The 93,388-nt window shown below is 60.3% G+C and carries 91 protein-coding genes, 2 tRNA genes and 1 pseudogene; 48 read left to right on the forward strand and 46 right to left on the reverse strand.

Going from position 1 to position 93,388, the window contains the following annotated elements; all coding sequences use genetic code 11:
* Positions 1–65: 65 nt before the first annotated feature.
* The 8 genes from HX807_RS08420 to HX807_RS08455 form a co-directional block, all read right to left on the reverse strand.
* The gene (locus HX807_RS08420) at positions 66–395 is read right to left on the reverse strand and encodes a GlpM family protein (RefSeq protein WP_174717800.1); all 330 of its coding nucleotides are present in this window, start codon (positions 393–395) and stop codon (positions 66–68) included.
* A gap of 18 nt (positions 396–413) precedes the next feature.
* Positions 414–1,754, reverse strand: a complete 1,341-nt coding sequence (locus tag HX807_RS08425; RefSeq protein WP_003208736.1) for a sigma-54 dependent transcriptional regulator — start codon at positions 1,752–1,754, stop codon at positions 414–416.
* On the reverse strand, positions 1,751–3,652 hold the full coding sequence (locus HX807_RS08430; protein ID WP_003208735.1) for a sensor histidine kinase: 1,902 nt from the start codon (positions 3,650–3,652) through the stop codon (positions 1,751–1,753). Before HX807_RS08430 ends, HX807_RS08425 begins: the two co-directional genes overlap by 4 nt.
* A 67-nt stretch (positions 3,653–3,719) precedes the next feature.
* Positions 3,720–4,454 (reverse strand): amino acid ABC transporter ATP-binding protein, encoded by a 735-nt coding sequence (locus HX807_RS08435; RefSeq protein WP_003208734.1) that lies wholly within the window; start codon positions 4,452–4,454, stop codon positions 3,720–3,722.
* Complete coding sequence (locus HX807_RS08440; protein WP_003208733.1) at positions 4,451–5,122, reverse strand: amino acid ABC transporter permease; 672 nt, start codon at positions 5,120–5,122, stop codon at positions 4,451–4,453. The genes HX807_RS08435 and HX807_RS08440 overlap by 4 nt, the downstream gene beginning before the upstream one ends.
* A complete protein-coding gene (locus HX807_RS08445; RefSeq protein ID WP_083359915.1) occupies positions 5,122–5,868 on the reverse strand; it encodes an amino acid ABC transporter permease in 747 nt (248 codons plus the stop codon). Before HX807_RS08445 ends, HX807_RS08440 begins: the two co-directional genes overlap by 1 nt.
* 195 nt (positions 5,869–6,063) lie before the next feature.
* Complete coding sequence (locus tag HX807_RS08450) at positions 6,064–6,990, reverse strand: glutamate/aspartate ABC transporter substrate-binding protein (RefSeq protein WP_008433481.1); 927 nt, start codon at positions 6,988–6,990, stop codon at positions 6,064–6,066.
* 336 nt (positions 6,991–7,326) lie between these two features.
* A complete protein-coding gene (locus HX807_RS08455) occupies positions 7,327–9,651 on the reverse strand; it encodes a TonB-dependent siderophore receptor (protein WP_177049744.1) in 2,325 nt (774 codons plus the stop codon).
* A 125-nt stretch (positions 9,652–9,776) separates the two neighbouring features.
* Between HX807_RS08455 and HX807_RS08460 the strand changes: the two genes are divergently transcribed.
* Complete coding sequence (locus HX807_RS08460; protein ID WP_008433485.1) at positions 9,777–10,499, forward strand: tetratricopeptide repeat protein; 723 nt, start codon at positions 9,777–9,779, stop codon at positions 10,497–10,499.
* A 48-nt stretch (positions 10,500–10,547) separates the two neighbouring features.
* On the opposite strand, the gene glpD is transcribed toward HX807_RS08460, so the two are convergent.
* The 4 genes from glpD to HX807_RS08480 all read right to left on the reverse strand — a co-directional run bounded on the left by glpD (position 10,548) and on the right by HX807_RS08480 (position 15,550).
* Complete coding sequence (glpD, locus tag HX807_RS08465) at positions 10,548–12,086, reverse strand: glycerol-3-phosphate dehydrogenase (protein WP_177049746.1); 1,539 nt, start codon at positions 12,084–12,086, stop codon at positions 10,548–10,550.
* A gap of 173 nt (positions 12,087–12,259) precedes the next feature.
* Entirely contained in the window at positions 12,260–13,015 is a 756-nt protein-coding gene (locus HX807_RS08470) for a DeoR/GlpR family transcriptional regulator (RefSeq protein WP_003208723.1), read from the reverse strand.
* 94 nt (positions 13,016–13,109) lie between these two features.
* Complete coding sequence (glpK, locus tag HX807_RS08475; RefSeq protein ID WP_003208721.1) at positions 13,110–14,615, reverse strand: glycerol kinase GlpK; 1,506 nt, start codon at positions 14,613–14,615, stop codon at positions 13,110–13,112.
* An 80-nt stretch (positions 14,616–14,695) separates the two neighbouring features.
* Entirely contained in the window at positions 14,696–15,550 is an 855-nt protein-coding gene (locus HX807_RS08480; protein WP_008433490.1) for an MIP/aquaporin family protein, read from the reverse strand.
* Positions 15,551–15,910: 360 nt separating this feature from the next.
* Here HX807_RS08480 and ybaK point away from each other — a divergent pair, with 360 nt between their 5' ends.
* A complete protein-coding gene (ybaK, locus tag HX807_RS08485) occupies positions 15,911–16,381 on the forward strand; it encodes a Cys-tRNA(Pro) deacylase (RefSeq protein WP_003208718.1) in 471 nt (156 codons plus the stop codon).
* 10 nt (positions 16,382–16,391) lie between these two features.
* On the opposite strand, the gene HX807_RS08490 is transcribed toward ybaK, so the two are convergent.
* Positions 16,392–17,501: an ABC transporter ATP-binding protein gene (locus tag HX807_RS08490; RefSeq protein WP_008433494.1), complete on the reverse strand. Its 1,110-nt coding sequence runs from the start codon at positions 17,499–17,501 to the stop codon at positions 16,392–16,394.
* Positions 17,498–18,418 carry an ornithine carbamoyltransferase gene (gene argF / locus HX807_RS08495; RefSeq protein WP_177049748.1) on the reverse strand — a complete coding sequence of 307 codons (921 nt, stop codon included), beginning with the start codon at positions 18,416–18,418 and terminating at the stop codon, positions 17,498–17,500. Before argF ends, HX807_RS08490 begins: the two co-directional genes overlap by 4 nt.
* 445 nt (positions 18,419–18,863) lie before the next feature.
* Between argF and HX807_RS08500 the strand changes: the two genes are divergently transcribed.
* Together HX807_RS08500 and grxD are read left to right on the forward strand one after the other, a co-directional pair.
* Entirely contained in the window at positions 18,864–20,960 is a 2,097-nt protein-coding gene (locus HX807_RS08500) for a molybdopterin oxidoreductase family protein (protein ID WP_177009857.1), read from the forward strand.
* A gap of 99 nt (positions 20,961–21,059) precedes the next feature.
* Positions 21,060–21,398, forward strand: coding sequence for a Grx4 family monothiol glutaredoxin (gene grxD, locus HX807_RS08505; RefSeq protein WP_003208710.1), 339 nt, complete (start codon positions 21,060–21,062; stop codon positions 21,396–21,398).
* Positions 21,399–21,476: 78 nt separating this feature from the next.
* Here the strand turns inward: grxD and bfr are convergent, their stop codons facing one another.
* Both bfr and HX807_RS08515 read right to left on the reverse strand, forming a co-directional pair.
* Positions 21,477–21,947: a bacterioferritin gene (bfr, locus tag HX807_RS08510; RefSeq protein ID WP_008433502.1), complete on the reverse strand. Its 471-nt coding sequence runs from the start codon at positions 21,945–21,947 to the stop codon at positions 21,477–21,479.
* 200 nt (positions 21,948–22,147) lie between these two features.
* Positions 22,148–22,366: a bacterioferritin-associated ferredoxin gene (locus HX807_RS08515; RefSeq protein ID WP_003208706.1), complete on the reverse strand. Its 219-nt coding sequence runs from the start codon at positions 22,364–22,366 to the stop codon at positions 22,148–22,150.
* A 237-nt stretch (positions 22,367–22,603) separates the two neighbouring features.
* On the opposite strand from HX807_RS08515, the gene HX807_RS08520 reads away from it, so the two are divergent.
* Positions 22,604–23,206, forward strand: a complete 603-nt coding sequence (locus tag HX807_RS08520) for a peroxiredoxin (protein ID WP_003172097.1) — start codon at positions 22,604–22,606, stop codon at positions 23,204–23,206.
* Between the two features lie 64 nt (positions 23,207–23,270).
* On the opposite strand, the gene rnt is transcribed toward HX807_RS08520, so the two are convergent.
* Both rnt and pyrC read right to left on the reverse strand, forming a co-directional pair.
* Positions 23,271–23,948, reverse strand: a complete 678-nt coding sequence (gene rnt / locus HX807_RS08525) for a ribonuclease T (protein WP_003208704.1) — start codon at positions 23,946–23,948, stop codon at positions 23,271–23,273.
* Entirely contained in the window at positions 23,945–24,991 is a 1,047-nt protein-coding gene (gene pyrC, locus HX807_RS08530) for a dihydroorotase (protein WP_003208703.1), read from the reverse strand. Before pyrC ends, rnt begins: the two co-directional genes overlap by 4 nt.
* 156 nt (positions 24,992–25,147) lie before the next feature.
* On the opposite strand from pyrC, the gene HX807_RS08535 reads away from it, so the two are divergent.
* The 3 genes from HX807_RS08535 (at position 25,148) to HX807_RS08545 (ending at position 28,693) form a co-directional block, all read left to right on the forward strand.
* Positions 25,148–26,056, forward strand: a complete 909-nt coding sequence (locus HX807_RS08535) for an OmpA family protein (protein ID WP_087695280.1) — start codon at positions 25,148–25,150, stop codon at positions 26,054–26,056.
* A gap of 129 nt (positions 26,057–26,185) precedes the next feature.
* Entirely contained in the window at positions 26,186–27,403 is a 1,218-nt protein-coding gene (locus tag HX807_RS08540) for an argininosuccinate synthase (protein ID WP_003208700.1), read from the forward strand.
* A 657-nt stretch (positions 27,404–28,060) separates the two neighbouring features.
* On the forward strand, positions 28,061–28,693 hold the full coding sequence (locus tag HX807_RS08545; RefSeq protein ID WP_003208698.1) for a response regulator transcription factor: 633 nt from the start codon (positions 28,061–28,063) through the stop codon (positions 28,691–28,693).
* A 71-nt stretch (positions 28,694–28,764) separates the two neighbouring features.
* On the opposite strand, the gene HX807_RS08550 is transcribed toward HX807_RS08545, so the two are convergent.
* The 4 genes and pseudogenes from HX807_RS08550 to metG form a co-directional block, all read right to left on the reverse strand.
* Entirely contained in the window at positions 28,765–28,950 is a 186-nt protein-coding gene (locus HX807_RS08550) for a PA3496 family putative envelope integrity protein (protein ID WP_003208696.1), read from the reverse strand.
* Positions 28,951–29,057: 107 nt separating this feature from the next.
* A complete protein-coding gene (nth, locus tag HX807_RS08555; protein ID WP_010170146.1) occupies positions 29,058–29,696 on the reverse strand; it encodes an endonuclease III in 639 nt (212 codons plus the stop codon).
* Between the two features lie 150 nt (positions 29,697–29,846).
* A pseudogene (gene rsxB, locus HX807_RS08560) lies at positions 29,847–30,668 on the reverse strand (electron transport complex subunit RsxB); the annotation flags it as partial.
* Positions 30,669–30,789: 121 nt separating this feature from the next.
* On the reverse strand, positions 30,790–32,841 hold the full coding sequence (gene metG / locus HX807_RS08565) for a methionine--tRNA ligase (protein ID WP_003208690.1): 2,052 nt from the start codon (positions 32,839–32,841) through the stop codon (positions 30,790–30,792).
* A gap of 172 nt (positions 32,842–33,013) precedes the next feature.
* On the opposite strand from metG, the gene apbC reads away from it, so the two are divergent.
* Positions 33,014–34,108, forward strand: coding sequence for an iron-sulfur cluster carrier protein ApbC (apbC, locus tag HX807_RS08570; protein WP_102604890.1), 1,095 nt, complete (start codon positions 33,014–33,016; stop codon positions 34,106–34,108).
* A gap of 496 nt (positions 34,109–34,604) precedes the next feature.
* Here apbC and fdxA read toward each other — a convergent pair whose 3' ends face one another.
* Complete coding sequence (gene fdxA / locus HX807_RS08575; RefSeq protein WP_177049752.1) at positions 34,605–34,928, reverse strand: ferredoxin FdxA; 324 nt, start codon at positions 34,926–34,928, stop codon at positions 34,605–34,607.
* Positions 34,929–35,070: 142 nt separating this feature from the next.
* Entirely contained in the window at positions 35,071–37,662 is a 2,592-nt protein-coding gene (gene mutS / locus HX807_RS08580) for a DNA mismatch repair protein MutS (protein ID WP_008433521.1), read from the reverse strand.
* A 198-nt stretch (positions 37,663–37,860) separates the two neighbouring features.
* Here mutS and HX807_RS08585 point away from each other — a divergent pair, with 198 nt between their 5' ends.
* From HX807_RS08585 to recX, 23 genes are all read left to right on the forward strand, one after another.
* On the forward strand, positions 37,861–38,595 hold the full coding sequence (locus HX807_RS08585) for an XRE family transcriptional regulator (RefSeq protein ID WP_032899152.1): 735 nt from the start codon (positions 37,861–37,863) through the stop codon (positions 38,593–38,595).
* A 610-nt stretch (positions 38,596–39,205) separates the two neighbouring features.
* Complete coding sequence (locus HX807_RS08590; protein WP_003208680.1) at positions 39,206–39,544, forward strand: phage holin family protein; 339 nt, start codon at positions 39,206–39,208, stop codon at positions 39,542–39,544.
* Positions 39,545–39,566: 22 nt separating this feature from the next.
* Positions 39,567–40,082, forward strand: coding sequence for a hypothetical protein (locus HX807_RS08595; RefSeq protein WP_177049754.1), 516 nt, complete (start codon positions 39,567–39,569; stop codon positions 40,080–40,082).
* Positions 40,083–40,085: 3 nt separating this feature from the next.
* Positions 40,086–40,694, forward strand: coding sequence for a phage baseplate assembly protein V (locus HX807_RS08600; protein WP_177041848.1), 609 nt, complete (start codon positions 40,086–40,088; stop codon positions 40,692–40,694).
* 12 nt (positions 40,695–40,706) lie between these two features.
* Complete coding sequence (locus tag HX807_RS08605) at positions 40,707–41,039, forward strand: phage baseplate protein (protein WP_003208675.1); 333 nt, start codon at positions 40,707–40,709, stop codon at positions 41,037–41,039.
* A complete protein-coding gene (locus tag HX807_RS08610; RefSeq protein WP_102604886.1) occupies positions 41,036–42,031 on the forward strand; it encodes a baseplate J/gp47 family protein in 996 nt (331 codons plus the stop codon). Before HX807_RS08605 ends, HX807_RS08610 begins: the two co-directional genes overlap by 4 nt.
* The gene (locus HX807_RS08615) at positions 42,028–42,666 is read left to right on the forward strand and encodes a phage tail protein I (protein ID WP_003208671.1); all 639 of its coding nucleotides are present in this window, start codon (positions 42,028–42,030) and stop codon (positions 42,664–42,666) included. The genes HX807_RS08610 and HX807_RS08615 overlap by 4 nt, the downstream gene beginning before the upstream one ends.
* Positions 42,663–43,205 carry a hypothetical protein gene (locus HX807_RS08620; protein WP_102604884.1) on the forward strand — a complete coding sequence of 181 codons (543 nt, stop codon included), beginning with the start codon at positions 42,663–42,665 and terminating at the stop codon, positions 43,203–43,205. The genes HX807_RS08615 and HX807_RS08620 overlap by 4 nt, the downstream gene beginning before the upstream one ends.
* Before the next feature lie 80 nt (positions 43,206–43,285).
* Entirely contained in the window at positions 43,286–43,903 is a 618-nt protein-coding gene (locus tag HX807_RS08625) for a hypothetical protein (RefSeq protein WP_102604883.1), read from the forward strand.
* Positions 43,904–44,164: a tail fiber assembly protein gene (locus HX807_RS08630; RefSeq protein WP_102604882.1), complete on the forward strand. Its 261-nt coding sequence runs from the start codon at positions 43,904–43,906 to the stop codon at positions 44,162–44,164. It begins immediately after the preceding gene.
* Between the two features lie 88 nt (positions 44,165–44,252).
* Positions 44,253–44,426, forward strand: coding sequence for a hypothetical protein (locus HX807_RS08635; RefSeq protein WP_003208665.1), 174 nt, complete (start codon positions 44,253–44,255; stop codon positions 44,424–44,426).
* Between the two features lie 2 nt (positions 44,427–44,428).
* Positions 44,429–45,595 (forward strand): tail protein, encoded by a 1,167-nt coding sequence (locus HX807_RS08640; RefSeq protein ID WP_008433540.1) that lies wholly within the window; start codon positions 44,429–44,431, stop codon positions 45,593–45,595.
* Positions 45,595–46,101 (forward strand): phage major tail tube protein, encoded by a 507-nt coding sequence (locus tag HX807_RS08645; RefSeq protein WP_003208662.1) that lies wholly within the window; start codon positions 45,595–45,597, stop codon positions 46,099–46,101. The genes HX807_RS08640 and HX807_RS08645 overlap by 1 nt, the downstream gene beginning before the upstream one ends.
* 51 nt (positions 46,102–46,152) lie before the next feature.
* Complete coding sequence (locus tag HX807_RS08650; protein ID WP_003208660.1) at positions 46,153–46,734, forward strand: phage tail assembly protein; 582 nt, start codon at positions 46,153–46,155, stop codon at positions 46,732–46,734.
* 127 nt (positions 46,735–46,861) lie between these two features.
* Positions 46,862–49,060, forward strand: coding sequence for a phage tail tape measure protein (locus tag HX807_RS08655; protein WP_177049756.1), 2,199 nt, complete (start codon positions 46,862–46,864; stop codon positions 49,058–49,060).
* Positions 49,060–49,443, forward strand: coding sequence for a phage tail protein (locus tag HX807_RS08660; RefSeq protein ID WP_003208656.1), 384 nt, complete (start codon positions 49,060–49,062; stop codon positions 49,441–49,443). The genes HX807_RS08655 and HX807_RS08660 overlap by 1 nt, the downstream gene beginning before the upstream one ends.
* Positions 49,436–49,648, forward strand: coding sequence for a tail protein X (locus HX807_RS08665; protein WP_003208655.1), 213 nt, complete (start codon positions 49,436–49,438; stop codon positions 49,646–49,648). Before HX807_RS08660 ends, HX807_RS08665 begins: the two co-directional genes overlap by 8 nt.
* Positions 49,649–49,657: 9 nt before the next feature.
* Positions 49,658–50,665: a phage late control D family protein gene (locus HX807_RS08670; RefSeq protein WP_134327260.1), complete on the forward strand. Its 1,008-nt coding sequence runs from the start codon at positions 49,658–49,660 to the stop codon at positions 50,663–50,665.
* A 114-nt stretch (positions 50,666–50,779) separates the two neighbouring features.
* Positions 50,780–51,337: a glycoside hydrolase family 19 protein gene (locus HX807_RS08675; protein ID WP_023659218.1), complete on the forward strand. Its 558-nt coding sequence runs from the start codon at positions 50,780–50,782 to the stop codon at positions 51,335–51,337.
* Positions 51,325–51,816: a lysis system i-spanin subunit Rz gene (locus HX807_RS08680; RefSeq protein ID WP_177049758.1), complete on the forward strand. Its 492-nt coding sequence runs from the start codon at positions 51,325–51,327 to the stop codon at positions 51,814–51,816. The genes HX807_RS08675 and HX807_RS08680 overlap by 13 nt, the downstream gene beginning before the upstream one ends.
* Positions 51,817–51,887: 71 nt before the next feature.
* Complete coding sequence (locus tag HX807_RS08685) at positions 51,888–52,388, forward strand: CinA family protein (protein WP_003208648.1); 501 nt, start codon at positions 51,888–51,890, stop codon at positions 52,386–52,388.
* 83 nt (positions 52,389–52,471) lie between these two features.
* Positions 52,472–53,530 (forward strand): recombinase RecA, encoded by a 1,059-nt coding sequence (gene recA, locus HX807_RS08690; protein ID WP_003208645.1) that lies wholly within the window; start codon positions 52,472–52,474, stop codon positions 53,528–53,530.
* Positions 53,531–53,538: 8 nt separating this feature from the next.
* Positions 53,539–54,006 carry a recombination regulator RecX gene (recX, locus tag HX807_RS08695; protein ID WP_003208644.1) on the forward strand — a complete coding sequence of 156 codons (468 nt, stop codon included), beginning with the start codon at positions 53,539–53,541 and terminating at the stop codon, positions 54,004–54,006.
* Positions 54,007–54,172: 166 nt separating this feature from the next.
* Here recX and HX807_RS08700 read toward each other — a convergent pair whose 3' ends face one another.
* Positions 54,173–55,282, reverse strand: coding sequence for a TIGR00730 family Rossman fold protein (locus tag HX807_RS08700; RefSeq protein WP_003208643.1), 1,110 nt, complete (start codon positions 55,280–55,282; stop codon positions 54,173–54,175).
* A gap of 375 nt (positions 55,283–55,657) precedes the next feature.
* Positions 55,658–56,098 (reverse strand): PA3611 family quorum-sensing-regulated virulence factor, encoded by a 441-nt coding sequence (locus tag HX807_RS08705; protein ID WP_003208640.1) that lies wholly within the window; start codon positions 56,096–56,098, stop codon positions 55,658–55,660.
* A 205-nt stretch (positions 56,099–56,303) separates the two neighbouring features.
* On the opposite strand from HX807_RS08705, the gene HX807_RS08710 reads away from it, so the two are divergent.
* From HX807_RS08710 to HX807_RS08720, 3 genes are all read left to right on the forward strand, one after another.
* Positions 56,304–57,014, forward strand: a complete 711-nt coding sequence (locus HX807_RS08710) for a tRNA-uridine aminocarboxypropyltransferase (protein WP_177019277.1) — start codon at positions 56,304–56,306, stop codon at positions 57,012–57,014.
* Between the two features lie 254 nt (positions 57,015–57,268).
* Entirely contained in the window at positions 57,269–57,919 is a 651-nt protein-coding gene (erdR, locus tag HX807_RS08715) for a response regulator transcription factor ErdR (protein ID WP_003208636.1), read from the forward strand.
* Positions 57,920–57,994: 75 nt separating this feature from the next.
* Positions 57,995–58,357, forward strand: coding sequence for a diacylglycerol kinase (locus tag HX807_RS08720; RefSeq protein WP_003208635.1), 363 nt, complete (start codon positions 57,995–57,997; stop codon positions 58,355–58,357).
* On the opposite strand, the gene HX807_RS08725 is transcribed toward HX807_RS08720, so the two are convergent.
* Positions 58,354–59,280 carry a LysR family transcriptional regulator gene (locus tag HX807_RS08725; protein ID WP_003208633.1) on the reverse strand — a complete coding sequence of 309 codons (927 nt, stop codon included), beginning with the start codon at positions 59,278–59,280 and terminating at the stop codon, positions 58,354–58,356. The two genes, HX807_RS08720 and HX807_RS08725, sit on opposite strands and share 4 nt — an antisense overlap.
* Positions 59,281–59,404: 124 nt before the next feature.
* On the opposite strand from HX807_RS08725, the gene fpr reads away from it, so the two are divergent.
* On the forward strand, positions 59,405–60,184 hold the full coding sequence (fpr, locus tag HX807_RS08730) for a ferredoxin-NADP reductase (RefSeq protein ID WP_003189055.1): 780 nt from the start codon (positions 59,405–59,407) through the stop codon (positions 60,182–60,184).
* Positions 60,185–60,302: 118 nt separating this feature from the next.
* Here fpr and tsaA read toward each other — a convergent pair whose 3' ends face one another.
* The 5 genes from tsaA to rimO all read right to left on the reverse strand — a co-directional run bounded on the left by tsaA (position 60,303) and on the right by rimO (position 64,241).
* Positions 60,303–60,998, reverse strand: coding sequence for a tRNA (N6-threonylcarbamoyladenosine(37)-N6)-methyltransferase TrmO (gene tsaA / locus HX807_RS08735; RefSeq protein ID WP_003208631.1), 696 nt, complete (start codon positions 60,996–60,998; stop codon positions 60,303–60,305).
* A 4-nt stretch (positions 60,999–61,002) separates the two neighbouring features.
* Entirely contained in the window at positions 61,003–61,464 is a 462-nt protein-coding gene (locus HX807_RS08740; protein ID WP_003208629.1) for a DUF1456 family protein, read from the reverse strand.
* Between the two features lie 77 nt (positions 61,465–61,541).
* The gene (locus tag HX807_RS08745; protein WP_003208627.1) at positions 61,542–62,252 is read right to left on the reverse strand and encodes an rRNA pseudouridine synthase; all 711 of its coding nucleotides are present in this window, start codon (positions 62,250–62,252) and stop codon (positions 61,542–61,544) included.
* A 71-nt stretch (positions 62,253–62,323) separates the two neighbouring features.
* Positions 62,324–62,797, reverse strand: a complete 474-nt coding sequence (locus HX807_RS08750) for a GNAT family N-acetyltransferase (protein WP_003208626.1) — start codon at positions 62,795–62,797, stop codon at positions 62,324–62,326.
* A gap of 103 nt (positions 62,798–62,900) precedes the next feature.
* Entirely contained in the window at positions 62,901–64,241 is a 1,341-nt protein-coding gene (gene rimO, locus HX807_RS08755; RefSeq protein ID WP_003208624.1) for a 30S ribosomal protein S12 methylthiotransferase RimO, read from the reverse strand.
* Between the two features lie 301 nt (positions 64,242–64,542).
* On the opposite strand from rimO, the gene HX807_RS08760 reads away from it, so the two are divergent.
* Entirely contained in the window at positions 64,543–66,444 is a 1,902-nt protein-coding gene (locus tag HX807_RS08760) for a potassium transporter Kup (RefSeq protein WP_177049760.1), read from the forward strand.
* A 54-nt stretch (positions 66,445–66,498) separates the two neighbouring features.
* Here the strand turns inward: HX807_RS08760 and HX807_RS08765 are convergent, their stop codons facing one another.
* From HX807_RS08765 to HX807_RS08780, 4 genes are all read right to left on the reverse strand, one after another.
* Positions 66,499–67,785, reverse strand: a complete 1,287-nt coding sequence (locus HX807_RS08765) for a virulence factor family protein (protein ID WP_003208620.1) — start codon at positions 67,783–67,785, stop codon at positions 66,499–66,501.
* On the reverse strand, positions 67,785–70,427 hold the full coding sequence (mprF, locus tag HX807_RS08770) for a bifunctional lysylphosphatidylglycerol flippase/synthetase MprF (protein WP_003208619.1): 2,643 nt from the start codon (positions 70,425–70,427) through the stop codon (positions 67,785–67,787). The genes HX807_RS08765 and mprF overlap by 1 nt, the downstream gene beginning before the upstream one ends.
* A gap of 280 nt (positions 70,428–70,707) precedes the next feature.
* Positions 70,708–70,784: transfer RNA gene (locus tag HX807_RS08775), tRNA-Met, on the reverse strand.
* A 206-nt stretch (positions 70,785–70,990) separates the two neighbouring features.
* Positions 70,991–71,067 (reverse strand) — tRNA-Met (locus HX807_RS08780).
* Between the two features lie 291 nt (positions 71,068–71,358).
* Here HX807_RS08780 and dinB point away from each other — a divergent pair.
* Positions 71,359–72,417: a DNA polymerase IV gene (gene dinB / locus HX807_RS08785; RefSeq protein WP_003208617.1), complete on the forward strand. Its 1,059-nt coding sequence runs from the start codon at positions 71,359–71,361 to the stop codon at positions 72,415–72,417.
* Between the two features lie 115 nt (positions 72,418–72,532).
* Here dinB and HX807_RS08790 read toward each other — a convergent pair whose 3' ends face one another.
* The 4 genes from HX807_RS08790 to HX807_RS08805 form a co-directional block, all read right to left on the reverse strand.
* Positions 72,533–73,486: a hypothetical protein gene (locus tag HX807_RS08790; RefSeq protein WP_177049762.1), complete on the reverse strand. Its 954-nt coding sequence runs from the start codon at positions 73,484–73,486 to the stop codon at positions 72,533–72,535.
* A gap of 20 nt (positions 73,487–73,506) precedes the next feature.
* Positions 73,507–75,222, reverse strand: a complete 1,716-nt coding sequence (locus tag HX807_RS08795; protein ID WP_003208614.1) for a proline--tRNA ligase — start codon at positions 75,220–75,222, stop codon at positions 73,507–73,509.
* Between the two features lie 179 nt (positions 75,223–75,401).
* A complete protein-coding gene (locus tag HX807_RS08800) occupies positions 75,402–76,943 on the reverse strand; it encodes an AmpG family muropeptide MFS transporter (RefSeq protein ID WP_008433581.1) in 1,542 nt (513 codons plus the stop codon).
* Between the two features lie 43 nt (positions 76,944–76,986).
* Entirely contained in the window at positions 76,987–77,301 is a 315-nt protein-coding gene (locus HX807_RS08805) for an MGMT family protein (protein WP_218166212.1), read from the reverse strand.
* A gap of 202 nt (positions 77,302–77,503) precedes the next feature.
* Here HX807_RS08805 and HX807_RS08810 point away from each other — a divergent pair, with 202 nt between their 5' ends.
* A complete protein-coding gene (locus tag HX807_RS08810; RefSeq protein ID WP_003208606.1) occupies positions 77,504–78,511 on the forward strand; it encodes a DUF481 domain-containing protein in 1,008 nt (335 codons plus the stop codon).
* Here HX807_RS08810 and HX807_RS08815 read toward each other — a convergent pair whose 3' ends face one another.
* Complete coding sequence (locus HX807_RS08815) at positions 78,512–79,270, reverse strand: SDR family oxidoreductase (protein ID WP_003208604.1); 759 nt, start codon at positions 79,268–79,270, stop codon at positions 78,512–78,514. It abuts the gene before it with no gap.
* A 75-nt stretch (positions 79,271–79,345) separates the two neighbouring features.
* Here HX807_RS08815 and HX807_RS08820 point away from each other — a divergent pair, with 75 nt between their 5' ends.
* The 4 genes from HX807_RS08820 to groL all read left to right on the forward strand — a co-directional run bounded on the left by HX807_RS08820 (position 79,346) and on the right by groL (position 82,860).
* Positions 79,346–80,077: a HugZ family protein gene (locus HX807_RS08820; RefSeq protein WP_003208603.1), complete on the forward strand. Its 732-nt coding sequence runs from the start codon at positions 79,346–79,348 to the stop codon at positions 80,075–80,077.
* Positions 80,078–80,143: 66 nt separating this feature from the next.
* Positions 80,144–80,620: an FxsA family protein gene (locus HX807_RS08825; protein WP_003208601.1), complete on the forward strand. Its 477-nt coding sequence runs from the start codon at positions 80,144–80,146 to the stop codon at positions 80,618–80,620.
* A 249-nt stretch (positions 80,621–80,869) separates the two neighbouring features.
* Positions 80,870–81,166 (forward strand): co-chaperone GroES, encoded by a 297-nt coding sequence (gene groES / locus HX807_RS08830; protein WP_003208599.1) that lies wholly within the window; start codon positions 80,870–80,872, stop codon positions 81,164–81,166.
* Positions 81,167–81,216: 50 nt separating this feature from the next.
* Positions 81,217–82,860, forward strand: coding sequence for a chaperonin GroEL (gene groL, locus HX807_RS08835; protein WP_003208597.1), 1,644 nt, complete (start codon positions 81,217–81,219; stop codon positions 82,858–82,860).
* 131 nt (positions 82,861–82,991) lie between these two features.
* Here groL and HX807_RS08840 read toward each other — a convergent pair whose 3' ends face one another.
* The 5 genes from HX807_RS08840 to HX807_RS08860 all read right to left on the reverse strand — a co-directional run bounded on the left by HX807_RS08840 (position 82,992) and on the right by HX807_RS08860 (position 89,297).
* A complete protein-coding gene (locus HX807_RS08840) occupies positions 82,992–84,419 on the reverse strand; it encodes a glycosyl hydrolase family 8 (protein WP_177049764.1) in 1,428 nt (475 codons plus the stop codon).
* A gap of 85 nt (positions 84,420–84,504) precedes the next feature.
* On the reverse strand, positions 84,505–85,800 hold the full coding sequence (locus HX807_RS08845) for a HAMP domain-containing sensor histidine kinase (protein ID WP_177049766.1): 1,296 nt from the start codon (positions 85,798–85,800) through the stop codon (positions 84,505–84,507).
* On the reverse strand, positions 85,790–86,488 hold the full coding sequence (locus tag HX807_RS08850; protein WP_177049768.1) for a response regulator transcription factor: 699 nt from the start codon (positions 86,486–86,488) through the stop codon (positions 85,790–85,792). Before HX807_RS08850 ends, HX807_RS08845 begins: the two co-directional genes overlap by 11 nt.
* 73 nt (positions 86,489–86,561) lie before the next feature.
* Complete coding sequence (locus HX807_RS08855; RefSeq protein WP_177049770.1) at positions 86,562–87,293, reverse strand: phosphatase PAP2 family protein; 732 nt, start codon at positions 87,291–87,293, stop codon at positions 86,562–86,564.
* Between the two features lie 54 nt (positions 87,294–87,347).
* Positions 87,348–89,297 (reverse strand): LTA synthase family protein, encoded by a 1,950-nt coding sequence (locus tag HX807_RS08860; RefSeq protein ID WP_003208588.1) that lies wholly within the window; start codon positions 89,295–89,297, stop codon positions 87,348–87,350.
* Between the two features lie 201 nt (positions 89,298–89,498).
* Here HX807_RS08860 and colR point away from each other — a divergent pair, with 201 nt between their 5' ends.
* The 5 genes from colR to HX807_RS08885 all read left to right on the forward strand — a co-directional run bounded on the left by colR (position 89,499) and on the right by HX807_RS08885 (position 93,272).
* On the forward strand, positions 89,499–90,182 hold the full coding sequence (colR, locus tag HX807_RS08865; protein ID WP_003208587.1) for a two-component system response regulator ColR: 684 nt from the start codon (positions 89,499–89,501) through the stop codon (positions 90,180–90,182).
* Positions 90,172–91,452, forward strand: a complete 1,281-nt coding sequence (locus HX807_RS08870) for a HAMP domain-containing sensor histidine kinase (RefSeq protein ID WP_008433601.1) — start codon at positions 90,172–90,174, stop codon at positions 91,450–91,452. Before colR ends, HX807_RS08870 begins: the two co-directional genes overlap by 11 nt.
* Before the next feature lie 188 nt (positions 91,453–91,640).
* A complete protein-coding gene (locus tag HX807_RS08875) occupies positions 91,641–92,321 on the forward strand; it encodes a class I SAM-dependent methyltransferase (protein WP_008433602.1) in 681 nt (226 codons plus the stop codon).
* Positions 92,322–92,325: 4 nt separating this feature from the next.
* Positions 92,326–93,042 carry a lipopolysaccharide kinase InaA family protein gene (locus HX807_RS08880; protein WP_008433603.1) on the forward strand — a complete coding sequence of 239 codons (717 nt, stop codon included), beginning with the start codon at positions 92,326–92,328 and terminating at the stop codon, positions 93,040–93,042.
* Complete coding sequence (locus HX807_RS08885) at positions 93,042–93,272, forward strand: hypothetical protein (protein WP_008433604.1); 231 nt, start codon at positions 93,042–93,044, stop codon at positions 93,270–93,272. The genes HX807_RS08880 and HX807_RS08885 overlap by 1 nt, the downstream gene beginning before the upstream one ends.
* Positions 93,273–93,388 lie beyond the last annotated feature (116 nt).

The raw sequence follows: 93,388 nt of genomic DNA on the forward strand, positions 1-93,388 counted from the left end.
AAGAGCGGAACCAATATCAGCCGTTACCTAAAAAATGGACAAACACACTCATTCGGCTCCACATGTCAGGCGTGCATGCGAACCCAAACGCTGACCAAAATCGTAGCCGCCATCAACCACGCCACCGCCGCCACCGCCAGCGAAGCCTCCAGACGCATCCGGTCAACCATCACATACAACGTCGCCAGGTACACAAAGTACGGAATGATCGACCACATCCCGAACACGATGGTGGTCTTCAAATCCTCCACCGACCGACCCTTGCCGACAATGTAATGCGCAATCAACGCGAACGTCGGAAACAGCGGCACCAACCCTGCAATGTAGTAGTTCTTGGTCTTGGCCAGCGCCGCCAGAATCAACACCACCCCCGCGCCCAATGCCGCCTTCAACAATAAATCCACAATGCGCTCCTAGTGGCTCAGCCCGTACTTCTTGACCTTATCGAACAACGTGGTCTTGGCCATCCCCAGTTCCTGGCTGGCCTGGGTCAGGTTGCCGCCGCTGCGTTGCAAGGCATCGTTGAGCAGGTTGCGCTCGAACGCCTCCACCGCTTCGGTAAAGGCCAGCCCATGGTTGCCGCTGCTGGCGCCGCTCTTCTTGAACGCCGGCAAACCGAGGGCAAACCGCTCGGCCACGTTGCGCAGTTCACGCACGTTGCCCGGCCAGTCATGGCTCATCAGGCTGGACAGGGTCTGGTTGTCGAGGTCCGGCGCGGTGCGGTCGAAACGCAGCGACGACTGCTGCAGGAAGTGTTCGAACAACTGCAGGATGTCTTCGCGGCGTTCACGCAGCGGCGGCAGTTCCAGGGTCACCACGTTGAGGCGGTAGTACAGGTCGCTGCGAAACTGGTTGGCGCGGCTCAGGTCGTCGAGGTCGGACTTGGTCGCGGCGATCACCCGGCAATCCACCGCCACGCTCTGGTTCGAGCCCAGGCGTTCCAGGGTGCGTTCCTGCAACACCCGCAGCAGCTTGATCTGCAGGTTCATCGGCATGCTTTCCACTTCGTCGAGGAACAGCGTGCCTTCGTGGGCGTGTTCGATCTTGCCGATGCGGCGCTTGCCGGCACCGGTGAACGCGTTGGCTTCGTGGCCGAAGATTTCGCTTTCGAACAGGTTCTCCGGCAGGCCGCCGCAGTTCAAGGCGACGAACTGGTGGGAGTGGCGCCGGCTGAAATCGTGCAGGCAGCGCGCGACCAATTCCTTGCCGGTGCCGGTCTCGCCCTCGATCAACACGTTGGCCGAGGTGTCGGCGACGTTGGCGATCAATTCCCGCAGGTTCTGCATGGCCGGGGAGCGACCGATGATCCGGCCTTCCAGCGAATCGCGCTCGGCCAGTTGCCGGCGCAGCGACCAGACTTCCCGGGCCAAACCGCGTTGTTCCAGGGCGCGGCGGGCTACGTCCACCAGGCGCTCGGGAGAGAAGGGTTTCTCCATGAAGTCATAGGCGCCGTTGCGCATCGCGCCCACGGCCATGGAGATATCGCCGTGGCCGGTGATCAGCACCACCGGCAGGCTTTTATCCAGGGCCTTGAGCCGGGTCAGCAACTCCAGGCCGTCGATGCCCGGCAGGCGAATATCGCTGATGACGATGCCGGCGAAGTTTTCACCGACGAGGGTCAGGGCCTCTTCGGCACTGCCCACGCCCACGCTGGGAATGTCTTCCAGGGCCAGGGCTTGCTGGCAGCCGAGCAATACATGGGGGTCGTCTTCGACGATCAGGACGGTCAGGTCGGTGGTTTTTTCTGCGTTCATTTCGACTCGACTTGTTGAGGGCTCGCCAGCGGCAAACTCAGGACAAAGGCAGTACCACCGCTGGCCGGATGCTCGACGGCGAGGTTGCCGCCGGTCGCCGCCGCGAGGCTGGCCGACAGCGTCAGGCCGAGGCCCAGGCCTTGTTCGCCGGGTTTGGTGGTAAAGAACGGTTCGAACAAATGCTTGCGGGTCTCGGGATCAATCCCGTGGCCGTTATCGCGCACCCGCAGGCGATATTTGCCGTCGGCGATGTCGCCTTCCAGCCACAGTTCGGGGGCCGGTTGCGCCTGCATCGCGTCCAGGGCGTTGCCCATCAGGTTGACCAGGATCTGCTCCAGGCGTGTCTGGTCGATCTGCAACTGCGCGCTGCTGAAGTGGCGGTGCACCGTCAGCGGCAGGGTCTCCAGGCGACTGCCGAGGATCTGGAACGTAGCGTCCACCGCCTTGCCCAGATTGGCTTCGCCCTGGTCATCGCCACGCCGGGCAAAGGAGCGCAGGCTGGCGGTGATGCGACCCATGCGGTCGATCAGTTCGTTGATGGTCTTGAGGTTGGCACTGGCGGTGTCCAGCGCCCCACGCTCAAGGAAGCGCACGGTGTTGCCCGACAGGGTACGCAGGGCGGCCAGTGGCTGGTTCAATTCATGGGCGATGCTGGTGGACATCTGGCCGATGGCCGCGAGTTTGCCGGCCTGCACCAGTTCGTCCTGGGCCCGGCGCAAGGTTTCCTCGGCCTGGCGCCGCTCGCGAATCTGGCTCTTGAGCCGCTCGTTGCTGGCCCGCAGGTCGGTGGTGCGTTCGGCAATCCGTCGCTCCAGCTGGTTATTGGCTTCCTGCAGGGCTTCCCGGGCGGCGAGGCGGGTGGCAATCACCTTGCGGCGCTCGTTCCAGGCAATCAGCAGGAATGCCACCAGCGCAAAGGCTACGGCCACCAGTATGCCCTGGTTGATGGCGGCCCGGCGCAGGTCGTTCAGCGGGGTGAGCAGGGTGAAATTCCAGGGGGTGTCGTTCAGCGGGCGGGTCTGGGCCAGGTAGCTGACCTCATGCTCGTCGGCCACCACTTCGCTGTTGGCCGGGAAGGTCAACTTCTCGGTGCCTTCGTTGAGGCGCTCGCGGGCCAGTGGTTCCAGCTCGTTGAGCGTCGCCCAGTAGTATTGCAGGCTGTGGGCAAGGCGGTCCTTGGTGTCATCGCTCAATGGCCGCACGGACTTGAGGCGACGGGCCGGGTCGCTGGAGAGAATGATGATGCCATTCTCGTCACTGACGAAGGCCTCCAGGCGCGCCCGCTGCCAGCGCTCTTCCAGCGCTTCCAGGCGTACCTTGACCACGGCGACGCCGATGATCTTGCCGTGCTCTTCCAGACCATGGGCCAGGTAATAGCCGGGTTCGCCGTTGGTGCTGCCGATGCCGTAGAACCGGCCGGGCTGGCCGCGCACGGCATTCTGGAAATAGGCACGGAAGGACAGGTCTTCACCCTGGTAACTGTCGGCATCGCGCCAGTTGCTGGTCGCCAGCACACGGCCGGTGGTGTCCATCACGTAGATCGCCCGGCTGCGACTGCGCCGGTTCAGGCCTTCGAGGTAGTCGTTGACGGTTTTGCGGGTTTCTTGATTCGGGTCGGCCAACAGCCTGGAGACGCTGGATTCCAGCTCCAGGAGACTGGGCAGGTAGGTGTATTTGCTGAGTTCGCTCTCGACGGTGCGGGCGTGCAATTCCAGTTGGCGTTCGCCGGTATCGCTGAGGGTGCGGATCCCATAGAACTCGCTGATCCAGAAGCCGACGTAACCCAGTCCGATCATCAGGGCGATGATCAGCGGCGGCAGGAACAATTGGCGAATCAGACGAGGCTTCACGGCAAGTGATGGCGGCGCGGCGCGAAAGAGGTTGGGGTCGCATTTCATCACAGATGCCTTGGGTCAACCAGTTGTGGTGAGTGGGGTTGCCCGACCCACCACAACAGGGCAGTGCTTAGTGCTGCAGGATTTTCTCGAGGAAGTGCTGCGCACGCTCGGAGCGGGCGCTGATGTCGCCGAAGAATTCCTCTTTCGGGCAGTCTTCGATGATCTTGCCGGCGTCCATGAAGATCACCCGGTCGGCTACCTTGCGGGCGAAACCCATTTCGTGGGTCACGCACATCATGGTCATGCCTTCCTGGGCCAACTGCACCATCACGTCGAGCACTTCGTTGACCATTTCCGGGTCGAGGGCCGAGGTCGGTTCGTCGAACAGCATGACGATCGGGTCCATCGCCAGCGCACGGGCAATTGCCACACGCTGTTGCTGGCCGCCGGAAAGCTGGCCCGGGTGCTTGTGGGCGTGAGCCGACAGGCCGACGCGCTCCAGCAGTTGCAGGCCCTTCTTGGTGGCTTCTTCCTTGCTGCGGCCCAATACCTTGATCTGCGCGATGGTCAGGTTTTCGGTGATGGTCAGGTGCGGAAACAGCTCGAAGTGCTGGAACACCATGCCAACGCGCGAGCGCAGTTTCGGCAGGTTGGTCTTCGGGTCGGCAATGGAGGTGCCATCGACCACCACGTCGCCTTTCTGGAACGGTTCCAGGGCGTTGACGCACTTGATCAGGGTCGATTTGCCCGAGCCGGACGGCCCGCACACCACGATCACTTCGCCTTTTTTAACCTCGGTGCTGCAATCGGTCAGCACCTGGAAGTCGCCATACCACTTGTTGATATTCTTGATAGAGATCATACGGCAAACCTTTTTTGCAGACGCTTGACCAGCAGCGAGGCGGAAAAGCTGATGATGAAGTAGACGACACCGGCGAAGATCAGGAACTCATTGGAGCGGCCGATGATGTCGCCGTTGGAACGGGCGGAGTTGAGGAAGTCCACCAGGCCCACGGTGTAGACCAGCGAGGTGTCCTGGAACAGGATGATCGACTGTTGCAGCAGCAACGGGGTCATCTTGCGGAACGCCTGGGGCAGGATGATCAGGCGCATGGTCTGGCCGTAGGTCATGCCCATCGCTTGCGCCGCGGCCATCTGGCCCTTGGGGATCGACTGCACGCCGGCCCGCACGATTTCGCAGAAGTACGCCGCCTCGAACATCATGAAGGCCACGACGCAGGAGGTGAACGCACCGATCGGGGTGTCTTCGCCGGTGATCCAGCGCAGCACGAACGGCACCGCCAGGTAGAACCAGGTGATCACCAGCAGCAGCGGGATCGAGCGGAAGTAGTTCACGTAGGCGCCGGCCAGGCGCGACAGCAATTTGCTGGACGACAGGCGCATCAGCGCGAGGATCGTACCCAGGATGATGCCGCCGACCACGCCCATGACCATCAACTGCAAGGTCATGACCATGCCGTTCCACAGGCCCGGGATGGCGGGGATGATGCCGCTGAAATCGAAGTCCATTATTTACCCCCCACGGAGATCAGGCCGGGCACGGCGACTTTCTTCTCGATCACGCGCATCAGCAGCATCAGGCTCATGTTCAGGGTGAAATAGATCAGCGTGGCCAGGGTGAAGGCCTCGAACAGGTTGGCCGAGAACTCGGCGGTCTGTTTGGTTTGCGCCAGCAGTTCCATCAAGCCGATCAGGGACGCCACGGAGGAGTTCTTGAAGACGTTGAGGAATTCCGAGGTAAGCGGCGGAATGATGATCCGGTAGGCCTGGGGCAGCAGCACGTTCCAGTAGATCTGCGGCAGCTTGAAGCCCATGGCGCGTGCGGCGGATTCCTGGCCCCGTGGCAGCGCCTGGATGCCGGTACGCACTTGTTCGCACACCCGGGCAGCGGTGAACAGGCCCAGGCACACCACAACGCTCAGGTAGGCCGAGGTGGTCGGGTTGAGGTCTTGTTTGTACCAGTCCTGCAGGTTCTGCGGCAGCAGGTCGGGTATCAGGAAATACCAGATGAACAGCTGAACCAGCAGCGGTACGTTGCGAAACAGTTCCACGTAGCAGGTCGCGATGCCCGATACGATGCGGTTTGGCACGGTGCGCATGACGCCCAGAATGGACCCCAGCAGCAAGGCGATGATCCATGCCACGACGGCGATGGCAATGGTCCAGCCCAAGCCGGCGATGTACCAGTCGAGATAAGTCTCGCTGCCCACGCCGGTGGACTTGAAGAACACGCCCCAGTCCCAGTTGTAATTCATTAGGGTCTCCCCTCGAGATCGATCGATGTACAAGCACCCGCTTGGGGAAGATCCTTTCCCGCCCGACGGTGAACGCCAGGCACACGCGATCGGCTCGAAAACCGCCAGGTCGAGTGTTCCAAAATTAAAGCCAGCAGGTAGCAACAGACGCCTGAGGGAGGGTTGGCTCCCTCAGGACATAAGCTTAGTCAGGTATCAGATTTTTACGTCAGGCGCTGGCTTGTCGCTTGGGTTGGCGATCAGATCCTTGACCTTGTCGCTCATCGGGAAGTTGAGGTTCAGGCCTTTTGGTGGAATCGGGCTCTCGAACCACTTGCTGTAGATCTTGTTGATCTCGCCGGACTTGTACAGGCCGACGATCGCATCATCCACGGCCTTCTTGAAGGCTGGGTCGTCTTTGCGAACCATGCAGGCGTAGGCTTCGAAGGACTGTGGAGTACCGGTGATGACCCAGTCGTCCGGCTTCTTGGCCTTGGCTTCTTCACCGGCCAGCAGCGCGTCGTCCATCATGAAGGCAACGGCGCGGCCGCTTTCCAGCATCTGGAAGGATTCGCCGTGGTCCTTGGCGGAGATGACGTTCATGCCCATCTGCTTGTCGGCGTTCATCGCCTTGATGATGCGCTCGGACGTGGTGCCGGCGGTGGTCACGACGTTCTTGCCTTTCAGGTCGGCGAAATCGCTGTAGGACGGCTTGCCTTCCTTGTCTTTCTTGACCAGCAGGCGGGTGCCGATTTCGAAGATATTGACGGTGAAGTCAACCTGCTGGGCGCGCTCGGCGTTGTTGGTGGTGGAGCCGCACTCGATATCCGCGGTGCCGTTCTGGATCAGCGGGATACGGGTTTGCGAGGTGACCAGGTTGTACTTGGTCTTCAGGTCGGGTTTGTTCAGGTCTTTTTTCAGGGCTTCAACGATAGCCAGCTGAATGTCGTGGGAGTAGCCCACGGGTTTGCCCGAACCATCCGCGATATAGGAAAACGGAATGGAGCTGTCGCGGTGAGCGAGAGTGATCGTGCCGGAGTCGTTGATTTTCTTCAGTGTGCCGGTGAGTTCGGCGGCGAAAACTGGAGTGCTGATCAGAGCAGCAGCGATAGCTGCGCCCAGGATATGGGGAACGATGCGCATCAATACTTCCTCGACATTTGTTTTTTTTATGAGACCGGTTGGGACGGCCACGTTTTTATATAAACAGTACTGCGAAAGCCTGTGACGGCTCCTGAGGCGCCTCAGGCAATCGCCTACGAGTGTAGAGCATGAGTCGTGCCAGACCAGAAATAAAAGGTTAACCATATGATTTATATAGAGATTAACTTTGTGTTACGGGTTTTTTCTCCTGTTTTGGTCCGGCAAACCGAATAGGTTGAGCTATGGCGTTCGGAAAACCGAATGGCGGCGTGGGCCTGTATCGCCCATGAAAAAGCCCCGAGAGTGTGGCTCCCGGGGCTTTTGGGTGTGGCTCTGTCAGAACGTGTAGTCGGCCGACACCACTGCCGCGCGGCCATCGCCGGGCACTGCCCAACCGTTGTTGCGGATACGGGTGAGGTACTCCTTGTCGAACAGGTTGTTGACGTTCAACTGCAGGTTCAACTGTTTGTTGACCTTGTAACCGAGCATCGCACGCTGCACCGCATAGCCGGGGGAAGTCGGCGAGTTGGCCGCGCTGACCAGGTACTGCTTGGTTTGCGCCGTAATGCCGTAGCCCACCTGGAAGTCGTAGGGCAGGTCGTACACCGTCCAGATGCTGGTTGCATGTTTGGGGGTGAAGGTCAGCGGCTCGCCTTTCTGCACGTCGATGCCGGTGGTCGCCAGGGTGTAATCGCTGGCGCTGCGCAGCACACGAGTGTTCAGGTAGGTGTAGTTGGCGAAGACTTTCCAGCGGTCAGTAAGTTGGCCGCTCAGGCCCAGCGCCACACCGTCTGCACGTGCCTTGCCGTCGAGGGTCTGGGTGCCGCTCAGGTTGCTCGGGTCATTGTCGGCGACTTTATAGTTGGTGCGGTCATTGCGGAAGATCGCGCCCGTCAGCGAGAGGGCATTGTCGAGCAGGTCCCATTTGGTGCCGATCTCATAGCTGACGGCGGTTTCCGGGGAAACATCGCAGTTGTTGGTGGCGATGCCTGAGCTTTTGGCCGGGGTGTAGCAACCCCCATTGACGCTGGCCTGGGACGGCGTCTTGCTGTTGCCGTAGGCGATATAGAAGCTGCCGTTTTCCACCGGTTTGTAGACCAGCGCCAGGCGGTAGGAGGTCAGGTCATCCGCCTGGCCGTAGCGAGTGCCGGGCGTTTCCACGCCAGTGCTGGAATAGGCATTGGTCACCGAGCTGCCGGCGTTGTGCTCGTAACGCAGGCCGCCGTTGATTTCCCACTGTGGGTTGAGCTTGAGCGTGTCGAAGGCATAGGCGGCGCGGTTGTTCAGCGCGCCGTCAATGTGGGCGGCCCGGGTGAAGTTGACGGGGCCGGACCATTCGGAGTTCGGGTCGCTGTAGCTGACCGGTGGTGGGACGATGGTGCTGCCGTTGGCGTTGGTCAGCCATTTACCGGTATCCGCCTCGTATTCCTCGCGGCTGATGGCGATGCCGGTCACCAGCGTGTGGTCGATGAACCCGGTGCTGAAGTGGCTGGTGACGTCGGTCTGGTTGGTGAACATCTTGTTCTGGGTGTTGCGCTCGTTACCCAGTGAGCCGCCGCTTGGCTGGAAGTAGCCTGGCTGCAGGCCTGCGGCGCAAGGGGCGCCGGTGATCTGGGTGCCGCTGGCCAGGCAGCCGGTCAATGCACCTTCGGGGCCGGAAGCGCGCAGGTCCTGGCGCACCCGCTCGACGCGGGTGAAGTTGCGCACCGAGACGGCGTCGTTGAAGTCGTGTTCGAGCTTCAGGCTGAACGAGTCCGAGGTGATTTGCTGGTCATTGATGTTGTGGTAGCCGTAGTAGTCGCTCCAACCCACGCCCGGCATGGGCTTGCCGTTGTAGATCGGGATGCCGTACTGCGGCGTGTTGTTGTCTTTCTGGTGCTCGTAACTGACGGTGACGCGTGTCGGCGTGCCCAGGCCAAACGCGATGGAGGGCGCGATGCCCCAGCGTTCGTAATCTTCATAATCGCGGCCAGGCACGTCGTTACCATGGGCCATCAGGTTCAGGCGGAACGCGGTGGTGTCGTTCAGCGTCTGGTTGGTGTCCAGGGTGGTGCGCTTGTAGTTATCGGTGCCGATGCCCGCACTGATGGTGGTTTTGTCGCGTAATTCCGGCTGTTTGCTCACCAGGTTGATGGTGCCACCGACCGCGCCGGAGCCGGAATACACCGAACTTGCGCCGCTGACGACTTCGACCTGCTCCAGGTTGAACGGGTCGGTTCGGCTGTACTGCGCGCTGTCACGCACGCCGTCTACGTAGATGTCGCCGCTGGCGGAGAAGCCGCGCAGGTTGATGCTGTCGCCATACCCGCTGCCGCCTTCGCCGGCCCCGAAGGTGATCCCCGGCACGGTGCTGAGCACGTCGCGCAGGGTCAGCAGGTTCTGGTCATGAATGACTTCCTTGGGCACCACCGTGATGGTCTGCGGCGTGTCGCGCAGGGCCTCGGTGTACTTGGGGGAAGAAGGCGCCACAGGGTTGTAGACGCTCTGGCTCGGGGCCTGGCCTTCGATGCTGGTCGCGCCGAGTTGGATGACCCCTGTGTTGTCTTCTGGTGCGGGCTCCGCCGCGTAACTGAATCCTCCTTGCGCAGCCACTGCCAGGCCCACTGCCGACGCGAGCAAATGCCGCGATGAGAGGGGGGCAGAACTGATGCCGGTAGCCATTGAGTAATCTCTTGTTGGTGTTAGTGAGATGCGATCGTAATTGATAAGCGATCTCAAATGTAATACTTTGTAACCAAATAAATCATGAAACTTTTTGCGGTCCTTGATCGCTACTCGGGGCAGGAATGCAGAGCGCACAGCCAGGCAGCGAGCCCTCGGATATCGGTGATAACCCGCGTGCCTATGTGCGCTGGGTGATGCATGCGGCACAGCTGGGAGATGCCGACGCACAGGCGACCCTGGCCCAGCTGCTGCTCGACGGTCGTGGCGTGCAGAAGGATGAGGCGCTGGGGTTGAGCTGGTTTCGCATCGCTGCGCGGCAGCGTCACCCCATGGCGATCAACATGATCGGGCGCTGCCTGGAGAATGGTTGGGGCTGCGAGGTCGACTTGGAAGACAGTGCGCGGCATTACCGCAAGGCCGCCGATCTGGGGCTGGATTGGGGTTTGTATAACTACGGCCAGTTGCTGACGCGTGGCCGTGGTGTGGAGCGTGACCTTGTCGCGGCATATGAACTGTTCCGCCAGGCTGCGGCCAAGGGGCACGCCAAGTCGATGAACCTGTTGGGTCGGTTCCACCATGAAGGCGTGGTGGTGCCCAAGGATGTTCAACTGGCGCGCCAGTGGTATCAGCGCTCAGCCGAGGCCGGGGATTTCCGCGGGCAATACAACCATGCTGCGGAGTTGGCTCACGACGGCGACGACGTGCAGGCCTGCCTATGGTTGGAGCGGGCTCTCGCGACGGCCACGCCAGGCTTTTTGCAGGCGGCTTATCCCGTGTTGCTGGGCTCAGCCTTCAGCGGGATTCGTGAAATGGGCCTGCGCTATCAGCGTCATCTGCAGGCATGAAAAAGCCCCTGGACCTTTCGGTGCAGGGGCTTTTTTACGTCGGGCTGATCAGGCCGCTTCGATCTTGCCGCGGTTGTGCTCAACCTTGGACAGGTAACGCTGCACGTTCTCCTGCTCCTGCGGCGTGGTGAACAGGCCCAATTTGCTGCGGCGCCACAGGATGTCCTGGGGCTGAGTGGCCCATTCTTCAGCGCACAGGTAATCGACTTCGCGGGTGTACAGGCCGCCACCGAGGTGGTCACCCATGTCCGCCAGCGATTGCACGCCTTCCAGCAGGCGCCAGGTGCGGCTGCCGTAAGTGGTGGACCAGCGACGGGCAATCTCGCTCGGCACCCAGTCGTATTTGCTACGGATTGCATCGGCCAGGGCTTCTGGCGTGCTCATGTTTTCGCCGCCGGGCAGGGTGGCTGTAGCCGTCCAGCTTGGGCGCATCTGCGTGAAGTAAGGCGCCAGTTGTGTCATCGCCGATTCGGCCAGCTTGCGGTAGGTGGTCAGCTTGCCGCCGAACACCGACAGCAACGGCGCCTCGCCCGAGGTGCCGGACAGCGCCAGGGTGTAGTCGCGGGTCACGGCCGACGGGTTGTCGGACTCGTCGTTGCACAGCGGGCGCACGCCGGAATAGGTGTGCACGATGTCATCGCGGCTCAGTTGTTTCTTGAAGTGCGCGTTGACCACCTTGAGCATGTAGTCGGTTTCACCTTCGGTAATCGCCACTTTCGCCGGGTCGCCGGTGTATTCGCGGTCGGTGGTGCCGATGATGGTCAGGTGGTTCAGGTACGGAATGGTGAAGACGATACGCTGGTCTTCGTTCTGCAGGATGTGCGCGTGGGCGCCTTCATACAGCTTCGGTACGATCAGGTGGCTGCCCTGGATCAGACGGATGCCGTAGGGCGAATCCAGCTTCAAGTCATCCTTGATGAACTTGGCCACCCACGGGCCGGCGGCGTTCACCAGCGCTCGGGCGCGGATCGAGAACAGGCTGCCGTCGGCACGTTCCATGTTCATTTCCCACAGGCCTTTGCTGCGGTGTGCGCTGACGCAACGGGTCTGGGTGTGGATGTGCGCACCCTTTTCCCGCGCAGCCATGGCGTTGAGTACTACAAGGCGGGCGTCGTCGACCCAGCAATCGGAGTATTCGAAGCCTTTGGTGATTTCGCTTTTCAGCGGGCTGTCTGGGCCGAACTTGAGGCTCTTGGAGCCTTCGAGTTTTTCCCGCTTGCCCAGATGGTCATACAGGAACAGGCCGGCGCGAATCATCCATGCCGGACGCAGGTGCGGGCGGTGGGGCAATACAAAGCGCATCTGCTTGACGATGTGCGGGGCCTTGGCCAACAGCACCTCACGTTCAGCCAGGGCTTCGCGCACCAAACGGAATTCGTAATGCTCCAGGTAACGCAGGCCACCGTGGATCAGCTTGCTGCTCGCGGAGGAAGTGTGGCTGGCCAGGTCGTCCTTTTCGCAAAGGAATACCGACAAACCGCGACCGGCTGCGTCTGCTGCAATCCCGACGCCATTGATCCCGCCACCGATAACGGCGACGTCATAGACTTCGGCAAGCGGTGGGGCAGGCAAGGTAGAAGGGTTCATCGGCTGGCCTCGCAATCTTTTTCGTATTGGAATTCGAACATAAATGTTCATTTGCGAAAATGGTAGCTTATAAACGCAGGCACAGCCAGCCCGCTTCGATTGAAAATACTGATCGAAGGGCGAAGAAAGGAAAATTTGTGAACATCAGGGGGCAGGACTCCCCCTGTATAGGCTTACACCACTTCCAGTCGAATCTTGTGCTGATTCAACAGTTGCACCAGTGCCGGGACCGGCTGCTGATCGGTGACTAAACAATCGATCAAGCTGATCGGTCCCAGGCGAATCATGGCGTTGCGCCCGAATTTGCTGGAGTCCGCCGCCAGGATCACCTTGCGCGCATTGGCAATGATCGCCTGGGAAACCCGTACTTCCTGATAATCGAAGTCCAGAAGGCTGCCGTCTTCATCGATACCGCTGATGCCCACCAAGGCGAAATCGACCTTGAACTGGTTGATGAAGTCAACGCTGGCCTGGCCTACCACACCGCCATCCCGGCGCACGTTGCCGCCGGTCAGGAGTACGTCGAAGTCGTCTTTGGCACTCAGCATCATGGCGACGTTGAGGTTATTGGTAATGATTTTCAGGTGGCTGTGGTTAAGCAGCGCACGCGCGATCGATTCGGTGGTGGTACCGATGTTGATAAACAGCGAGGCGTGATCGGGGATTTGCGCGGCGATGGCTTCGCCGATGCGCTGTTTTTCGTCGCGCATCTGGTCGGCACGCATGGCGTACGCGGTGTTTTCAACGCTGGAATCATAGGCTGCGCCGCCATGGTAGCGGCGCAACAGATTGGCTTCTGCCAGTTGATTGATATCGCGGCGGATGGTTTGCGGGGTGACAACGAAGAGCTGCGCCATTTCCTCGATACTCACATAGCCGCGTTCGCGAACCAGTTCGAGGATTTGTTGCTGGCGGGGAGGCAGATTCATGGTGCGTCCTTTGGGCTGCCGTAAAAAGTGGCCCATGATGACGCAGGAATCTGCTCCCTGCCAGTTACAACCCTATGCGCGTCCGGCGCTTGGCTTATTCAGCGCCTTCGTGGGGTTCCCAGTCGCGGGTGCGGCTGACTGCTTTCTGCCAGCCGGCGTAGAGTTTTTCCTTCGCTGCTTCTTCCAGCTGCGGTTCGAATTGACGCTCGATTACCGCCTTGCCACGCAGTTCGTCCAGGCTGCCCCAGAAACCGCACGCCAGGCCGGCCAGGTAGGCGGCGCCCAACGCGGTGGTTTCGCGCATTTGTGGGCGTTCAACCTGGGTACCGAGGATGTCGGCCTGGAACTGCATCAGGAAGTTGTTGGCGACCGCGCCACCGTCTACCCGCAGGGATTTGAGGCGTTCGCCGGAATCCTGCTGCATGGCATCGAGTACGTCGCGGGTCTGGTAGGCAATCGACTCCAGGGCTGCACGAATGATGTGATCCACGCGTACGCCACGGGTCAGTCCGAACAGCGCACCACGGGCATACGGGTCCCAGTACGGAGCGCCCAGGCCGGTGAAGGCTGGCACCAGGTACACGCCGTTGCTGTCCTTGACCTTGCCGGCGAAGTATTCGGTGTCGGTGGCATCGGCGATGATCTTCAACTCATCACGCAGCCATTGCACGGTGGAACCGCCGTTGAACACGGCGCCTTCCAGGGCGTAGGCCACTTCGCCACGCGGGCCGCAGGCGATGGTGGTGAGCATGCCGTGCTTGGATTTCACCGCCTTGTCGCCGGTGTTCATCAGCAGGAAGCAGCCGGTGCCGTAGGTGTTTTTCGCCTGGCCCGGTTCTACGCACATTTGGCCAAACAGCGCCGCCTGCTGGTCACCGGCGATACCGCCGATGGCGATACCGCTTTTGGTGCGACCGTAGATTTCCGAGGAAGACTTCACTTCCGGCAGCATTTCGCGCGGCACGTCGAGAATCTCCAGCATCTTCGCATCCCACTCCAGCGTGTGGATGTTGAAGAGCATGGTGCGCGAGGCGTTGGTGTAGTCGGTGACGTGGGTCTTGCCGCCGGTAAACTTCCAGATCAGCCAGCTGTCGATGGTGCCGAACAGCAGCTCGCCGTTACGCGCACGTTCGCGGCTGCCTTCGACGTTGTCGAGGATCCACTTGAGCTTGGTGCCGGAGAAGTACGGGTCGGTGACCAGGCCGGTGGTGTCGTTGATGTATTGTTCGTGGCCGTCGCGCTTGAGCTGCTGGCAGATCTCGGTGCTGCGGCGGCATTGCCAGACGATCGCGTTGTAGATCGGGCGGCCGGTGATTTTGTCCCAGACCACGGTGGTTTCACGCTGGTTGGTGATACCGATTGCCGCGACCTGGTCATGGTGCAGGCCGGCTTGTGCCAGGGCCTCGACCATCACCGCGCTCTGAGTGGCGAAAATCTCCATCGGGTCATGTTCGACCCAGCCGGCTTGCGGGTAATGCTGGGTGAATTCACGCTGGGCGGTGCAGACCACGTTGGCGTCACGATCGAAGATGATCGCCCGGGAACTGGTGGTGCCCTGATCGAGGGCAATGATGTAGTTCTTATTCTGAATGTCGGTCATGTCGATTGCCTTGGACGGAGAATAGGGAAGTCAGTAAACAGCCTGGGCCGCAAAAGGGCAGTACGGCCCAGGCTATCGCATCAGGAAGTACGGGTTTTGGCGGTGGCAGCCGCTTCGGTTGCATCAGTTGTAGCAGGTGCGGCGCTGGGCAGGTGACGGGCAATCAGCCCGCGATAGGCGGCAGCACCGAGGCAGGCGCCGACAATCGGCGCAAAGATCGGAATCAGGAAGTAAGGAATGTCGCGCCCGCCAGTGAAAGCCATTTCACCCCAACCGGCGAAAAAGGTCATCAGCTTGGGGCCGAAGTCACGGGCCGGGTTCATCGCAAAGCCGGTCAGCGGGCCCATGGCACTGCCGATCACGGCAATCAGCAAACCAATCAGCAGCGGCGCCAACGGGCCGCGGGGCAGGCCGTTGTTGTCATCGGTCAGGGCCATGATCACGCCCATCAGGATCGCGGTGATGACCATTTCCACCAGGAACGCCTGGGCCGTGCCCAGCAGCGGATGCGGGTAGGTGGAGAACACCGACGCCAGTTCCAGGCTGGCCTGGGTGCCGCGAATCATGTGGTGGGTTTGTTCGTAATCGAAAAACAGGTTGCTGTAGAGCGTGTAAACCAAAGCGGCCGAACAGAAGGCCCCGGCGACTTGGGCGATGATGTAGAACGGCAGTTTGCGCTTGTCGAAATCGGCAAAGATGCACAGGGCGATACTGACCGCCGGATTGAGGTGAGCCCCGGAAATGCCGGCGCTCAGGTAGATCGCCATGCTGACGCCGATCCCCCAGATGATACTGATTTCCCACAACCCAAAGCTGGCACCCGCGACCTTGAGCGCAGCAACACATCCGGTACCGAAGAAGATCAGCAACGCAGTGCCCAGGAATTCGGCCATGCATTGACTTGAAAGTGAAGGCTGTTGAAGAGCAGTTGTCATGGAAAACCTCTGTTTTTGTTGTTGTCTGGCGTTTTGCCGCAACGGGCAATCGGCGATTTTCACCGTGGCGAGGATCCCCATCCTGTTCGCGGCTTACTGCTGTGAATCCGTAGGTGCATTCCTACAGTATTCGTAAACGAAAAAATATAGACAAGAATGACGGCTGTCAAAGGTCGAAAGTGAACGATCGGTCATTTTGTAATTATTGGTGTGATGAATGATCGTGCCGTGGGCGCGGGAAGCGGCAGGGAAGGTGCGCGTGAGGGCGTGGCAGAGGGCTTCGGACTAGAGCCTTTTGCTTGTTGTTGGCCTAGAATTGGCTGTCTGTTTTTTCACCTTTTTGCCAAGCCTGGAGCCCACATGACGCCCGCATTGGACCTGTTGAAAAAAGTTCGCGCCGAACATCGAATTCACAGTTACGAACATGACCCCAAGGCAGCGTCCTATGGTCTGGAGGCCGCGGAAAAATTGGGCCTGGACCCGGCGCAGGTGTTCAAGACCCTGCTGGCCAGCAGTGAAAAAGCCGAGCTGCTGGTGGCGGTTGTGCCGGTCGTCGGAAGTTTGGATTTAAAGGCGTTGGCGCAGGCGGCGGGGGTAAAAAAGGTCGAGATGGCAGACCCGGCAGCGGCGCAACGGGCCACCGGTTACTTACTAGGCGGCATCAGCCCGTTGGGGCAGAAGAAACGCCTGCGCACCTTCATCGATGTGACGGCGCAGTCGTTTCCGACAATTTTTATCAGTGCGGGGAGAAGGGGGCTTGAGGTGGAGTTGGCAGCGACAGTGCTGGCCGAACACACCCAGGCCAAGTTCGCGGAAATTGGCCGGGCGTGATGCGTTGACGTCAGGAGGCGGTGCTGTAGCGGCGAACGCCTGACTCAACCTGAGGGATTTGTGCTGCGGTGCTGCCCGAGGCCTGGAACAACACCAGGTGCTCGGCTGCCACGCGAATGCCCACGTCGGCACCGACCAAGTGATCGGCGTGGCTGGGGAAGATCGACTCCAGCTGAGCGCCTGTCGGCAGCTGCAAGCGATACAGGGTCGACGCGCCGAGGAACGTCTTGCCGACAATCCGCGCCTTCAAGGCGCTGTCCGGTGCATAAACGATGTCGTCCGGGCGCAGCAACACATCCACCGCGCCGCCGGTTGGCCAGGTGTAGGCACGATTGCCGCGCAACTCCCCCAGTTCGGTGGTAACCGATTCCGGCGTGTTCAACTGCCCGCGAATGAAGTAACCCTGGCCAATGAAGCTGGCGACAAAGGGTGTCAGCGGTTCGTGATAGAGGTTGTAGGGCGTATCCCACTGCTCCAGGCGACCCTCCTTGAACACGCCGACATGGTCACTCACTGCGAAGGCTTCTTCCTGGTCGTGGGTCACCAGAATCGCACTGGTGCCCCGCGCCTTGAGGATATCGCGTACTTCGTGGCTGAGTTTGCGCCGCAGTTCGCCGTCGAGGTTGGAGAAGGGTTCGTCCAGCAGCAACAATTGCGGTTCCGGCGCCAGGGCGCGAGCCAGGGCGACGCGTTGCTGCTGGCCGCCCGAGAGTTCGTGGGGGAAGCGCTTGCCGAGGTTCTTCAGGTTCACCAGTTCCAGCAATTCAGCGACCACACGCTCTTTTTGCGGGTGCTTGCGAATGCCGAAGGCGATGTTGTCGGCCACGCTGAGGTGTGGAAACAGCGCGTAGTCCTGGAACACCATGCCGATCCGACGTTTCTCCGGAGCCAGTGTGAAACCGGCGCTGGAAATGACTTCGCCTGCCAGGCTGATCTCGCCTTCATGCACCGGCTCAAACCCGGCAATCGCTCGCAGCGTGGTGGTCTTGCCGCAGCCCGAGGAGCCCAGCAGGCAACCGATGTCGCCGGCGTTGAGGTGCAGATTGAGGTTCTGCACCACCCGTTGGTCTTGATAGCCGCATGCCAGATTGCGCAGGTTCAGCAGTAGTGGCTGGCTCATGCAGGACGGTACGCCGGCGCAACCAGAAACTCGAGCAGGGCTTTTTGTGCGTGCAGGCGGTTTTCCGCCTGGGCCCAGGCTACTGAACGTTGATCGTCCAGCAGGTCGAGACTGATTTCTTCGCCACGGTGGGCGGGCAGGCAGTGCATGAACAGCACGTCCGGCGCGGCCAGGTCGAGCAGGGCGCGGGTGACCTGGAACGGGGCGAAGAGCTTGAGGCGCTTGGCGGTTTCCTCTTCCTGGCCCATGGAGGTCCACACGTCGGTGCTCACCAGGTGTGCGCCGATGACCGCCTCACGCGGGTCGCGGACGATGGTCACGCGGTCGCCGGCCTCGGCCAGGAAACGTGCATCCGGCTCGTAGCCTTCAGGGCAGGCAACGCGCAATTTGAAGTCGAACTGGATCGCCGCTTCTATATAGCTGTTGCACATGTTGTTGCCGTCGCCGATCCAGGCCACGGTCTTGCCCTGGATCGAGCCGCGCTGTTCGAGGAAGGTTTGCATGTCGGCCAGCAACTGGCAGGGGTGCAGGTCATCGGACAGGCCGTTGATCACGGGCACTCGGGAGTTGGCGGCAAATTCGGTCAGGGTGCTGTGGGCGAAGGTACGGATCATCACCGCATCCAGCATGCTCGACATCACGATCGCGCAATCGCTGATCGGCTCGCCACGGCCCAGTTGGGTATCGCGAGGTGACAGGAAGATAGCCTGGCCGCCGAGCTGAATCATGCCGGCTTCGAAAGACACGCGGGTGCGGGTGGACGCCTTCTCGAAAATCATCCCGAGCACGCGGTTTTTCAAAGGCTCGAACAGTACGCCGCGGTTACGCAGGTCTTTAAGCTCAATGCCTCGACGGAGCACGCTGACCAGCTCTTCGGGCGTGCAATCCATCAGGGAGAGAAAGTGCCTTGCGCTCATCATTAACTACCTTTTTGCAACAGACCGCAGATACTCAAAGCCTGGTTTATTTTGAAAACGGGCGAGACCTGCGGCGAAAGCCGCACGGGGCGACGAAATAGGGGAAGGCGCGATCTTATAATTAAATGTCGCGTCTTACCAATAGGGCTACAGTTTTTAGGGGAGTTCAAGGACGCGGGGAGGGCGCTTTTGAAGCCTGTTTCCTGACAGCAGCGGGTCATTTGTACACTGGCGCTGCGCCACATTGCAATGCGTGAGGGCGGGCTGAGGCCGGGCTGCGTCGGTTTCAGCGGGCTGCCGGAGGCTTCTGAAACATTTCCTGATGTTTCCTCATGGCCTGGCCTGATGCCCCTGGATTCACACGACGAACGTTGCTGGCGCTGCTGCCCCGGGCGGGCCATAGTTTTCGTCCGAAGCGCCTAGCCCACAATGAAAGAGACTGGCCATGACCAAGACTCTCCACCACCGTGCCTGCCATCTGTGCGAAGCCATCTGCGGCCTCACACTGGAGACCACCCAGGGCGAAGACGCAAGCCTGGCGATCACTTCGATCAAGGGCGACCCCCTGGATACGTTCAGCCGTGGCCATATCTGCCCCAAGGCCGTGGCCCTGCAAGACATCCAGAATGACCCGGACCGCCTGCACCAGCCCATGTTGCGGGTGGGCAGCGAATGGCAGCCGATCCCGTGGGAAGACGCCTTTGTACTTGTAGCCGAGCGCCTGGCAGCGATTCAGACGCGTCACGGGCAGAATGCTGTGGCGGTGTACCAGGGCAATCCGAGCGTGCACAACTATGGCCTGATGACCCATAGCAACTACTTCCTTGGCCAGCTGAAGACCCGCAATCGTTTTTCCGCCACCTCGGTGGACCAGTTACCCCACCACCTCACCAGCCACCTGATGTACGGCCACGGCCTGTTGCTGCCGATCCCGGACATCGACCATACCGATTTCATGCTGATCCTCGGCGGCAACCCGTTGGCGTCCAACGGCAGCATCATGACCGTGCCGGATGTGGAGAAACGCCTGAAGGCCATCCAGGCTCGCGGCGGCAAAGTCGTGGTGGTTGATCCGCGCCGCAGCGAGACGGCGGCGATGGCCGACCAGCATCTGTTCGTGCGCCCGGGCGGTGATGCGGCGTTGTTGTTCGGATTGCTCAATACACTGTTTGCCGAGAACCTGACCCGTGACAGTCACCTGCCGGTGGACGGCCTGGATGACGTGCGCCACGCCGTGGCCGGATTCACCGCCGAGGCCATGAGCCGTCAATGTGCGGTACCCGCCGAGCAGATCCGCCAGTTGGCCCGGGACTTTGCGGCGGCTGAAAGGGCTGTGTGTTATGGCCGCATGGGCGTTTCGACCCAGGCGTTCGGCACGCTGTGCCATTGGCTGGTGCAGTTGATCAACCTGGTGACCGGCAATCTGGATCGAGTCGGCGGGGCCTTGTGCACTACGCCGGCCGTCGACCTGGTGGCCTCGACTTCCGGCGGGCATTTCAATCGCTGGCAAAGCCGGGTTTCCGGGCGACCCGAGTACGGGGGCGAGCTGCCGGTATCGGCACTGGCTGAAGAAATGCTCACTGAGGGTGAAGGGCAAATCCGTGCGCTGGTGACGGTGGCGGGCAATCCGGTGCTCTCCACGCCCAACGGCCGGCAACTGGAGCAGGCGCTGGATGGCCTGGAGTTCATGGTCAGCATCGACCTGTATATCAACGAGACCACGCGTTATGCCGACCTGATCCTGCCGTCCACCTCGGCCCTGGAAAACGATCACTACGACACCACCTTCAATATGTTCGCGGTGCGTAACGTCACCCGTTTCAATCGCGCCATCCTGCCGAAACCCGAGGGTGCGTTGCATGACTGGGAAATCTTCGTCGGCCTGGCCCGGGCGTTTGCCGAGAAGACGGGTAATACACTCAAACCGACGATGCCGCCTGCGCAGATGATCGACTTCGGGCTGCGGGCCGGGCCTTATGGTGACAGGTTGTCCATTGCCGCTCTGGCCGATCACCCTCATGGCCTGGACCTCGGGCCGCTGAAACCCAACCTCGCAGGCCGCCTGAAAACCGCCAATGGCCATCTGCAGGCCGCACCATCGGTAATCCTTGCCGACCTGGCGCGCTTTGCCGCGCAGCCGGTGCCCGAGGTGAATGAGTTGCTGCTGATCGGCCGCCGGCATGTGCGCAGCAACAACTCCTGGATGCATAACTACCACCGGCTGGTGAAGGGCAAGCCTCGCCATCAACTGCTGATGCATCCGGATGACCTTGCCCATCGCCAGTTGACTGACGGGCAGCGGGTACGGGTCAGCTCGCGGATCGGCATGATCGAGGTGGAAGTGTTGGCCAGTCTCGACATGATGCCCGGCGTGGTCAGCCTGCCTCACGGTTGGGGCCACGGCCGCCCTGGCGTACAGATGACCATCGCCAGCGGGCAGCCGGGGGCGAGCGCGAATGACCTGACGGATGAGCGGCAACTGGATGAGCTGTCGGGCAACGCAGCGTTGAACGGCGTGCCGGTGCAGGTGGCGGCGGCGTAAGGATTGTCTGTCGGGGAGTCCGAGCGTCACGCTGGGGTTTGCGTTACAATGCGCCACCGTGCCGACCCATGAGTCGGAAAGTTCCAGCCGAGGTGTTCCATGGATATCATCGAAACGATCAAAGAGCAGATTGCCAACAACACTATTCTGCTTTACATGAAGGGCGCCCCTAACGCTCCCCAGTGTGGCTTCTCCGCAAAGGCTTCCCAGGCAATCATGCAATGTGGCGAGAAGTTCGCCTACGTGGATATCCTGCAGAACCCGGAAATCCGCGCCAACCTGCCGAAGTACGCCAACTGGCCAACCTTCCCGCAGCTGTGGGTTGCCGGTGAGCTGGTCGGCGGTAGCGACATCATCACCGAAATGGCGGCTGATGGTTCGTTGCAGGCACTGATCAAAGACGCAGCGGCCAAAGCAGCTGCGAAGACCGAAGCCTGATTTGTTTTAGGCCGCGGCAATAAAAAGCCCCGCTTCTCGAAAGAGAGCGGGGCTTTTTAGTGGCCGGGAATTGAAGGGTTATTCACCCATCTGCGATTGCAGGTAATTCTCGATAGTCACTTTGTCGATCAGGCCGATTTGGGTTTCCAGCCAGTCGATGTGTTCTTCCTGGTCTTCAAGGATATCTTCCAGCAGTTCACGGCTGCCGAAGTCGCCCTTGGATTCGCAATGAGCAATGGCGGCCTTCAGGTCGGTGTGGCTCTTGCGCTCGAAGTTCAGGTCGCAGTTGATCATTTCCTGGGTGTGCTCGCCGATGTTCAGCTTGCCCAGGTCCTGCACGTTCGGCAGGCCTTCCAGGAACAGGATGCGTTTGATCAGCGCGTCAGCGTCCTTCATGGCCTTGATGGATTCTTTGTATTCACGCTTGCCCAGCTTTTCCAGGCCCCAATCGTCATACATGCGCGCATGCAGGAAGTACTGATTGATCGCGACCAGTTCATTGGCAAGGATTTTGTTGAGTTGCTGGATGACTGTGATGTCGCCTTTCATGATTGGGGTCCTGCCCTGTATTCGCTGTATATAAGGCGGAGTTTGAGCTGCGCATTTACTACTGTCAAACCTAAGTTATTGAATAATAAATGAAAATTAATCGGAATAAGAATGTTTTTGTTCCGCGTCTTGGCGCTAACTGTTTGAATTTCGGGCATAAAAAAACCGGACACTAAGTCCGGTTCTTTAAAACACGCTGATTAAGCGTGTGTAAATTCTGCTGAGTAGGGGATCGCAGCCTGGGCAGTTTGCAGCTGCGTCAGGGTTTCCCGTACCACTTGCTTGGCGAGGCAGGCGCATTTGCCGCATTGGCTGGCAACGCCGGTGGTTTCACGTACTTCCTTGTAGCTGCAGCAACCTTCGTAGATTGCTTCGCGGATTTGTCCGTCGGTGACGCCAGTGCAAAGGCAGACATACATAAGGGAGAACCATCGCGGTTTAAGGCTTAAGTGCGACGGATCTTAATGTTAACGAGAATGATTGTCAAAGTAGTTTCTCAAGCCTTGGTGTTTGCACGCGGCTTCACTGACGAACGGCTTTTTTCCGGTATGATGGTCGGTCTTCACGAAGCGTGATCACGTCACAGGCCTGTCGTTTAGCTGCGGCACACTGGGACGGATCCTTTTACTTCAGTCACCACCATCAGGAGATACCCAATGAGCGTACTCGTCGGCAAACAAGCCCCGGATTTCGACGTACCCGCCGTCCTCGGCAATGGCGAAATCGTAGACAGCTTCAAACTGTCTGAAGCCATCAAAGGCAAATACGGCCTGGTGTTCTTCTACCCGCTGGACTTCACCTTCGTCTGCCCATCGGAGCTGATCGCCCTGGATCACCGCATGGACGATTTCAAGGCGCGTAATGTTGAAGTGGTTGCCGTTTCCATCGACTCCCATTTCACCCACAACGCCTGGCGCAACACCGCCATCAATGATGGCGGCATCGGCAAAGTCAAATACACCATGGCTGCCGACATGAAGCACGACATCGCCAAGGCCTACGACGTTGAGTCCGAAGGCGGCGTGGCTTTCCGTGGCGCGTTCCTGATCGACGACAAGGGCGTTGTGCGCTCGCAGATCATCAACGACCTGCCGCTGGGCCGTAACATGGAAGAGCTGATCCGTCTGGTCGACGCCCTGCAATTCCACGAAGAGCACGGCGAAGTCTGCCCTGCCAACTGGAAAAAAGGCGACAAGGGCATGAACGCTTCACCAGAAGGCGTTGCGGCTTACCTGACCGAGAACGCTGGCAAGCTGTAAGCCACGTTCGAAGCAAAAAAAACCGGCCTGAGAGGGCCGGTTTTTTTATGCGCGGGATTTGGCTTCAGTCGCCGAAGTCTTCCCAGCCGCCCATCTGTTTCCAACGGTTGACGATGCCGCAGAACAGCTCGGCGGTCTTCTCGGTGTCGTAGCGGGCCGAGTGGGCCTCACGACCGTCGAAGTCGATACCGGCAGCCTGGCAGGCCTTCGCCAGCACGGTCTGGCCATAGGCCAAACCGGCCAGGGTCGCAGTGTCGAAGCTGGAGAACGGGTGAAACGGGTTGCGCTTCATGTCCAGGCGCGCCACGGCGGCATTGAGGAAGCCCAGGTCGAAGCTGCTGTTGTGGCCCACCAGGATCGCGCGTTTGCAGCCATTGGCCTTCAGGGCCTTGCGTACGCCACGGAAGATGTCGGTCAGCGCCGCTTCTTCACTGACGGCCATGCGCAGTGGGTGATCAAGCTTGATCCCGGTGAATTCCAGGGCCGCCGCTTCGATGTTGGCGCCTTCGAACGGCTCGACGCGGAAGAAGTGGGTGTGTTCCGGGAACACGAAACCCTGTTCATCCATGCCGATGGTCGTGGCGGCGATTTCCAGCAGCGCGTCAGTGGCGCAATTGAAGCCGCCGGTTTCTACGTCGATGACAACCGGCAGGTAGCCACGGAAACGCTCGGCCATCGGGTGACGGGAACCGCCACCACCGCCGCCGTGTTCCTGGTCGTCGTCGTAATGGTCTTCACTCACGGGTGTTCCTCCAGCAGGCGCCAGCGCAGTGTTTCACCGGCGCGCAGCGGGATAACGGTCAGCTCGCCAAACGGCAGGCTGGTGGGGGCGGTCCAGTCTTCACGGACCAGGGTAATGCGGTCGGTATTCGCCGGCAGGCCATAGAAACGCGGGCCGTTGAGGCTGGCGAACCCTTCAAGCTTGTCCAGGGCGTTGCGTTGTTCGAACGCTTCGGCATACAACTCGATCGCCGCATAGGCGGTGTAACACCCGGCACAACCACACGCGGCTTCCTTGGCGTGTTGGGCGTGAGGTGCAGAGTCGGTACCGAGGAAAAATTTCTCGCTGCCACTGGTGGCGGCATCGAGCAGCGCTACCTGGTGCGTGTTGCGCTTGAGAATCGGCAGGCAATAGAAGTGCGGCCGAATCCCGCCCACCAGCATGTGGTTGCGGTTGTACAGCAGGTGATGCGCGGTGATGGTCGCGCCGACGTTGGCCGAAGCCTCGGTGACGAACTGCACGGCATCGGCGGTGGTGATGTGCTCGAACACCACCTTGAGGGTTGGGAACAGCTCGACAACTCGGCGCATGTGCTCGTCGATGAAGATCTTTTCACGATCGAACACATCGACATCGCCACGGGTGACTTCACCGTGGATCAGCAACGGCATGCCCACTTCGGCCATGGCTTCGATGGCCGGCAGGATCTTGTCGATACTGGTGACGCCGGAATCGGAGTTGGTGGTCGCGCCGGCCGGGTACAGCTTGGCGGCGTGCACGAAACCACTGGCCTTGGCCTGGCGGATTTCTTCGGGCTGGGTGCGGTCGGTCAGGTACAGCACCATCAACGGTTCGAAGCGGCTGCCGGCCGGTCGTGCAGCGAGAATGCGCTGGCGATAGGCGTCGGCTTCCGCGGCGTTACGCACCGGAGGTACCAGGTTAGGCATGATGATGGCGCGGCCAAACGTGCGCGCTACATCGGCCACGGTTTGGGGCAACGCAGCACCATCGCGAAGATGAATATGCCAGTCGTCGGGACGCAGCAGGGTCAGGCGGTCGGACATTGGGGATTCCAGGCGGGTCAATCTGGTGGGAATGCTACCGGAAAAGACTCTTGCAGGCACTCGCTATCAAGTTTTGCAGGATGCGACCGATATCCCTGGGTATGCCTTAACGATGTATGACGCCTTGATGTGTTGTAGAAACCAGTGGAGCCTCCCGTGCGCCAGCATTATCTAGCCCTGCTCAGTGTGTTCGCCAGCCTGCCCGCGATGGCCCTCACGTTCCAGACACGTCTGGAGAATATTGAGTGGAAAGTGGAGGGCGATAAATTCGAGTGCCGCTTGACCCAGCCGATCACCGATTTCGGCTCGGGCGAGTTCGTGCGCCGGGCCGGCGAGCAGGCGACGTTTCGCCTGAAAGCCTTTAACGGCTCGTTGGGTGCCGGTTCCGCAACCCTGTTGGCGGCGGCTGCGCCGTGGCAGCCGGGGCGTGGCGATATCAACCTGGGGGCGGTGCGTGTCGGCAGTGGCGATGTGCTGTTCAACAGCTCCCAGGCCCAGGCCGGGCGTTTGTTTACCGGCCTGCTCGAAGGGCGCAGCCCGACGGTGCGCCACTATAGCCGCGACGGCGGTTACTCCGAGATCCGCCTGCTGCCGGCGAAATTCAGCAAGGCCTACAACGACTACCAACTCTGCACCACCAAGCTGCTGCCGATGAATTTCGAGCAGGTCAAACAGACCGAGGTGGGTTTCCCGGGTGGCGGCATCGAACTGGACGCGGCGGCCAGGAAAAAGCTCTCGGTGATTCTCGAATTCATGAAAGCCGACCCGACGGTTAACCACGTCGAGTTGAATGGCCACTCCGACAACAGCGGCAATCGCCTGACCAATCGCGACGTTTCGCGGCGTCGTGCATTGGCGGTAATGGACTACTTCAAGGCCAATGGCATCCAGGAATCGCAGATTACCCTGCGCTTTCATGGCGAAAGCTATCCGCTGGCGCCGAACACCAACGCGGCCAACCGGGCGAAAAACCGCCGGGTGAATATTCAGCTCGAACGGGTGGCAGCCCCCGAGAAACCGGCGCCCCAGGCCAAGGCGCCAGGCAACGCTGCCGCCACCTCATAAGGTGCGGCGTTTCGTCGCCCGCTCGACATAATCTGTCGCTTTATCTTCATTTGCTGTCGCGCCTCTGTAATTTCACGGTTTTGGTCGGTAGAATCGACGCCTTTCCGTACAACCCCGTGGAGTGATGGCATGGCCGACGTAAACAAGGTCGTTCTCGCGTATTCCGGCGGCCTGGACACTTCGGTGATCCTCAAGTGGCTGCAGGATACTTATAACTGTGAAGTGGTGACCTTCACCGCTGACCTGGGTCAGGGCGAAGAGGTCGAACCTGCACGTGCCAAGGCGCAAGCCATGGGCGTGAAAGAGATCTACATTGACGACCTGCGCGAAGAGTTCGTCCGCGATTTCGTTTTCCCGATGTTTCGCGCCAACACTGTCTACGAAGGCGAGTACCTGCTGGGTACTTCCATCGCACGTCCGCTGATCGCCAAGCGCCTGATCGAAATCGCCAACGAAACCGGCGCCGACGCCATTTCCCATGGCGCCACCGGCAAGGGCAACGACCAGGTGCGTTTCGAACTGGGCGCCTACGCCTTGAAGCCAGGCGTAAAAGTGATTGCTCCGTGGCGTGAATGGGACCTGTTGTCCCGTGAAAAGCTGATGGACTACGCTGAAAAGCACGCGATCCCGATCGAGCGTCACGGCAAGAAGAAGTCCCCGTACTCGATGGACGCCAACTTGCTGCACATCTCCTATGAAGGCGGCGTGCTGGAAGACACCTGGACCGAGCACGAAGAAGACATGTGGAAATGGACCGTCTCCCCGGAGAACGCTCCTGACAAGGCCCAGTACCTGGAACTGACCTACCGCAACGGCGACATCGTCGCGCTGGACGGCGTCGAAATGACCCCGGCCACCGTACTGGCGACCCTGAACCGTATCGGTGGCGAACACGGTATCGGCCGCCTCGACATCGTCGAGAACCGTTACGTGGGCATGAAGTCCCGTGGTTGCTACGAAACCCCGGGCGGCACCATCATGCTGCGCGCTCACCGCGCCATTGAGTCCATCACCCTGGACCGTGAAGTGGCTCACCTCAAAGACGAGTTGATGCCCAAGTACGCCAGCCTGATCTACACCGGCTACTGGTGGAGCCCGGAGCGTCTGATGCTGCAACAGATGATCGACGCTTCCCAGGTCCACGTGAACGGCGTTGTGCGCCTGAAGCTGTACAAGGGCAACGTGATCGTGACCGGTCGCAAGTCCGATGAGTCGTTGTTCGACGCCAACATCGCCACTTTTGAAGAAGATGGCGGCGCCTACAACCAGGCAGACGCGGCAGGCTTCATCAAGCTGAACGCGTTGCGCATGCGCATTGCGGCCAACAAAGGTCGCAAGTTGTTCTGAGTGTTGTAAGTTGCAATGAAAAATGGCCCCTCAAGGGGCCATTTTTTTTTGGTTGAAAATACATCCGGAATCATCGGGCGCGCGCCTGTGTTTATTGTTCGCTTCGAAAAAGTTCAGGTACTCCAGGAGATGATCTGGAGTGTTTATATTTTTACGGGGGCAATGTTTATTAATTTCGATCGATAAGTGATGCATTGTTGAAAGTGAGATTTTTTCTTGTAGGCAGGAACTATGTACTACAGAAAATTCACTCAGAAATGTACCGCGAATATGTCAGATGCTGACATGCCTGTAGGATTTATGGAGCGTTAGTAATTATGTCGAATGGAACTTTTAAAAACCCGGTTTCCCTCCGGGTTCACAGGTCTTCTGACAGCGCACAAGGGGCATTTCCTGAAACTTGTGTACGGCGCGTTTACCCGGGCCCGCGTAATCCTGGGAATTTTCACTCAAAATATGTTTGTGCTCGGAAAGTTCTGAAAGCCCCAACAAAACTGAATAGCTCCGATCTGGCGTTTTTTTGTAGGTTAAATCCTATGTCTTTGTGGGTTAGGTCTCTGCTTGCTGTTGCTTGGGGGGGAGCGCTATGCCAAGCGAGAAACGACTAGGCTATTGTGCTTACTCTTAATAATTCGAACAGCGAAATTGGACTTGCCCATGAATAAAGTGCTGATCGTGGATGATCATCCCGTCATTCGTCTTGCTGTGCGTATGCTAATGGAACGTCATAGTTATGAGGTCGTTGCCGAGACCGATAACGGTGTCGATGCCTTGCAACTTGCGCGCGAGCATATGCCGGACATTGTCATACTGGATATTGGAATTCCCAAACTCGATGGCCTGGAAGTTATATGCCGGCTGTCATCAACCAAACAGGCACATCCCTTCAAGGTGCTGGTGCTGACGTCCCAGGCGCCCGGGCATTTCTCGATGCGGTGCATGCAGGCGGGTGCTGCCGGCTACGTGTGCAAGCAACAGGATCTCACCGAGCTGTTGAGCGCGGTCAAGGCGGTGCTGTGCGGGTACAGCTACTTCCCCAACCAGGCGTTGAACTCGGTGCGCTCCACAATGGGTAACGCCAGCGAAGCGGACATGGTCGAGCGCCTGTCCGGACGGGAGATGATGGTGTTGCAGCAGTTGGCCCGCGGCAAGACCAACAAGGAGATCGCCGATGGCATGTTCCTGAGCAACAAGACTGTAAGCACCTACAAGACCCGCTTGCTGCTCAAGCTCAACGCCCGCTCGCTGGTGGACTTGATCGAGCTGGCCCAGCGAAACGGCCTGGTGTAGGCCGGCCTCACATTTACATCCAGTCAGAAAAAAGCCTCCGCAAGGGAGGCTTCTGTTTATCGTTGGATCGATTAGAGATCGAAGTCGTAATCGGCCAACTGTTTTTGCAAGCGCCGCTCTTCCAGCAGGTTGTCGATGGTGCGGCGTTTGCTCAAATTGGTCTTGGCCACCTCTACCGGTGCTTCTGCTGCATCATCGTCGGATTCAGCGCCAACAACGTCGTCTTCTACATCCAGTTGTTCTTTGCCAGTGCTCATAAGGTTAACTCCAGGCTAAGACTGCCGTTGGCGCTCCTTATAACGATAATCTCGGGCCTGGTAAAAAAGATTTTTTCAATCGACTCATCGATAAAAGCAATGATGGCTCAATCGTCGGAAGTCTTTTCCTTGTATTCGCACAGGTCTTCGATGCGGCAGCTGCCACAGCGCGGCTTGCGGGCCTGGCAGACATAGCGTCCGTGAAGGATCAACCAGTGATGCGAGTCCAGCAGGTACGGCTTGGGCACGAACTTCATCAGCTGTTTTTCCACTTCCACCACATTTTTTCCGCGGGCAATACCGGTTCGGTTGCTGACCCGAAAGATGTGCGTGTCCACCGCCATGGTCAATTGGCGAAATGCCGTATTGAGCACCACATTGGCGGTTTTTCGGCCAACACCCGGAAGGGCTTCCAGGGCTTCGCGCGTTTGCGGCACTTCGCTGCCGTGCAGTTCCACCAGCAGCCGGCATGTCTCGATGACATTCTTCGCCTTGCTGTTGTACAGGCCGATGGTCTTGATGTATTCGGACAAGCCCTCAACCCCCAGCGCGTAGATCGCCTCCGGGGTGTTCGCCACCGGATACAACTTGGCGGTGGCCTTGTTGACGCCGACGTCTGTGGACTGGGCCGAGAGAATCACGGCGATCAGCAACTCGAACGGCGAGGAGTAGGCCAGTTCGGTTTTCGGTTCCGGGTTGTCTTCGTGAAGCCGGCGGAAAATTTCCAGGCGTTTTGCGGCGTTCATGGGGCGAGCGGTTCCTTGCGGACAGTCAGTGTGGTTACGAAAAACGGGCCCAATAACCCAAGCAGGATAAACGCGGCGTGCACCGGCAGTACACGCTTCATCACGTGGGGCCGGTGCTCAAGGGGTTCAGGTGCGGGCATCAGCCACCACCAGTGCTGCAAGCGCCTGCTCTGCCGTTTCGAAGTGCTGTTGCAGAATGATCAACTGCGACTGCTGTTCAAAGGTCGGCGGGTGGCCGAAAGCTTTCAGGGATTTGTGCAATTGGGCGCGGCTCATGGCCAGGTTGATCTTGGCCTTCTTCAAGGCGGCGTCCATGGCCGCGGCTTTTTGTGCACGAACCCGCTCAATGGCCGCCTGGACCGGGTTGACCGTGGCCGCAGCTACCGGGGCGGCGCGCTTGGTGCGTGCCAGGCGTTCGGCGAGTTTCTGTTCCTCCTCGCGTTGCAGCCGCGCGTTGCGCTGTTCAAACCGCCGCCGGGCCCGATCGCGTTTGAGGCTGCGTGCCTGGCGCTCATGATCACTGGAGGCCAGCCCGCCGACAATCGGCACCACCGTGGTCAACGGGCGCATTTCGATGCAATCAACCGGGCAAGGTGCCACACACAGGTCGCAGCCCGTGCACTCGTCGATAATCACCGTATGCATCAATTTGGCAGCACCGACGATAGCGTCCACCGGGCAAGCCTGGATGCATTTGGTACAGCCGATGCACTCCGCTTCACGGATAAACGCGATCTGCGCGGGCGCCTCGCCTCGGGACGTGTCCAGTTCCAGCACCGGGAGCTTCAGCAGTTGCGCCAGGCCGGCAATGGTTTCCTGGCCGCCCGGTGGGCACTTGTTGATCGCCTCGCCCTGGGCAATGCCTTCTGCGTAGGGCTTGCAGCCAGGATGCCCACATTTGCCACACTGGGTTTGCGGCAGCAGGGCGTCGATACGTTGAATCAGGCTCATGGTTTGATCATTGCGTTGGAACCCGGAAAAGCCACAGCCAACAACGGGCCGACAGCAAACAGAATCCGATTATCCGGCAAGCGAGGAGGGGGTACTAGCTGAAACCGCCCCATGGCCGAGACCATGAGGCAGTTAGCCATTGTTACTTGATGCGCTGACCCGGCTTGGCGCCGCTGTCCGGGCTCAACAGGTAGATCTCTTCACCGCCAGGGCCGGCCGCCATCACCATGCCTTCGGAGATACCGAACTTCATTTTCCGCGGCTTGAGGTTGGCGATCATCATGGTCAGGCGACCATCGAGCTTGGATGGGTCCGGATAGGCGCTCTTGATCCCCGAGAACACGTTGCGTTGTTCATCACCGATGTCCAGGGTCAGGCGCAGCAGCTTGTCGGCGCCTTCCACGGCTTCGGCCTTGAGGATCAGGGCCACCCGCAAGTCCACCGCAGCGAAGGCGTCGAAGTCGATTTCCGGCGACAACGGATCTTTCGCCAGTTCGCCATTGCCCGCAGGTGCAGCGTCGCCGGTATCGGTCTTGCTGGCCTCGAGGTCTTCTTTCGATGCGTCGGTCATGGCCTGCACTTTTACCGGGTCGATACGGGTCATCAGCGGCTTGAACTCATTCAACTGATGGTTGCCGAGCAGTGTCGCATGGTCATTCCAGGTCAGCGGCGGCACATTCAGGAACGCCTCGGCGTCGGCTGCCAGCAATGGCAACACCGGCTTGAGGAAGATCACCAACTGACGGAACAGGTTGACGCCCGTGGCGCAGATCGCCTGGACTTCAGCCTGCTTGCCTTCCTGCTTGTTCAGCGACCACGGCGCCTTGTCGGCGATCCAGGCGTTGGCGCGGTCGGCCAGGCCCATGATTTCGCGCATGGCCCGGGCAAAGTCGCGAGCTTCATAGGCATCGGCGATGCTCGGCGCGGCGGCCAGGAATGCATCGGTCAACTCAGGTGCGGCATTTTCAGCCACCAGCACCCCGGCGTTGCCCTTGTGGATAAACCCGGCGCAACGGCTGGCGATGTTGACGACCTTGCCCACCAGGTCCGAGTTGACCTTCTGTACGAAGTCTTCCAGGTTCAGGTCCAGGTCGTCGACACCACGGCCCAGCTTGGAGGCGTAGTAGTAGCGCAGGTATTCCGGCGACAGGTGGTCCAGGTAGGTGCGCGCCTTGATAAAGGTGCCACGGGACTTGGACATCTTCTGGCCGTTGACCGTCAGGTAACCGTGCACGGCAATGCCGGTTGGCTTGCGATAGCCCGAACCTTCAAGCATTGCAGGCCAGAACAGCGCGTGGAAGTTGACGATGTCCTTGCCGATGAAGTGGTACAGCTCGGCCGTGGAGTCCTTGTTCCAGAACGCGTCGAAGTCCAGCTCCGGCGTGCGGTCGCACAGGTTCTTGAAGCTGGCCATGTAGCCGATCGGCGCGTCCAGCCACACGTAGAAGTACTTGCCTGGCTCGCCCGGGATCTCAAAGCCGAAGTACGGCGCATCGCGGGAGATGTCCCACTGTTGCAGGCCGGCGTCCAGCCATTCGGCGATCTTGTTCGCCACGGCGTCCTGCAGGGTGCCGCTGCGGGTCCAGGTTTGCAGCATCTGCTGGAAATCCGGGAGCTTGAAGAAGAAGTGCTGGGAATCCTTGAGTACCGGGGTGGCGCCGGAGATGGCCGACTTCGGATCCTTCAGGTCGGTGGGCGCGTAAGTGGCGCCGCATTTCTCGCAGTTGTCGCCGTACTGGTCCTCAGTGCCGCATTTCGGGCAGGTGCCCTTGATGAAGCGGTCGGCCAGGAACATTTTCTTTTCCGGGTCGAAATACTGGGTGATCGAACGCGTGGCAATGTGCCCGGCGTCCTTGAGGCGCAGGTAGATCTGGCTCGACAGCTCGCGGTTTTCGTCGGAATGGGTCGAGTGGAAGTTATCGAAATCCACCAGGAACTCGGCAAAGTCGGCGCTGTGTTCAGCCTGGACGTTGGCGATCAGTTGTTCCGGGGTGATCCCTTCCTTCTCGGCGCGCAACATGATGGCCGAACCGTGGGCGTCGTCCGCGCAGACATAAATGCATTGATTGCCGCGATGCTTCTGGAAGCGCACCCACATATCGGTCTGGATGTACTCAAGCATATGGCCAAGGTGGATGGAACCATTGGCATAGGGCAGGGCGCTGGTGACGAGGATCTTGCGTGGCTCGGACATGGGGCTCGGCTACTTGATGAAACGGAGGTCGGCCACTATAAAGCGCCGGGAAATTTATTTCACCCCGTGCGGCTGTTTCCGGATTTTCCCGCAGGCCGAAAGCGTGCCGCTGGGGCGCTGGAACGGTTAGGATAGCCGCCTGTTTTAGTCAGTCTTTTTTCGGGAGTAGCCCATGAGCGCCGTCAATCGCGCAGCGGTGGAAGCCGTTCTTCGCCAGTACACCGACCCCTACCTGAACCAGGACCCGGTCAGCGCCGGGTGCGTACGCGCCATCGACGTGCAGGGTGACAAGGTTTCGGTCCAGCTTGAGCTGGGCTACGCCGCAGGCCTGTTCAAGAGCGGCTGGGCGCAGATGCTGCAAATGGCCATCGAAGGCCTGGACGGCGTCAGCGCGGCCAGGATCGACATCCAGTGCGTGATCGCCCCGCACAAGGCCCAGGCGCAGATTCCGGGCCTGGCCAACGTCAAGAACGTGGTGGCCGTGGCTTCCGGCAAGGGCGGCGTGGGCAAATCCACCACGGCCGCCAACCTGGCCCTGGCCCTGGCCCGGGAAGGCGCGCGGGTCGGGATTCTCGACGCCGACATCTATGGCCCGAGCCAGGGCGTGATGTTTGGCATCCCGGAAGGCACCCGGCCGAAGATCAAGGACCAGAAATGGTTCGTGCCGATCGAGTCCCATGGCGTGGAAGTCATGTCCATGGCCTTCCTGACCGACGACAACACACCGATGGTCTGGCGCGGCCCGATGGTATCCGGTGCGTTGCTGCAACTGGTCACGCAGACCGACTGGGGCAACCTGGACTACCTGGTGATCGATATGCCGCCCGGCACCGGCGATATCCAGCTGACCCTGGCGCAGAAAGTGCCGGTGGCCGGCGCGGTGATCGTCACCACACCGCAGGACCTCGCGCTGCTGGATGCCCGCAAGGGTGTGGAGATGTTCCGCAAGGTCAACATCCCGGTGCTGGGCGTCGTGGAAAACATGGCGGTGCACATCTGCTCCAACTGCGGCCACGCCGAGCATCTGTTCGGTGAAGGCGGCGGCGAGAAGCTCGCGACCCAGTACGGCGTGGAACTGCTGGCGTCGTTGCCGCTGTCCATGGGGATTCGTGAGCAGGCTGATGGCGGCAAGCCGACGGTGGTTGCCGAGCCCGATGGCCAGATTGCCATGGTCTACCAGGAGCTGGCGCGCCACGTAGGCGCGCGAATCGTCCTGCAGGAAGCAGAGGCCCAGGCAATGCCGACGATTACTGTCAGCGACGACTGATCCACCGGATGGGAAAAAAGCCTCGACCTTGTCGGGGCTTTTTCTTGCCTGGTGAACAGCAACGAGGCGTTTTTTACTCTTTTACGTAATTGCTGGTGTAAGCATTCACTTACTTTTTCGTAAGCGTTTGGATTTTTTCATCGGCGGGGGCGTCTTGAATTGATTGCCTATATTTCTATCTAGTTGAAATATAAGGATTATTTATTCGCGTTTGAGCGCTTAAATCGAAAATCCGGCGGGTTGGATCCCGTTGAACTTCCCCGTGAACTCTCTAAGATCAGTCCTGTGTCCACGGATTGACACAGTCATCAAGGAACGATGATTCAGGGAACCTCGCAGGATGCGATTCATCAGGAAGATGAAAAGGAACACAGGGACTAGGGAAAAAATGTGGGCGGGTCATACCGCCCCTTTTTTTTGCCTGTAGAAAAGTGAAACCCGCCCCGCAGAAATGCAAAAAGGCCCGCAAGGGGCCTTTTGGAGGGCATCGACGCTATCAGCGTTCGAGGTCGGCAATCTTGCCTTTTTTGCCATCCCAGTCTGCCGCATCCGGCATCGGGTCTTTGCGCTCAGTGATATTCGGCCAGATTTCCGCCAGCTCAACGTTCAACTGAATAAATTCCTGCATCTCTGCCGGGACTTCGTCCTCGGAGAAAATAGCGACGGCCGGGCATTCTGGTTCACACAGGGCGCAGTCAATGCACTCGTCCGGGTGGATGACCAGGAAATTCGGGCCTTCGTAGAAGCAGTCCACCGGACACACTTCTACGCAGTCGGTGTACTTGCACTTGATGCAGTTGTCGGTGACGACGAAGGTCATTTCTAATTTTCTCCTCAGGCGGCGGCAGCGAAACCCTTTGTGGCAGGGCTCGCGAGGTTCGGGAGCGATAGTCTGCAGGCCAGGCTAAAAGCCCGCAGCATCCCAAACCGCGCGAGAGTCTACCAGCTTGCAAGCGTCTGCGTTATATCCGAGTCTTCAGTGCATATAACATTTCGAGCGCTTTTCGCGGCGTCACGTCATCCAGGTCAAGCTTAGCCAACTCATCCAGTACCGGATGAGGCAGGCTGGCGAACATGTCGCTCTGGTGCGGCGCGCTGGGTTTGTTGCTGGCCTTGGCCGGGCTGGCCACGGGAATCTCATGGGGCAGCGCGGTTTCTTCCAGGCGGCTCAGGTGCTCGCGAGCACGGGTAATCACCTCGGCCGGCACCCCCGCCAGTTGCGCCACGGCCAGGCCGTAACTCTGGCTTGCCGGGCCGGGCAGCACGTGGTGCAGGAACACGATGCGCTCGTTGTGCTCGGTGGCATTGAGGTGCACGTTGGCTACCAACGGCTCGTTTTCCGGCAGCACGGTCAGTTCGAAGTAGTGCGTCGCGAACAGCGTATATGCCCGCAGGTGCGCCAAACGCTCGGCCGCCGCCCACGCCAGGGACAGCCCGTCGAAGGTGCTGGTGCCGCGGCCCACTTCGTCCATCAGCACCAGGCTGCGTTCGGTGGCGTTGTGCAGGATGTTGGCGGTTTCGCTCATTTCCACCATAAAGGTCGAACGGCCGCCGGCCAGGTCATCGCTGGAACCGATCCGGGTGAAGATGCGGTCCACCAGTGACAATTCGCAGCTTGCCGCCGGCACGAAGCTGCCGATATGCGCCAGCAGCACGATCAACGCGGTCTGACGCATGTAGGTGGATTTACCGCCCATGTTCGGACCGGTGATCACCAGCATGCGGGTGTCGTCGTCCAGCGACAGGTCGTTGGCGACGAACGGCGTGGTCAACACCTGCTCCACCACCGGGTGGCGACCTTGCACGATGCGCATGCACGGCTCGCTGACAAAGCGCGGGCAGTTCAGGTCAAGGTTCAGGGCACGCTCGGCCAGGTTGCTCAGTACATCCAGCTCGGCCAGGGCGGCGGCGGTGTCCTGCAACGGCGCAAGCTTGTCGATCAGGCTTTCGAGCAAGGCTTCGTAGAGCATTTTCTCCCGGGCCAGGGCGCGGCTTTTGGCCGACAGCGCCTTGTCTTCGAATTCTTTAAGCTCCGGAGTGATAAAGCGCTCGGCACCCTTGAGGGTCTGGCGGCGCTGGTAATCGATCGGCGCCTGCTCGGCCTGCTTGCTTGGCAACTCGATAAAGTAGCCGTGCACGCGGTTGTAGCCGACTTTCAGGTTGGCCAGGCCGGTGCGGGCTTTTTCACGGGCTTCCAGGTCAATCAGGAACTGCCCGGCGTTCTCGCTCAGGGATTGCAGCTCATCCAGCTCGGTGTCGTAACCGGTCTTCAACACGCCACCGTCACGGATGATCGCGGGCGGGTTGTCGATGATGGCTTTTTCCAGCAGCGCCGCCAGCTCCGGGTAGGTGCCGGTGGTGACTGCCAGCTGCTGCAGGTGCGGTGCTTCCAGTTCGGTCATCGCCGCTTGCAGTTGCGGCAGGGCGCCGAGGGCATCGCGCAGGCGTGCCAGGTCGCGGGGCCGCGCGTTACGCAGGCCGATCCGCGCCAGGATCCGCTCGATATCGCCGATTTCCTTGAGCTGCGGTTGCAGCTTTTCAAAGCGGTAGCGGTCGAGCAGGCAGGTAATAGAGGTCTGGCGGGCTTGCAGCACGGTCAAATCCCGCAGCGGGCGGTTCAACCAGCGGGTGAGCAAGCGGCTGCCCATGGCGGTCTGGCAACGGTCGACCACCGATTGCAGGGTGTTGTCGCGCCCGCCGGCGAGGTTGGTGTCCAGTTCCAGGTTGCGACGGCTGGCGCCATCCAGCACCACGGTGTCGTCCAGGCGTTCATGACGCAGGCTGCGCAAATGCGGCAGGGCAGTGCGCTGGGTTTCCTTGGCATAGCTGAGCAGGCAACCGGCGGCGCCGATGGCCAGGGTCAGGGTTTCGCAACCGAAGCCCTTGAGGTCTTGCACGGAGAATTGCTGGCACAGGCTTTTCAGCGCCGAATCACGCTCGAAATCCCACGGCGCACGACGCTTGGTCCCACGGCGACGTTCCGCCGGCAGGTCCTTTGGCCAGTCGTCCGGGATCATCAACTCCACCGGGTTGACGCGCTCAAGCTCCGCCAGCAGATTCTCCCAGCCCTTGATCTCCAGCACCGTGAAGTTGCCACTGGTGATATCCAGGACTGCCAGGCCGAACAGGCGTTCGTCCCCCAGTACTGCCGCGATCAGGTTGTCGCGACGCTCATCCAGCAGCGCCTCATCACTCACCGTACCCGGCGTAATGATACGCACCACCTGGCGTTCCACCGGGCCCTTGCTGGTGGCCGGGTCGCCGATCTGCTCACAGATCACCACCGACTCGCCCAGCTTCACCAGCTTGACCAGGTAACCTTCCAACGAATGATATGGAATCCCGCACATCGGAATTGACTGCCCGGCCGACTGCCCGCGCGCGGTCAGGGTGATGTCCAGCAACTTGGCCGCCTTCTTCGCGTCTTCATAGAAGATCTCGTAGAAGTCGCCCATGCGGTAGAACATCAACTGATCAGGGTGCTGGTTTTTCAGGCGCCAGTACTGCTGCATCATCGGGGTGTGGGAGGACAGATCGGAAGTGTTTTTACTCATTGGATAGTTGGCAAATTCGTTGAAAGTGATGGGGCAAAGGGGGCGCTTGGCCCAGCATTTTTTGCAATGGGCGCAAGGTTAACACGCGCGGTCCGGGCTTCGCAGTGCACAAACGGTCAGGTCAAATTCGCTGCTCCATGCATTAAATATGCAAATTAGCATTTGCCAAGCATCAAAACTGCCTGCACTATCCGCGTTATGCAAAAACGCAACGTTTCTATCGTCTTAAGAGAGCTGCTGGACCGCGACCGGATCTCCCCCACGGAGCTTCACCGGCGTACCGGCGTGCCTCAATCCACACTGTCCCGGATCCTCAGCGGCAAGATCGTGGATCCGTCGGACAAGCACATCTCGCGCATCGCCGATTATTTTCAGGTCAGCACCGATCAGCTGCGCGGGCGCGCAGGGCTGGTGCCGGTGCGGTCGGACGAGCGTGACCCGATGCATTCGGAACTCAAGGACATAAGCCTGTGGGACGACGAAACACCCGTTAATGATGACGAGGTGTCGATCCCCTTTCTGCGCGAGGTTGAATTGGCTGCTGGATCAGGAAGATTCGTCATCGAGGAAAGCGAGAAGGCCAGCCTGCGGTTCGGCAAGCGCAGCCTGCGGCATAACGGTGTGCAGTTCGACCAGGCCAAGTGCGTGACGGTGCGCGGCAACAGTATGTTGCCGGTGCTGCGCGACGGCGCCACCGTAGGTGTCAATGCGGGCAAATGCGGGATTGGTGACATCGTCGATGGCGATCTTTACGCCATCAATCACAACGGCCAGCTACGGGTGAAACAGCTCTATCGCCTGCCTTCCGGGATTCGCCTGCGTAGCTTCAACCGCGATGAACATCCGGACGAGGACTACAGCTTCCAGGAAATCCAGGATGAACAGATCAGCATCCTTGGTCACGTTTTCTGGTGGGGCATGTACGCCCGCTAACCCTTCTGTGTAAGACAAAGCCCGCCAGTGAGCGGGCTTTTTTTCGTCTGCGTAAAACCACCAAACCCTTTGCCTGCGGGGCTATAAATGCACCTGTGCATTTATTGCGCAAAAATAAATGCATTTGTGCATTGACTGTATATGCATACATGCATATTCTTCATCTCAAGCCAGCCAAGAAGGCCTGGTGGAGGCGGCAAGGATGCTGCCAAGGAAGACAAGGACGTTACGCAACACCGGCAAGGACGCCATCGAAGCGATGGCAAGGATGCCAGGCAATACCGGCAAGGATGCCGACGCTCTTTAGTTTCAAACCGCTTCAAGAACAGGCAGCGATGAACCGGCCTTAACGGTTCAGAGGGTTGGCAACTGGCCCGGGTGTGCAGCGTAAAGCACCAGAAGCAGTTATCCGGCAGACAGGGATCGTGGTCGGAAAAACATTGAGGAAAGAACCGTACCGCGCCAGTAGCGCCGAAAGTTCGAGGACATCATTACTGAAAAGCCCGGGCAGCCGGGCTTTTTGGAATGCCTACCTAGAGAACCCATTCAAATTGAAACAAACACCTACAACCGGCGACCTGCCGGTATCACTCATTCCAGGAGGCGTGACATGACAAACGAGCAGCAAGCGTTGGCGGAAATGCCTATCTGGCTGGTCATCGTATTGGCGGTGATTGGCGGGGTTTCCGGAGAAATGTGGCGCGCCGACAAGGAAGGCGCCCGCGGTTGGTCGCTTATGCGGCGCCTGGCCCTGCGTTCGGGGGCCTGCATGGTGTGCGGGGTATCAGCCCTGATGCTGTGCTACGCCGCCGGCATGTCGATCTGGACGGCCGGCGCCATTGGGTGCCTGACCGCCATGGCCGGCGCCGACGTGGCCATCGGCCTTTATGAACGCTGGGCGGCCAAGCGCATCGGCGTCAACGAAGGCCCTGGCCGGGACCCGCAGTAACCGTTGCAAGGACGCTACTTAAATGACACTTATCGAAAAACCCTCCCAATTGCCCCAGGCCATCAGCGAGGCACTGCGCAGGGCGTTTCCGGAACTTAAGGTCGGCACTCATCAGGACTTTCAGGGCGGCGCGAACGACACCGGCGTGTTGATCACGGTCGAAGGCAATGGGCCGGGCCTTCGCTCCCGCGAGGGGCGCAAGGCCCATGCCCTGGGGATTTCACTCAAGGCCATGGTGGCCCCGGGTGCCTTGCCCTTTGATGCCTGCGACCTGGCCAGCCAACTGATGGACCTGGTGCTGGATAACCGCTGGAACCTGCCGCAGGCGCAGTGCGACCTGCCGACCAGCATTGTCGCTGCGCCTTCAATACGCACCAGCGCAGAGACGGACTACGACACCTGGACCGTCACCTTCACCCAAACCCTCTATATCGGGCCGCCGTTGCTCAACGATCCCACAGGCAAGCCGCTTTTTGCCTGCACCTGGGACGTGTCGAACATCGACGACCCCGACCAATACAAGCCGCTGGCGGAGTAGCCCATGTTCGACGCGCTGTTACGCATGCAGCTGGGGCCGATCGTGGAGCGCCTGGCGGAAATGGAAAGCCAGCTCGAAGACCTGTATCGACGCGCCGAAAGTTTCTGCCGCATCGGCGTGTGCCAGGAGGTCGACGCCGCCAGCAATACCTGCAAGGTCAGCCACGGCGAACTGCTCACCCCGGCGATCCGCTTTTTCAACCCCAGCGCCGGAGCGCAGACGGAAACCCGCATCCCGTCAGTAGGCGAGCAATGCTTGCTGCTCAACTACGGCGCCGGGGAGGGCGGGGCGCAATCGGTGGCCTTGTTCGGCTTGAACAGCGACCGCTTTCCACCGGTCTCCAGCGCTTCGACACTGACCCGGCGCCGCCATCAGGACGGTACCCAGAGCGACTACGACGACGCCAGCCATACCTTCAACTGGGTCAATGGCCCCACCACGTTCACAGGTTCCCGCGAACAGGTCGACATCAAGGTCGGCGCCGCCAGCCTCACGATGAGCGCCCAGGGCATCACGCTGCAAGTCGGCGGCACCAGCCTGTTGCTGGACGCCGGCGGCGCGCACTTCAGCGGCCCGGTGGTGGACCACCAGGGTCGAGTCATCAGCCCCTGACAAGGACATCCCATGATCGGAATCGATAGAAACACCGGGGCGGCGGTCGATGACTGGCTGCAATTTGTGCAGCGCGCTACCCGAGCGCTGACCACGCCCTTGGGCACTCGCCAGAAGCGCCCGCTGTACGGCTCGATGATCCCGCAGCTGCTCGGGCAAAACCTCGGCGATGACCTGCTGATTCTCGCCCAGAGCCATGCCGCCCAGGCGTTCTACAACCCGCAGAACGGCATCGCCGACTTCGAGCCGCAAGTCATCGTCGCCAACCGCCAGGGCGCCGGCCTGTTGCTGCGCTTCGCCGGCACCTGGAAAAACCGCAAGCAATCCTTCGAGGTGGTGACATGAGCATGCTGATACCCGGCCAGAACCAGCTGGCTGAGCCAGCGATCATTGCCGTCGATGAGTTCGAACCGTTGCTGGCGGAGTTCAAGGCGTTTGTCGTTGATTACGTCGCTACTCGTGCACCAGAAAATGCCGCCAAGCTGAAGGTCAGCCTGGAGAACGAGAGCGAGTTGCTGACGTTGGCGCTGGAAGCTTTTTGCGTTCGCCTGCAAACCCACGAGCGCAAATACAACGCCCGCATCAAGCAGATGCTGGCGTGGTGGGCTACCGGCAGCAACCTCGATGCGCGCCTGGCGGACATGGGCCTTGAGCGCCAGGTGCTCGACCCTGGTGACCCGGCGGCTTTCCCGCCGGTACCGCCAACATTGGAGAGCGACGATGACGCCCGGTTGCGTTATTACCTCGCGCCTCACGCTCCGGCGGCGGGCTCGCGGATGCAGTATCGGCGGGAGGTTTTCACCCTCGGTGAGCGTCCATCGGTGAAAGTGCAAAGTGCTACGCCGGGTGTGGTGACGGTCACTTATACCTTCGACCCGGACGGCTACGCGGCACGGGTCAAGGATGGCAACGGCCGTCGAACCGCGCCCGGCGAAGTGATGGTCACGGTCCTGTCCCGAGACGGGGATGGTACACCTTCTGCGGATCTACTCGACGGTGTACGCCGGCATTTCGCCCGGCCTGACGTGCGACCGGAAACGGATCTCGTCACGGTGCAGGGGGCGCAGATCCTGCGCTACAAAATTCGGGTGGTGGCCAAGATCAACGCCGGTCCGGATTCCGGATTGACCCAGGTAGCCGCGCAGCGACTGCTGCAAACCTACGCCGAGTCTTGTCATCGCCTGGAAGGGCGGGTGGACCCGAGCTGGATCGACTACGCCATACACTCGGCAGGCGCTGCGCAACTGCAGATCCTTGAGCCGCTGGAGCCGATCGTCACCACGGCGTTTCAGGCTCCGTATTGCACGGGTGTCGAGGTGGAGGTGCACACGTTATGAGTGAGCCAAAAGGCAGTTTGCTGCCCGCCAACAGTTCGCCGTTGGAGAAGGCGCTGGACCTGGGTTTCGGGCAATTGCTCGATCGGGTCACTCCGCCATTCCCGGCCTTGATGAACCCGCTGCAGACGCCGGCTGAATTCCTTCCCTACCTGGCCGCTGATCGCGGCGTCAGTGAATGGGACGCCGCTGCCAGCGAGTCGGAGAAGCGCCTCACCGTGGCCTTGTCCTGGCAAATCCAGCGTCAGGCCGGTACGCCCAAGGCGCTGAGCTACGCCGTCGAATCCCTGGGATTCACCCCCAATATCAGTGCCTGGTATCAACAGCGGCCAACCGGCCTGCCTTACACCTTTGATGTGCAGGCAATCATCGGTCGCAGTTGGTCCAGTGGCGATCACAACCGTTTGATCCGCCGCATCAACGCGGCCAAGAGCGAGCGGGACCTGGCCACCATCACCATCGTGCACGAGACGGTGGGTGGGCTGGCGCTGAGCGGTGTTGCTCATGCTGCACTTTGCGACAGCGAGCTTTCTCTCATGGGGGCGCTGCCTGAACTCGTGCTTGGCGCCCGACTTCACAGCACCGGGGTCGCCCGGTACTACACCATTAACGATTACGACCTCAGGGCGCAGCCATGACAGAAGACATTACGCGCCTGGTGCGCTTCACCTCCAAGGGTTTGGGTGAAGTGTTGCAGGCAAAGAACCAGGGTTTGAAAGGTGAAATTACCCATATTGGCGCAGGGACTGGCCGTTACAACCCCGACGGCAGTGAAGTTGCTTTGCGGGATGAACGCCAGCGAGTCGCAATTGCCGATTACGAAGACCTCGGTAATCAACAACTCAGAATGGCCGCGCTGTTTGATGGCGAGGCTGAGTATGAGATTGGAGAGTTTGGGTTTTACCTGGCTAGCGGGACCTTGCTGGCAGTTTATTCTGTTGCCGGGAAATTACTCACCTACAAGGCGGCCGCGGCCCGTGTGTTGCAGAAGTTTACGCTGGACATGACGCCACTGCCGGTCGATAGCGTGACGGTAGTAGTGGGCATGGAAAATCTTAATATTTTAATTGCAGAGGAACTGGCTGCAGTGGCGACAGCCAATATCGACAATATGGCTCGCCATCTGGGGGTTTTGTTTCGTGTGATGAAATTGGAAGATACTCGAGTTGTAATTTAGACAGTGGGCTGGCCTATTTAGTTATGGTTGTTTGCCGGTACTAAGTGGCCTGAGAATGGCAAAGTAAAGGAGTTACTATTTTGAGTACGGAAACGCAAATAGCCAACCTGGTTCAGGCTTCCAACAATCTGACCAGTGCCGTGAATGGCAAGATTGGCGATATTGACAAACGAATGGATCAAGCCCGTGCGGAATTTGATCAGTTTCGTGCACTTAAGGATGTAGTTGGAGAACCCGGCGCACCCGGGACGTTGTTGATGAGTGTCTTCCAAGGGCTTGTTTGGGGTACGGGAGCCCCCTATAACGTTGACGCTTCTGGTGGCATGGTAGCGACGGACCTTGGATCCTCAATGGAGGTTTACGCCCATTTCAAGTTGCCGTTTTCTATTAATACCGATGATCAGATGTTCTGGCTGAATATTCGCGGTTATAGTTACGGTAGTTCTTTGGTGCTGGATGAAACATTTGCCGGGTATGTTTATTCGCCTCAGCGCGCAGTTATAAATCAATCTTGCTTTGGGAAGTTTGCGCCGGCCATCTATGCTGATACGGCTGGTAATGCGATCTGCCGAATTAAAATACCCAATGTGTATGTTACATCGTTGCGAATTGACACTATGCAGATTGGTCGCTATCGCGCGATCAAAGTCGGTGAGATCAAGTCGAAACTTTCCCTTTCCCCAACGGTGGTTTTCTAAATGGCTGAAGTATTTGTCTCGCCTACTCAATCTCATATCCCCAGCAAAGAAGGTCTTGAATGTTTGGAATGGTCCTCCATTCGCGTCCGTCGCGATCAACTTTTGCGAGAAACAGACCATACCCAAGTCCAGGACAGCCCTCTGAGTGAAGTTCAGCGTGCGGAAGTCGCTGCTTACCGCAAACTGTTGCGGGATGTCCCGCAAGATGTAGGCGATCCTTTCACTGTTGTATGGCCAGAAAAACCTGGTTTCCTTAAATAACGATAGCCACCGCGAAAGCGGTTTTTTTTCGCCCGCCAAAGCCCCTCTCGCAGGGGCTTTGGCGTTTTTCACCCGGAGAATCCCACTCATGTTTAACCGCCAAACCTACACCGTCCTCATTCCATTCCCCACCGGCAACGGCCACTGGTCTACCGCCGGCGAGGAACTGGAACTGCTGGACGTCGAAGCATCCGCCCTGCGCACCGCTGGCCGCCTGGAACTGACCAGCGTCCTCAACTCCACCCCGAAGAAGGCTGACTGATCATGGCTGAGGTTTTGAACTTCGAACACAACGGCATCACCGTGAACGCCACCGAATCCCCCGAGGCCATGGGTGGCCTGGGCGATAACGTCATCGGCCTGGTGGGCACTGCCCCCAACGCCCATGCGTCGATTCCGAAAAACGCCCCGTTCCGCATCAACAGCTTCACCACCCAGGCGCTGCTGGACCCTACCGGCGCTGAAACCGGCACGCTGTTCCACGCCGTTTACCAGATCCTCAAAGTGGTCAAGGTGCCGGTCTACGTTGTGATCGTCGACGAGGGCACCACCCCGGCCGACACCATCAATAACGTAATCGGCGGTGAAGAGCCGGTCACCGGCCGCAAACTGGGCCTCGCCGCCCTGGCCAGCGTCCCCGAAGACCTGACCATCATCGGCGCCCCGGGCTTCACCGGCACCAAGGCCGTGGCCGGCGAATTCGCCTCCTTCGGCAAGCGCATCAAGGCCCGTGTGGTGCTGGACGGCAAGGACGCAACCGTCGCCGATCAGGTGACCTACAGCGGCGAACTGGGCGGTGCCGATCTCGGTTTCGACCGTTGCCTGCTGGTGCACAACATGCCGTCGGTGTACTCCAAGGCCGCGAAGAAAAACGTGTTCCTGGCGCCGTCGTCCCTGGCCATCGCCGCGCTGGCCAAGGTCAAGCAATGGGAAAGCCCGGGCAATCAGGTGACCTTCGCCGAAGACGTGTCCCGCGTGGTTGAGTACAACATCCTCGACACCTCCACCGAAGGCGACCTGCTCAACCGCTACGGCGTGAGCTACTACGCCCGCACCGTCCTCGGCGGTTTCTCGCTGCTGGGTAACCGCTCCATCACCGGCAAGTTCATCAGCTACGTGGGCCTGGAAGATGCGATCAGCCGCAAGCTGGTCAAGGCCGGCCAGAAAGCCATGGCCAAGAACCTGACCAAGTCGTTCATGGACCAGGAGGTCAAGCGCATCAACGACTGGCTGCAAACCCTGGTGGCCGACGAGACCATTCCCGGCGGCAGCGTGTACCTGCACCCGGAATTGAACAGTGTCGAGAAGTACAAGAACGGCACCTGGTTCATCGTCATCGACTACGGCCGCTACGCGCCGAACGAACACATGATTTATCAACTCAACGCCCGCGATGAAATCATCGAGCAGTTCCTGGAGGACGTTCTCTAATGTTTACCAACCGAATCAGACAGGCCATGGCGGCCACCCTTCAAGGCCTGCCGTTGTCGGCGACGGTCACCTCGTTCGCACCGCCGAAGATCGACTTCGACATGGAACAGATGACCGGCGGACGTTTCATCGCCGAAGAAATGGCCAAGAGCGCCAAAGTGCTCAACGCCACATTGGAGCTGCAAGGCGCGGGTCCGGAAATCATGCTTGCCCTGGGGGTGCGCCTGGGCGATGACATTTTGCTGAACGTGCGTGAAGCCGGCCAGGACCAGGACGGCAAGACTTACTTCACCTACCACACCATCGGCGGCAAGCTGAAAACCCTGACCGAGACAACCCTGAAGATGGGCGATAAACCCGCCATCACCCTGGAGTTCTCCTGCCGCACCTACAACCGCCTGGAAAACGGCATCCCGGTGATCGACATCGACGTGCGTACCCAGAAGTTCGTGCTTAACGGCGTCGACATCCTCGGCGATGCCCGCCGCGCGGTACTGATGCCTTAAGGCCCCGGGAGCGGGTTTTCCCGCTCCCATACTTCACCAAGGAATTGACTCATGGCCTGGATGCCTCCGCTGCACATCCTGCTGTCGCCGATCACCGCTGATACCGGCGCGCTGATCGAGCAGATTCAACTCAAGCCGTTGTTCTACGCCGCGCAAAAAGACGCGCTGGCCCGGGCCGGTGATGACGAGGACGATCAGTTCTTCGAACTGGCCAAACTCGCCACCGGTCTGTCGGAAAAAGAACTCGACCAACTCAAGCGTCCGGACTATGTGAGCATCGCCCAGTACGTGCACGACATGTCGACCCGGCCTGCCTCGTACTTCCTCGACGCCGACGAGCAGCCCCGCGAATCGGCGACCAGTGAGCACGTCTCGCTGCTGTTGCCGCTTGACACCGGCGGCCGCCGTCTCACCAGCCTGATCCTGGAAATGCCCGCCCTGCGTGCCACCAAGGCGATGAAAAAACTCGCCACCAACAAAGAGCGCGCCGAGTTCATCACTGCCCACTGCACCGGCCTGATGATCCCGGATCTCGCCGACCTCAGCGTGCCCGACTGGACCGAACTGCAGGGGCGCATCGACGATTTTTTAAACAAACCGGCGGACTTCTTTCGGAGCGCGACATCGAAGTAATTCTCGACATCGTGCCGCTCATTTACTCGGTAAATGAAGCGGAAATCCTGGACTGGGACGCCGGAAAAGCATTGCGCCGCTACGACATCGCGATCACTCGCCTTGGCGTCAAACAGGAGTAGAGCGGATGGCAGACAGTAAATTTGGATTGAGGTCGCTCATCGCCAGGGACGGCGAGGCGATTTACGGCTCGCTTGAAACGGCCGGGGCAGGCGCCAGCATCCAGCCGATTGCGCCGATGCTTGCCGGCCCGTCCTGGCTTGATACCGTACCCAAGGCCGTGCCGGGCCAGGAACTGGCGAATGTCGGTGCGCAACTGACGCAACTGGTCACGGGGCAGACCCGGCTCATCGACACGCTGGAGAGGTTCAACGGCTCATTGCTCGATGTGATGGGTGCCCTGAAAACCGGCAAGGGTAATAGCACGGGCGGCGCCTCATCCGATACCGTCAAACCCTCGCAGGCGCTGGAAACGGCGATGACCGACCTGCATGAAGTGGTGGGGTTTGCCGGGCATGAGCGCACACAGCTGCGCGAAGCCAACCTGGCCTTGGCGTCCGACCCGATGGTTGCCGCAAGTGGCGCAGATGCTGTCGACCTGGCAAGGGTGGAGCAGGTGGGGGCCCGGTCCGGCGTAGGCAAGGACCTTGAAACTCGCCAGGCTGATTTGCTGCAGTTCGCCCGCGATAGCGCGCTCATCGCCGCGGCCTTTCAGACCGATATCAAGACGGCCGGCGAGATGATGGGCGGCTGGCGTGGGTCGATGAAGCTGGATCGCCCGCAGGCGCTGGATCTGGCTGACGCCACCAACGTGCTGGGTTCCCACGCTTCGCTCAAGGCCGATGCGGTGGATATTGGTTCGATTGTGCGCCAGAGCACTGCCGCGAGAACGTCGGGCATGAGCCCCGAGCAGGTAGCGGCGTTTTCGGCGGCGTTGCTGACGGTTGGTAACAACCGGGCGTCTGCCGGGCTTGCGGTGGAAAAAGTCGGCGCCGCGCTGGCCAAGGGTGACGGTGCCTCCGAGGGGCAGCGTGCTGCCTGGGCAGAGCTCAAGCTTGACCCGAAGGTGCTTGCGGCAGGCATGAAGCAGGACGCACCGCAAACAGTGCTGACGGTCCTCGAGGCGCTCAAGGCGCAGCCCCAGGAAAGGCAGGCGGCACTGGCCACGCAGTTGTTCGACGGTAACCGCTCGATTCTGAGCCTGGTGCCGGTAATCGACACGCTGAAGCAGGCCTTTTCGGCGGTGGCCGACAAGTCGACTTACGCGACTTCGGTCCTGGGAGACCAGGGCTCGGTCATGCGTTCGGCGACCGGGCGGGCAGACTCCACGCAAGCTCATGAACAAGCCTTCCAGGCCAGTACCACCCGCCTGGAGACAGCTTCCGATACGGCGATTGCACCCCTGAAAAACGGCGCACTGACGGTGCTGACCTCAGTGGTCAATGGCTTGGGCTGGCTGGCTGAATCGCTGCCCAAAGCCACGGCCGCCCTCACATTGGCCGCGGTGGTGATGGTGCCGCTGGCGAAGAAGCTCGGCGGCACTGTCGTGGACAAAGTCTTCGACAAGGTCGCCGGGAAAGTCCTGGGCGAGGGTGACGCGCCCCGCGATGCCGGTGGCAACAAGTCCGACCCGTCCGGCAGCAAAGGGAAGTCACAAGGTAGCGACACACGCCAGGGCGAGCGCACGCCAGGCAAAAACTCAGGCCCTGATGCGCCCACGAAAACCAACAGAGCCAGCCGAATCGCGAAGCGCGGTTCGTTGGCGTTGGTGGTGGCAGACGCGGGTATCAATCTCATCAAGGGCGCGAGCAATGGCACCCTGAAAGAGTCCGTTGGCGCCAGTGTGGGGTCGATAGGCGGTGGCGTCGCGGGTGGTGTGGCCGGCGAGGTTGCAGGGCTGGCCATTGGGCGAGCCGTTGGCACGCTCGCCGGGGCGGCGCTGGGTTCGATTATTCCGGGCGCCGGCACAGTGTTGGGCGGTGTGATCGGCGGCTTTGCCGGCGGTGCAATCGGTAAGGTGGTGGGCGGCGTCGTCGGCACGTTCGTCGGCAGCGACGTCGGGGCGAGCCTGGGCGAGAAAGTCATGAGCAGTGACGACCGTCTCCCGCCACCCGAACAGGTCAGCCAAAGCCTTCCCAACGCTCAAACAGACAACCGGCAAATCAACTTCGCCCCGCAGATCAACATTACCGCACCCGAGCAGACCAGTTACCAGGCGCTGGCGGCGCTCGTCGTGCAACAGATCGAGGCGCAGTTCACGCCGCTGTCGATGGACAACCTGCTGGCGACGCGACGCGACGCGGCACTCACCGATGGAGCGGTTTAATGCGACAACAAATGGTGTTGGGCAGCTTTATTTTCGGGCTGTCGCGCGGGTTTGCCTACGCGACCCTCGACCGTAACAGTAGCGGTGGCTGGGTCGCGCTGGACATCATTGCCGGCAAACCCAAGTCCAGCCAGACCGGCCAGGCCCTCGAAACATTGACCTTTGCCGGCAAGGCGGCGCGTGGCATTGGCATGGCCAGGCTCGACGAACTGCGCGACTTGCAGGCCTTGCGTACACCGCTGCCGTTGGTGGACGGGATTGGCCGTAACTGGGGGCTGTGGACGATCAAATCGGTGGACGAGAAACAAGCCAACGTGATCGACGACGGCACCGCCATGCTGATCAATTGGACGTTGATACTGGAGGAATTCGTCAATGCGTAGAGTCCGAAGTATTGCCGGTGACTCCGTCAACCTGCTGCTCTACCGCGAACTGGGTCGCAGCGACGACGCTGCCGAGGAAGCACTGTGGCATCTCAACCCGGACCTCGCGGAACACGGGGCGGTATTGCCGGCCGGCATCGGTGTAATCGTACCGGAGCTGGACGCGCGGCCCGCCGCAAAAAAACCGGTTTCGGTTTGGGATTAAGGAGGAACCATGGCACTTGGATTCACACCGGCGGTGGAAATTTACGGGACCAATGCCGCGCTGCTCAACGAGCGATTACTGGAGTGGGAACACACCGATGCCGCAGGCTTCGTCTCCGACCAACTCAAGCTGACCCTCGACATCGAAGGGCTTGAGGGATTGCCCAGCCTGGGTGGGAGGATCGGCCTGCGGGTCGGTTACCTGGAGACCGGCCTGGAGGACAAGGGGCTCTTCAAGATTACCCAGCGCACCCCGTACCTGTTCCCCCTGCGCCTGGTGCTGGTGGCCACGGCGGCGCCGTTCGACCAGGACGAATTCAAACAGCGCCGCACAGCCAGCCATGGGCCAACCACCCTGGGCGCACTGTTCCGCCAACTGACCACGCATTATGGATTCTCACCCAGGGTCGCGCCGGATCTGGACGCTGAAAAGATCGCTCACATCGACCAGACCAACGAAAGCGACATGAGCTTCCTGACCCGGCTTGCCAAGCGTTTTGATGCGGTGGCCAAGCCTGTCGACGAGCTGTATGTGCTGGGCCGTAAAGGCCAGATCACCTCGCTGTCGGGCAAGCCGCTGCAAGAAGTGCGGCTGTCGGTCACCCGTGATAACCGTCCGGGCGACCGCGCGTTTATCAGCGCCAGTTTTACCGAGACCAGCCGGGCCAAGTTCGAAGGGGCCAAGGCGTCCTGGTGGGATGCCGCTACCTGCAAGAAACGTGAGGTGGAGGTGGGCGGTGCGCCGTTCAAAGTCCTTGCCCAGCGCTACCAGAGCGAAGACGAAGCCAGGACGGCGGCCGAAGGCGAGATGCGCCGGGTTAGCCGTGAAGGCCTGCAGATCAATGTGATATGCCCCGGCAACCCGGCGTTCCAGGCCGAAGGGCTGCTGGTGCTGGATGAAACCTGGCCCGGCTTCATGCAGGGGCGCTGGTCCATCGACACGCTGAGGGCCGTCGGCAAACGCAAGGAAAGCTACCGATGCACGATCAAGGCGAACGGATTGTCGTCACCGCAATGACGTGCTCGATCGGTTCCTTCTACCCTATCCCCTCGATAGCCAAACGGCCCGCTGGATGGCCTTGGTTGGACGCTGTTGCTCAGTAAATATCTGGGCGTGTGAGAGTAAAAAACGATGCTGATAACACTCCCTCAACTTATCCAGGTAATGCCTGGAGCCCGCCTTAGAGCGGGCATTTTTTTAGCTCCTTTAAACGAGGCTACTGCACGTCACCAAATCACCACACCCAAACGCATCGCCGCCTTCCTCGCCCAAATCGGCCACGAATCAGGCGAACTGCGCTACGTACGTGAACTGGGCAGCGATCAATACCTGAGTAAGTACGACACCGGCACCCTGGCCGCCCGCCTGGGCAACTCCCCGGAAGCTGATGGCGATGGCCAGAAGTATCGCGGCCGCGGCCTGATCCAGATCACCGGCCGGCGCAACTACCTGGCGTGCAGTCAGGCACTGTTCGGCGATGAGCGTTTGTTGCACCAACCGGAGTTGCTGGAGACGCCGCAATGGGCGTGCGAATCTGCCGCGTGGTTCTGGCAGCGCAATGGCTTGAACGAGCTGGCTGACCAGGACCAGTTCACCACCATCACCCGGCGCATCAATGGTGGCCTCAACGGTCTGGAGAACCGTATGCAACTGTGGGCGCGGGCGAAGGCGGTGTCATGGGCTTCCTGACGTCGTGTCGCCTGCTTGGGTTTTGCCTGTTGTTCGCAGTTTCGGCGGGTGTTGCCTGGCAGGTACAGGCTTGGCGATATGGCGCACAACTCGAGCACCTGCAGGCTCTGCATGCCGCAGCACTCAGCCAGCAACAACAGGCCGAACAGGACAAACGGCTGGCACTGGAGCAACAACTCAGCGCCAGCGACCAACAACACACCCGGGAGCTTTCCGATGCACAACGCGCTCAGGCTCACCTGCGGGATCGCCTGGCCACTGCTGATGTGCGGTTGTCAGTCCTTCTCGACGCCAGCGACTCAGCCAGCGGCTGCCCAATGCCAGCCACCGCCACCCCCGGCAGCCTGGTTCATGGCGCCCCGCGAGCCCGACTTGACCCGGCGCATGCTCAACGAATTATCGGCATCACCGACGACGGCGACAACGCAATGATCGCCTTGCGCGCCTGCCAGGCGTATGTCCGGGCCGTCGCGCGTTAGTCTCTTGTAACTTGCATGGCCCATGGGCTCCTGTAGGGTAGGCGAATGCCCGTCCACTCCAGGAGATGACCGTGAAGGAAATTACTCAACTCGCCGCTGAACTTGGCCGACGCTTGCAGGTTCTCAATGCCCACGTCACGACGGCCGAGTCGTGCACCGGCGGCGGTATCGCCGAGGCAATCACGCGGATTCCCGGGAGTTCGGCCTGGTTCGAGGCGGGCTATGTCACGTATTCCAATCGCCAGAAGACCCGGCAGCTGAATGTGCCGGAGGCCCTGTTCCCCAAGGTCGGTGCCGTCAGTCGCGAAGTGGTGGAGGCGATGGTGCGGGGCGCCCAGGAGAAAAGCCTGGCGCGTTTTGCCGTGGCAGTCAGCGGCGTGGCCGGGCCCGATGGCGGTTCGCCGGACAAGCCGGTGGGCACCGTATGGCTGGCCTGGGGCGTGGGCGATGAGGTTACCGCCGAACTCGAACACTTCCCCGGCAACCGCGACGAGGTCCGCCGACAAACGGTAAAGGCCGCGCTAGAGGGCTTGTTGCGACGAGCTGCAGCAGAAATAGAAAATCAGGGGTAGGCGATCACGGATCTTTGTGGAACAATACTGTCTACTTATACAGGTGTTGGCCGCCAGGCCTTATTGATTACGTGAGGACTTTAATGGACGACAACAAGAAGAAAGCCTTGGCTGCGGCCCTGGGTCAGATCGAACGTCAATTCGGCAAGGGTGCCGTAATGCGTATGGGCGATCACGACCGTCAGGCGATCCCGGCTATCTCCACTGGCTCTCTGGGTCTGGACATCGCGCTCGGCATTGGCGGCCTGCCAAAAGGCCGTATCGTTGAGATCTACGGTCCTGAATCTTCCGGTAAAACCACCCTGACCCTGTCGGTGATTGCCCAGGCACAAAAAATGGGCGCCACCTGTGCGTTCGTCGATGCCGAGCACGCCCTGGATCCTGAATACGCCGGCAAGCTGGGCGTCAACGTTGACGACCTGCTGGTTTCGCAACCGGACACCGGTGAGCAAGCGCTGGAAATCACCGACATGCTGGTGCGCTCCAACGCCATCGACGTGATCGTGGTCGACTCCGTGGCAGCCCTGGTACCCAAGGCTGAAATCGAAGGCGAAATGGGCGACATGCACGTGGGCCTTCAAGCCCGCTTGATGTCCCAGGCCCTGCGTAAAATTACCGGTAATATCAAGAACGCCAACTGCCTGGTGATCTTCATCAACCAGATCCGGATGAAGATCGGCGTGATGTTCGGCAGCCCGGAAACCACCACCGGTGGTAACGCGCTGAAGTTCTACGCTTCGGTCCGTCTGGACATCCGTCGTACCGGCGCGGTGAAGGAAGGTGACGAGGTTGTCGGTAGCGAAACCCGCGTTAAAGTCGTGAAGAACAAGGTGGCCCCGCCGTTCCGTCAGGCCGAGTTCCAGATTCTCTACGGCAAGGGTATCTACCTGAACGGCGAGATGATCGACCTGGGCGTGCTGCACGGTTTCGTCGAGAAATCCGGTGCCTGGTATGCCTACAACGGCAGCAAGATCGGCCAGGGCAAGGCCAACTCGGCCAAGTTCCTTGCGGATAACCCGGATGTTGCCGCTACGCTCGAGAAGCAGATCCGCGACAAGTTGCTGACCCCGGCACCTGACGTCAAGGCTGCCGCCAACCGCGAGCCGGTTGAAGAAGTAGAAGAAGTCGACACTGACATCTGAAGCAAACGATGAGCGTTGTCCTGGATACACCCGTCGCCGTAAGGCGCACTGCAATGGACCTGCTCGCACGGCGCGAGCATGGTCGAGTCGAGCTGACGCGTAAGCTGCGTCAGCGTGGCGCAGATCCCGAGATGATCGACGCAGCCCTTGACCGTTTGACGGAAGAAGGGCTGCTGTCGGAGTCCCGTTACCTCGAAAGTTTCGTCTCCTACCGAGCCCGATCCGGCTATGGCCCTGCACGAATTCGTGAAGAGCTGAGCCAGCGTGGCCTGCAGCGGGCTGATATCGAACTCGCGTTGCGTGAGTGCGGCATCAGTTGGCAGGCACAACTGGAAGAAACCTGGCGGCGCAAGTTTGCCGGTCATCTGCCCATTGATGCGCGTGAGCGGGCTAAGCAAGGTCGCTTCCTGAGTTATCGCGGGTTTTCGATGGAGATGATCAGTCGCTTGTTGAGCGGTCGGGATATGGATGACTGAAGGCTGCGCCTGGTAAATGGTTGCTCTGATCACTACGGGGCTTGGTGTGGCGAGGGAGCTTGCTCCCGCTGGGCTGCGCAGCAGCCCCAACCTGCGCATCGTTCTACTGGCACAATCCAAAAGGCCCACTATGAAAATAGCGGGCTTTTTTCGTTTCAGTGTCAGGTCACGCCGTCTCCGTCACCCGCTGCTGCGTTTTTCCCTGAGCCTGGGCCCAGTTTTCCGGCAAGTTGATGTAATCCACCAATTCCCGCAACCGTCCCTGATCACGCCCGTTGAAGTTGAACACCAGCCGCGTCAGATGGCTGAAGCTTGGCTCGTCATGCTCTTCGCCGGTGTACGCGATTTGTTGGAAGTCGCCACTGAGGCGAAGGCTGGCGAACGCCTCCTGCAGGTGGGCCAGTGCGCGGTCACTCAACGGATGATTCATGCGAATCACAAACTGGCGCTTCAGCCAGCGGGTGGAGTGGAAGTTGGCGTAGAACTGGTTGATTTCGTCCACCGCCTCTTCGGCGCTGTACACCAGGCGGACCAGCTTGAGGTCGGTGGGCAGGATGTAGCGATTGGCCTCAAGCTGGCTGCGGATAAAGTCCAGTGCGCCTTGCCAGAAGCTACCGCCTGGTGCATCCAGCAGTACCACCGGTACCAGCGGGCTTTTGCCGGTCTGGATCAGGGTCAGCACCTCCAGCGCTTCATCCAGGGTACCGAAACCGCCCGGGCACAGGATCAAGGCGTCGGCTTCCTTGACGAAGAACAGCTTGCGGGTAAAGAAGAAGTGGAAGGACAGCAGGTTCTCGGTGCCATCGATGGTCGGGTTGGCGTGCTGTTCAAAGGGCAGGGTGATGTTGAACCCCAGGCTGTGCTCCAGGCCGGCACCCTCGTGGGCCGCCGCCATGATGCCGCCGCCACCGCCGGTGATCACCATCAGATCCGAACGGGCCAGGACCGCGCCCACTTCCCGGGCCAGTGCGTACAGCGGGCTTTCCACCGGCGTGCGCGCCGAGCCGAACACCGTGACTTTGCGCCGCCCCTTGAACTGTTCGAGCACGCGGAAGGCGTGGTCCAGTTCCCGGATCGCCTGCAAGGTTATCTTGGCATTCCAGCGGCTGCGGTCGTCCTGGGCCATGCGCAACACGGTGAAGATCATGTCGCGATAAAGGGGGATATTTGGGCTGTTGGGCGCAATCAAGTGGAGTTGCGCGTCGACCTGCTGCGTGAGGTCGGTGCCGTTTTCTTCAAATTGACGGATCAGGAGTTCATTCGGTTCGTAAGGCATTCAACTTCTCCTTCTTCACAGAACCCTGGGTGCCGGCGAGAGATTCGTCGGGACCACGACACTGCATGTGTCGTTGCCTCTGATTAACGAGGTGGGCGAAACCGGTTCTGTATATTCCTTATGATTAAAAACCTTTGCATTGCACGCTCAGGAGGGCAACCCTCTTTTGCCCTGAAAATGTTACAGGACGGTGTGATAACCCGATGTTCCAGGCGTTCCGGATGAATTGATCATGAGCCTATAAAGTCTTGGCTGGCAACCGCTTATTGATCACTTCTGAGGGAGTTTAGACGCTGCCGCGAGCGGGCAATGGCGGAGAGTGCAGAGGGGTATATTGCGCGCCGCTGGTCAGCGGCGCGCGACAGGAGTTATCGCTTACTTTTTCTTCTTCGCGGCAGCCGGTGCCGGGCAATCTGCTTCCTGGAACTTCACCGAGGCTACCGGGCGGTTGGTTTTGTTCTCGGTGATTTCATAGCGCATGATCGCGCCCTTGGCCATCAGCTCGCGGTAACCCTTGTTCAGGCACACACTTTGGCCGAGTTGGAAGTACACAGCCTTGGGGTTGGCGCGCATTTGCTCGGCGCGGTCGGGCAGTACGCTCAGATGGTCAATCAGCTGCAAGCCTTCAACGGTGTAGGCAACTTCCAGGGTCTTTTCGTCAATTTCCCGTGGCAGTTCTTTGTTGGTTTCCTCTGCGACGCTTTGCAGCTTCCTGTTCAGTTGAGCCTCCAGCAACGAGGCCGCTTGGGCACCCAGAGGCAACACCAGCGCGAGGGCGACGGACGGAACTACAAGGCGTGGCATAAGACGCAGCATGAAACTCTCCTGATTCGGTTACTGGTGCATAGACCAGCCACTGCGCTGTGCGTTCAGTGGCGCGGGATTATAGGTGACCGCTTGCCCCTAGGGCCAGCCTATTGCCGGGAAGTGCAGGTGGCCGGGGGCGGCTCTGGTAAACTGCGGTAACTTTTGCCTTCCGAGTTCTATCCGTGTCGATTTCCACTTCCCTGCGGCGCACCCGATGAGCCATGCCGTCTCCCGTTTGCGCACGCAGCGCCTGGCCCGTGCCGTAAAACCGTTTGTAGCGCGAGGCTCGCGGGCCGAACGCTGCCCCGGCTGCCGGGTGATTCCCGAGTACTGCCTGTGCGCCTGGCGGCCCAAGGTCCAGGCCAGATCCGGCATGTGCCTGCTGATGCACGACGTAGAGCCGATGAAACCCAGCAACACCGGCTGGCTGATTGCCGATGTGATCAACGACACGACCGCGTTCCCCTGGTCGCGCACTGAGGTTGAGCCGGAGTTGCTGACCTTGCTGGCCGACCCGCAATGGCAGCCATACATCGTCTTTCCCGGCGAATTCGTGGCCCCGGAGCGGGTGGTCCATCAGGTCAAGCTGGAGGAGGGCAAGCGCCCGCTGTTCATTTTGCTGGACGGCACCTGGAGCGAGGCGCGCAAGATGTTCCGCAAGAGCCCGTACCTGGAGCACTTGCCGGTGCTGAGCCTGGCGCCCGAGCAACTGTCGCGCTACAAGCTGCGTCGCTCCAAGCGTGATGACCACTTCTGCACCGCCGAAGTCGCCGCGCTGTGCCTGGAGCTGGCTGAAGATGCCGCAGCCAGTGAAGTCCTGGATGCCTATCTGGACGTATTCAGCACTCACTACCTGGCCGCCAAGTTTCAACTGGCGCTGGACCCGGCCGATGTCGTCCATACTCGCCTTGCACCTTATCTATAGGTGTCATGGCCAGCCGACCTTTGCATGATGGCCGCGCAAACGCGCAGCCCGCTAAAATAGCCACGGGCGTAGCGCTTGACCACCCAGGCTACGCTGGGCATGCTTGGCGCCGATTGGGGCGCTGTCACAGATTGGATACGTCGCTTTTTGACGTTGAGCGCGCCCTTTGGTGACTGCTGGCCTGGCAGCCACCTTGCGCGTTGGCGAGCACTGAACCCATCAGTGCCGCCCTAAAAAACAGGATCATTTAATAAATGGCCACATACGAAATCCTGATTGCCGATGACCACCCGCTGTTTCGCAGTGCGCTGCACCAGGCGGTCACGTTGGGCCTGGGGCCGGATGTACGCCTCGTCGAAGTCGCCAGCATTGCCGAGCTGGAAACCCGCCTTACCGAAAAGTCCGACTGGGACCTGGTCCTGCTGGACCTGAACATGCCGGGTGCCTACGGTTTTTCCGGGCTGGTGCTGCTGCGTGGGCAATACCCGCAGATACCGGTGGTGATGGTATCGGCCCAGGAAGAGGCGTCGGTGGTGGTGCGCTCCAAGGAGTTCGGTGCCAGTGGTTTCATTCCCAAGTCCAGCTCCATGGAAGACATCCAGAAAGCCGTGCGCACGGTGCTGGATGGCGATGTCTCCTGGCCGCCGCAGGCCTTTGAAGAGATCAACGTCTCCGACGAAGCCAAGGCCGCGCGTGATGGCCTGGCCAGCCTCACGCCCCAGCAGTTCCGCGTATTGACCATGGTCTGCGAAGGTCTATTGAACAAACAGATTGCCTACGAGCTGAGCGTGTCGGAAGCGACCATCAAGGCTCACGTCACGGCGATCTTCCGCAAGCTCGGCGTACGTACGCGAACCCAGGCGGCGCTGCTCTTGCAACAACTTGAGTCAATTTCGCAGCATTAAGACGCTGTTCATTCACGTTTTTTTGACTTTGCTTACTCTAGTTTCCCCACACCTTTTTGCTCAGTTGCCTACTCTATGTCGCCTTTCAAGGGTCAAACCGGTATCAAACGTATCTTCAACGCAGGCGGATATTCCCTGGATGGCCTGCGTGCGGCTTTCACCGGCGAGGCGGCGTTTCGTCAGCTGGTGTTGCTCAATGTCATCCTGATCCCGCTGAGTTTCTTCCTTAACGTCAGCCGGGTAGAGCGGGCGCTGCTGATCGCCGTGTGCCTGCTGGCGTTGATCGTCGAGTTGCTCAACTCCGCCGTCGAAGCGGCGATCGACCGGATTTCCCTGGACCTGCACCCCTTGTCGAAAAATGCCAAGGACATGGGCAGCGCCGCGCAGTTCGTAGCGCTGACCATGATTACCCTGGTGTGGGCCGTGATCCTGATCTAGGCAATGGTCGGCAGTACGATCTCGTCGCTGCGCTGCACCCCGGCGGTGAACGACCGGCACAGCTCGAGGAATTCGCGCATCGCCGAGGTCTGGTACTTCTGCTTGTGCCAGATGAAGTAGAACTGCCGGGCCAGGTCCAGGTCCGGGGTTTCCACCGGTACCAGGCTGCCACGCCGGAAGGCGTCGCGCAGCGCCAGCCGGGAAATGCAGCCAATCCCCAAGCCTGATTCCACCGCGCGTTTGATTGCCTCGGTGTGTTCCAGCTCCAGGCGGATATTCAGCGCGCTGCGGTGATGCCGCATGGCCTGGTCAAAGGTCAGGCGTGTTCCAGAGCCTTGTTCCCGCAGGATCCAGGCTTCATGGGTCAGCTCTTCCATGGTCGCCTGGCCGCGCTTGGCCAAGTGATGCTGGGGGGCGCAGAACACCACCAGTTCATCTTCCACCCAGGTTTGCACCTCGATGTCCGGGTGGCTGCAGTCGCCTTCGATTAGACCCAGATCAATTTCGTAGTGCGCCACCTGATGCACGATATGCGCAGTGTTCTGCACATGCAGCTTCACCTGGCTCTCGGGATGCTGCTGCATGAAGCTGCCGATCAGCAGCGTGGCCAGGTAGTTGCCGATGGTCAGCGTGGCCCCGACCGCCAGGGAGCCGAAGCCCGACTTGCCGTTGAGCAGGTCCTCGATCTCCTTGGCCTGGTCCAGCAGTGCCACCGCCTGGGGCAATAGCTGGTGACCGAGGGCGTTGAGGCTCAGGCGTTTGCCCGCGCGGTCGAACAATTGGCAGCTGGATTGACGCTCCAGTTCGGTAATCGACGTGCTGGCGGCGGATTGAGATAAGGCCAGAAGGCCAGCAGCGCGCGAGACGCTTTCCTGCTGGGCGACGGCGACGAAGACTTGCAGTTGACGTAGAGTAAATCGCATATCGATATAACCGATAACCCTTATCTTAATAATCCAGTTAACAGATATTGTCGCCGCCATTAGAATGCTGTGCAATTGCGCATCCATCATTTGGCGCAGACCCATTTCCAGGAGTCCCCCGTACATGAGCAACATGAACCACGAGCGTGTCCTCAGTGTTCATCACTGGAACGACACTCTGTTCAGCTTCAAGTGCACCCGCGATCCGGGCCTGCGCTTCGAGAACGGTCAGTTCGTGATGATCGGCCTGCAACAGCCCAACGGCCGCCCGCTCATGCGCGCTTACTCGATTGCCAGCCCGAACTGGGAAGAGCATCTGGAGTTCTTCAGCATCAAGGTGCCTGATGGCCCGCTGACTTCCCAATTGCAGCACTTGAAGGAAGGCGACGAGATCATCATCAGCAAAAAACCGACGGGCACCCTGGTGCTTGACGATTTGAAGCCGGGCAAACACCTGTACCTGCTCAGCACCGGCACTGGCCTGGCGCCGTTCATGAGCGTGATCCAGGACCCGGAAACCTACGAGCGTTTCGAAAAAGTGATCCTGTGCCACGGCGTGCGTTACGTCAACGAAGTCGCCTACCGCGAATTCATCACCGAGCACCTGCCGCAGAACGAGTTCTTCGGCGAGGCCCTGCGTGACAAGTTGATCTACTACCCGACCGTGACCCGCGAGCCGTTCGAAAACGAGGGCCGCCTGACCGACCTGATGCGCAGCGGCAAGCTGTTCAGCGATATCGGGCTGCCGCCGATCAATCCTGAAGACGACCGCGCCATGCTGTGCGGCAGCCCAAGCATGCTGGATGAAACCAGCGAAGTGCTCAACAGCTTCGGTTTGAAGGTTTCCCCGCGTATGCGTGAGCCGGGCGACTACCTGATCGAGCGTGCGTTCGTCGAGAAATAAGCGCGACGCAAAAAAATGTGGGAGCGGGCTTGCTCGCGAAAGCGGTATAACAGTCACCAGATGTATTGACTGATCCACCGCTTTCGCGAGCAAGCCCGCTCCCACATTTGTTTCCGGTTTACCCGGCCGACACGACTTCCAGCACACAAATCATCCCGGCTTCGGGATAGTGCCAGCGCACATCAACATCCCAGAACTGCGCCCCGTATTCCCGCTCCGGCCCCGGCGTCTGGTACGCCGGCCGTGGATCCTGCGCCAGGCACTGCTCGATCAACGCCACCAATGGCTCGCCAAGGCGCTGAGCGTGGCCTTCTGCCTGTTGCAGCGCAGTCTTCAGCCACTGCACGGGAATCAGCTGTGGCGCAGCGCTGGCGATGCTGTTGGTCGCAGTGTCAACTATGTCTGCGTACGGCACGTACGGCTTGATGTCGAGAATCGGTGTGCCATCCAGCAGGTCGATCCCGGATATCCACAGGCGTCCATCTTCCACCTTGTCCAGCTTGACCACTGACTGGCCGATGCCGTTGGGCCGGTGCGTCGCGCGGGTGGCGAACACGCCCATGGACGTGTTGCCACCCAGGCGAGGCGGGCGCACTTTCAGGCGGGGCTTGTCTTCCAGCGCCTGGTGGAACAGGAACAGCAGCCACACATGGCTGACCTGTTCCAAACCCTGCACCGCCTCACCCTGGTCGAATGGCGCCACCAACTCCAGCACGCCCCGGGCGGCAGGCGCCAGTTGTGGCTGGCGCGGGATGGCGAACTTCTCCTTGAAGCAGGAGCGGACAAAGCCGATGGGCGAGACGCTGTAGTTCACGGGTTTAGGCGCGAACGCGCAGGGTCAGGCCCTTGAGGAAGTTGCGCAACAGCTGGTCACCACAGGTGCGGTAGTTGGTGTGGCCGAACTTGCGGAACAGTGCGCTCAGCTCAGGCTTGGACACCGGGAACTCGGAGGCCTTGAGGATTGCGTGCATGTCGTCTTCCTTCAGTTCGAAGGCCACGCGCAGTTTCTTCAGGACGATGTTGTTGGTCACCGGCAGTTCGATCGGCTGCGGTGGACGGCTCTCGTCCTTGCCGCGCTTGAAGATCACCAGGCCATCGAGGAAATGCGCCATGACTTCGTCCGGGCAGAACACGAAGCCTTCTTCCTCGTCTTTCTTGAGGTAGGTCAGCAGGTCGTCCTTGGTGACTTCCATGCCGCCGAGCTTGATGATCTCGACCATCTTGTTGTCGCTGATGTCGAGCATGTAGCGCACGCTGCGCAGTACGTCGTTGTGAATCATGGTGGGCAATCCTGGTCATTCAACTGTGGATACCGCCCAGGCAGGCGGTATCGAGAGATTCGGCGGCGAAAAAAGTCTTAGAATTTTTCTTTGCCGGACAGATAGCGCCATTGGCCTACCGGCACTTTGCCGATGGAGACTCCGCCAATGCGGATGCGTCGAATGGCGACGACTTTCAGGCCGACGGCTTCGCAGAACAAGGCAATCACACCCGGTTGCGGGTTTTTCAGCGCAAAGCGCAGGCGGTTCTCGTTCTGCCAGCTGGCTTTCACCGCCGGCAACTCCTTACCTTTGTAGGTCAGGCCATGGTTGAGGCGGTTCAGGCCGTGGGCGACCATGTCGCCGGACACCTCCACCACGTATTCCTGTTCGATCTTGTTCGCGTCAGCGGTCAGCTTGCGCAAAATCTTCCAGTCCTGGGTGAACACCAGCAGGCCGCTGGCCTTGGCTTGCAGGTCACTGCTGGCGGTCAGGCGCAGGAAGTGGCCCTTGAGCGGGCGCTTGCTGAAGCGGTGTTCTTCCGACAGGGTCTCGGCGTTGATCGACGCCATGGCTGTCTCGGCATCCACGCCGGCGGGGGCGTGGAACAGGATGGTCACCGGCTCCGGCGCTGTGGCCTTGGCCTCAGGGTCAAGCTCGACCTTCTGGGTGGTGACCTTGAACTGCGGCTCGTCGATCACTTCGCCGTCCACCGTGACCCAGCCGCCTTCGATGAACAGCTCAGCCTCCCGACGGGAGCAACCGACCAGTTCGATGAGGCGTTTGGAGAGGCGTAGGGGTTCAGTCATGACAAGGGCCGAAACAAAAGGGGGCGGCTATTGTACCTGTGTGGCGCCGGTTAATCCCGGCTCCATTTCATTTAGCCGCGACGCGCCTGTGGCTGGGCCTGGCGCAAACGCATGTGCAGCAACGGATAAGGCTGGCCCATGCCGTCATGGTCCGTGCGTCCGATCACCTCAAAGCCTTGCTTGAAGTAAAAGCCCAGGGCCTGCGGGTTCTGTTCGTTGACGTCCAGTTGATCGGCATTCATCGACTCGATGGCATAGCGCAGCAATTGCCGGCCCAGGCCCTGGCCACGGTGCTCGGGGTCGATAAACAGCATCTCGACCTTGCCCGCGGCCACCCCGGCAAACCCGGTGATGCGCTGGCGCGAGTCCTTGGTGCAGATCAGCATCACCGCGTCGAGGTAGCGGGTCAGCACCAGGTTTTTCAGCAACTCGATGTAACTGTCCGGCAGGAAGTCATGGGTGGCCCGCACCGAAGCCTCCCAGATGCGGGTCAGTTCCTGATAGTCGCTGGATTTGGGTGTATGGATAACCGAATGCTGACGCATGCCCGCTGCCCCTTGCCGATGATTGGCGCTGATGGGCAAAACGATAGACCTAAAAAAGCCCCGCATCTTGTCCAGAGGCAGGGCTTTTTCAATTCTTTACACCTTATGCGCGTTTTTCAGCCCACAGGTCGTACTCGTCGGCGTCGGTCACGGTGCACCAGACCTTGTCGCCCGGCTTCAGGCCGCTGGCATCGTCGATGAACACGTTACCGTCGATTTCCGGCGCATCGAAGAAGCAGCGGCCTACAGCGCCTTGCTCGTCGACTTCGTCGATCAGTACTTCGATCTCACGGCCGATGCGCAGTTGCAGGCGCGCCGAGCTGATGGCCTGCTGGTGCGCCATGAAGCGCTCCCAACGGTCCTGCTTGACGTCGTCCGGCACGATGGCAGCGTCCAGCAGGTTGGCCGGAGCACCTTCCACCGGCGAGTACTGGAAGCAGCCGACGCGGTCCAGCTGGGCCTCGGTCAGCCAGTCCAGCAGGTACTGGAAGTCTTCTTCGGTTTCGCCGGGGAAGCCGACGATGAAGGTGGAGCGGATGATCAGGTCCGGGCAGATCTCGCGCCAGTTCTTGATGCGCGCCAGGGTCTTGTCTTCGAAGGCCGGGCGTTTCATGGCCTTGAGGATTTTCGGGCTGGCGTGCTGGAACGGGATGTCCAGGTACGGCAGGATCTTGCCGGCGGCCATCAGCGGGATCAGCTCGTCAACGTGCGGGTACGGGTAAACGTAGTGCAGGCGCACCCATACGCCGAGGCTGCTCAGGGCTTCGCAGAGTTCGGTCATGCGGGTTTTCACCGGCGCGCCGTTCCAGAAGCCGGTACGGTATTTGACGTCGACGCCGTAGGCGCTGGTGTCCTGGGAGATCACCAGCAGCTCTTTCACGCCGGATTTGACCAGGCGCTGGGCCTCGTCCAGCACGTCGCCCACCGGGCGGCTCACCAGTTTGCCGCGCATCGACGGGATGATGCAGAAGCTGCAGCTGTGGTTGCAGCCTTCGGAAATCTTCAGGTAGGCGTAGTGGCGCGGCGTCAGCTTGATGCCCTGCGGCGGCACCAGGTCGATCAGCGGGTTGTGGTCCTGGCGCGGCGGCACTACGTCGTGCACGGCGTTGACCACTTGCTCGTACTGCTGCGGGCCGGTCACGGCCAGCACGCTTGGGTGCACGTTGCGGATGGCGCCTTCTTCCACGCCCATGCAGCCGGTGACGATCACCTTGCCGTTTTCCTTGATGGCTTCGCCGATCACTTCCAGGGACTCGGCCTTGGCCGAGTCAATGAAGCCGCAAGTGTTGACCACCACCACGTCCGCGTCCTGGTAGGTGGACACGACGTCATAGCCTTCCATGCGCAGTTGCGTAAGGATGCGTTCGGAGTCGACCAGAGCCTTTGGGCAACCCAGGGATACAAAGCCGACCTTGGGGTTGGCTTTTGCGATGGTGGTGGACATGTCTAACCTCGGTATTGAATGACGCCGCCCGTCGTGCACGAAAGGTGGCGGATGGGCACTTGGTGTGCCTCTGATCAAAAAGTGCGCAATTCTAGCGACGGGAATCGCTCTTGACCAGCTTTATGCAGGGAAATACGACGAGTGCTGCGCTATGCTTCGCGCCGTTGCACCTGAGTGAATTTCCTCGGTCAATAAATCGTCTGTAACGAGAAGTAAAACAGCGCATGCTGTGGACAGCATAGGCGCCCGCAGCAGGCGCGCTGTTTATAAAAGACCGCAGGTCAAAGGGCAGGAGTGGTTGATGGGTCAGGCAAGTAGTCAGGCAGCAGGTGCCGAGCAGTCCAACGCAAAGCCGATCGGCATGCTGGTGGCGGCAGTGGGGGTGGTTTACGGCGATATCGGCACCAGCCCGCTCTACACCCTTAAAGAGGTGTTTGCTGGCGGTTATGGGGTTCAGGTCAATCACGACGGGGTCTTCGGGATCCTGGCGCTGATTTTCTGGTCGCTGGTCTGGGTCGTTTCGATCAAGTACGTGCTGTTTATCCTGCGCGCGGATAACCAGGGCGAGGGCGGCATCATGGCCCTGACGGCTTTGGCCCGGCGGGCGGCGGCACCTTACCCCAAGTTGCGTTCGGTGCTGGTGATTCTCGGCCTGATCGGTGCGGCGCTGTTTTACGGCGACAGCATGATCACCCCGGCGATCTCGGTATTGTCGGCGGTCGAAGGCCTGGAACTGGCGTTTGATGGCCTTGAGCGCTGGGTGGTGCCGCTTTCGCTGGTGGTGCTGGTGGGGCTGTTCCTGATCCAGAAACATGGCACGGACCGCATCGGCAAGCTGTTCGGCCCGGTGATGGTGCTGTGGTTCCTGGTGTTGGCCGGCCTGGGCATCCATGGAATCATCCAGTACCCTGAGGTGCTCAATGCCCTCAACCCTGTTTGGGGCGTGCGCTTCTTCATCGTTCACCCTGGCATGGGCGTGGCGATTCTCGGTGCGGTGGTACTGGCATTGACCGGCGCCGAGGCGCTGTACGCCGACATGGGCCACTTCGGACGCAAGCCGATTGCCCGTGCCTGGTTCGCCCTGGTGCTGCCGGCGTTGGTGCTCAACTACTTTGGCCAGGGCGCGCTGCTGCTGGAAAATCCAGAGGCAGCCCGCAACCCGTTCTACCTGCTGGCACCGGAGTGGGCTCTGGTCCCGCTGGTGGCGTTGTCCACTTTGGCCACCGTGATTGCTTCCCAGGCGGTGATCTCCGGGGCGTTCTCCCTGACCCGTCAGGCGATCCAGCTCGGTTACATCCCGCGCATGCATATCCAGCACACTTCCAGCGCCGAGCAAGGCCAGATCTACATCGGCGCGGTGAACTGGTCACTGATGGTGGGCGTGATCCTGCTGGTGCTGGGCTTCGAGTCCTCCAACGCCCTGGCTTCGGCCTACGGTGTGGCGGTGACGGGCACCATGTTGATCACCAGCATTCTGGTGTCGGCGGTGATGCTGTTGCTGTGGAAATGGCCGCCGGTACTGGCTATCCCGGTGTTGATCGGTTTCCTGTTGGTGGATGGGTTGTTCTTTGCCGCCAACGTGCCCAAGATCGTGCAGGGTGGTGCGTTTCCGGTATTGGCGGGGATTGTGTTGTTTATCCTCATGACCACCTGGAAGCGCGGCAAGGAACTGCTGGTGGACCGGCTGGACGAAGGTGGGCTGCCGCTGCCGATCTTTATCAGCAGTATCCGTGTGCAGCCGCCTCATCGCGTGCAAGGCACGGCGGTGTTCCTGACCGCACGCCCGGATGCCGTGCCCCACGCCTTGCTGCATAACTTGCTGCATAACCAGGTGCTGCATGAGCAGGTGGTGCTGTTGACGGTGGTCTACGAAGACATCCCGCGTGTACCGGCCCAGCGTCGTTTCGAGGTCGATTCCTATGGCGAGGGCTTCTTCCGGGTGATCCTGCACTTTGGTTTCGTCGATGAACCGGACGTGCCCGAAGCGCTGAAGCTGTGCCATCTGGATGACCTGGACTTCAGCCCGATGCGCACCACCTACTTCCTCAGCCGCGAAACCGTGATCGCGTCCCGCATCAAGGGCATGGCGCGTTGGCGCGAAGGGTTGTTCGCGTTCATGCTGAAGAACGCCAACGGCAACCTGCGCTTCTTCAAGTTGCCGGTTAACCGGGTGATCGAACTCGGCACTCAAGTAGAAATGTAAGCCCAACAAAAAGCCCCCGGTGCCTTGCGGCAGCGGGGGCTTTTTTGTGGGCGCTTATTCGGCCGGGGTCTTGCCCTGGCGCTTCTCGATGATGTCTACCAGACGCTTGGCCAGCGCCGGGTAGTTCTCGTCGAAGTGATGGCCGCCAGGCAGCTTCACGGCTTCGCCGACAGCGGTCTTGTCGGTGCAGCCACTCTCGTCGACTTCTTCGGCACCGTAGATGCACACCACCTTGTCGGCCGGCAGCTTGGCCATTTCCGGGCCGGTCGCAGCTTCCTTGCCGGCGTTGCCCAGCCAGCCTTCCACTTCGATCTCGAAGCTGCCGGTGCGGGCGAAGGCCAGCAGGATGATCGCGTCTACACGCTGCTGCTCGTTTTCCGGCAGGCGGTTGTAGATGGCCGGCAGCACATCGGCGCCGAACGAGTAGCCGGTCAACACGAAGCGCTTGGTACCCCATTTCTGCCGGTAGTGCTGCATCAGCTCGGCGAGGTCCTTGGCGCTTTGTTCCGGGGTCTTGTGCTGCCAGTAGTAGCGCAGGGTATCGATGCCCACCACCGGGTAGCCGATCTTGGCCATTTCACCGGCCACGTCGCGGTCCAGGTCACGCCAGCCGCCGTCACCGGAGAGGAACAGGGTGACGGTGTCCTTGGCCTGGCCAGCCGGCACTTCGACCACCGGGATCGCCAGGCCGCCGTTGTCCGAGCCTACCAGTTGCTTGCGCAGCTCGTTGTTCAGCACTTGCGGGTAGTGAACGTCGTAGTCGCTGATGCTGGTGGTAGCACGCGGTGTATCGCGTACAAAACTGGCAGCATCGTCGTCAGGGTTATCGTTCCAGGCCACCAGCCAGCTACCGTGGGCCGAAGTCTTCGGCAACGGGTCGTTGCAGCCTGGCTGCGCCAGCGCGAAGCCGACGGAGATGGCATTGGCCTTGTCGTCGTTCTGTGCGGCCAGCCAGCGCCAGGCCAGGGCTGCGCCAGGGCCGATGCCGCTGACCAGGGTCGCCGGGCCGGCGAGCTGGCCGAGGGCGGTTTGCAGGGCTTGTTCCTGCAGCTTGCAGTCGTCCTTGGGCAGGATCACCTGGACGATCTGCGCTGCTCCGCCCTGGCTCAGGGCGATCAGTTGGCTGTCGGTCAGGGTTTCGTCGGCCAGCACGGCCACGGCCACGCGGGCCTTGGGCGCGGTACCCGGGGTGACGCGGGTCAGGACCGTGCCATCGGCCTGGGGCAGTTGTTCCAGAGTCGGTTGCGGTGCAGGGCGGTTCCAGTACCAGTAGCCGCCACCGAGGATCAGTGCCAGTACCACCAAAAATGCCAATACATACCGCCAGGAGCGTCGAATCATCAGCGTTTCACCAATCCAGTCAAGCCGCCCGCAATCAGGGCGGCGGTGTCGGCCAGTGCCACCAGCGGATCAAGTCCTGCGGGCACGGCCATATAACGGGGTTCCCAGTCAGGCTGGAACTTGTCTTTGAAGCGGCGCAAGCCTTGGAAGTTATACAGTTGCTCGCCACGGCGGAACACCATCGAGCCCAGGCGTTGGGTCAGCGGGGCGCCACGTCGTGGTTGCAGGCCCGACAACGGCACCATGCCGAGGCTGAAGCGGGCGTAGCCATGGTTCTTATAATGTTGAATCAGGCCGACCATCATGAATTCCATGGTCAGTTTCGGCGCGTCCGGGTGCGCACGCATCAGGTCGAGACTGGCCAGGTCGTGGCTGTAGGTCTCAAGCAGGTTCGCAAACGCTACCGGGCGCCCTTCGAAGCGAATGATCGCAATACGAAAGTGCTTGAGGTAGTCGTCGCTGAATCGTCCAAGGGAAAAGCCTTTTTCCCGCACGTTCTTGCCGGTCAGCCATGCGTCGGAGATGACTTTCAACTCCTCCATCGGGGCCTGGCCGGGTTCGTGGATCTCCAGGGACAAGCCATCACGGGTCCCGCGGTTCCAGGTGTAGCGCAGGTCCTTCATCTCTTTGCCCTTGGCTTCCAGGTCAAAGCGTTTGAGGTCGACCCGGGCTTCTTCACCCAGTTTGATCGCGGTGAGGCCGATGTCCATGTAGTACGGCAGGTTCTCCGCGCGCACCTGGTAGAACACCGGGCGGGCGTGGTGAATGTCGCACAGGTCGCGGAACTGCCAGATCATCTCGGCCCGTTGCAGGGTCGGGCCAATCGGATCGTACAAGGCCACCAGGCTGCGACCGCGACGAGCGTACATCAGGAACGCTTCGTCGTTGGGGTGAAACAGCAGGGCCTTGTCGCCGGTCAGCGCCAGGCCGCCGTCGGGTTGTGCGGAGTTCATCAGGATCTTGGTGGCGCGCTCCAGCTCATCCGGTGTCGGCAAGTGGATGATCGGGCGCGCGGTACGCAGCAGCCAGGTCAGCGACACCACCACCAGCACCACGGCCGCGCCCAGCAGCGAACGCAGGCCCCGCGGGGCGTTGGCGTCGAGGGTGAACTGCCACCACAACTGATGGCTATAGGGCACGTCCTGGTAGGCGAACAACAGCAGCCAGATCGACGCACCGAGTACGCACACGCTGGCCACCAGGTACAGCGGCGAGAACGGCAGTTCGGTCAGGCGGCTGGCGCGGTAGAACGAGCGCCGGAAGATCGCCAGCAGCACCGCCGTCATGGTCATCAGGCTGGCTTCTTCCCAGTCGAAACCCTTGAGCAGGGAGAGCAGGGCGCCGGTCAGCAGCAGCACCATGGTCAGCATCCACGCCGCGGACAACCGTCGACGCAGGCCCTGGGCCAACAGAAGGCAGAGCACGCCGATCAGGCTGGCACCAAAGTGCGAAGCGTCAATCAGGCGATGAGGAATCAGGAAGCCGATGTTTTCCAGGCGTGAGTCGATTTCCGGGGTTGCGCCGGAAAACAGCAGGACCACGCCTGACAAAAAAACCAGTACGGCCAGGATCGGCGCAGCGAGGCCCGAGGCCGCGCGCAGGCTTTGTTGCGTATGGAACAGGCGCTGGGCTTCGTTGACCAGCAGGAACACACAAGCGATCAACAGCGGCAGTACCACATAGATCATCCGGTACAGCAGCAGTGCGGCCGCCAGTGGCGCGGCACCGAGCTTGTCGGCGAAGGCAGCCAGCAGGATTGCTTCGAACACCCCGACGCCACCGGGTACATGGCTGAGCACACCGGCGGCCAGTGCCAGCAGGTACACCAGCAGGAACGGGCCAAAGGGCGGCGCTTCCGGCAGCAGCATATACAGCACGGTAGCGGCCGCAGCCACGTCGAGGGCAGTGATGATCAGTTGCAGGAAGGTCAGGCGACGGCCCGGCAGGCGCAAGGTGCGACGCCCAGCCTTGACCAGCAGGTTGTCCGGATACGGTTGTTCCGGCAGGCGGCGGCGGTAGATGCCGATGCACAGTGCGGCTGTTAACAGCAACACAGCGCCGGCGATACCGCCGAGCAGGCTGGCGGGTAGATGCAGGGCATTGGACGCGGCAGGCAGGTTGCTCAGGGTGGCCAGCGCAGCGAGCGGCGGCAGGGCGCAACCCAGGGCCAGGCTGGCAAACACGGTCATGCGCGCCACTTCCGAAGCGCCGATGCCATACCGTGCATATAAACGGTAGCGTACCGAGCCGCCCGAGAGCATCGACAGACCAATCGCGTTACCGATGGCGAATGCGGTAAAGCCGCCGTAGGCCAGGGTCTTGGCAGGCAGCTTCACGCCGGCATAACGGGCACCGGAAAATTCATAGCCCAACAAAATGATAAAGCCGGCGACAGCAGCACCGAACGCACCCAGCAGTGCAGGCTTGGGTACTTCAAGGATTGAATCGTGGAGCGCGTACAGATCCAGTTCAAGCAACAGGTGGCGACAGGCGATAAGGGCGATTGCGAACAGCAACAAGGTGACGGCCAGCCCGATGGGTTGGCGGTATTTGCTCAACAGATCCAGCCAGCGCAAACGGGTGGGAGTGATCGGTTGTGTCGCTGTGACAGAGTCTTGTGGTTCAGACGAGTTGGCGCGCATCAATCACCTCGTGGATTGTGCGCGACAGGATGGAGGTATCCAGCCAAGTTACCAATCCCTATGGACAAAATAATTACAAATATTAACGCGTATCGCGAAGTGCGGCGACAGCGCCCATTGGTCGTAGAAGGACAGTGCTTGAAGACTTAGCATAGCTTGCAATGAGATGGACTCTACAAACCGTGTACGGTTTCATGAAAGATGCCATGCCATTGTTTCAAAAGGACTTTTTCGTCAGATACAAAAAAGGCCACTCTTTCGAGCAGCCTTTTTTGATGTTTGGTTGCGGGAGCCGGATTTGAACCGACGACCTTCGGGTTATGAGCCCGACGAGCTACCAGACTGCTCCATCCCGCGTCTGTGTGGCGGCATTCTACAGAGCAACGGCGGGGTGTCAACCGTTAATCGAACGATGGGTCAAATAAGTGCAATTTAGCGTCGGATTGTCACGCGGGTGCGGTAAGTGCGCGATTGGGAAAGGTTTTTTGTCAGACAATCGACGCGAGGGCTAAAACAGACGGGCACAAAAAAGGCCACTCTATCGAGTAGCCTTTTTTGATGTTTGGTTGCGGGAGCCGGATTTGAACCGACGACCTTCGGGTTATGAGCCCGACGAGCTACCAGACTGCTCCATCCCGCGTCTGTGTGTCGGCATTCTACAGAGGAACGCGAGTGTGTCAACCGCTGATTCAAAGAAAAGCGCTTGTGGTTCAATCGGTTAGCTCTCCAAGGTGGCCCCTTGATAGGCCGCGGGGCCAGTCTGGCCGAGGCTTTCAGCTCTATTGGGGGGTGTGTTTCGATTGAGAAAATGAATTCACCTGTGAATTTTCCTACCGCTTAAGCGGAAGATTCAAACTACTGGTGCTATATACAGGTGTGAGTGAGATACTGCCGGCCTGTCCGTTTTCTGCCCAGAACCACTGCCTTATATATGACGCAGCGCAAAATCATCCACGTCGACTGTGATTGCTTCTACGCCGCCATCGAGATGCGCGACGACCCGACCTTGGCGCAAAAGCCCCTGGCTGTCGGTGGCTCGGCAGACCGTCGCGGGGTGATCGCCACCTGCAACTATGAAGCACGGGCCTATGGTGTGCGTTCGGCCATGTCGTCCCGCCATGCCCTGAAGCTGTGCCCGGACCTGACCATCGTCAAGCCGCGCATGGATGCTTATAAAGAAGCATCAAAGGAAATCCAGACGATCTTTCGCGACTACACCGACCTGATCGAACCGTTGTCCCTGGACGAAGCCTACCTGGACGTCTCCGACAGCCCGCATTTCGGCGGCAGTGCCACGCGCATTGCCCAGGACATTCGCCGGCGGGTCTCCAACCAGTTGCACATCACCGTTTCCGCGGGCGTGGCGCCGAACAAGTTTCTCGCCAAAATCGCCAGCGACTGGAAAAAGCCCAACGGACTGTTTGTGATCACCCCCGACCAGGTGGAAGACTTTGTCTCGGCGCTGCCGGTGAAAAAGCTCCACGGCGTGGGCAAGGTGACGGCCGACAAGTTGGCGCGGCTGGGGATCGAGGACTGCCTGCAACTGCGGGAGTGGAACAAGCTGGCGCTGGTGCGAGAGTTCGGCAGTTTTGGCGAGCGGCTTTGGAGCCTGGCGCGTGGGATTGATGACCGTGTGGTGCAGAACGACAGCCGCCGGCAATCCATCAGCGTGGAAAATACCTACGATGTCGACCTGCCGGACTTGCCCAGTTGCCTGGAAAAACTGCCGGAGCTGATGGACACCCTGGCCGGGCGCATGGCGCGCATCGACAGCAGTTATCGGGCGGGCAAGCCGTTCGTCAAAGTGAAGTTTCACGACTTTACCCAGACGACCCTGGAGCAGGCGGGGGCGGGGCGGGACCTGGAGAGCTACCGGCAGTTGCTGACCCAGGCGTTCAATCGCGGCGACAAGCCGGTGCGATTGCTGGGAATAGGCGTGCGTTTGCTGGATTTGAGCAACGGCAACGAGCAGCTCCAATTCCCCTGGTAGAAACCGAAAACCAAATGTGGGAGCGGGCTTGCTCGCGAATGCGGTGTGTCAGTTGACGCATGTGCTGGCTGACACGCCGCATTCGCGAGCAAGCCCGCTCCCACATTTAAAGGCTTCAGCGTGCTCCGGGATCCGCCACCAGGCGTCCGGCATCCTTGGTCAAGGCCTGCAGGAATTCCTGCTGCAACTCCGGATCATTGCGGGTCAGTTCGATCAGGCTCTGTTCCAGCTCGCTGGCTTCTTCTTCCAGGCCCAGCTCCGACAGGCGCTTGACCCGGTGCACCCACTCGTTGACCTCGTCGTCTTCCAGGTCGTCATAGATCAAACCGTGAGCTTCGAGCAATTTGCCCCGCAGGGTGCCGCTGATGGCCAGGGATGAGTCCGAGTGCACGTCATCCTGGGCATCTTCAACACTGATCTTCAGGGTGCTGATGCGGTTCAGGTCCTGCTCGGCAAGCGGGCTGTCCAACAGGTTCAGGCGCAGCACGCCATCGCGGTCGGTGGTCAGCTCATGGGTTTGCTTGCCGGCAGTCACCTGTACCGGGCGCTCGCTCCAGGGCAGGCTCGAATACTCCACGCGCTTGTCGCGCTGGACTTCATCGATACCCGCCAGGTTCTGTTGCGCACGGCCGTTGGATTGCACGTTCATGAACGGGTTGATCCCGTCCACGCCATAGCTGAGCCAATCCCGGGTCATGCTGGCAGGCAGGTTGCCCAGGGCAAACACGTTCGCCACGTTGGCGCCGACGCCCGCCACCAGCGCGACCGCGCCCAGGGGCATCTCATAGAGTTTGCGCCAGGGCTGGTAGGGCGTGTAGCGGTCGTAGCGACGGGTAACTTCGAACTCGGTGACCTCAAAGGTCTTTTGCTCGTGAATGCGCACCCGGCGTTGCGGCAGCTCCAGCACCTTCGGCTCGCCCACGTCGATCTGCAGGCTGTGATCGAGCAATTTGCGCTCGATGCGTTCCTCGTGCTCGCTGCGTTGCGACATTTGGTTGGCGCAGCCGCTGACCAGCAGGGCGCCACATAACGTGGCGCCCCCCAGGGCTATGGTGTTTCGCTTGAACATGACGACTCTTGATCTGGTTTTCAGCGACGAATACGCGCCTGAAGGAAAGACAGCACGTCAGCCACCGGCAACGGTTGGGCCTCGGCTTCGGTCCGGCTCTTGTATTCCAGATTGCCATCGGCCAGGCCGCGGTCACTGACCACGATCCGGTGCGGGATGCCAATCAATTCCATGTCGGCGAACTTGATGCCTGGGCTGGTTTTCTTGTCCCGATCATCCAGCAGCACTTCAAAACCGGCAGCCGTGAGTTCGGCATACAGTTTGTCGGTGGCTTCGCGTACTTGCTCGGTTTCGTAGCGCAGCGGTACCAGGGCAACCTGGAATGGCGCCAGGGCGTCGCTCCAGATGATGCCTTTCTCGTCGTTGTTCTGCTCGATGGCAGCCGCAACCACGCGGGATACGCCAATGCCGTAGCAGCCCATTTCCAGGGTGATCGGCTTGCCGTTCTCGCCCAGCACTTCGCACTTCATCGCCTTGCTGTACTTGTTGCCCAGCTGGAAGATGTGCCCGACTTCGATGCCGCGCTTGATTTCCAGGGTGCCCTTGCCGTCCGGGCTCGGGTCGCCGGCCACCACGTTGCGCAGGTCGGCCACGGTCGGAACCGGCAGGTCGCGTTCCCAGTTCACGCCGAAGTAGTGCTTGTCATCGATGTTCGCACCGATGCCGAAGTCGCTCATCAGCTCTACCGAACGGTCGATGATGATCGGCAGTGGCAGGTTCAGCGGGCCGAGGGAGCCAGCGCCGGCGCCAATGGCATCACGCAGTTCTGAGTCGGTGGCCATGACCAGCGGGCTGGCAACGCCTGGCTGCTGGGCGGCCTTGATTTCGTTGAGCTCGTGGTCGCCACGGATTACCAGGGCGATCAGCTTGCCTTCTTCCTCGGCGCGCACGATCAGGGTCTTGATGGTCTTTTCAATCGGCAGATTGAATTTCTCCACCAGGGCCGCGATGGTCTTGGTCTCGGGTGTGTCCACCAGGCGCAGCTCTTCGCTTGGCGCAGGGCGGGAAGTTTCCCGTGGCACGGCTTCGGCTTTCTCGATGTTTGCCGCGTAGTCGGAACCGTTGCTGAACACGATGTCGTCTTCACCGGACTCGGCCAGCACGTGGAACTCGTGGGAGCCGGCACCGCCGATGGAGCCGTTGTCCGCTTCAACCGGGCGGAATTTCAGGCCCAGGCGCGTGAACACATTGCAGTAGGCGGTGTGCATGCGGTCGTAGGTGACCTGCAGGGACGCCTGGTCAGCGTGGAACGAATAGGCGTCCTTCATGATGAATTCGCGGCCGCGCATCAAACCGAAGCGTGGGCGGATTTCGTCACGGAACTTGGTCTGGATCTGATACAGGTTGAGGGGCAGCTGCTTGTAGCTGCTCAACTCGTTGCGCATCAGGTCGGTGATCACTTCTTCGTGGGTCGGGCCGGCGCAGAAGTCCCGACCATGACGATCCTTGAAGCGCAGCAATTCAGGGCCGTACTCTTCCCAGCGCCCGGATTCCTGCCACAGCTCAGCCGGTTGGGTGCTCGGCATCAACACTTCCAGAGAGCCGGCAGCGTTCATTTCTTCACGAACGATGGCTTCGACCTTGCGCATCACCTTCAAGCCCATGGGCAGCCAGGTGTACAGGCCCGAGGCCAGTTTGCGGATCATGCCGGCGCGCAGCATCAGCTGATGGCTGATCACGACCGCGTCGGAAGGCGTTTCTTTCTGTGTGGCGAGCAAATATTGACTGGTGCGCATGGTAGGCCGTTGTCGGTTGCTTGGACTTGAAATGACTTGGGATTGTACGGGCGCTTGCTGCCGACGTACAGGCATCTGGTTGCTGGAGCATGGCTTCTGTGGGAGCTGGCATGCCTGCGATGCAGGCAACACGGTGTGTCAGTTACACCGCAGTGATGCAATCGCAGGCAAGCCAGCTCCTACAGTGATTCGTTTTCCTCGGGAGGATTCAAGCGAATCCGCCGGCTTTCCTGAAACCAGTGCAAGGCGATCAGGACCAACGTCGGCACACCCAGCAGGCAGGTGATCATGAAGAAGTTGTGGTAACCGAACTTCTCGACCATCACCCCCGAATACCCGCCGATCAAGCGCGGCAGCAGCAGCATGATCGAGCTGAGCAGGGCGTATTGGGTGGCGGAGAACTTCAGGTTGGTCAGGCTCGACAGGTACGCGACAAACGCCGAGGTCGCCATGCCGGAACTGAAGTTGTCCAGGGAGATGGTGAAAATCAGCATCTGCAGGTCCGGGCCCATGTCGGCGAGCATCACGAACAGCAGGTTGGTGCCGGCCGATGCAATGCCGCCGATGAACAGGATCGGCAGAATCCCGAAGCGCACGATCAACAGGCCACCCATGCCGGCGCCCAGCAGGGTCATGATCAGGCCGAAGACTTTGCTGACACCGGCGATCTGGTCCTTGGTAAAGCCCTGGTCGATATAGAACACGTTGGCCATTACGCCCATTACCGTGTCCGACATGCGGTAGGTGGCAATCAGCCCCAACAGCAGGAAGGCCTGCCAGCGGTAGCGCAGGATAAAGTCGTTGACCGGCGTGAGCACCGGCGCCAGGCCCCGGCGGCCCATGGTCGACAGGCACAGCGTGGTCAGGATGATGTAGAGGATGGCCCGCAGGAACGCGCGATCTTCCAGCAGCAGGTCCAGCAGGCTGACCCCATGGAACAGCACGCTGGCGAAATCAGTGTTGTACAACTGGGTGAACATCGCCGGCACCGAGACCAGCAGCACGATCAACACGAACACCGAGACCAGCTGGTGAGCAAAGCTGTAGCGCCCGGCCTGCAATTGGGTACGCAGCGGCACATTGGGTTCGCGCATGAACAGCGTGGTCAGCAGCGCAGGCACCATCAGTGCACCAAACAGCACGTACGTACCGGCCCATGCCGAGTGCTTGTAGTTGAACCCGGTGGAACCGAAGCCTTCGGCAAAAAACAGCGCACCTGCGGTGGCAAGCAGCGCGGCCACGCGATAACCGGACATATAGCTGGCGGCAAGCGCGGCCTGCTGGCTGTCGCTGGCGATTTCCAGGCGGTAGGCGTCTACGGCGATGTCTTGCGTGGCGGAAGCGAAGGCCACGATCACGGCGATGGCGATCAGCCAGGACAGATGCTTTTGCGGATCACAGAAACCCATGCCGATCAATCCGAGGATCACCAGCGTCTGGGACAGTACCAGCCAGGAGCGACGACGTCCGAGCTTGCCGAGCAGTGGCAGGCGCCATTGGTCGAGCAGGGGCGACCAGACCCACTTGAAGGCATAGGCCAGGCCGATCAGGCTCGCATAACCGATGGTTTCGCGGGCCACGCCGGCCTCGCGCAACCATACCGAGAGCGTCGAGAACACCAACATGTAAGGCAAGCCGGCAGCAAAGCCGAGCAGCAACAGCACTAACGTCGAGGGGCTGGCATAGGCGGCGAGCGCGGCGCGCCAGGTTTTACGGGGCATGGGCTGGAGTCTGCCTCAGAATTACGCAAATAAAGCGCGCACTCTAACCGCTGTGCTCTACCGGGCGCCAGCCATGACGCTGAATATCAACACGATTGTTCAGGATGCTGACGCCTTCGCCGCGCAAACGCGCACGTTGCTCGTCACCCGAGGCACTGCCCACCGGCAGACTTATCCGACCACCGGCACCCAGCACGCGATGCCAGGGCAATTTGGTGTCCTCGGGCAGTTGGCTCAGGGTGCGACCCACCCAACGTGCGGCGCGACCCAAACCGGCGAGGTGTGCCAGCTCCCCGTAGCTGATCACGCAGCCTTCGGGCACTTGGGCGAGGGTCAGGTACAGCACAGTGCGGCGCATTTCAGCGGGGCTTTGTGGAGCGTCGGTCAGTTCGTTCACGGTGGCATATCCGATGAAAATATCCGTCTATTTGTAAGAAATTTCTGCAAAATGGGGGGCTGAGAGCGGAACTCGATACGAATACCCGAGTCAGTCCTTGCTAAGAAGTTATCCACCCCGATAATGCCCGTTTTTTCGTCAAACTCGAGCCCCATATCCGCTTATGTTGTCCAGAACCCTGCTGTGCCTCGCTGTCTTCAGCGCCTCCACCCCGTTGCTCGCCGACACCGTCTGGTTGAAGAACGGTGACCGCCTGACCGGCAAGATCAAGGTTTTCGACGGTGGCAAGCTGCTGATCCAGACCGACTATGCCGGCGCGATCCCGGTGGACTGGAAGCAGGTCAAGACCCTGGAGAGCGATCAGGAATTGCTGGTCAAGCAGGATGCCTACAGCGGTGAGAAGGCCAAGTCCCTGCAGCCGGCCGACGATGGCAAGGTCATCCTGGCCAACGGCGAGGCGCCCAAGACCGTCGAGCTGGCGAGCATCCAGCAGATCATCAAGCCCAAGCCGGTGATCGAGGACCTGGTGTGGAAGGGCAATGTCGATATGGCGCTGGACTACAAGCGCGCGGAAAAAGACACCAACGACTACGACATCGACTTCAAGACCACTGCCCGCCATGGCCAGTGGCGCCATACCGCCGAGGGCGAGTACAACCGCGAATTCCAGGACGACGTGACCACCACCGACAACTGGGCGCTGGAGTACGACCTGGACCGGTTTATTACCGAACACTGGTTCTGGCAGGGCCGCTTGACCTACAAGCGCGACAAGGTCGAGGACCTGTCCCGCCAGCGCACCGTGGGTACCGGCCCGGGCTACCAATTCTGGGATGACGAACTGGGCGCGTTTTCCCTCGGTTCGCTGGTCAACCGCACCGACTATGAATACCAGGACGGCGGCAAGGACAACTTCTATTCGCTGGCCATGAAGTGGAACTACAACCGCTACCTGGTGGGCAAGACCGTTGAATTCTTCACCAATGGCGAAGTGGGCAAGCCGCTGGCCGGGCCGTCCGAGTACTCCCTGGATGCGGAAATGGGCTTGCGCTACAAAGTCACAGAGTGGGCCTCCCTCAACCTCAAGGCCGAGCGCGACATTATTAGTGGCGACTCGGAAAGCGCGTTGAGCAAGACCCGCTACACCGCAGGGTTCGGCGTCGCTTGGTAATTAAAGGCGTAACCCGCCGTCCATTTCCAGAATCCGCCCGGTGTAGTAGTCGTTCTCGAAGATATACGCCGCTGAATGGGCAATCTCCTCAGGCCGCCCCATGCGCTTGAGGGGAATGCCGGCGGTCATCTTCTCCAAGGCCTCGGGCTTCATGCCCAGGGTCATCTCGGTCTCGATAAACCCCGGTGCGATGCCCGCCACGCGGATGCCGTAGCGCGCCAGCTCCTTGGCCCAGGTCACAGTGGCGGCCGCTACACCGGCCTTGGCGGCGGAGTAGTTGGTCTGCCCGACATTGCCGGCCCGCGAGATCGACGAGATGTTGATAATGGTGCCCTGGTTCTTCAGCTCCACCATTTTCGCCGCCACCTCACGGGTGCACAGGAACACCCCGGTGAGGTTGACATCGATCACCGCCTGCCACTGGGCCAGGCTCATCTTGGTCATCTCGCCGTCCTTGACCTTGAGCAGCAAGCCATCACGCAAGATCCCGGCGTTGTTGATCAAGCCGTTGATCGCACCGAAGTCTTCGGCGATCTGTGCCACGGTGTGGGTCACCTGCTCTTCATTCGCCACGTTGCACAGATAGGCGCGTGCCTTCACCCCATGGGCCTGGCAGGCGGCCACCGCCTGGTCGAGTTTTTCCTGATTGAGGTCCACCAGCGCCAGGTTGGCACCTTTGGCGGCAAAATACTCGGCCATGGAGCGGCCCAAACCCTGGCAACCGCCGGTGATAATGATTACTTTGTCGTTGAGATGCATTCGCAAGTCCTGTGGGCAGAATTAAGCGGCTATCCAAGTTTGTTTTTTGACGAAATTTATCGAAGGAGTCATAAGTTGAGCGCGCACGTTGCCAAGAATGCCCGAGAACTACTGCTCAAGGAATACCGTGGGGCACTCGCCACCTTGTCCAAGGCCATGCCCGGTTTCCCGTTTGGCTCGGTGGTGCCGTATTGCCTGGACGCCGAGGGCCGGCCGCTGATCCTGATCAGCCGTATCGCCCAGCACACCCACAACCTGCAGAAAGACCCCAAGTGCTCGTTGCTGGTCGGTGAGCGTGAGGCTGACGACGTGCAAGCGGTAGGGCGCCTGACCTACCTCGCCGAGGCCGAAAAGCTCGAAGACGGCGCTGCGATTGAAGCCGCCGCCGAGCGTTATTACCGCTATTTCCCGGACTCGGCGAACTACCACAAGGCCCATGATTTTGACTTCTGGGTGCTCAAGCCGGTGCGCCATCGTTATATCGGCGGGTTCGGCGCGATCCACTGGGTCGACCAACTGACCCTGGCCAATCCGTTTGCCGGCAAGGCCGAGCTGAGCATGGTCGAGCACATGAACAGCGACCACACCAAGGCGATTGCCCACTATGTCGAACTGGCCGGCCTGCCGACCTCCGAGCCTGCGCAACTGGCCGGTATCGACAGCGAAGGCATGCACTTGCGCATTGGCCAGGCCCTCTACTGGCTGCCCTTTGCCGAGCCTTGCAACACGCCGACACAAGTACGCGAAGCCTTGGTTTTCCTGGCTCACGCCGAGGTCTGGCCGAAAAAAGCAGCCGCTGAAGCTTGAATTCACGAAACGGCGACGTCATCTAAGGTGAAGTAGCAAGGCATTCTTGCGTTGAGGAACCATTTGATGCGCCCTTTTTTGTTGCTCTTTTTGTTGTTTCCGGTGCTTGAGCTGTTCGTATTCGTACAAGTCAGCGGGGCAATCGGGTTTTTCCCGGCGCTGCTGCTGATCATTCTCGGCTCGATGCTCGGCGTACTGGTGCTGCGCGTCGCCGGCCTGGCCACGGCGCTGCGTGCCCGCGAAAGCCTGAATCGTGGCGAGCTGCCGGCCCAGACCATGCTCGAAGGCCTGATGATGGCATTGGCCGGTGGCCTGCTGATCCTGCCGGGCTTTATCAGCGATGTGGTTGGCCTGGTGATGTTGCTGCCATTCACTCGCAAAGTGCTGGCGGGCAAGATGCGCCAGCGTGCCGAAGAGGCTGCCATTCGCCAGCGCGCCTTTGCCGATGACCTGCAACCCCGTGGCGGCCCGGCCCCGCGCCAGCCCCTGGGGCGCGAAGGTGACGTGATCGAAGGTGAGTTCGAACACCGCGACCCCAAGTAATCTCCTCACTGGCACGGCACCCGCGGGTGCCGTGCGGCTTTTGAAGACGCCCCCCGACACAAAAATTTTCATCTCGGTACCCTTGTAATAAGCTTATGCGCCCTTATGTAACGGTCACCGCAAGGTTTCTGGTGGCGACACCAGACAGACTTCCGCGTTTCGCGCCGCGAACCGCGACCGGCACCGCCGGAATTTAACTAGCCGGAATTGACACCGGCCGATGAAAAACACAATTAGGAGAGATCGACAATGAGCAAGCTTCGTCCTCTGCATGACCGCGTCGTCATCCGTCGCAGTGAAGAAGAAAAGAAAACCGCTGGCGGTATCGTGCTGCCAGGTTCGGCTGCTGAGAAAGCCAACCACGGTGTGATTCTCGCTGCTGGCCCAGGCAAGACCCTGGAAAACGGTGAAGTACGTGCGCTGGCTGTGAAAGTGGGTGACAAGGTTGTTTTCGGCCCTTACTCCGGCAGCAACACTGTGAAAATCGACGGCGAAGACCTGCTGGTAATGGCTGAGAACGAGATTCTCGCTGTTCTGGAAGGCTGATTTCCCCGCTCATCTTCCCGTTACTACAAAGTATTTAAGGAATATCGATCATGGCTGCTAAAGAAGTTAAATTCGGCGATTCCGCCCGTAAGAAAATGCTCGCCGGTGTGAACGTCCTGGCTGACGCAGTAAAAGCGACCCTGGGCCCTAAAGGCCGTAACGTGATCATCGAGAAGAGCTTCGGCGCTCCGACCATCACCAAGGACGGCGTTTCCGTCGCCAAAGAAATCGAGCTGAAAGATCGCTTCGAAAACATGGGCGCGCAGCTGGTCAAAGACGTTGCCTCCCGTGCCAACGATGACGCAGGCGACGGCACCACCACCGCTACCGTCCTGGCTCAGTCGATCGTCAACGAAGGCCTGAAAGCCGTCGCTGCCGGCATGAACCCGATGGACCTGAAACGCGGCATCGACAAGGCGACCATCGCCATTGTCAAAGAGCTGAAGTCCCTGTCCAAGCCATGCGCTGACACCAAGGCAATCGCTCAGGTCGGCACTATCTCGGCCAACTCCGACAGCTCCATCGGCGACATCATTGCCGAAGCCATGGAAAAAGTCGGTAAAGAAGGCGTGATCACCGTTGAAGAAGGCTCGGGCCTGGAAAACGAACTGTCGGTTGTTGAAGGCATGCAGTTCGACCGTGGCTACCTGTCCCCGTACTTCGTCAACAAGCCAGACACCATGACCGCCGAGCTCGACGGCCCGCTGATCCTGCTGGTTGACAAGAAGATCTCCAACATCCGTGAACTGCTGCCAGTTCTGGAAGCTGTTGCCAAGGCCGGCCGCCCACTGCTGATCGTTTCCGAAGACGTTGAAGGCGAAGCCCTGGCGACTCTGGTTGTGAACAACATGCGCGGTATCGTGAAAGTGGTTGCTGTCAAGGCACCTGGTTTCGGCGATCGTCGCAAGGCCATGCTGCAGGACATCGCTGTTTTGACTGGCGGTACCGTTATCTCCGAAGAGATCGGCCTGAGCCTGGAAAGCGCTACCCTGGAACACCTGGGTAATGCCAAGCGCGTCACCGTGACCAAGGAAAACACCACCGTGATCGACGGTGCTGGTGTTGAAGCTGACATCCAGGCACGTGTTACCCAGATCCGCGCTCAAGTGGCTGATACCACTTCCGACTACGACCGTGAAAAACTGCAAGAGCGTCTGGCCAAGCTGTCCGGCGGCGTTGCAGTGATCAAGGTTGGCGCGGGTTCCGAAGTTGAAATGAAAGAGAAGAAAGCCCGCGTTGAAGACGCCCTGCACGCTACCCGTGCAGCCGTTGAAGAAGGCGTGGTACCTGGCGGTGGCGTGGCGCTGGTTCGCGCTCTGCAGGCTATCTCCGAGCTGAAAGGCGACAACGCTGACCAAGACGTCGGTATCGCTCTGCTGCGTCGTGCTGTTGAAGCACCTCTGCGCCAGATCGTTGCCAACTCCGGCGACGAGCCAAGCGTAGTGGTCGACAAGGTCAAGCAGGGTTCGGGTAACTTCGGTTACAACGCTGCTACCGGCGAATACGGCGACATGATCGAAATGGGCATCCTGGACCCGGCTAAAGTGACTCGTTCGGCTCTGCAAGCGGCTTCGTCGATTGCCAGCCTGATGATCACCACTGAAGCAATGATCGCCGAGATCAAAGAAGATGCTCCAGCTGGCGGCGGTATGCCAGACATGGGCGGTATGGGCGGCATGGGCGGCATGATGTAAGCCAGCCTTACCCCGATACTGAAAAACCCCGCCTGCAGCGATGCAGGCGGGGTTTTTTTATGCTGATCGTTCCCACGCTCTGCGTGGGAATGCCGCCAGGGACGCTCCGCGTCTCTCTTTACGCGCACGCCTCAGCTGACGCCGCGACGCCCCAGCAGTTTCTTGAACATGAAGCCGCGAGCCAGCATCAGGTGCGAGGCGGGCGGCAAAGATGCCACGGGTCCCGGTGCCGCAGAGCCGGATGACGGATGGACAGGCACGTGTGCGGTTTTTTTGAGGGGCGCCGGTTGGGGCCGCTCCCAATGGCCGGACATGACCACCATGCCCAGCAGTTTGAGGGTGTTGCCGTAGTAGTCATGGTCACGGATGGACCGGCGTTGCAGGTTGTCCCAAAGGTTATTGAGCCACAGCTGATTGTCGGGGTTGATCATTGCGCTGACCCCGAGTGCCGCCACAAAGGCCGGCTCATTGTGCGCTTCCTCGATCGCACTGCCGTCGATTCGGTAGCCACTGTTGAAGTTGCCCGGCTCATCGTGGGTGGTGGCGCGTGCCCAGCGGTTGAAGGTGGTCAAGGTGTACAGCGCACGCGGGTCACCGTACATCAGGTAATCCAGGCCGATGCGCCACGGGTAGCGGGCCGCGTTCCACGAATAGCTGCCGTCGTATGGGCCTTCCACCAGATCGGGCCGCGCCGGGGTGATCGAGGTGTCCAGGTGGCTGATGAAGTCCGGCACCAGCCCGCTGTTGGCGCTGTACCGTTGGGTAAAGTCACTGATGATCGAATAGGTCTTGTCGCGCACCGCCTGCCAGCGCTTGTCCCCGGTCATGGTGAAAAAGCTGTAGAGGTGCGACTGCATGAAGTCCGAGCTGCGGGTGGTGTACTCAAGCTCTGCGTCACCGTCGGTACCGGCCCAGTCGCCGAGCATCAGGTGCTGAGTCCTGGGGTGCACCTCGTGTTTCATGATCGCCGCCATCACCGTGTTGGCCTCGCTGCGATAGTCAATGGAGCCCTCGCTGCCCCATTTCTGATCGGCCAGCAGCAGGGCGTAGGCGATGTCCAGGTCGCCATCGGTGGCACTGACGTCACCACGGAAAGGGTCGGTGGAGTCGCCGCATCCCTCGGTCTGGTTCCAGGCCATCAGGCCGGGATCGGAAGCTGCCGGGTGATCCTGGAAGTAGCGCACCATGCCGTCGAAAGTCCGTTGGGCCTGGTCATCGTAGTCGGCCATCATCACAGTGAGCAGCATGCCGTAGCCATGGGCCTCGGACACGGTGATGGTGTTGGGCGCGGCGCCACCACCCACGGGTTTGTGGTCGGCGTTGACCTTGATGAAATACCGGCCGCTGCCGCATTCCCCCGACAGGTAAACCGCCTTCCAGTCCTTGTAGAACGTGACCAGTTGTTGATCCATGATCGCCTGGGGCTGGCGATTGGGCAGGATGGTGCCGGGGTAGTAGGGCGCTTGGACATTCTGGGCCGCAACGCCGCCTGACCATGAACCGGCGGCCATGCACAGTGATAACAGCAGCGTGGGCAGATGCCGTCTAGGGTGACGCATGAGCTGACTCTCCAACCTGATCCAAAGGGCAAGGTCGCGAGGTTAGCGGCAGCGCGGATGTTCCACTGTCACAGGCTGTAACAGCCTAGGCCGGGCGCAGTGCCAGGGTCAGGGTCAGGCGTGCGCCGCCCAACGGGCTGCGGGTGATCGACAGCTCGCCCCCGTGCCAATGGGTGGCGCGCTTGGCCAGTGCCAGGCCGAGGCCAAATCCGCTGGGCTCGTCGCCGCCCATGGCCAGGCGCACGAAGGGTTCGAAGATCTTTTCGCGGTTTTCCGGCAGCACGCCCGGGCCGTCATCATCCACATGCAGCACCAGGTGCTGGCCCTGGCACGCAGCGCTGACGTTCACCCGTTCGCGGGCGTAGTTAATGGCGTTGCTTAACAGGTTGCGCACGATCAGATGCAGCAAGGCGCGGTCGCCGATCAGTTCCAGGTCGGCCGGGTCGGTGTCCAGGGTCAGCAAGCGATGGTGCCCGTCCAGCAGGGCAAACTCCTGCTGCAGCCAGACATGGAGATTGATTGGCTCATGCTGCAGGTCGCTGGGTGCATCGGCCAGCCGGGCAAAGGCGAGGCTGGCGCGAACCAGCGACTCCAGCTCTTCGATATCGGTGTGCAGGCGCTCTTGCAGGCGGGTGCGGGTGTCGGGGTCGGCGCTTTTACTCAGCAGTGCCAGGGCAAAACGCATCCGCGCCAGGGGTGTGCGCAGTTCGTGGGACACCGCCTGGGAAACCTCCCGGTGGCGTTCGCCCATCGAGCTGATATCCAGCGCATGCCGTTGCAAGGTCAGCAGCAGCGGCGCCCACTCCTGGCTCATCGCGGGCAGCAGCGTGTTGGGCGAGCGGGCGAGGGTAGCAATGCAGGCATTAAGGGCATCGAGGTCATGGGTGTATTTGCGCCGGGCACGCAGGGCAATCCAGAGAAACAGCAGTACCGGCAGGCCGGCGACACAGGCGGTCACCCAGTACACCGGATATTGCAGCAGGTCCTTCACTTCGGCAGTTCCCCACAAGGGACCGAATTGAATCACCGTGTCATCGTCCAGCGGGAAGTAGGTGACGTCCTCATCACTGTTCTGCGCCGGCTGATGGTGGTCGAGCATCACAATAGCTTCAGGCGGCAGCTCGATATCATCCTTTTTCACCAGGCTCACCGGGTACTGAAAGCGTGCTTGCAGTGACTCGATGCGCGCTTCCCGTTGTTCGGCGGGCAAGGCCTTGAGTTGCTCGGCAACGAGATAACCCGGCCCGGCCATCAGGCGCAGGAAACTGTAGTCGCCGATAAACACCGCAGCGTTCGTGCACAACCACAACAGGTAAAAAGTGAGGGCGGCCCAGCTGGTGCCGGCCGCGATGGCCATCCACGGGCGAACTTTAGACAGCATGCTGGCTCCCCGTCGGGATTTCGACGAACAGGTATCCCTGCGCCGTGATGGTCTGGATGGTCACGGGGCACTCAAGGCTCATCAGCTTTTTGCGCAAGCGCGACACCCGCATATCAATCGACCGGTTCAGCCCGTCGTACTCCAGGCCGCGCAGGCGCTGGAGCAGTTTTTCCCGGGTCAGCAATACGCCGCAATGGCGGGCAAAGATGGCGAGCAACTCGAATTCGGCCACCGAAAACTGCAAGGGCGCCTCGCCAAGCCAGGCGAAGTGGTTGTTCAGGTCCAGCCGAAAAGCGCCCCACTGGTAGTAACTGCGGGGGGCCTGGGGATGGCGGCGCAGCAGCGAGCGGATCCTTGCCAGCAACAGTTGCGGGTCGATCGGCTTGACCACGTAGTCGTCGGCCCCGGCGGCAAACCCCACCAATTGTTCGGCGTTCTCGTCCAGGGCCGTCATCATCAGGATCAGCCCGGGGTAGTGGTCGCGAATCTGTCGGCACAGGGTAAAACCGTCGATGCCCGGCAGCATCACATCGAGGATCAACAGTGCCGGCTGTTCATCCTGGATACGCTGGGCGGCGTGGTCGCCACGGTGTTCCACTGCAACGCTAAAGCCTTCGGCGCGCAGGAACTCGGCCGTCAGTGCCGCCAGGGGCAGGTCGTCTTCGATCAGCAACAGGGTATCGGACATGGCTCAGCAGGATCGTTGCCAAAAAGTGCGCAGAGTGTTGCGCCCTTGCCCCCGGCTAGGCAAGGGCTGTTCATCATGGCGTCACGGGCTGCTTGCGGAAGGCGGGCTGCGGCCGGTACAGCAGGAAGTAATAGGCGCCCAAACAAATCAGCCAGCTGAAAATTGCCGTCCACACGTTGTGGGAAAGAAAGTGCGCCCCTTGCATCGTGCGGCTCACCGAAAGCACCGTGCCCAGGCCCAGCGCAAACAGGAACGCCGAGCGCGCCATCCGCGGTCGGCGATCCCTCAGGGCAAAAAACAACGCAAACAGCGCAAACCCGGTCGCCGCATGTCCGCCCGGCCAGCAACGGCCAGGCTTGTCGGTCGGCGGCCTGGGGCTCAGCAGTTCGCTGTACGTCTCCTGGCCGCCAAACTCCTTGACGCTCCACGGGCATTGCACCCCGGTCACCGTCTTCAACGGTGAAACGAACGAGGTGGCCAGTGCCAGCGACAGCACCAGGCAGCCCAGTTCTCGGCGATAGGGTTTGAGTCGCTCAAAGACAAAGGCCCCGGCAAACCCGGCGATTGCCAGCACCGAAAACACGATCACCATCTGCTTGGCGCGATCGTGAAGAATGTCCTCCAGAAAAAAACTGTGCCGGCCCACGAAGCCGCCTTCGGACGCGTCGTAAAACAGCCTGGCGATGTCCATGTCCAGCGACGTCAGCTCCAGCAGCAACATGGCCACCGCCAGAACGGCAGGCACACCGAGGCACAGCCAGAAGTTGAGGGGTTGGGATAACGGACGAACAGCGATTGCGTGCATGGCGAACTCAGACTCTAAAAAAAGCCCCGGTCAGACCTGGCCGGGGCATTTTGGTTAGCGTGTACTCACTTGGGGAACCTCGTCCTTGGGCACCCTCCAGCTCAGCAACTGTTGCTTGTAGCCATAACTGGCGCCCTGGTAGTAGGTGATGGCCCGCTGGATCAACGGGTCATCGCTGCCAACGCGGATTTCGTGGCTGTCGCCCAGGGCCTGGTCATGCCGACGCAAGCCTTGGCGCGGGCTGAGAATCGCCAGGTCCTTGCCGTCGAACAACCCCAGGTACTGGTAATTGCCGACCACTACCCGTGGCGGCAGCGGGTTGTCTTGCAGCAGGTTGCGGCCAAAGAACGTCGACTCGTAGCTCAGGTTCAGCAAGCCCAGCAGGGTCGGGGCGAGGTCGATCTGGCTGGCCAGCTTCGCGTTCTCGCCGGCGTCTACCAGTTTGGGTGCGTAGATGAAGAGCGGGATCTGGTAATTGACCATCGGCAGGTCTTCCTTGCCGGCGCTGCCCGCCGTGTGGTCGGCGACGAAAATAAAGATCGTGTTGTCGAACCAGGGTTTCTGGCGCGCCGCCTCCAGGAACTGGCCGATGGCATGGTCGGTGTACTTCACCGCGCCGTCGCGACCGTCACCGGATTTGATATCAATGCGGCCAGCCGGATAGGTATACGGACGGTGGTTGGAGGTGGTCATCAGTTGCAGCAGGAATGGTTGCTGCTTGGCGTAGTCGGCGTCCGCCAGTTTCAGCGTCTGTTTATAGAGGTCTTCGTCGGCCATGCCCCAGGCGTTTTTAAAGCTGATTTCGGATTCGGGCACGCTGCTCTGGTCGACCACGCGGTAACCGTTGCCGCTGAAAAACGCGTTCATGTTGTCGAAGTAGCCCCGGCCGCCGTAGACAAACACGCTGTCGTAGCCGATGGCGTTGAGCTGCTGGCCCAGGCTGCCGAAACCGCTTTCCCGGCCGATGCGCTTAACGATGGAACGCCCGGGCGTCGGCGGGATGGCCAGGGTGATGGCTTCCAGGCCGCGGTCGGTGCGAGTGCCGGTGGCGTAGAAGTTATTGAAGTACAGGCTCTGTTTGCGCAGCGCATCGAGGTTGGGCGTGAGGTTATTCGGGTCGCCGTTGCTGCCCATGTACTTGGCACTGAAGCTTTCGATGGTCACCAGCACGATGTTGGGTTTGCGCAGCGTGCCCGGGTTGGTAATGGCGCGACGGATATCCAGCGGATCCGTGCCGATAAACCGTGCGTTGGGCTCGCTGAGTTCGGCGCGCAACTGCTTGGCGACTACATCCGCCGGCAGGCTCTTGTAGAACTGGGTGTAGTCCAGTTCGTTGTTACGGAAAGCGGCGAAGAACTGATAGGGGCCGTTGCTGGCCAATTCGTTGTTGTAGGCGTTACCGCCCTGGCTGCGCGGGCTGTCCTGGTTGATCAGTTGCAGGCTCAGGCCGGCCACCAGCAACAGGCCAAGGGCACTGAGCAGACGCTTGCGCATCGCAGGCAACGGCGCGTCCATGGCCGCGTTGAACGGTTTACGCAAGACCACGCTCAAGACGATCGCCATCACGGCCAGCAGGCTCAGCAGCTTGCCGATCGGGTACGACTCCAGCAGGTTGTTCAGCACTTCCTTGGAGTAGACCAGGTAATCCACGGCAATGAAGTTGAAGCGCACGCCGAACTCGTCCCAGAACAGCCATTCGGCCACGCTGGTGAAGAGCATGGCGAACAGGCTGACGGTGAGTACCGCCTGCAGGAACCAGCGATGGCCGCGACGGCGCCACAACCCCGGTGGGCACAGCAGCAAATACAAGCCCAGGGGCAGGGCGGCATAGGCGAGGAAGCCGAGGTCATAGAGCAGGCCCACGCCGAATACCGGCAGCAGGTTACCGCTCACTTCATCCAGATGGGTTACCAGCAGCACGCTGCGGGTCAGTAGAAAAACCACCAGCCAGGCACCGGTTACCAACAGCAAATAGCGCATTGGCGCTGTTTTGGGAAAACCCATGTCAATGTTCCTTATTTTCGATGGGCGCGATCTTCGCGCTGACACTGTAGTCAGGTTGTGAACCTATAGTGAAAAACTCGTTAAGTCTCGCAATCGGTTGAAAACAGTAATCGGCGCGGCCTTCAGGCCTAGCCGTGAGCCATACTTGGCCTTAAGCTGCGCGAGCCAACACGGCCGTTACCGCGTACGGAGACACTGCCCATGCGAATTTTATTGGTTGAAGACAACCGCGATATTCTGGCCAACCTGGCCGATTACCTGGGGCTGAAGGGCTACACCGTAGACTGTGCGCAGGACGGTTTGTCGGGCCTGCACCTGGCTGCCACCGAACATTACGACCTGATCGTGCTCGACATCATGCTGCCTGGCATTGATGGCTACACCCTGTGCAAACGCCTGCGTGAAGACGCGCGCCGCGACACGCCGGTGATCATGCTCACCGCCCGCGACCAGCTGGATGACCGGCTGCAGGGCTTCAAGTCCGGCGCCGATGACTACCTGCTCAAGCCGTTTGCGCTGTCGGAGCTGGCCGCACGTATCGAAGCAGTGCTGCGTCGTGCCCAGGGCGGCGGGCGCCGTGCCTTGCAGGTGGGTGACCTGAACTACGACCTCGACACCCTGGAAGTCACCCGCGAAGGGCGCCTGCTCAAGCTCAACCCGGTCGGCCTGAAGCTGCTGGCGGTGCTGATGCAGAAAAGCCCGCATGTATTGCGCCGTGAGATTCTCGAAGAAGCCCTGTGGGGTGATGACTGCCCGGACAGCGACAGCCTGCGCAGCCATGTCCATCAACTGCGTCAGGTGATTGATAAACCCTTCGCCAAGCCGTTGCTGCAAACGGTGCACGGTGTGGGTTATCGCCTGGCCGAGGGTCGTGATGGAGTTTAAGCAAAGCCTTGCCCAACGGATCATCATCGCCTTCGCCTTGATGAGCGCGTTGGTGGCGGGGGCCTTCGCCATGGGCATCGTCGCTACGGTGCACCTGGTGGAAGAAAAACTCATATCGGCAGGCCTGGGCGGTGACTTGCAACGGCTGCTGCTGATGGACAGCGTCGAGGACTGGAGCCATCGCCCCGAGCCCGACCAGTTGTTCTACTTCAGCGGCGGCCCCGGCGATTTTGAACTGCCCAAGGACTTGCGCCACCTCGACGCCGGTTTTCACGAGGTGTTCCGCGAACAGCTTTCCTACCACGCAATGGTCGAAATCGTTGACGGTCGCCGTTATGTCCTGCTGCAAGACCAGAGCGATTTTGAAGAACGCGAGCGCGTGCTGTTTGCTGTCGTGCTGGTGGGGTTTGTACTCAGCCTGGCGCTGGCGGTATTTCTCGGTTGGGTACTGGCGCGCAAGGTAATGGCGCCGGTCGTACGCCTGGCCCGCCAGGTGCGGCATCGCGACCAATTACTTGGCCTGGCACCCCCGCTGGCGCCGGATTATGCGGCCGATGAAGTCGGTGAACTGGCCGTGGCCTTCGATGCAACCCTGGGCCGCTTGCGCCAGGCGTTGTCCCGGGAGCAGCTGTTTACCAGTGACGTGAGCCACGAATTGCGCACCCCGCTGATGGTGCTCGCCAGCTCCTGCGAACTGTTGCTGGAGAACCCCGCGATTGACCAGCGCGGCCGCAAGCAGGTCGAGCGCATTGCGCGGGCCTGTGAAGAAATGCGCGAACTGGTGCAGACCTTCCTGATGCTGGCCCGTGCCCAGCGCGAGGAGGCCGGCATGTCGCCCCAGGCCAACCTGGCCCAGGTGGCCGAGGACTTGCTGGGGATCTGGCGTGAGCCGATCGAGCGCAAAGGCCTTGAGCTGATCTATCAACCGGGCAATCCACTGGATACCCGCTACAACGCGACCTTCCTGCACGCGGTCATGGGCAACCTGTTGCGTAATGCCCTGCACTACACCGAGCATGGCTTGATCCGCCTTACCCTGGAACCGAGCGGTTTTGTGGTGGAAGACACTGGCGTGGGCATTCCCGAGGACAAGCGCGAAGCGATGTTCGAACCGTTTGTGCGTGGCAGTGAAAAGCGCGGTGAAGGCCTTGGCCTGGGTTTGTCCTTGGTTCAGCGCATCTGCGAGAACCAGGGTTGGAGCGTCAGCCTCAGCACCATGGAGCCCAACGGCTGCCGCTTTCACGTCGAATTGAGTCAGGTCAAAGCCTGATGCCTGCCCTGCCGCTAAGCTGCGGCAGACTTCTTGATTTTCGCCGAAGATGGCACCATGCCACGACTTGTGTCTGCAAAGTTTTGTAATGTATACGATTCGACAGGACAAGTTTTTCACAACGTGTTGACCTGTTGATCACAGGATTCTTTTTAAGGTTGTAGGCATCAGTAACTGGAGACCCGGTGATGCCTACCCCGATCAAGCTCGAATTTTCCGAAAAGTACGACGATCAGCACGCGCAGAATTATTTACTCAAACATCAGGACAATCTGGCTCGCCGGTTGTCCCACAAACGCGACGAGCAATTGGCCCGTGGTGCGCTGGCCATGGCCGGTGAGCCTGGCCTGGTGCTGGACCTGCCATGTGGTGCCGGGCGTTTCTGGCCGTTGCTGGCCGAAAAGCCCAACCGCGTGATCATCGGTGCCGACAACTCCGCGTCGATGTTGAAGATTGCCACCGTCGCCCAACCGGCGGATGTGGTGAAACGGGTACGCCCCTTGCAAACGTCTGCCTTTGATATCGATTTGCCAGATAACGCGGTCGACAGTATTTTCTGCATGCGCTTGATGCACCACATTGGTGACCCCGAGCACAGGCTGGCAATACTGCGCGAATTTCAGCGTGTTACCCGAGACAGCGTGATTATCTCGCTGTGGGTGGACGGCAACTTCAAGGCGTGGAAACGCAAGCGTGCCGAAGTGCGGCGTCGCAACAAGGGTGAGCAGGAAGGTTACCAAAATCGGTTCGTGTTACCGGCTGCTACTGTTGAGGCAGAGTTTGAGCAAGCCGGTTTCCGTGTTCAGGAATCCCTGGACTTCATACCGCTCTACGCCATGTGGCGAGTGTATGTATTGCGCAAGAGGTAACAGGATGGCTGTCGAGTGTTTACCAGGTAGTGAAGTAGCTCCCGAGGAGCGATTTGATTATTTCTGGCGCCAGCAGGGCGAGTGGGTCGAAGAGCCCAATCGTCGTCGCGGCGGTGAAAGTGGTGTGCAACGGGTGACGGGCACCCATGGGCGTTTGCTCTACAGCAAGCGCCAGACCGGTCATATCTACCGTAGTTGGCTCCATCCGTTTGGGCGCCCCACTGTGTTGCGTGAGCGTGACGCCCTGAAGGGCCTGCGCTTGCTGGATGTACGCGTGCCGGAGTTGGTGTTCTGCGAGGCCCGTCGCGATCCTGAGCACCAATGGAAGGCGTTGTTGGTCACGGCGTCGCTGGACGGTTTCGACGAGATCGAAAACTGGTACGCCGCCGGTGGTCGTGAGCAGTATGGCGAGTTGGTGCATGAGCGTTTGCTCAAGGAACTGGCTGGTACGTTGGCGCGGATGCACAAGGGGCGTTGGCAGCATGGTTGCCTGTATATCAAGCATATCTTTGTGCGGGTGACGGGTGAGGGTGACGCGGCGAAGGTTGAGGTGGCGTTGCTGGATTTCGAGAAGTGCCGGCAGCGCTTGACCGCTTTGCGGGCGGCCCGGCATGACATGTTGCAGTTGCGCCGCCATTCGTCGTGGAATGCTACGGACTGGCAAAAACTGAGCTACTTTTACGAGACGGCGTTTGGCAGCGCTATCAAGGGTTTAACGTAATGAAGCTAGAAATTGCACGAGGTTTGTTTCTGTTGGGGGCTTTGGGCATAGCTGCCCTGGCCCTGGCTGCCTGGGAGCAGCCCCGGACACAAGTTCTCAGTGCGGTGCAGGGTGTCGGGCAGCAATGCCCGATGCCGCGGATCGCCAAGGTCGGTGTCGCGGCCAAGCCTGATCATGAGTTGTTGTTGTTCATGTTTGGGATGTCCCAAGGGATGAGGCCACAGAGTTGAAGAGATTGAAGCCCAAATAAAAGGCCTCGCTAGTTCGAGGCCTTTTATTTGGGCTTGGGTTTTGGGTTGGTTGGTTGGTTGGTTGGTTGATCGAGTACATATCCGTTGCTGCGGTA

This window comes from Pseudomonas sp. D8002 (genome assembly GCF_013385695.1).
Taxonomy (GTDB): domain Bacteria; phylum Pseudomonadota; class Gammaproteobacteria; order Pseudomonadales; family Pseudomonadaceae; genus Aquipseudomonas.

Excerpts from the sequence above, each read along its gene's own strand:
- HX807_RS08795 (WP_003208614.1), bottom strand. The coding sequence starts at position 75,222 with ATGCGCACCAGTCAATATTTGCTCGCCACACAGAAAGAAACGCCTTCC.
- glpD (WP_177049746.1), bottom strand. The coding sequence starts at position 12,086 with ATGAACCCTTCTACCTTGCCTGCCCCACCGCTTGCCGAAGTCTATGAC.
- metG (WP_003208690.1), bottom strand. The coding sequence starts at position 32,841 with ATGTCCGAGCCACGCAAGATCCTCGTCACCAGCGCCCTGCCCTATGCC.
- HX807_RS08750 (WP_003208626.1), bottom strand. The coding sequence starts at position 62,797 with ATGCGTCAGCATTCGGTTATCCATACACCCAAATCCAGCGACTATCAG.
- HX807_RS08455 (WP_177049744.1), bottom strand. The coding sequence starts at position 9,651 with ATGGCTACCGGCATCAGTTCTGCCCCCCTCTCATCGCGGCATTTGCTC.
- HX807_RS08585 (WP_032899152.1), top strand. The coding sequence starts at position 37,861 with ATGCAAAAACGCAACGTTTCTATCGTCTTAAGAGAGCTGCTGGACCGC.
- HX807_RS08605 (WP_003208675.1), top strand. The coding sequence starts at position 40,707 with ATGATCGGAATCGATAGAAACACCGGGGCGGCGGTCGATGACTGGCTG.
- HX807_RS08760 (WP_177049760.1), top strand. The coding sequence starts at position 64,543 with ATGGGTCAGGCAAGTAGTCAGGCAGCAGGTGCCGAGCAGTCCAACGCA.
- recA (WP_003208645.1), top strand. The coding sequence starts at position 52,472 with ATGGACGACAACAAGAAGAAAGCCTTGGCTGCGGCCCTGGGTCAGATC.
- HX807_RS08725 (WP_003208633.1), bottom strand. The coding sequence starts at position 59,280 with ATGCGATTTACTCTACGTCAACTGCAAGTCTTCGTCGCCGTCGCCCAG.
- HX807_RS08640 (WP_008433540.1), top strand. The coding sequence starts at position 44,429 with ATGGCTGAGGTTTTGAACTTCGAACACAACGGCATCACCGTGAACGCC.
- HX807_RS08630 (WP_102604882.1), top strand. The coding sequence starts at position 43,904 with ATGGCTGAAGTATTTGTCTCGCCTACTCAATCTCATATCCCCAGCAAA.
- HX807_RS08490 (WP_008433494.1), bottom strand. The coding sequence starts at position 17,501 with ATGAGCCAGCCACTACTGCTGAACCTGCGCAATCTGGCATGCGGCTAT.
- HX807_RS08470 (WP_003208723.1), bottom strand. The coding sequence starts at position 13,015 with ATGAATCTGCCTCCCCGCCAGCAACAAATCCTCGAACTGGTTCGCGAA.
- HX807_RS08430 (WP_003208735.1), bottom strand. The coding sequence starts at position 3,652 with ATGAAATGCGACCCCAACCTCTTTCGCGCCGCGCCGCCATCACTTGCC.
- rimO (WP_003208624.1), bottom strand. The coding sequence starts at position 64,241 with ATGTCCACCACCATCGCAAAAGCCAACCCCAAGGTCGGCTTTGTATCC.
- HX807_RS08545 (WP_003208698.1), top strand. The coding sequence starts at position 28,061 with ATGAATAAAGTGCTGATCGTGGATGATCATCCCGTCATTCGTCTTGCT.
- nth (WP_010170146.1), bottom strand. The coding sequence starts at position 29,696 with ATGAACGCCGCAAAACGCCTGGAAATTTTCCGCCGGCTTCACGAAGAC.
- groES (WP_003208599.1), top strand. The coding sequence starts at position 80,870 with ATGAGCAAGCTTCGTCCTCTGCATGACCGCGTCGTCATCCGTCGCAGT.
- glpK (WP_003208721.1), bottom strand. The coding sequence starts at position 14,615 with ATGACCGACATTCAGAATAAGAACTACATCATTGCCCTCGATCAGGGC.
- HX807_RS08705 (WP_003208640.1), bottom strand. The coding sequence starts at position 56,098 with ATGCTGCGTCTTATGCCACGCCTTGTAGTTCCGTCCGTCGCCCTCGCG.
- HX807_RS08665 (WP_003208655.1), top strand. The coding sequence starts at position 49,436 with ATGCGTAGAGTCCGAAGTATTGCCGGTGACTCCGTCAACCTGCTGCTC.
- HX807_RS08675 (WP_023659218.1), top strand. The coding sequence starts at position 50,780 with ATGCTGATAACACTCCCTCAACTTATCCAGGTAATGCCTGGAGCCCGC.
- groL (WP_003208597.1), top strand. The coding sequence starts at position 81,217 with ATGGCTGCTAAAGAAGTTAAATTCGGCGATTCCGCCCGTAAGAAAATG.
- HX807_RS08855 (WP_177049770.1), bottom strand. The coding sequence starts at position 87,293 with ATGCACGCAATCGCTGTTCGTCCGTTATCCCAACCCCTCAACTTCTGG.
- HX807_RS08670 (WP_134327260.1), top strand. The coding sequence starts at position 49,658 with ATGGCACTTGGATTCACACCGGCGGTGGAAATTTACGGGACCAATGCC.
- erdR (WP_003208636.1), top strand. The coding sequence starts at position 57,269 with ATGGCCACATACGAAATCCTGATTGCCGATGACCACCCGCTGTTTCGC.
- apbC (WP_102604890.1), top strand. The coding sequence starts at position 33,014 with ATGAGCGCCGTCAATCGCGCAGCGGTGGAAGCCGTTCTTCGCCAGTAC.
- grxD (WP_003208710.1), top strand. The coding sequence starts at position 21,060 with ATGGATATCATCGAAACGATCAAAGAGCAGATTGCCAACAACACTATT.
- HX807_RS08550 (WP_003208696.1), bottom strand. The coding sequence starts at position 28,950 with ATGAGCACTGGCAAAGAACAACTGGATGTAGAAGACGACGTTGTTGGC.
- dinB (WP_003208617.1), top strand. The coding sequence starts at position 71,359 with ATGACGCAGCGCAAAATCATCCACGTCGACTGTGATTGCTTCTACGCC.
- HX807_RS08655 (WP_177049756.1), top strand. The coding sequence starts at position 46,862 with ATGGCAGACAGTAAATTTGGATTGAGGTCGCTCATCGCCAGGGACGGC.
- HX807_RS08805 (WP_218166212.1), bottom strand. The coding sequence starts at position 77,301 with ATGCGCCGCACTGTGCTGTACCTGACCCTCGCCCAAGTGCCCGAAGGC.
- ybaK (WP_003208718.1), top strand. The coding sequence starts at position 15,911 with ATGACGCCCGCATTGGACCTGTTGAAAAAAGTTCGCGCCGAACATCGA.
- HX807_RS08515 (WP_003208706.1), bottom strand. The coding sequence starts at position 22,366 with ATGTATGTCTGCCTTTGCACTGGCGTCACCGACGGACAAATCCGCGAA.
- HX807_RS08635 (WP_003208665.1), top strand. The coding sequence starts at position 44,253 with ATGTTTAACCGCCAAACCTACACCGTCCTCATTCCATTCCCCACCGGC.
- HX807_RS08880 (WP_008433603.1), top strand. The coding sequence starts at position 92,326 with ATGGCTGTCGAGTGTTTACCAGGTAGTGAAGTAGCTCCCGAGGAGCGA.
- HX807_RS08590 (WP_003208680.1), top strand. The coding sequence starts at position 39,206 with ATGACAAACGAGCAGCAAGCGTTGGCGGAAATGCCTATCTGGCTGGTC.
- HX807_RS08610 (WP_102604886.1), top strand. The coding sequence starts at position 41,036 with ATGAGCATGCTGATACCCGGCCAGAACCAGCTGGCTGAGCCAGCGATC.
- HX807_RS08595 (WP_177049754.1), top strand. The coding sequence starts at position 39,567 with ATGACACTTATCGAAAAACCCTCCCAATTGCCCCAGGCCATCAGCGAG.
- HX807_RS08860 (WP_003208588.1), bottom strand. The coding sequence starts at position 89,297 with ATGGGTTTTCCCAAAACAGCGCCAATGCGCTATTTGCTGTTGGTAACC.
- HX807_RS08500 (WP_177009857.1), top strand. The coding sequence starts at position 18,864 with ATGACCAAGACTCTCCACCACCGTGCCTGCCATCTGTGCGAAGCCATC.
- HX807_RS08850 (WP_177049768.1), bottom strand. The coding sequence starts at position 86,488 with ATGTCCGATACCCTGTTGCTGATCGAAGACGACCTGCCCCTGGCGGCA.
- HX807_RS08425 (WP_003208736.1), bottom strand. The coding sequence starts at position 1,754 with ATGAACGCAGAAAAAACCACCGACCTGACCGTCCTGATCGTCGAAGAC.
- bfr (WP_008433502.1), bottom strand. The coding sequence starts at position 21,947 with ATGAAAGGCGACATCACAGTCATCCAGCAACTCAACAAAATCCTTGCC.
- HX807_RS08810 (WP_003208606.1), top strand. The coding sequence starts at position 77,504 with ATGTTGTCCAGAACCCTGCTGTGCCTCGCTGTCTTCAGCGCCTCCACC.
- HX807_RS08875 (WP_008433602.1), top strand. The coding sequence starts at position 91,641 with ATGCCTACCCCGATCAAGCTCGAATTTTCCGAAAAGTACGACGATCAG.
- HX807_RS08885 (WP_008433604.1), top strand. The coding sequence starts at position 93,042 with ATGAAGCTAGAAATTGCACGAGGTTTGTTTCTGTTGGGGGCTTTGGGC.
- HX807_RS08600 (WP_177041848.1), top strand. The coding sequence starts at position 40,086 with ATGTTCGACGCGCTGTTACGCATGCAGCTGGGGCCGATCGTGGAGCGC.
- HX807_RS08645 (WP_003208662.1), top strand. The coding sequence starts at position 45,595 with ATGTTTACCAACCGAATCAGACAGGCCATGGCGGCCACCCTTCAAGGC.
- argF (WP_177049748.1), bottom strand. The coding sequence starts at position 18,418 with ATGAGCGCAAGGCACTTTCTCTCCCTGATGGATTGCACGCCCGAAGAG.
- HX807_RS08840 (WP_177049764.1), bottom strand. The coding sequence starts at position 84,419 with ATGCGTCACCCTAGACGGCATCTGCCCACGCTGCTGTTATCACTGTGC.
- fdxA (WP_177049752.1), bottom strand. The coding sequence starts at position 34,928 with ATGACCTTCGTCGTCACCGACAACTGCATCAAGTGCAAGTACACCGAC.
- HX807_RS08740 (WP_003208629.1), bottom strand. The coding sequence starts at position 61,464 with ATGATTCACAACGACGTACTGCGCAGCGTGCGCTACATGCTCGACATC.
- HX807_RS08540 (WP_003208700.1), top strand. The coding sequence starts at position 26,186 with ATGGCCGACGTAAACAAGGTCGTTCTCGCGTATTCCGGCGGCCTGGAC.
- HX807_RS08440 (WP_003208733.1), bottom strand. The coding sequence starts at position 5,122 with ATGGACTTCGATTTCAGCGGCATCATCCCCGCCATCCCGGGCCTGTGG.
- HX807_RS08790 (WP_177049762.1), bottom strand. The coding sequence starts at position 73,486 with ATGTTCAAGCGAAACACCATAGCCCTGGGGGGCGCCACGTTATGTGGC.
- HX807_RS08460 (WP_008433485.1), top strand. The coding sequence starts at position 9,777 with ATGCAGAGCGCACAGCCAGGCAGCGAGCCCTCGGATATCGGTGATAAC.
- HX807_RS08825 (WP_003208601.1), top strand. The coding sequence starts at position 80,144 with ATGCGCCCTTTTTTGTTGCTCTTTTTGTTGTTTCCGGTGCTTGAGCTG.
- HX807_RS08765 (WP_003208620.1), bottom strand. The coding sequence starts at position 67,785 with ATGATTCGACGCTCCTGGCGGTATGTATTGGCATTTTTGGTGGTACTG.
- HX807_RS08815 (WP_003208604.1), bottom strand. The coding sequence starts at position 79,270 with ATGCATCTCAACGACAAAGTAATCATTATCACCGGCGGTTGCCAGGGT.
- HX807_RS08745 (WP_003208627.1), bottom strand. The coding sequence starts at position 62,252 with ATGACTGAACCCCTACGCCTCTCCAAACGCCTCATCGAACTGGTCGGT.
- HX807_RS08615 (WP_003208671.1), top strand. The coding sequence starts at position 42,028 with ATGAGTGAGCCAAAAGGCAGTTTGCTGCCCGCCAACAGTTCGCCGTTG.
- colR (WP_003208587.1), top strand. The coding sequence starts at position 89,499 with ATGCGAATTTTATTGGTTGAAGACAACCGCGATATTCTGGCCAACCTG.
- HX807_RS08620 (WP_102604884.1), top strand. The coding sequence starts at position 42,663 with ATGACAGAAGACATTACGCGCCTGGTGCGCTTCACCTCCAAGGGTTTG.
- HX807_RS08800 (WP_008433581.1), bottom strand. The coding sequence starts at position 76,943 with ATGCCCCGTAAAACCTGGCGCGCCGCGCTCGCCGCCTATGCCAGCCCC.
- HX807_RS08710 (WP_177019277.1), top strand. The coding sequence starts at position 56,304 with ATGAGCCATGCCGTCTCCCGTTTGCGCACGCAGCGCCTGGCCCGTGCC.
- HX807_RS08480 (WP_008433490.1), bottom strand. The coding sequence starts at position 15,550 with ATGACAACTGCTCTTCAACAGCCTTCACTTTCAAGTCAATGCATGGCC.
- HX807_RS08700 (WP_003208643.1), bottom strand. The coding sequence starts at position 55,282 with ATGCCTTACGAACCGAATGAACTCCTGATCCGTCAATTTGAAGAAAAC.
- mutS (WP_008433521.1), bottom strand. The coding sequence starts at position 37,662 with ATGAGTAAAAACACTTCCGATCTGTCCTCCCACACCCCGATGATGCAG.
- HX807_RS08520 (WP_003172097.1), top strand. The coding sequence starts at position 22,604 with ATGAGCGTACTCGTCGGCAAACAAGCCCCGGATTTCGACGTACCCGCC.
- HX807_RS08650 (WP_003208660.1), top strand. The coding sequence starts at position 46,153 with ATGGCCTGGATGCCTCCGCTGCACATCCTGCTGTCGCCGATCACCGCT.
- HX807_RS08435 (WP_003208734.1), bottom strand. The coding sequence starts at position 4,454 with ATGATCTCTATCAAGAATATCAACAAGTGGTATGGCGACTTCCAGGTG.
- HX807_RS08445 (WP_083359915.1), bottom strand. The coding sequence starts at position 5,868 with ATGAATTACAACTGGGACTGGGGCGTGTTCTTCAAGTCCACCGGCGTG.
- pyrC (WP_003208703.1), bottom strand. The coding sequence starts at position 24,991 with ATGTCCGACCGCCTGACCCTGCTGCGTCCCGACGACTGGCATATTCAT.
- HX807_RS08680 (WP_177049758.1), top strand. The coding sequence starts at position 51,325 with ATGGGCTTCCTGACGTCGTGTCGCCTGCTTGGGTTTTGCCTGTTGTTC.
- HX807_RS08870 (WP_008433601.1), top strand. The coding sequence starts at position 90,172 with ATGGAGTTTAAGCAAAGCCTTGCCCAACGGATCATCATCGCCTTCGCC.
- HX807_RS08450 (WP_008433481.1), bottom strand. The coding sequence starts at position 6,990 with ATGCGCATCGTTCCCCATATCCTGGGCGCAGCTATCGCTGCTGCTCTG.
- fpr (WP_003189055.1), top strand. The coding sequence starts at position 59,405 with ATGAGCAACATGAACCACGAGCGTGTCCTCAGTGTTCATCACTGGAAC.
- mprF (WP_003208619.1), bottom strand. The coding sequence starts at position 70,427 with ATGCGCGCCAACTCGTCTGAACCACAAGACTCTGTCACAGCGACACAA.
- recX (WP_003208644.1), top strand. The coding sequence starts at position 53,539 with ATGAGCGTTGTCCTGGATACACCCGTCGCCGTAAGGCGCACTGCAATG.
- HX807_RS08845 (WP_177049766.1), bottom strand. The coding sequence starts at position 85,800 with ATGCTGTCTAAAGTTCGCCCGTGGATGGCCATCGCGGCCGGCACCAGC.
- HX807_RS08720 (WP_003208635.1), top strand. The coding sequence starts at position 57,995 with ATGTCGCCTTTCAAGGGTCAAACCGGTATCAAACGTATCTTCAACGCA.
- HX807_RS08660 (WP_003208656.1), top strand. The coding sequence starts at position 49,060 with ATGCGACAACAAATGGTGTTGGGCAGCTTTATTTTCGGGCTGTCGCGC.